Source organism: Elusimicrobiota bacterium (assembly GCA_016182905.1).
Classification (GTDB): domain Bacteria; phylum Elusimicrobiota; class Elusimicrobia; order UBA1565; family UBA9628; genus GWA2-66-18.
In genome coordinates, this window is record JACPFR010000024.1 from 1 (window position 1) to 111,679 (window position 111,679).

Below are 111,679 nucleotides of genomic sequence, written 5' to 3' on the forward strand. Positions count from 1 at the left end.
CAAGTCACGGCGTTCTTATCCTTGGCGTCAGCGCCCAGCGCCGTTACGCGGCCCTTCGCGTCGGTGTCGGCCCACAAGGGTTTCTCGTCGTCGACGTGTGATGTTAAAGCCAGCCCGGCGGCCGCCTTCGCCGTGCGGCATCCCTTGATGAAGCGCGCGACGTCCTCGGGCCGGATCAGGGCGTCCACAGTGCTCACCACGAACTCCTCTTCCGTTTCCGCCAGCCGGAGGGACACCAGCCGGAAGGACTCGAAAGAGGAGGCGGTATCCGCCGTCACGAAATCGAAATCCACGTCGGGGAAAGCCGCCGTGAGATAGGGGGCGACCTCGCCCCCGCGCGTGTTCGTCAAAACGACGATGTCTTCGCACCCGGACGAGCGCAATCCGGCGACCACCCAATAGATGAGCGGCTTCGCCGCGATCATTATCATCGGCTTGATCGCGGGCAAACGGCTCAGGCGCGAGCCCTCGCCGGCGGCGATGATCGCGGCCTTCATCCGAGGACGGCCTCGAGGTCGGCGACCGAGCGGATGGTCCAGTCCTGGCCGGCGTCGGGCGCCGTGTCGGCGGCCGAGATGAGGGCCCGCTTCATCCCGACGCCTTCGGCGCCCTTCATGTCGCGCTTGATCGAGTCGCCGACCATGACGCAGTCCGCCGGATCCGCGCCGACGGCCTTCGCGGCGTGGAGGAAGATCGCGGCCTCGGGCTTGATCACCCCGAGCACCCCGGAGTCGGCCACGACCGAGAAGTAAGGACGCAGGCCCTCGGCCGCGAGCAAGCCGTCGAGGTTGCCGTAGAAATTGGACACGACGCCGAGCCGGTAGCGCGCGGAGAGGCGGGCGAGCACGGGGGTCAGGCGCTTGAACTGGCCGCGGCAGTCGGCGACGAAACGGTCCGTGATGGGATCGATGAGGCCGCCCCGCTCCGGGGCCACGGCTCTGACGACGTCCTCGACCTGCAAGCGCACGGTCTGCGCGAGGTCCAGGCCTTTGAGCGCGTGGCGGGCGTGCAGGTTGTCGTCCGAATCGTAGAAGGCGCGCTCGAGCCGTTCCTGAGGCACGTTCAAGCCGGCTTCCTTATAAAGGGGGAGGAAGCGCTCGAGCCAGGTGGTTCCATCGGCGTCGAGGGTCCCCCCATAGTCGAACAGCAGGGACTTCATATTCAGATTGTACTAAATAGCGTGAACGGGGCACGGGCGCGTCCAGGCCCTTAAAATGTCAGGCCTTGACAATGACTGGCAAACCTGTTATAAATCCGTGCCGCACAAAAAACGCGCCGAGTCCGACCTCCCGGGGAATACGGGGGGGCGTCGGCGCTTTTTTATCGGCCGGTTGGGCGGTTGAGCGTGATTTTTAAGGAGATAAATGCCTAAAATCGAGGAGGTCAAGGAGAAGCTCGGAGCCCTCAAGGGGCTCGCCGAGATGTTCCTCGGCCCCAAGGACGTCGTCGGCATCGACGTCGGCTCCTATGCGGTCAAGATCGTCCACTTCAAGCTCGAGGCCGGCGTGTACCAGCTCAAGGCCTGGGGCCATCTGCCCCTCGGCGCGAAAGCGGACGCGGGTCCCGACGAGAAGAAGGCGGCCGTGATCAACGCGCTGCGCGCCTTCTTCATCGAGAAGGGCGTCAAGGTCAAGGAGATCGCGACCTCCCTGTCCGGCAACGCCGTGATCGTGCGCTACGTCAAGTTCCCGCGCCTGACCAAGGTGGAGCTCATGTCGACCTTGGCCACCGAGGCCGAGCCGTTCATCCCTTTCGACATCAACGAAGTCCAGCTCGGCTTCCACATCCTCAGCGAGATCGTCGAGGACGGCCAGAAGAAGATGGAGACCGTGCTCGTCGCGGCCAAGCGCGAGCTCGTCGTCCAGCGCCTCGAGATCCTGCAGGGCGCCGGTCTGACCCCCGCGATCATCGACGTGGACAGCTTCGCCCTCGAGAACGTCCATGAGAAGACCCGCGACGCGAAGGAAGGCCCCGGCGCGACGCTCTACCTCAATATCGGCCACATGGTGACGAACCTGTCGATCGTAGAGAACGGGGTCACGCGCGTGGTGCGCGACATGTTCATCGCCGGCAACACGATGACGAAGGCGATCATGAAGGCCTTCCAGTGCGACGCCGCCAAGGCCGAGGAGCTCAAGCACTCGCGCGGCGTGTTCGTCGATCCCGCGGAGAAGGAGAAGGCCCTCGCCGACGGCGATCGCGACGGCCTCGGCGTGTCCCAGGCCGTCGGCCAGGTCGCGCGCGACCTCGTCGCCGAGGTCCACCGCTCCGTCGACTTCTACCTTTCGCAGGGGCCGGACCGCTCGATCGGCCGCATCATGCTCACGGGCGGCACCGCGCGCCTCAAGAACCTCGACAAGCACCTCGCGCAGGAGCTGAAGGTCCCCGTGTCCGCGCTCAACCCCTTCACGCTCGCCAAGGGCGGAGACGCCGTACCGGAGGCCCTGGCCCCATCGTTCGGCGTCGCGGCGGGGCTCGCGCTCCGTTCGAACCGGGACTGGGAATAGCGCCGCCATGATCAAGATCAACCTCGTACCCGCGGAGATCCTCGCCAAGGCCAAGCAGCGCCAGCTGCTGCTCCAGGCGTCCGTCATCGGCGGCTTGATGGCCCTGGTGCTCGTCCTCGTCTCCTTCGGGCACTGGTACGGCAAGCGTTCCCTGGAGAGGGACCTCGCCACGAACGAGGCCGAGCTCAAGCGTCTCGACCGCGTCGTCAAGCAGGTCGAGGAGCTCGAGAAGGCGGCTGCCGCCGTGCGCGCGCGTCTCGGCGTGATCGAGGACCTCCTGCTCGGGCGCGCCTTCTACCCCATCTTCATGTCCGAGTTCGCCCGCTCGGTCCCGGCGGGCATCAAGGTCAATTCGATGGGCACGGCGGCGGTGACGCCCGGCACCATCAAGCTCCTCATCAGCGGCGTCGCGAACTCCAACGAGGACATCGCGGCCTGGGTGAAGACCCTGGAGAAGAACCCCAAGTTCGGCCTGATCGAGCTCGGGGCCGTGACCGTGTCCGGGACGTCGTACAACTTCGGGATGACGGCGACGTACACGAGCAAATAACATGGCCATGCAGCTCACGAAACAGCAGCAGCAGTACCTCGGCGCGGGCGCCGTGCTGTTCGTCGTCTTCATCGGCCTCTACGTCAAGTTCTTCTGGCTCCCGATCGCTCAGGCCAAGGCCGAGGCGGCCGCGAAGATCGAGGAGATCGAGGCCAAGATCGCGAAGGCCAAGCAGCAGGCGGCCCGTCTCGAGCGCCTGCAGGCCGAGATCGCGAGCCTCAACGAGCGGGCGGCCGAGGCCGAGAAGCGCCTGCCCAAGACGAAGTCCGTTCCCGACATCCTGCTCACGCTCTCCGCGCTCGCGCAGAAGAACCGCGTCATCATCCAGAGCTTCGCGCCCGGGCCGATGAGGAGCCAGACCTATTTCATCGAGCTGCAGTACCCGCTGGCGGTGCGCGGCTCGTATCACAACGTCGGCCGGTTCCTTGCCGCCCTTTCACTGGAGGAACGCATCTTCAACATCAGCAACGTGAGCTACCCGGCGGCGGACGGGACCGGAGACATGATCGTGACCTTCACCCTGCTCTCCTACCAGTATAAAGGATGACGACCATTTCCCTCGTTTTACTCCTTGCGACGGCCGGTCCCGCATTCGCCGCGCCGGCGGCGAACGTTTCCGTTGTAGCCGTGGCGCCTTCGACGGCGTCCGCGCATATGCCGATCGGCACCTCGACCCAGACGGTCTCGAGCATCTACACGGGCGACCGGGTGCGCGATCCCTTCCTGCCCGCCGCGATGGGAGGCTCCCGCTCCGTCCGGAGGGAGGACGCGAAGTCCGAAGGCCCCGAGGTCGTGGACATCCACGGCATGACCTTGCGCGGCATCATGAAGGACCCGAAGATCGACTACGCCCTGTTCACGGCGGAAACGGGGGGGACCTACCTCCTGCGCGGGGGCAAGCTCTACAACGAACGCAACAAGGCGGTCCCGGGCATCACCGGAGCGATCAAGCTCAAGCAGAAGACCGTGGAGCTCGTCACGCTCGACAAGGACGTCCAGGTGTTCCGTCTCGGCGAGGACGAAAAGGAAAAGGAGAAGCCGTAGCCGCGGAGAATCTATGATCAATCAACAGATGAAGAAGGCCCTGTCCGCGGCGCTCGCCGTCATCCTCGCGGTCCCCGGGGGCGTCGCCCCCGCGCTCGCGGCCGACGCGGCCCCGGCTCCGGCCGTCTTCCAGGGCGTCGAAGTCACCGACGACATGGTCACGATCAAGCTCAGCACCGCCGTGCTGTACAACAGCTTCCTGACGCAGACGCCTCCCCGCCTCGTGATGGAGCTCCTCGACACCAAGCACGAAGGGCCGACCCAGTCCGCCAAGGGCAAGGGCTCGTTCCTCTCCGGCGTGCGCTCGAGCCAGTTCGAGAAGTCGCCGCGCCTGATCACCCGCGTCGTGATGGATCTCGTCAAGATGGCCGGCTATAAGGTCGCCACGACCAAGTACGGCCTGTCCGTGCAGATCGTCGGCTCGGTCGGCGACGGGCCCGAGGCGGCCGCCGCCCCGAAGGCTCCCGCCGCCGCGCCCGCTCCCAAGCTTCCCGCCGTCAAGCCCGTCGTCGCCAAGCGCGCGGCAGCCGCCGCGGCTCCGGCTCCGGCGCCCGCGTCCGCCGCGCCGGCGGCGAACGTCCCCGTTACGGCCGCGTCCGCGCCGGCGCCCGAACCCGCGCCCAAGGCGAAGCCTCTCGGCAACATCTCCGCCGCGCAGGCCATGCGCCGAGCGGGCCTCGACAAGACGATGACCACCGAACTCGCGGCTTCCGCGCAGTCTTCCGACATCACGAAGACCAAGTCCGAGGACCCCGTCGACGAGGACGAGGACGTCGCGCGGCGCGCGCCCGGAGGGCGCATCTTCCGGGACATCATGAGCCGCCTGCCGCGCGACATCGTCACGCTCGATTTCGACAACACCGACATCCGCGACGTCATCCGCCTCCTCGCGGCCAAGGCCAAGATCAACATCGTCTTCGGACCCGACGTCTCCGGCTCGTTGACCCTGCATCTGACGGACGTCCCCTTCAACGAGGCGTTCCGGACCGCCCTGTCGATGATGAAGCTGACGACCGACCAGGTCGGCGACAACATCCTGCGCGTGATCACCCCGGCCGAGCTCACCAAGCAGCGCACGACCTCGACGGCGATCACGAAGGTCTACGTCCTGAACTACGCGAAGGCCGCCGAGGTCAAGGCGACGATCGACTCGGTGCGCTCCGCCGAGGGCCGCGGCGGCAGCTCGACCGCGGACATCAAGACGAACACCTTGATCGTGACCGACTCCCTCGAGGGCCAGCTGTCCACGGAGAACCTCATCTCGCAGATGGACCAGCGCCCGCGCCAGGTCCTCATCGAGACGAAGATCGTCGAGATCAACGCCAACTCCGGCCTCAACTACGGCGTGCAGTGGGACTACCAGGGCGTCCAGCGCGGCAAGATCGCCGGCCAGATGGGGACCAGCCTGATCGGCACGACCGTCAGCCCGGTCAAGTCGGCGAGCCCCACCTTGCCTCCTCTCGACGCGAACGCGACCATCGCCGAGGGCCTCGGCGCGTCCGGCCGCGGCACCGGCGTGGCGCTCGCCGCCGACCGCGTGTTCGGCGCCCTGACCCTGGGCCGCATCACGAACAACTTCATCCTCAACGCGACTTTGACCGCGGCGGCATCCGAGGGCAAGGCGAAGATCCTGTCCGAGCCGAAGATCGCCACGCTCAACAACCAGCCCGCCAACATCAACGTCACGACGCAGATCCCCTACGTGACCTCGAACGTGGCCTCGACCGGCGTGCAGACTCAGACGGTGAGCTACGTGACCACCGGCATCCAGCTGACGGTCACGCCGAGCATCAACGCCGACGGCCGCATCACGCTCCAGGTCAACCCGAACGTGAGCCAGCCCTCGGCGACGGCCGCCGCGAGCAGCACGGGCGCGCCCGCCGTCGACGCGCGCACGGCCAACACGACCGTGCTCGTGCGCGACGGCGAGACGATCGTGATCGGCGGCCTCATCACCGACACGCTTCAGGACACGATCTCCAAGGTCCCCCTGCTCGGCGACATCCCGATCCTGGGCTGGCTGTTCAAGAAGAAGACCAAGACCCGCGTCCGCGCGGAGCTCCTGATCTTCGTGACGACGAGAATCCTGCCCGACTAGGCTTAAGTGCTCGCCGGCCTGGTCGGTTCCGTCGTCGCCTCGGGGCTTCTCCTGCGAGGGGCGTGGGACCTCTGGGCCCAGTCCCTGGTCCTCCTCGGCCTCCTGGCGGCCGGCGCGGCCTGGCTGTGCGCCCGCCTCGCCTCGGGCTGGCTTCCCCGTCCCGATCCGCGCACCCTCTCCTGGGCCGCCGCGCTGGCCGCGCTCTCCGGCTTGTCCGCGTGGGCGAGCCCGGTTCCCGCTTACTCCCGCCCGGCCTGGGCCGCGGCGGCCGCGGGGCTCGCGCTGTTTCCGCTCATCTCCGTGCTCGATGCCGAGGGACGCGAGCGCGTCGAGCGCTTCCTGCGGGCCGCGGGCTGGGTCCTGGTCCTGCTCGCCTTCTATCAGCGGCTGCAAGGCGAGACCCGCCCGGCCGCGTCCTTCCTCAATCAGAACGCGTTCGCCGGGGCGATCCTCCTGCTGCTTCCCGTCACCGCGCGCGCGGGGGACTGGGCGCTGGCCGCGGGGCTGCTCGCGTGCCTGTGGTGGACGCGGTCGGTCGGAGCGTGGCTCGGCCTGTCGGTCGCGCTGATCCTGCACCGGCGGGCGGTGGGCGCGGTCGCCTTCTGGCTCGGCTCCAGCGCGGGCTTCGTCGGCCTCGTCGCGGCCTACGCCAAGATCCAGTCGCCGGAGACTTTGCACCGCGTCGAGTGGTGGAAGGCGGCGTGGCGCATGGCCGCGTCGGCGCGCTGGCTCGGCCTCGGACCCGGCTCGTACGCCTACGCGCTGCCGGCGCACGCCCCGGTCCGCCCCGACCTGTCGACCTTGTTCGCCCACCAGCATTTTCTCGAGACGGCGGCGGAGCGGGGCTGGCCGTATCTACTCCTGTGGATCGTCGGGCTCGTCTTGCTCCTCAAGCCCGCTCCCGCGGGGCGGCGTTTCGGCCCGGCGGCGGCGCTGATCCACGGCCTCGTCGATTACGCGCTCTCCGTGCCGGGGGTGTTCTGGCTTTTCTGCGCGTCGACGGCGCTCGCGACGCCGGACTCGGGACGCTCCGTCAACGTCCCGCTGCGTTGGCGGCCCGTCCTGTGCGCCGTCGTCCTCGCCGCCGCCTCCGTGTCGGGAGTCTTCGTCTGGCGCGGCTGGTCGGCCGACCGCCTGCGGGCGCGGGCGGTCTTCGCGATCCGCGAAGGTCGCCTCGACGACGCGGCCGATATGCTCGCGGCCTCCGAGACGCTGTCGCCTCATCCCGAGGCCGCGCGCTACCGGGCCGAGCTCGCGCTGATCCGCGGCGGGCGGACCGAGGAGGCCGCCGCGCACCTGGCGCGCGCGATCGCCCTCGACCCCTACCGCGCCTCGAACCGGGCCATGCTGGCGACCTTGAAGGAGCCGCATGAACGCTGATCGAGCGCGCGTCGGCTCGGAGGCCGTCGTCGCCGCGGTGCTCGCGGCGGCGGTCGTCGTGCTCCTCGGAGGCGCCTGGGCGCGCGGCCTGACGGTGTTCTGGAGCGACCTCACCTACCTGCACCACGGCTGGCGCTCCGCGCCCGCCATGCTCGTCGCGGCCGGACGAGCGCCGCTCTGGGAGCCCTCGCTCTATTTCGGCATGCCGATGGCGGCCTCCATGCAGGGCGGCTTGTTCTATCCGGGAACGGTCTTCTACTACCTGTTCGGCTTCGCGACCGCGACCGCGCTGTTCCAAGCCGTTCATCTGTTCACGGCCGGCTGGCTGTGCGCGCTGTGGCTGCGCTCCTGCCGCCTGACCTGGGGAGCGAGCCTCGGCGGAGCCGTTTTATTCGCGTTCGGCGGAGTGATGATCGCCCGCCTCCCTTTCTTGAATCATCTTGCCGTGTTGACGTGGGCGCCCGCTCTCGCCCTTTTCTTCCGCCGGCCGGTCCCGCTGGCGCTCGCTCTGACGATGATGGTCCTCGCCGGCTACCCGACCTTCATCCCCGGCTGCGCCGCCGCCGCGTGGGCCGTCGCTTACGCCGCGCGCGGCAAGGGCTGGTCGTGGAGCGGCGGGGCGCGCGACTGGGGGGCCGCGGCCCTCTTGTCGGGGATCCTGGCCGCTCCGCAACTCCTCCCGGGTCTGGAGCTCGCCGCGAACTCCCGGCGCTCGACCGGCGTCGGCCTCGAGGAGGCTCTCACCTGGGGCTTCTCGCCCGCCGACCTGCTCCAGTGGGTCGGCCCCCTCGCGATCGGCATGAAGGATTTTCATCCCGCGGTCGACTGGGTCCTGTGCGTGTATCTCGGGCTCGCGGGCGCGGCGGCCGCGGCGTACGGCGCCCTCGTCCTGCCGCGGCGCCGCGCGCTCGTCCTCGGCGCCGCCGTGATCGCCGTCGTCGTGCTCACGCTCGGCGCGTCGACCCCGCTTTCCGCGGCGATGTGGCGCGGATTCCCGCCGCTCCGCTTCGTGCGTTATCCGGGCAACCTCGCCTACATCGCGCTCCTTCCGCTGGCCGCGCTGGCCGCGGCCGGGTTCTCGGGCCGGCGGTTCGGTCCGGCGCTCGTGCTCGCCTCGGCCCTCGAGCTCCTGGTCCTCGGCCGGGGCGCCACGCCGCTGGCGACGCGCGGCCTGTTCGTCCAGCCGGGGCCCCTCGTGTGGAACCTGCAGCAGAATCTGGGGGATGCGCGCTACCTGATCTCCCCGAAGGCCCTGCAGGCCGCGAAAGGCGCCGATATTTTCGACTGGAAGCAGCGTCTGTACGGTCTGACCAACGCGCCCTATCGCCTGCGCGCCGCCGCCAACTTCGGCGAGCCCCTGGTCCCCGCGGCGTCGTACGCCGCGATGGACGCCTTGCTGAGCCTGCCCAGCGCCGACGCGGCCGCGGCCTGGATGCCGTGGATCGGAGCCTCGCGCCTCCTGACCCCGGAGCCGCCGTCCTCTCCGCGCCTGGCGCCCGCGGCGCGGGCCCTCTGGAGCATCTCCGGGCTCCGCTCGACCCCCGTGTCTCTGGCGTACCGCCTGACGGCGAAGGAGGGCGCGGCGCTCCCCGCCGCTTGGCCGGCGGCGCCTCCGGACGCGACGCGCTCGCCGCTCGCCGTGCGCCGCGAACGCGAGGACCGCTTCGAGGTGTCCGGCGAAGGCGAGGGCTGGGCTTTCGTCGCCGAGCCGCGCTTCCCGGGCTGGACGACCGTGCTCTCCGTCCCCGGCGGCGAGCGGCGCGTGATCCCGCTCCCGGCGCTCGGCGCCTTCCAGAAGGTCGAGACGCCCCCGGGGCCGTGGACTTTGCGCTGGAGCTACGAGCCCGGGCCGTGGCGCCTCGGCCTCCTGCTCGCGGCCTTCGCGTGGATTATGCTCTCCCGGTCTTGGTATCATCGAGCCGTCGCCACTGGAGAGACTCGATGACCCGCCGGGACCTCATCGTCGTCGGAGGCCTCGCGGCCGCCGTGCTCGCGCTGACCGCGTGCGTCTGGGCGCGCCCCGGGCGGGCGTTCTTCAACCACGGCGACCTGTACGCCTACCATTGGCCGCTGCGTCATCACACCGCCGCGACCCTGATCGAGGGCCGCCTTCCGTTCTGGGACCCCTACATCATGCTCGGCGTGCCGCACGCGGCCAACCCGCAGACCGCCTTGTTCTATCCCGCGTCCGTGCTGGGCTTCCTGCTCCCCGCCGTGACGGCTCTGGTCTGGGACCAGGTCCTGCACCTGCTGTGGGCCGGGCTCGGCGCGTATCTCCTGGCCCGCTCCGCGCGCGCGCCCCGCGCCGCGTCCGCCGCGCTGGCGGCGGCCTACGCGCTCTCGCCCTTCCTGATCTACCGCGTGACCGCGGGCATACCGACCTTGATCGCCGCGCTGTCCTGGGCGCCCTGGGCCTGGCTCGCGTGGCTCTCGGGCCCGGCGCCTCTTCTGGCCGCCGTCTTCGCGCTCCAGTTCCTGTCCGGCCATCCGCAGTTCCTCGTCGTCAACGCGGCCGCCATGGGCCTCTGGTCCCTGGCGAAGCCCGCGCGGCTGGCGCTGTGGGCGCGCCTGGCCGCCGGCGCGGCGGGGGCGCTGGCGCTGGCCGCCGTGCAGTGGATGCCGACGCTCGAGCTGCTGCGCGGGTCCAACCGCTCCGGCTGGCCGGAACAGTTCCGGGCCGCCTACTCCCTTCGCCCGCGGGACCTGCTGCTGTGGCTGTCGCCCGGCGCCTTCGGCACGCCGCTCAACGGGGGCTGGGACGACGCGATCAGCGTGTTCTATGAGAGCGGGGGCGTGTGGCTGGGGTGCGCGGTCTTGGCGCTCGCGGCCGGAGGGCTGCTGCGGGGCCGCGCGCGGCTCGGACCGGTCCTGCTCGTCGTCTCCGGCGCCGTCCTCGCTCTCGGCGCCAACGGCCCGCTCGCGCCGGTGCTGAACGCGCCCGGCTTCTCCTTCATGCGCACGCCGTCGCGCTGGTCGTTCCTCGCCCTGTGGGGCCTCTGGCTGCTCGCGGGCGCGGGCGGGCGCGCGCTGGCCTCGTCGCGGAAGACGGCGGCGGCGCTGGCCGTCCTGCCGCTCGTCGTCGCCGCCGAGCTGCTGGTCTGGGACTCGGGCTTCGTCCGGTCCGCCGCCGCGAGCGCGTTCACGAAGGCGAGCCCCGCCGTGGCCGCGGCTTTGGCCGGGCGGAACGCGCGGATGCTCACCGATCCCGCGCTCGCCAATCCGAACAAGGCGGCCGCCTATCGGATGCGCAACGCCAACGGCTACGAGGCGTTTTACCCGGCGAGCGCCGCCGTCTGGGCCGCGGAGGCCGAAGGCGAGCCGGCCGCGGACCCGAGCTGGGTGCTGGTGTCCCGCTGGAAGTCCGAGGCCGCGACGCGGGCGGGCGTGGCCGCGCGGCTGACCGTGCGCGGCATCGAGACGCGCGGCGACGCCTGGCCGCTGGCCGCTTTCCTCGACGCGCGGGGCGCCCGCGTGACCCCCGACCCGGTCCTCGAGATCCCGCGCCCCGAGCGTTGGCGCGTCACCGGCGCCGTCCCCGCGGGCGCCGTCGCCGTGGCTCTCGCCGAGACCCGCTGGCCCGGCTGGCGCGCGTCGGTGGACGGCCGCGCGGCGCCGCTGGCGCCCTGGGGGCCGGCGTTCCAGTCCGTGGCGCTGACCGGAGACGCCGACCTCGACCTGCGCTTCGATTTCGCGCCGTCGATGTGGTTCTGGTGGGCGGCCGTGTCGGCCGCGGCCTGGGGCTTCTGGTTCGCGGCGCTGCTGCGCCGCGCGGAGGCCGCGTGAGCCGGAAGAAAGTCCTGTCGGGCGTCGTCGCCTTCACGATCACGGGTCTCTTCCTGTGGCTGGCCCTGCGCAAGGTCGAGTTCGCGGCGCTCGCCGAGGCGCTCAAGTCGGCGCGCGTCGGCTGGCTGATCCCGATGATCGCCATCGTCTATCTCGACCTCCTCGTGCGCGCCGCGCGCTGGCGGGTGCTGCTCTCCCGCGCGCGCGAGCGGCCCGCGCCGGTGTGGGACCTGTTCAAGCTCGAGGCCATCGGCCTCGCCGTCAACAACGTCCTGCTGCTGCGCCTCGGCGAGCTGGCGCGAGCCGGCCTGGCGGCCCGCCGCCTCGGGATCCCGGCCGCCGCCGCCCTGGCGAGCGTGGCCATCGAGCGGGCGCTCGACGTGGCCGCCCTCCTGACCATCTTCGTGCTCGCCACCCGGTTGGCGCCCGGCATCGCCCCGGCGCAGGTCGTGCAGGGGGCGCTGCTGCTGCTCGCCGGCGCGATCGCGGCCCTGATCGTCCTGGCGGCGGCGGAGAGCTCGCTGGCGCCCGACGGCTTCGCGGAGAAGCGTCTTCGCCCCTGGCCGAAGCTCCACCGCTTCGTCGAGCAGCTGGCCTTGGGCGCCGCGGTGCTGCGCTCTCCCGCCGCGGCCGCCTGGGCGTCCGTGCTGAGCCTCGCGCTGTGGACCGTGGACGCGGCGCTGTACTGGACGGCGGCGTACGCGCTCGGCCTGGGCGGGATCATGGACTACCCGCGCGCGGTGCTGACTCTGTCGTGGGCCGGCGCGAGCTCGGCGATCCCGGCCGCCCCCGGCGCGATCGGCACCTTCGAGGCCGTCGTCGCTTCGATCCTGGAGAAGTTCGGCGCCGCGCCGGAGCTCGCCCTGGCCTACGCGCTGATGACCCATATGATCATGTATCTTCTGGTGACCGTCACCGGTCTCGTGTTCCTGTCGCGCGAGGGCGTGTCCCTCGCGACGCTGAGCGAGGAGGTCGAGCGCGGCAAATGAAGCTGAGCCTTCTCGGCGTACTGGCGTGCCCCGTCTGCGGCGGCGACCTCAAGTTCTCCGTCCTCGAGTCCTATCCGCGCCACGACACCGAGGTCGAGGAGGCCGCGCTCGCCTGCAAGCTGTGCGCCCGGGAATACCCGGTGACCGGCGGCGTGCCGCGCCTGCGTCCTCCGGACCCGGTCGCGCGCGCGACGGCCAAGACGCGCGACGCGTTCGGCTGGGAATGGCTGCGCTATCCCGGCTCGCTGCCCGGCGACAAGGAGACCTTCCTCGAGGAGACGATGATCCCGCCGCACGAGTTCGCGGGCAAGCTCGTCCTCGACGCGGGCTGCGGCATGGGCCGCTACAGCGCGGTCGCGCTCGAGCTCGGCGCCGACGTCGTCGCAATCGACATGTCCGAGAGCCTGATCCGCGTGGCGGAGCGCGCGCGCTCCCAGCCGAAGCTCCACCCCGTCGAGGGCGACCTGCTCCACCCGCCGTTCAAGAAAGGGATATTCGACGTCGTCTACAGCCAGGGCGTCCTGCACCACACGGCCGACACGCGCGCCGCGTTCAAGGCCGTGGCCGCCCTCGTCAAGCCGCGCGGCCTCCTCTCGGTCTGGCTGTACGGCAAAGCCGGGCGCTTCTCCGATTTCGCGACGAACCCCCTCAAGCCCGGCCGCGACTGGATCGCGAAGCACCGGCGCCTCGCCTGGTGGATCGTGCTCCTGCGCCACGTCGTCAGCGACTTCGTCCGCGTGTTCACGACCCGCCTGCCGGTGTCGCTCGTCTACGCGCTGTGCCGTCCGCTGACCTGGCTCGGCGCGGTGCCCGGCCTGAAGTGGTTCACCTACTCGGTGGACCCGCGCTATCAGGTGCGCCTCATCGAGAACTTCGACTGGATCTCGCCGCCCTATCAGTGGCACCACACGAAGGAGGAGCTGCTGCGCTGGTACGCCGAGGCGGGTTTCTCCGTCGTCAACGTCCTGCCGCACGGGCTCGTGCCCAAGCCCGGCGCGCTCGGCCGCAGGAATCGATGAAGCCCGCGCCGACGAAGGTCGTCATGGTCAGCGCCGGCTTCTGGCCCGCCGTGGGCGGCGCGGAGCGGCAGGCCCTCGAGCTCTCCCGCGCCCTGCGCGCCCGCGGCGTCGAAGCGAGCGTCCTCACGCGCCGCGTCGGCGGCGCCGCCCCGCGCGAGGAGGTCCACGGCGTGCCGGTGCGGCGCCTGCGCGTGTACGGGACCGGCGCGCTCGACTCGCTGTGCTTCCTCTTCGGCGCCCTCGGCTGGCTGCTCAAGCACGGGGGGGAGTACGACGCGATCCACGCCCACCTCGCCGGCTCGCCCGCGCTGGCGGCCGCCCTGGCCGGACGCTGGCTGGGCAAGCCCGTGCTGGTCAAGCTCGGCGGCGGCCGCGGCATCGGCGAGCTCGCCGCCTCCTCGCGCACCGCCCTCGGCCGGGCGAAGCTGCGCCTGCTGACCTTGCTCAGGCCTCGCTTCCTCGCCGTGGTGCCGGACCTCGCCGCCGAGGCGCGGGAGCATCTCGGCGGCGCCGATATCGAGGTCCTGCCCAACGGCGTGGATGCGGACCGGTTCAAAGCGGTCTCTCCGGAGGAGAAACGGGCCCTGCGCGCCCGCCTGGGCTGGAGCGGGACGGTCTTCCTCTACACCGGGCGCCTGTCGTGGGAGAAGCGGCTGCCGTGGTTCGCGAAGGTCTGGGAGGAGGCGACGAAGGGCCGCGAGGCGACCCTGGTCCTCGTCGGAGACGGACCCGAGGTCATCGCGCGGAGCGAACGCGTCCGCGTCCTGCCGTCCGTCGACGACGCCGCGGGCCTCTACGCCGCGGCGGACGCCTTCGTGCTCCCGTCCGTCTCCGAGGGGCTGTCGAACTCTTTGCTCGAGGCGATGGCCTCCGGGCTGCCCGTCGTCGCGAGCGCAGTGGGGGGGACGGCGCAGATATTGGAGGACGGTAAGACGGGCCTGTTGTTCGGCAAGGACGATGAAAAGAAAGCGATCCAACAAATAGAACGGATTTTGAACGACAACGAATCGAGGACTCGTATAGGTGCCGCGGCGAGGCTCGAGGTCGAGCGACGGTACGCGATGCCCATCGTCGTGGAACGGCTATTGGACCTTTACCGGGAAAATCCATGAGTCGGGGCGATCGCTTCGCGAATAGCGTGGCATGGGGCCTCGCCGGCCAGGGGGCGGTCGCGGCGATCAACCTCCTCGTCATCCCGCGTCTCGTCCACGGCTTCGGCGTCGAGGCGTACGGCCTGTACCTCCTGATGCAGTCGGCCGCGGGCTGGGCCGCCGCGGTGCACTTCGGCGCGGGGGCGGGGCTCGTGCGCTTCGCGGCTCAGGCCCACGCCGAGGGCAAGCGCGGGATGCTCGACGACTCCCTGCGCCACGGGGCGCTCCTCATCATCGGAGGCGCGGCGCTGGGCGCCCTCGTCCTCTGGACCGCCGCGCCCGCCCTCGTCGGCGGCATCTTCGCCGTCCCGGACTACTACCGCGCGCACGGCGCCTGGATGATCCGCGCGGCCGCACTCGGCGCCGTCTTCGCCTCGGTGACGGCGTGGGCCGCCGCCGCCTTCCAGGGCCTGCACCATTTCCAGTGGCAGTCCGCCGCGGCGGTCCTGCAGGGCCTGCTGATCCCCGTCGGCGTCCTCGCCGCGCTGTCCGTCGGCCGCGGCCTCGGCGCGGCGGCGGCCTCCTTCGTCGCGGCGCACGCGTTAGTCGCCCTGTTCGCGGTCTTCGGCCTGACGCGCGTCCGCCGCGCGATCCCCGACCACGGCGGGCGCCTGACCTTCGCCGCCTTCGTCCGCTATTCGATCGGTTTCTGGCCGGTGTCGCTGGCGCAGCTCGTCAGCGGCCAGCTCGACCGCGCCTTCGTCGCCGGGCTGCGCTCCATGTCCGAGTTCACCTTGTACGCCGTGCCCGCCAGCGTGCTCTCCCGCGTGCAGTCCCTGCCGGTGACCGCGGCCGCCGCGCTCGTGCCCGTCATGGGCGGCCTCGCGGCGCACGAGGGGCCGGAGGCCGCCGCGCGCCCGTACCTGCGCGCCTCGCGGACGCTGATCGGACTGATCGCCCCGGCCTACGCCCTGCTGTTCTGCCTGATGCCGCAGTTCCTCTCCCTCTGGCTCGGCGGCAGCTTCGGCGACACGAGCGTGTGGCCCGCCCGCCTGCTCGTCGCCACGCAGGCGGTCGCGCTGTTCTCCTATCTGCCCAACTCCGTCGCGGCGGGGCGCAAGGACGGCTGGTGGTCCTCGACGGCGGCCTGGGCTCAGGCCCTGGTCTGCCTCGCGCTATGGCCGTGGACGATCCCGCGCTGGGGCCTGCTCGGCGCGGCGTTCGGCGGCCTCGTCGCGCAGGCGCTCGCCGCCGTCGTGTTCGTCTCGTTCGTGCACGCGCGCCTGCTCGGCCTGACCTGGGTCCGCTTCGCGCGGGAGACCTTGGTCCCGGCCTCAGCCGCCTCGGCCGTCCTGATCGCGATCGTCTGGCCCCTGAGAACGCGCGTGACGGGCTGGGTCTCCTTCTTCGCCTTGTGCGCGGCGGCGGGGGCCTGTTACACTATCGTCTTCTGGCGCCTGCTCCCCAAGGAAGACCGTCATTTCCTGCGGTCGCGGCTTCCCTTCTAAAAATGTGCGGCATCTGCGGCGTCGTTTACGGCGATGGACGGACTCCCGATAAGGGGGTCTTGAAGCGCGCCAACGACGCCATCGCCCACCGCGGCCCCGACGACGAGGGCTACCATCTCGACGGTCCCGCCGGCCTGGCGATGCGCCGTCTGGCCATCATCGACCTGAACACCGGCCATCAGCCGATCTCCTACGCGGACGAGTCGCTGTGGGTCGTGCTCAACGGCGAGATCTACAACTACCTCGAGCTGCGCGCCGAGCTCGAGTCCAAGGGCCACCGCTTCCAGACCAAATCCGACACCGAGGTGGTCCTCGCGCTGTACAAGGATCTCGGGCCGAGATGCGTGGACAAGCTGCGCGGCATGTTCGCCTTCGCGGTATGGGACAGGGCGAAACGCAAGCTCTTCATCGCCCGCGACCGCATCGGCAAGAAGCCGCTGTGCTACGCGGTCCGCCCCGATGGGACTTTGCTGTTCGGCTCCGAGCTGCGCTGCCTGTTCGCGCTCGACCCGTCCCTGTCGCGCGAGATCGACCCCGTCGCCGTCGACATGTTCCTCACGCTCCAGTACATCCCGTCGCCGCGCACGATCTACGCCTCGGCGCGCAAGCTCCCGCCGGCGCATACGCTCACGTGGGAGAACGGCAAAACGACGGTGGACCGTTATTGGGACCTTCCTCTCGGTCAAAAGCCCATCACGGACGACTTCGAAGAGGCCAAGAGGCTTCTTCGCGAAACCCTGACGGATGCTACACGCCTGCGCATGATCGCCGACGTGCCGCTCGGCGCGTTCCTCTCCGGAGGCGTGGACTCCTCGATCATCGTGGCGCTGATGGCGGGGCTCTCCTCCAAGCCCGTGAAGACATTCTCGATCGGCTTCGACGAGGAGAAGTTCTCCGAGCTCAAGTACGCCAAGCTCGTCGCCGACCGGTACAAGACCGACCACACCGAGTTCATCGTCAAGACCGAGATGGCCGACGTCCTGCCCAAGCTCGCCTGGCATTACGGCGAGCCCTACGCCGACGCCTCGGCCCTGCCCAGCTATTACGTCGCGCGCGAGACCCGCAGGTTCGTGACCGTCGCGCTCAACGGCGACGGCGGCGACGAGAACTTCGCGGGCTACATCCGCTACTTCGCGATGAAGGCCGCGCGCCTGACCGACGCGCTCCCCGGTCCCGTGCTGTCGGCCCTGCGCGCCGGAGCGGAGCTGCTGCCCGAGCACGACGCGCCGCTCGGCAACGTCTGGCGCGCGAAGCGCTTCCTGCGCTCGATCCTGTCGGCCGACCTGCCGGGGCGCCACCTCAAGATGGTCGGCTTCTTCTCCGAGGACGACAAGCCCGCTTTGTACAGCGAGGCCTTCAAGAAGCGCCTCGGCTCCTCGCTCGGCGAGGCCCTGCGCTACATCCGCGCGGCGTTCGCCGCCTGCGAGGGAGAGGACTTCGTCAACCGCATGCTCGCCGTGGACTTCAAGACCTACCTTCCCGAGTGCCTGATGGCCAAGGTGGACGTCGCCACGATGGCCTGCTCGCTCGAGGGCCGCTCGCCGCTGCTCGACCACGTCTTCGTCGAGACCGCCTTCCGCATGCCCGGCGACTGGAAGCTCAAGGGCCTGCGCGGCCACAAGTTCATCATGAAGGAGGCCTTCAAGGACCTCCTCCCCGAGGAGATCCTGGGCCGCCCGAAGATGGGCTTCGGTATACCGCTCGGCGCGTGGTTCCGCGGCGGCCTCAAGGGTTTCTGGGAGGAGAACGTGCTCTCGCCGAAGGCCCTGTCGCGCGGCTACTTCAACGAGGCGACCTTGCGCGGTCTCTGGGACGAGCATCAGGGCGGCAAGCGCGACCACGGCTACCGCCTGTGGGCGCTGCTGATGCTCGAGCTGTTCCATCGCCACGCCGACGAGGCGCTCCCCGCGCCCCAGACCGTCTCGCGTTGACGGGAGCGGACCCGGGCTAGCCGAGCTTGAGGGCGGACAGGATCAACTGCACGCCGATCGCCGCGAGCAGCAGACCCATCAAACGCGTGATGATGTTGAGGATGGTGGGGGACAGCTTCTTGGCGCTGTCGGCGGCGACGGTCAGCACCCAGTAGCTGATGAGGGCGACCAAGGCGATCGAGAGGAAGACGAGCGCCTTTTGGGGCACGCTCGTCGCGCGGCCGACCTGGACGATCGAGGTGGTGATGGCGCCGGGGCCGGCGAGGAGGGGGACCGCCAGCGGGGTGATCGCAATGTCGTCCTTGTTCATGCCCTCGGCGAACTCCTCGGGGGTCTCGCGCATCGGCGACTTCTGGGCGCGGATCATGTCGAGCGAGGACAGCAGCAGCACGAGGCCGCCGGCGATCTGGAAGGCGGCCAAGGTGATGCCGAACAGCTTGAAGATCGCCGGTCCGAGCAGGCCGAAGGCGCACATGACGCCGGCGCAGGTGATGCAGGCGGTGCGCGCCATGCGCCGGCGCTGCTCGGCGGTGTCGCGGGCGGTCAACGCGAGGAAGGTCGGGACCGCCGCGAAGGGGTCCACGATCGCGAAGAGCGAGCCGAACGTCAGGAACGCGTATTCGAGCACCCCGTCATTTTAGCCTTTCCGCCCGGCCGGGTTCTTTGCTCCCGGTCAAATTCCGTGAAAACCGGGAGGCCTGGCACCAAGAAATACCCATAAATTTCCTACAATTGACGGCAATGGACCGTGAAATAGGGGTCGGCGGCTTCGCCGTCAGCCCTCTCGCCCGCCGCTACGTCAACGAGGTGCTGGACTCGAACCGGCTGTCCTACGGACCGTTCCATCGCCGCTTCGAGGCCGCCTTCGCGGCCGAGCACGACTCCAAGCACTCGGTGTTCTGCAACTCGGGCACGAGCGCGCTCCAGATCGCCCTGCAGGCCCTCAAGGAGAAGCACGGCTGGGCCGACGGCGACGAGGTCATCGTCCCGTCCGTCACCTTCATCGCGACCTCGAACGTCGTCCTGCACAACCGCATGGTCCCGGTGTTCGCCGACGTGGACCCGCGCACCTACACGCTCGATCCCGCCAAGTTCGAGGCCGCGATCACGTCCAAGACGCGGGCGGTCATCCCGGTCCACCTGCTCGGCCTGCCCGCCGACATGGACCCTATCTCCGCCGTGGCCCGAAAAGCGGGTCTTTCCATTATCGAGGACTCCGCCGAGACCATGTTCGCCAGGTACAAGGGCCGCAAGGTGGGCTCGCTCGGCGACATCGGCTGCTTCTCGACCTACATCGCCCACTACATCGTGACCGGCGTGGGCGGCCTCGCCACGACGAGCGACCCGGACCTGGCGGTGCGCCTGCGCAGCCTGATGAACCACGGCCGCGACTCGATCTACCTCTCCATCGACGACGACCAGGGCGCGACCGGGGCGAGGCTGCACGAGATCGTCGCCAAGCGCTTCCAGTTCGTCTCCGTCGGCCACAGCTACCGCGCCACCGAGCTCGAGGCGGCCCTGGGCCTGGCCCAGCTCGAGGAGAAGGACGGCATCGTCGCCGCGCGCACCGGTATGGCCGCGCGCCTTAGCGCCGGCCTCAAGGAGTTCGAGGGCAGGCTGCAATTGCCCTTCAGCCCCCCGGACCGGGACCACACCTTCATGCTCTACGGCCTCGTGCTGAAGAACGAGGACAAGGCTTCCCTCGTGAACTTCCTCGAGGACCGCGGGGTGGAGACAAGAGATCTGCTGCCGTTGTTGAACCAGCCCGTGTACAAGAAGATGTTCGGCGATCTCGAGTCGAAGCACCCGGTCGCCAAGCATCTCAACCGCTCCGGCTTCTACATCGGCTGCCATCAGTACATGACCGCGAACGACGCCGATTACGTGATCGCGCAGTTCCGTGAATTCTTCCGGTCACGCTAAGATGACCAAAGTCTCGGTCGTCATCGATAACCACAACTACGGGCGCTTTCTCAGAGAGACGCTCGACTCGGTCCTCACTCAAGTCCTCGACGACGTGGACGTTGAAATCGTCGTCGTTGATGATGGGTCCACGGACGATTCCCGAGAGATCCTGTCTTCGTACGCCCCGCGCATTAAGTCGTTGCTTCAGGCGCGGCAGGGACAGGCCTCCGCTTTCAACGCCGGCTTCGCCTCCGCGACGGGCGATATCGTTTGCCTCCTCGACTCCGACGACGTTTTTCTTCCCGGGAAGTTGGCCGCCGTTCTCAAGGCGTTCGAGGACCCGAAAGTCGTCTGCGTCCAACATTTCTTGCATGACACCGATGCGCACCTCAAGCCCCTCCCCCGCCGCTTCCCCGCCTGGCCCGCCCGGTACACCCTCGATGACTACGCCGCCGGCCGCGCCGAGTTCACCGCCACCTCGGGCCTGGCCTTCCGGCGCGAGACCTTGCTCAAGCTCCTGCCCATCCCGAAGGACCTCTTCTACTACCTCGACGATTTTCTGACCGCCCACGCCCTGTTCTTCGGCGAGATCGCCAACGTCCCGGAGGTCCTCGGCCTGCACCGCATGCACGGCGCGAACTGGTGCGCGGGCGGGCTCGAGGACCCGAACAAGATCGAGCGCGACTTCGTCGACCGCGCTAATTATTCCGCCCACCGCGACCGCTGGCTCGCGGAGGCGGGCCGCTCGCGGACGCCCGAGGCCGTCGAGGCCGAGGCCCTGGAGCTGTGGCGCCGGCGCGTCCTGGTCGAGGCGCTGCGCGCCCGGCCCGTTGAGGCGGCGCGGGCCTGGGCCGAGGGCCTGCGGGCGCTGCCCAAGACCCGGCACGCGCGCTTTCGCGCCGCGACGACGGGGCTGGCGGTCCTGTCGCCGACCCTCTACCTCGCGCTGTACGACCTCTACTCCCGGCCATGAGCGAGACCTTCGACCTGACGGTGGTGGTGCCCACGCTCAACGAGGAGGGCTCCTTGCGCCAGGTGCTGCCGCGCCTGAAGGAGACCTTCAAGCGCCTGGGCGTGCGCGGCGAGATCCTCGTCGTCGACGGCCGCTCCAAGGACGCGACCGTCGCCGTCGCCGAGTCCCTCGGCGCGCGCGTGCTCGTGCAGACCGCGCGCGGCCTGGGCGGGGCCCTGCGCGAGGGCCTGCTGGCGGCGAACTCCCCCTGGGCCGCGGTCGTCGACGCCGACGGCTCGCACCCGCCCGAGGTGCTGGCGCAGATGTGGGCCAAGCGGGACGAGGCCGATCTCGTCATCGCTTCCCGCTACGTCCCCGGCGGCTCGGCCGTGATGGACCCCTTGCGCCAGGTGCTCAGCCGTTCGCTGAACATCGTCGCCCGCCTCGTGCTCGACCTGCCCGCCCGGGATTCCTCGGGCGGCTTCCGGCTCTACCGCGCCGAGGTCGTCCGCCCCGTCGCCGACGCCGCGGTCGCGACCGACTTCACCATCCAGCAGGAGCTCCTCGTGGGCATACTGTCGCGCGGCGGCCGCGTGCTCGAGGTCCCGTTCCGCTACGAGCCGCGCATCGACGGCGCCTCCAAGGCCTCGGCCCTGCGCCTGGCCCCGGCCTACGTGCGCATGCTGCTCCGGCTGCGCGGACGGAGCCGCCGATGACGACCTTGACGCGCCTGGAGACGCTCTCGACGGCCGACCGCTTCAACGACGAGGTCTGGAGCCGGGTCCAGTCCTTCATCGGGAGCGACATCCTCGAGGTCGGCATGGGCATCGGCATCTTCACCGAGAAGCTCTTGGCCCGCGGCAAGGTCTTTGGCGTCGAGATCGTGCCCGAGTTCGTCGCGGAGGCCCGCCGCCGCCTCGGCGACCGGCCGGGGCTCGAGTATCTCGTCGCCGACATCGGCGGGCCGGCCCTGCCCGATTCCCTGCGCGGGCGCGCCTTTGATACCATCGTGTGCATGAACGTGCTCGAGCACATCGAAGACGACCGCGGGACCCTCGCGCGCTTCCTCGGCCTTCTCAAGCCCGGGGGGAATCTCGTCCTGGTCGTGCCGGCGCACCGCTGGCTGTTCAACCCGCTCGACTCCCACGACGGCCATTTCCGGCGCTATGAGCGCGCGGAACTCGCCGGGAAGCTCGAGGCGGCCGGCTTCCGCGTCGTTCACGAATCCACGTTCAACCTGTTCGGCATCGCCGGCTGGTTCCTGAACGGGACCATCCTGCGCCGCAAGGATCTGCCCGCGGGGCAGATGGGGCTGTTCAACAAGGTCGCCCCGCTCCTGTTCTGGCTCGAGAACCTCGTCGGGCCGCCCGTCGGGCTGTCTTTGCTGGCGGTGGGGGCCAAGCCGTGAACGAGAAATTGTCGATCGTCATCCCGGCGTACAACGAGGAAGACGCCGTCGACGACATCCTCCGCCGCTGCCTCGACGCGCGCGCCGTGCTGATGCGCGACGCCGGTCTTTCCGCCGTCGAGGTGATCCTCGTGGATGACGGTTCCCGCGACGCGACTTTGGAGAAGGCCCGCCGCTGGACCGACGCCAAGGTCGTCGTGCACGAGAAGAACAAGGGCTACGGCGCCGCGCTGATGACGGGCTTCCGCGCCTCCTCGGGCGACCTGCTCTCCTTCCTCGACGCGGACGGCACGTGCGACCCGCTCGCCTTTGCCGACCTGGTCCAGGCCCTCCGGCGCGCGAACGCTGATATGGCCGTCGGGGCGCGCCTGCACGCCGGCTCCGAGATGCCCTTCGTGCGCACCGTGGGCAACCGTCTCTACGCGCTCCTGATCCGCGCGCTGACCGGCGTGAACCTGACCGACACCGCCAGCGGCATGCGCGTGTTCAAGCGCGCGCTGCTGCCGCGCCTGGCGCCGCTGCCCACCGGCCTCCACTTCACGCCCGCGATGACCGCGCGCGTCGCCTGCATGGGCGGCGTCTTCGTCGAGCACCCGATCCCCTACTCGGAGCGCGTCGGCCAGTCCAAGCTGTCCGTGGTCAGCGACGGGGTGCGCTTCCTGCGCGTGATCCTCGGCACCGTCTTCGCCTACTTCCCGCTGCGCGTGTTCGGTCCGTTGGCCGCCGTGTGCCTCGCGCTGGCCGCCGGCCTGGGTCTCCTGCCGGCGCGGACCTACCTCGGCGGCTCCGGGATCGAGGAGTGGATGATCTACCGCCTCCTCACCGTGCTGACCTTGTCCGTGTGCGGCGCGATCTTCTTGGCGATCGGCCTGCTCGCGCAGAAGGCCTCGAACGCCGCGCTCGGCCGGCCCGTGTCCTGGGTGGACCGGCCCGCGATCCGCGAGACCGCGGCGGCCTGCGGCGCGGCTCTGTGGCTGTGCGGCGCCGGCGTCAACTGGCCGACGGTGATCGAGTACGCGACGACCGGGCACATCACCCGCCACTGGGCCTGGGTGCTGCTCGGCGCGCTGGCGGTCATCTGCGGCACCGTGCTCGTCTCCCTTTCCATCGCGCTCGGCGCCTTCGCGCATCTTCCCCGCGAGGACGCCTCGTGAGCTTCTGGGACGGGAAGAGGGTCCTCGTCACCGGCGGCGGCGGCTTCATCGGCAGCCACGTCGTGGAGCGTCTGCTCCGGGTCCACCGCGAGGTCCGCGTCACCGTCGCCGGACGCATGAGCAAGGAGAACAATCGCAACCTTTCCGAGGTCCTGCGGGACCCCTGGCTGCGCGTCATCAAGGGCGACCTGCGCGACTCCCGCTTTTGTCGCCGAGCCTGCAAGGGCCAGGACGTCGTGCTCAACCTCGCCGGCGTCGTCGGCGGCGTGGGCTACAACAGCAGGCACCACGCCAGCCTGTTCCGCGACAACATGACGCTCCAGTTGAACGTGCTCGAGGCGGCGCGGCTCGAGGGGGTCAAGCGCTACCTCGTCGTCAGCACGGCCTGCGTCTATCCGCGCGACTGCCGGATCCCGACGCCCGAGAGCGAGGGCTTCCGCGACGAGCCCGAGCTCACGAACCGCGGCTACGGCTGGGCCAAGCGGATGGGGGAATACGCCGGGCGCGCCTACGCCGAGGAATTCGGCATGAGCATCGCCATCGTCCGACCCTACAACGCCTACGGCCCGCGCGACCACTACGACCTCGATAAATCGCACGTCATCGCCGCTCTGGTGCGCCGCGTCTGCGAGGGGGAGAGCCCGCTCAAGGTCTGGGGCGACGGCAAGTCCACGCGCGCGTTCCTGTACGTCGAGGATTTCGCGCGGGGGCTGCTCGAGGTGGCCGAGAAATATCCGAACGCCGATCCCGTGAACATCGGCTCGGCCAAAGAGATCACGATCAGGGACCTGGCCAAGGCCATCTTGAAAGCGGCCGGGGCCGAGAAGACCGAGCTCATATTCGACCCCTCGAAGCCCTCCGGGCAGCCCCGAAGGGCCTGCGACACGACGAAGTCCCGCAAGGTGCTCGGCTTCAAGGCCGAGATCGGCCTGGACGAGGGCCTGCGCCGCACCATCGCCTGGTACCGGGAGAACCTGCAGTGAGAGGCAAGCGGCTCCTGGTCCTGCTGACCTTCAACGAGTCCGAGGCCCTGCCCAAGCTCTTCGACCGCCTCCCGCTCTCCGCCGCCGACGAGGTCATGGCCGTCGACGGCGGCTCCAAGGACGGCACCGTCGAGTTCCTCCAGTCCAAGGGCCTGAAGGTCGTCACCCAGCCGCGCCGCGGCCGCGGCGTCGCCTTCCGCCTCGCCCTCGAGCTGACCGACGCGGAGACGATCTGCTACTACAGCCCCGACGGCAACGAGGACCCCGACGACATCCCGCGCATCTATGAGAAAATCGAGGCCGAAGGCCTCGATCTCGTCGTCGCCTCGCGCATGATGAAGGGCGCCTACAACGAGGAGGACGTCCACTGGTGGCGCCCGCGCAAGTGGGTCAACCAGCTCTTCACCTTGGCCGCCAACTTGATCTGGAACCGCGGCCCCTACGTCGAGGACACGATCAACGGCTTCCGCGCGGTCCGCGCGGACTCCCTGCGCCGCTGCGCCTGCGACGCCGACGGCTTTCCCATCGAATACCAGATGTCCATCCGCATGATGAAGCTCGGGATGGCGATCGGGGAGATGCCGACGCACGAGTATCCGCGCCTCGGCGGCCAGAGCACCGCCGAGTCCTGGCCCACCGGCGTGGCCTTCGTGAAGACCCTCCTACGCGAGATGTCGATGGGCCGCGGCGTCAACGCGGCGAACGCCGAAAAGGTAGAATTGCCGATCAATGGCTGACCAACGCCGCGACCTGCGCGCCGACGCGGAGACCTACGCCCATCGGGCGATCATCACCTGGCTGCCGCTCCTCTACCTGCTGATCTCCTCCCTGTTCTTCCTGCGCACGTACGACTCCGCGCAGGTGAAGATCTCGATGATGCAGATGGGCGGCCTCGGCCTGCTGACGATGTGGCTGGTGCGCCTGGCCGTTGCCGGCCGCCACGCCCTCAACCGGGAGGACCTGGTCTGCCTGTCGCCGTTCCTCGCCTACCTCGTCTGGGGCGTGTTCTCCTACTTGAAGGCGCCGTACCACATGTCGAGCACGGACTTCTTCCTGCGCCACATGTTCTACATGATCGTCTCGCTGATCACGATCTATGAGTTCGACGAGGCCGCCATCGGCCGCCTCTTCAAGATACTGATCTGGACCGCCTGGGTCGCGATCGGCTACGGGACTTTGCAGTTCGTGGACACCGCGATGTTCCCGCCCGGCGTGGGCAAGGGCATCGATCCGTTCGTCTGGCGCGGCGCGTTCAGCGACCGCGTGTTCTCGACCTACGGCAACCCGAACTTCTACGGCGATTTCCTTGTCATCATGTTCCCGATCCTCGTCACGCAGTGGTTCAAGACGCGCAGATGGAGCCTGATCGTCCTGATCGCGATGCTGCTGCTCAATCTCGTCAAGACGGGCACCAAGGGCGCGTGGCTCGGCTTCGCGATGGTCTGCTTCATCTTCGGCGTGATCGCCCTCGTGTTCTTCCCCGAGCAGAGCAAGCCCTACCGCAAGCGCCTGCTGGGCCTCGTCGGCGCCCTGGTGCTGGGCTTCGTGGGCTACACGGCCAAGGACCTCAGCGGCCGCGTCGTCTCGATCAACTTCCGCCTCTTCACCTGGGAGGCGACCTGGGAGATGATCCGCACCAACCCGTGGACGGGCACGGGCATCGGCTCCTTCCCGCCGATCTACCCCGCCTTCCGCCGCCCCGCGATCTTCCACATCGAGGGCAAGCACAACACCGAGACCGACCACGCCGAGAACGAGTACCTGGAGCAGTTCTTCGACAACGGGATCATAGGCTTCGGCATCTTCCTCTGGCTCGTCTACAGCACCCTCGTCGTCGGCTTCCGCTCGCTGGGGCAGTTGACCACCACGGCCATGCTCAAGGACGGCCGCCCGCCGCCCCGGGCGCTGGACCTGATCGGCGTGATCGTCTCGTTCATGGGCATGCTCGGGCACAATTGCTTCGACGTCAGCCTGCGCTTCGTGTCCTCGGGCGTCTACCTGGGCCTGCTGTCGGGCCTCATCGTCAACCTCGCGCGCGGCAAGGCCCTCTACGAGCTCCACGCGCGGGAAGCCGGCGCTCCCGCCCTCCCCGGCGAGGGGGCTTCCTCTTGGGCCACGCTGTCCGAGATGCTGATCTGGCCGCTGCGCCTCGCCGCGGCCGGCGGCGTGGTCTATCTCGCCTTCATCAAGGGCTGGGGCACGCTGCGTCAGGCCCCGTTCGGCGGCATGTTCGGGGAGTTCGCCATGCTCCAGGGCCCGCTCGCGCGCGTCCCCGGCGGCGGCGAGCTGCTGCAGTGGTGGATCGCCTGGGGCGTCTTCGCCGGCTGCATGCTCTGGCTCGGCTGGAAGATGATCCGCCTGTGCCTGCTCTCGGAGAATCCCGTCGTGCCGATGCTCGTGCTCGCGATGCTCGCGCCGCTGTATCAGTTCTGGGGCTACTTCAAGGCCGACATCCACCACAACGTGGCCATCTACTTCTCCAAGGAACGCCAGTGGGAGCCCGCCGTCGGCAACTACCTGATCGTCAACAGGCTCAACCCCGATTTCGTGATGTCGAAGTACTTCCTCGGCAACGTCTTCAACGACCGCTTCAACATGACGAAGGCCTATCTCCCCAACTGGGGCGACACCGACAACCTCCCGCGCGACGACTACGAGCGCGCGATGTACTGGTACGAGGAGGTCCGCAAGCTCGCCCCGAACTACGTCCAGATGCACCACCAGATCGGCAACCTGCATCTGCGCCGCGCCGAGTGGGCGACCAACAACGGCCGCCCCCAGGAAGCCGAGAAGTACCTGGACATGGCGATGGTCCGCTTCAAGCTCTACTACCAGATCGACCCGGTCTTCGCGCCGAACTACTACCGCATGGCGCAGATTCATATGATCCGCAAGCAGTTCGACCTCGCGGTGAAGGCCTACCAGGCCTACATCGACGCGGAGCGCTGCTCCGTGGACTCCTCTTTGCTCGAGAAGCCCTTCCTGCGCACCACCATCCTCTCCTACCAGAACTACGAGCAGCTCGAGGGCAAGTGGACGCACCGCCACGTCGGCGCGGTCAACCGCATGCGCGAGTCGGCCGAGGCCTACACGAGCATGGCGAACGCCCTGTTCATGGACAACCGCTTCCCCGAGGCCGAGCAGGCCTACCGCGTCGCGCTGTCCTACGACACGAACTTCGACATGGCCAAGAAGAACCTCGAGGTCACCTACCGGCGCGCGCAGGCCGAGGGGCGGCTGAAGCAGGCCCAGGTGGCGCCCGGGACGAAGATCGTCCCCGGCCAGCCGGTCCCGACGGGCTGGATCGTCGTCCCGAAGAAGTAGCTAGCGGCGCGTTTCGAACTGTTTCCGGAAACAGTCCGATCCTGTTCGCTTAGGCGGCTTTCTTCGCGCGCAGGCGCGCGTTCTCGGCGTCGATCAGGGGGTCGATCAGCGCGTACACCGCGCGCTCCTCCGCGGTCGCCAGCGCGCGGTTGTGGCGCGCCATCAGCCAGGCCTTGCGCGCCTCCTTCGCCAGCGACAGCAGCGGCGCGGGGACCATCGTCGCCCGGTAGACGGGCATCGTCTTGGCCTCGTCGCCGAGCTCCTTGAGCATGAACTCGCGGGCCTTCTCGGGCTGCAGGTTCTTGACCAGGTAGGAGGCGATCTCGCGGACGATCTTGCGCTTCTCGGCCTCGAGTATGTCGGACGGGGTGCCGCCGGCGACGAGCGCGGCCATGCCCTCGGGGTACTCCTCGAGCCACTTGTGCGTGACCTGGCCCTCGTGGATGCGGCGTATGGCCAGGCGCTCGTAGATCACGCCCACCTCGACGCCGTCGGCGAGCATGCGCGCGTAGAGCTCGTTGTCGAGGATGATCATGTCGGAGCGATAATGGCCGTATTTCTTGTACAGCGCGCGCGGGATGGCCAGGTTCGTCGTGAGGTAGGGCAGGAACTCCTCGCCGACCGCGTAGTGGCCAGGGACCTTTCCTTCTTCGATCTTCATCCCGGCAGGGAAAGCCGTGCCGATCAGGCGGTCGTACCGGTGCAGCCAGCCGTCGGAGAAGACGAACCCCGCCTTCGGTCGAGCTTTAAAAAAGTCGGCGAATTTCTGAAGCCGGTCGAGAGTCCAAAAGTCATCGGAGTCGATGTTCGTGATCCACGTCCCCGTCGCCATCTCGAGCGCCATGTTTCGGCAGGCCATGTTGCCGATGTTCTTGGGGACGCGGGTGTACTTGAAGCGCGGATCCTTCGTCCACTGCTTGATCATCTCCGGCGTCTCGTCGACCGACCCGTCGTCGACGATCAGGACCTCGTAGTCGCCGAAGGTCTGGCCGACCACGGTGGCCAGAGCCCCGGGCAGCATGTGCGCCCGGTTGTAGGTGGGCAGGACGATGGAGAAAAGAGGCTCGCTCACGCCAGGAGGGCCTCGATCTTGGCCGTGATCTCCTTGCCGACGGGGTTGGCGTCGGGGCCGAAGCGCGCGACGACCGCCCCGTCCTTATCGACGAGGAATTTGGAGAAGTTCCACGGGATGTCGCCGTTGAAGCCGCTTTCCGTGGTGAGGTACTTGTACAGCGGGTGGATGGACGGCCCCTTCACGGAGATCTTCGAGTACAGGTCGAAGGAGAGGGCGAACTTGGTCAGGCAGAAACTCTTGATGTCGGCGTCGGTGCCGGGCTCCTGGGCGCCGAACTCGTTGGCGGGAAAGGCGGCGATGCGCAGGCCCTTGCCCTTGTACTTCTCGTACAGCGCCTCGAGATCCGAGTATTGAGGGGTAAAGCCGCACAGCGACGCGGTGTTGACGATGAGCAGCGGGTGGCCCTTGTACTTCGAGAGCTTCGCCGGCTTGCCGTCGATGGTGTTCATCTCGAACTCGTAGACGCGGCCCTTGGTCTTGTCGGCTTGCATCGGGTTCACCTCGTTCTTCTTGGACAAGGCGGCGGCCGCGGCGAACGCCGCCTCGGTCAGCCCCAGCTTGGCCTTTCGAAGGATATCCTTCATCGCCTGATTCTACCTTTCGTGCCGCTCTTCAAGCCACGGATCGGCGCGGTTGTGATAGCCGCGCGTCTCCCAGAAGCCGGGCTTGTCGACGGCGGAGAACTCGAGACCGCGCAGGAACTTCCCCGACTTCCACGCGTACAAGGTCGGGATCACCATGCGCATCGGCCCGCCGTGCTCGAGCGGCAGCGGCGCGCCGTCGAGCTCGTCGGCGAGGATCGCGTCGGGAGAGGACGCCTCGAGCAAAGAGGTGTTGGTGGTGTACTCCTCGGCGCAGTGCTGGATCACGAAGGCGGCCTCGGGTTTCGGGCGGACGAGCGCGAGCAGGTCGGTCATCCGCACGCCGCCCCAGCGGGCGTCCATCTTCGACCACGTGGTGACGCAGTGGAAGTCGCTGACCGTGTTAGTCCGGGGCAGCGCGCGGAACTCCTTCCAACTCAAGGTCAGCGGGTTCTCGACCTCGCCCCAGACCTTGAAGCTCCAGGTCGCCTCGTCGAAAGGCGGATGCACCCCGAGGTCGAGCACGGGAAACCCCTTGCTCCAGACCTGCCCCGGCGGCAGCCGGTTCGTCGACCGGTTCTTCTCCCGGACGGCCATGTCCTTCCTGAACCGCTCCAGCATCCTCGCCTTCGCGGCGATCATCTTCTCGTTGTACCCGGACACGGTGTCAGGCTCGCAAATTCGTTGAATTCTTTTCGACGATCCAGCGGGCCGCGGACAGTATGTCCCGGCGGACCGCGGTCGGCTTGACCTTATAGGCCTTGTCCTTGCCCCCGTTGCCGGTGAGGACGAGGACCGAGGCGCAGCCGGCCCGGCGGGCGCACTCGATGTCCGAGGTCTTGTCGCCGATCATGACGGAGCCTTTCAGGTCGAGCCCGAACCGTTTCTTGGCGGCCAGGAGCATGCCCGTCCCGGGCTTGCGCCACGAGTGGCCGCTGTCGGGGCCGTGCGGCGAGTAGTAGATCGCGTCCCAGCGCGCCCCGGCCTTGGCCAGGCGGCGGCGGAGCTCGGCGTGGATCCTCCGCACGGCCCCCTCAGTGAAGTAGCCGCGCGCCACGCCGGACTGGTTGGTGACGATGACGATCTTGAAGCCCGCCTCGCGCAGGAGCTTGAGCGCCCGGGGGGAGCCCTTGAAGACGGAGAGGCCGTCGGTCGAGGCCAGATAGTCCGCGTCGCGGATGAGGACGCCGTCGCGGTCGATGAAGACGGCCTTGGGGCGTGGCTTCACCCCTTGATTCTAGCTTTTCCATCCTTATTTGCCGAAGGCGGCGGCCCAGTCGAGGACGCGCAGCCACAGCCGGCGCATCCGTTCCGCCGGGGACAGGCGGGCGGGACGGACGCCGAGGTGGCGAAGGACGGCGCGCTGGACGGCGGGAGTGACCGCGGCCGGGACGGAACCCGAGCCCGCGAAGACCGACCCTCCGTCCGGCCGGAGCTGATAGGAATAACCGCCGAGCTCGGCGCGATCGCGTCCCGGGGGCACGGCGTCGCTGTGTCCGCGCACCCCCCAGGAACCGAGAGAGAACGCGTTGAGCACGCGCGCCGAGCCCGTCTCGAAGATGCCGATCACGGGGCGGCCGTCGGTCTGGCTGACGGCCTTCAGCAGCTCGGTCGCGCCGAAGGCCCGCGTGTCGATGAGGCTCGAACCCAGCTTCACGAACGGCGTGCCGGGCAGCTCGACCCAGGGTTTGAGCGGTCCCGCCCCGTCGAAGGACACCGCCGCCGCGCCGGCAGACGCGGCTCCGGCCAAAGCCGCGGGAGCGGCGCGGACGGGAGCCTCGACGACGCCCGCGGAGGCGGGTGCCGCCAGCAAGAGGACGAGCCAGAACTTCATGAGTACAGTATGAAGGGGAAAGGCGCGTTCCTGTAAGGGTCGATTGGCCCTAAATCCCGGCCGGAAGGCCCGATGGTCGGAAAGAGAATTCAACGAATTTGCGAGCCTGACACCGCAAGGGCGGGTCAGGAGAGGCGGCGGCGGGCGGCTTGGAGGAGGTTGCGGCCGAGGCTGAAGGTCATGCGGAACTTCTCGAAGGAGTCGCGGTCGTCGGTGCCGAAACGGCGGATGGCGTAGGGGTCGGAGCTTGGGGTCGTGAAGCCGGCGACGGTGGTGAGGCCGCAGAGGTAGCCGGTCTCCTTGAGCAGGAGCGACGAGGCCGCGCTGAAGTCGTCGAAGTCGCCGTTGGGATAGCAGAACAGGTCGCAGGGGCGCTGGACGTTCTTCTCCACGAGGGCCTTGGACCGCTCCAACTCGGCGCGCGCCGCCTCCTCGCCGTGGAGCGTGACGATGGTGTGCGTGTGGGTGTGGCTGCCGATCTCCATCAGGCCGGAATCCGCCATCTCCTTGGCCTGCGCCCAGGTCACGGGGCGGTAGTTCTCCGGGGCCGAGGCGTCGAGGACCAGCTTGCGGCCGAGCTCGGCCTCGACCGGGGCGATCAAGGCCTCGCGTGCGTCGGGCAGCAGGTCCTTGGCTCGGCGCTGAAGGGCCTTGAGGCGCTCGCGGCGCGCGGCGGCGTCTCCGGGGGCGCCCGCGAAGGCGTGCTCGAGGCGGTCGGGCCACAGCGGGACGCGCTCGTCGACGAACTCGGTGGCGAGGAACAAGGTCGAAGGGACGCCGGCCGCGCGCAGGACGGGGAAGCCCAATGTGTAGACCGACTCGTAGCCGTCGTCGATGGTCAGGGCGACCGCGTAGTCGGGAAGGGCGGGCCCTCCGGACAAGGAGACCGCGACCTGGCGCAAGGTCACTAGGCTGCAGTTGTCCTTGAGAAAGGAGAGCTGACGGCGGAAGGTCTCCTGCTGGAGGCGGTTTCCCTGATAGTTGACGATCCCGTCCGAGGGACGGTCGGTGAACCCGTGATACATCAGGACCACGGCGCTCTTGCGCCGGAGCCAACGGAGGGGTCGGTCGAGGCCGAGCGTCAAGGCGGCCGAGAGCGCGGCCGTTTTCATGGGAACATGAGGTCGTGGTCGCTGTCGATGCCCTGCGTGGGCAGGGGCCCGGCCAACGCGGCGGAGACCGCGGCGTCGTCGCTGTGCCAGGCGAAGCGAAGGGGGCGGCGGCGCTTGAAGAAGGGGGCGCAGGCGGCGAGCAGGTCGGGGTCGCTCGTCGCGGCCCAGGCGTCGTCGGCCTTCTGGTCGAGGGCCCAGCGCGCGAAGGCCGCGGTCATGGCGGCGCGGGCGGGCGCGGGCCCGGGGCCGACGTGGAGCAGGTGCGCGCGGCGCCGGCCGCGGCTGGTGAAGAGGCGGAACACGGCGTCGACGCCGCCCGCCGAGGCGAGGACGTGCTCGTCGCGCCGGGGATTCTCGAGCAGGCGCCACTTGAACCACTCCGCGTCGCGCACGATGCGCGCGCCGGGGGCGGAGGGATCGTCGAGCCGCTCCGCGAGGCCGCCCGCGTCGAGCGGCAGCGGCTTCGTCTCGAGCGCGGGCGCGCCGGAGGAGCGCGCGCGCAGCCAGGCGAGCCAGGCGGGGTTGAGGAGCCGGCCCGCCGCGCTGCCGAGGGCGCCGAAGCGCCCCAGCGGCACGGAGAGCTCGAGCGGCTGGGTCAGGACGCACGCGTCGGAGCGCTCCTTCCAGCCGAACTTGCGGAAGACCTGGATCGAGCGCTCGTTGCAGAAGGTCACCCGGTCGGGGCACATCGCCATCCAGGCCTCGGTCAGCGCCTTGCCGTGGCCTTGGCCCTGGTATGCCGGCAGGAGGGAGAAGTCGACGAACCACATCGCGGCGGCCTCGCGTCCCAGGCGCGAGATGGTGAGCGGGATGACGCCGGCGTGGCCGACGACGCGCTCCTCGTCGACGAGGACGAGAGGCTCGATGCCCGGGAAGCGCCCGAGCCGGTACAGCCAGCGCCAATGCTCGGAGAGGAGGGCGGCCCGCTCCGGGAAGGCGTCGCCGTAGAAGCGGCTCATCACGGAGCCCTCTATGGTCGACGCCTTCCGGATCTCGGGCATCTAGTGGCCGACGGGAGCCGAGCCGTCCTCGAGGTATTCCCGGACCTTGTAGCGCGACGCGCTCCAGATGAAGACGCCCGAGAAGCCGAGCATCAGGACCGCGAAGAACCAGAAGAACGCCGCGCCCTGGAACTTGTTGATCTCCGAGACGTAGGCGGTCAGCATGTTGCCGGCGAACACGGTCAGGAGCCAGAAGCTCATGATAGTGCTCTTCATCGCGCGCGGCGCCTGCGTATAGGCGAACTCGAGGCCGGTGATCGAGACCATGATCTCGGCGACCGTGATCAGGAGGTACGGGATGAACTGCCAGCCGATGGAGGGCACCCCGCCCGCGTCGATCGCCGACTGGATCATGGCCGCCGCGGCGAACGAGCTCGCCGCGATGACCATGCCGCCCGACATGCGCCGCAGGGGCGTCATCGTCCATCCGAAGGCCCTCTCGATCGAAGGGTAGACGCCCTTCGAGAAGATCGGGATCAGCACCATGACCATGATCGGGTTCAGGGCCGAGATCTGCGCGGCCTCGAACTTGATCCCGAGGAAGTCCAGGTTCATCTGCTGGGCCTGGAGCACCCACGACGAGCCGTGCTGGTCGAACAGCGCCCAGAACACGGAGACCGTCGCGAACACCTTGAAGATGCCCATCGCCGCGCGCGCGCCCTCGACCTCGTCGGGGGCGTAGCGGCCCTCGGCGGCGCTGAGGAAGTCGCCGCCCTCCTTGCGCTTGCCGGACAGCGCGGCCCACGCGATCGGAACGAAGCCGGCCTTGCCGGTCTTGCCCGTCGGGGGGACGTTGACGAACTGCTTGCGCCCCGCCCAGAACACGACGGTCGCGACCGCCATCAGGATGCCGGGGATGCCGAACGCCCAGGAGGGGCCGTACTTGACGAGCACCCAGGGCGTCAGCAAAGTCGAGAAGAACGAGCCGAAGTTGATCGCGAAATAAAAGACGTCGAAGATCTTCGGGACGAGCTCCTTGTTCTTGTCGGTGAACTGGTCGCCTACGTGGGCTGAAACACACGGCTTGATGCCGCCGGAGCCGAGCGCGATCAGGCCCAGGCCGAAGTAGATCCCGGTCTTCGTCTCGAACAGCGCGAGCACCAGGTGGCCCAGGCAGTACACGATGGAGAGCGTCATGATCGTCCGGTACTTCCCCCAGTAGCGGTCGGAGAGCCACGCGCCGAGCAGCGGCGTGAAGTAACAGGCCGAGACGAAGTAGTGGTAGACCGCCGTCGCCTCGTTCTTGGGCATCGCGAGATGCGAGACCATGAACACGGTGAGGATGGCGCGCATCCCGTAGTAGCTGAAGCGCTCGCACAGCTCGTTGCCGACGATGTATTTGATCTGAGGCGGGAACGACGCGGTCTTGGCGGCGGGGACGGGGAAGGCGGCGGCGTCGGCGGTGGTCATATGAGGTTGAACTCCTTGAGCGCCTTTCTCAGCGCGGGTCGATTTTCAGCGGTCAGAACGGTGAGCGGCAGGCGCGGCTCGGGGCGGCAGAGGCCCATCATCGCCAGCGCGGCCTTCACGGGGATCGGGTTGGTCTCGACGAACAGGGACTTGATCAGGGGGAAGAGCTTGAGGTGGATGGAGGCGGCGCGCTTGCGGTCGCCCTTGAGGGCGGCCGCGCACAGGGCCTGCGTTTCCTTGGGCGCGACGTTGGCGACGACCGAAACGACGCCGCGCGCGCCTATGGACATCATAGGCAGCGTCAGCGAGTCGTCGCCGGAGAGCACGGTGAAGCCGGGCTTGGTGAGAGTCAGTATTTCGGAAACCTGGTCGAGGGAGCCCGCCGCTTCCTTGACCGCCACGATCGTGGGCAGGTCCTTGGCCATGCGCGCCAGCGTCTTGGGCAGGATGTTCACGCCCGTGCGGCCGGGGATGTTGTACACGACGATGGGCAGGCGCGACTCGCGCGCGACGGCGCGGAAGTGCTGGTAGATGCCCTCCTGGGTCGGCTTGTTGTAGTAGGGGGCGAGCACGAGCAGGGCGTCGGCGCCCAGGCTCTCGGCCTCGCGCGCGGACTCGACGGCCTTCCAGGTCGCGTTCGTGCCGACGCCGGCGATGACCGGCACCTCGCCTCGGGACTCGTCGCAGGCGATCTCGATGGCGCGGCGGTACTCCTCGTGCATCAAGGTCGCCGCCTCGCCCGTGGACCCGCAGGGCACGAGGCCGCGCGTTCCGCCCTTGAGCTGGCGGCGGATCAGGTGTCGGTAAGCGTCCTCGTCCAGACGCCCTTGGGAATCGAACGGGGTGACCAGCGCGACATATGATCCCTCAAGCTTCATATCGTGACCTCTCCCGAGAAAACGATCTTGCCCGGGCCTTCCAGGCGGGGGCCGTTATCGAAGGAAACGGATAGGGCGTCTCCCCCACGGACCACGACGCGAACGGGGGAACGGTCGAAGCCGAGGACGCGGGAAACAAACGCCGATGCGACGACCCCGGTTCCGCAGGCGAGCGTTTCGGCCTCGACGCCTCGTTCGTAAGTACGAACGAATAGAATATTTTTTCTTATCTCCACAAAATCGACATTCGCCCCCGCACGGCCGAACGCCTTGTGGAAACGGAGGGCCCGCCCGATCTTCGCGACCTCGACTTTGTCTATGTCGGGGACGAAGACGACCGCGTGAGGGACCCCCGTATCGACGTAATGGGCCTGGAGCGAGTGACCTTCCGTTTTGACGTTGAGGCCGAGGCGGAGGTTCTTCGGGGCCGGCATCACGACCTCCGCCCGCCCCTTGCCCGTCAGCCTCGCCGTCAGCGGCCCGCGGTTGGAGTCCAGCGTGAACTCGGCGGTCTTGAGCCACCCCATCGACGCGGCCCACACGGCCGCGCAGCGCGAGCCGTTCCCGCAGAAGGCCGCGGAGCCGTCGGCGTTCCAGTAGTCGAGCCGGACCTTCCCGCCCCGCCGCGTCATCACGATCAGGCCGTCCGCTCCGACGCCGAAGCGCCGGTCGCACAAGGTCCGCGCCAGGCCGGGGCCGGAGCGGCCCCGCGGCAGCCCGGCGAGCAGGACGAAGTCGTTGCCGGCGCCCGTGAGCTTCCAGAAAGGGACCCTCATCGCGTCTCCGCCGGCGCGGCGAGGGCGTCGCGCAGGCCGCGGGCCGCGCGGGCCGCGAAATCGGCGCGCGCGGGGGCGGCCAAAGGGGCCAGGCCGCGCAGCGCCTCGCCGCCGCGTCCGAGCAGGAGCTGGGCGCGGGCACGGGCCCACAGCGCGGCCCCGTCGCCGGGGACGTCCTTGAGCAGGGCGTCGGCTTGGACGAGGGCTTCCGCGGGGCGTCCCGCCTCGACGAGCCACAGGGCCTTGGCCCGGCGCGCGCCGTCGCCGGCGCCCAGCGCCAAGGCGTCGTCGAGCGCGGCGATCGCTCCCGCCAGATCGTCCTGGGCGCGGCGGGCGAAGGCGGTCAGGACGCGGCCCTCGGCGTTGTTCGGGTCGAGCTGGATGGCGCGCGCGATGGCGAGGTCCCCGGTCGTCCAGTCGCGCTGCGCCAGCAAGGTCTCGGCGTAGGCGCGCCACACGTCGGCGCGGCCGTCGAGCGTCTCGAGGGCGGTCTCGTAATGCGTGGCGGAGCGGTCGAGGAAGCCGGAGCGCCGGTCGATCTCCGCCAGTCCCAGGTGGGCGCCGAAGTGCTTGGGCTCGTAGGCGATCGCCTTCACGTACAGGGCCCGGGCCTGCTCGTCGAGGCCGGTGCGGTGGAGCAGGTCGCCCTGGCGCGTGAGCAGGTCCACGTTCTTGGGGAACAGCTTCACGCCGAGCTGGTAGACGCCCAGCGCCTCGTCGACGCGGCCGAGAACGTCGAGGCTGTCGCCTTTCAGGACGTACGCCTGGCGCAGGTCGGTGCCGCGCAGGGTCTGCACGAAGTCGGGGGTCAGGGCCGCGAGGACCTCGGCGGGCTTTCGCTCGTCGGAGAGAGCCTGGACCGGGCGGATCTTCTTGTCCGAGGGCTCGCCCCACAGGCGCCAGGCCCGGGCCGGGCCGGCGAGGAGGAGCAGCGTCAGCGGGAGGGCGAGCCTTCTCATTCGGTCTTGGCCGCCTTGACGCCCCAGCCGGCCGTCAGCCGGGAGAGCGACGCGAGGATCAGGCTTTCCTTCGCGGCCTCGAGGCGGGACGCCGCGGTGACGGCGCCCTTGTCGATGGCCTCGACGATGCGGTGGTCCTCGAACATCCCGATGTCTCCGACGGGCGGCTCGACGAGGAAGTCCGCCTGCTTGCGCTGCTCGCGGGAGAGGTAGGAGCCGCGGATGTCGATGACCTGAAGCAGGGACTCGAGCACGTTCTCCGGCCGCGACGTCGTGTAGTCCGTCTCGGTGACGCTCGCGATCGTCCACTCGGCGCCGAGAAGCCGCGCCGCGTCGACGGGGATGTAGTCCACGACGCCGCCGTCGACGAGGAAGCGGTGCCGGTACTCGAGGGGGCGGAAGATGCCGGGCAGGTTCATGCTCGCGCGCACCGCCTTGGCCACGTCGCCGTCGCGGAAGATGATGGCCTCGCCGGTGTAGACGTCCATCGACACGCAGGCGAAAGGCTTCAGCGTCTGGTCGAAGCGCGCTCCGCCGATCTGCTTGCGCAGCATGAGCTCGGTGTTCTCGGAGGAGAGGAGCTTGTCGAAGAGCAGCAGGGAGATCAGGCGCGCCGACGACAGGTCGTTGCCGCTGCCGACTTTGATCGTGGAGGCGAAATCGTGGAGCTGCTTCGGCGACTTGCCCGACGCGTACATCGCGCCCACGACCGCGCCCATCGAGGTCCCCGCGACCACGTCGATCGGGAAGCCCGCGTCCTCGAGCGCCTGGATGACGCCGACGTGGGCGATGCCGCGCAGGGAGCCGGCGGACAGCACGAGGCCCACCTTCGGACGGCGGCCGGCCGGGGCCTGGCGTACCTCGCGCCACAGATGGTCGCGCAGCAGGGCGTCGGCGCTCAGGTCCGGGCTCGCCGCGGCCGGGACCGCGAGAAGGACCGCGAGAAAGGCCGCGGCCGCGCGGCGGCTCATTGAGGGAGCTCCCGGCCGACGGCGCGCTCGAAGCGCGCGCGGGCCAGGATGTGCTCCGTGACGGCGGAGAGATGAGCGAGCCGGAGCTCGAGGACGCCGTCGCGGGCGCGAAGGCGCGAGAGCGTCGCGCCCGCGCGTCCGGCCGCGTCGTCGTACAGGGCCTGGACGCGCTTCCACTGGCTCTCGCGGCGGGGCCACTCGGACTGCCACCAGGCCAGGGTCTCGGCGGCCTGGCGGACCTCGAGGCGCACGCGGTCCTGGAGCTCGGCGCGGGTCAGCTCGCCCTGGCGCTGCTCGGCGCGCTTCTGCTTGATCTGGCTCCAGAAGTCGTAGGCGAAGGGGATCTTGATGCCGAGGGTCACGTCCCAGTTGTTGTTCTTGAGGGGGAAGCGCTGGGCGGTCAGCTCGTAGTCGCCGGCGAGGAAGACGGTCGGGTTGCGGCGGCCGATCGCGAGGTTCACGCCGATGGCGTCCATCTGCACGCGGTAGGTCTGCGACTGGAGCTCGGGGCGCAGCTCCATCGCCCAGATCACGGCCTTCTCCACCTCGGCCTTGACGGGGCGCGTCGCCAGCTCGCCCCGCACGCGGAAAGGGGTGTCGAGCTCGAGACTCAAGGTGTTGAGGAACTGCAGGCGCGCCTGGTCGAGCGCGTGCTTGGCCTCGGAGGCGCGCGCGCGGGCGACGCCGAGGGAGGCCTCGGCCTCGACGCGCTCCCACGGCCCCAACTCGCCCGCGGCGGCGGCCGCCTCGACGCTGTCGAGATGCCGGGTGAAGGCGCTCTCGCGCTCCTGCGCGAGCAGGAGGCGGTAGAAGGCCTCCTTCGCGCGCAGGTTCACGTCGAGGCGTACCGAGTCGCGGTCGGACAGGGCCTGCTTCTGGGAGGCCTGGGCGAGGCGCAGGGTGTTCAGCGTGCGCCGGCCCTCATAGAGGGGCATGTTGAAGTAGGCGCGGCCGGAGTAGATGTTCTCGCTCGCAGCGCCCGGGAACAGCAGCAGGCTGCGGAACTCGGGGGACAGCGCGAACGGGTAGCGCGCGTCGAACTTGGTGGCGCTCGCCTGCAGTCCGATGTCGGGGAGGAAGCGCAGGCGCGCCTCGGTGACGCGCGCCTCGGCGATGATGACGTCCTGCTCCGCGCTCTGGAGCTTGGGGTCGTTGCGCATGAGGCGCAGGGTCTCGTCGAGGGAGTACACGCGCTCGACCGGCGCGGGGCGCGCCGCGTCCAAGGCCCGCGCCGGAGACGTCGTCCCGGCGAGAGCGAGGCACAGCGTGGCGGCGAGAAGTCGGTTGAGCATGGGGGACGGTCGGAGCGGTCAGATCTTGAAAGACTTGGTCAGATGGTCGAGCTCGAGCTTGAACGCCTTGAGGTCGTCGCGGGCGCCGCCGGCGCCCTCGGGCAGGCGCTTGGCGATGTCCTCGATCCGCTCGGACAGGCGCTGGACGAGGTTGCGGTCCTTCTGAAGCAGGGCCTGGAGCGCGGCGGCCATGTCGTTGAACTCCTCCTGGAGTTCCATCAGCTCGTCGCCGGTGCGCAGGGAGACGCGGTGCGTCAGGTCGCCGGAGCTCAAGGACTGGCAGGACTTCTCGAAGCGATAGATGGGTCCCGCGAACCGGTGCGAGACGTACAGCGAGATCAGCAGCATCAAGCCGAGATACAGCGCTATCTTCACGAGCAGGACCGTGTTGAACTGCACCACCCGGTCCGTGACCGACGGGCACTCGGTCAGCATGACCCTCATCAGGGAATAGTACACGTCGCCGCCGACGATCATCGACGCGACGAGCACGCTCAGGAACACCATGCCGATGTACTTGAGCTGCAGCGCGCGCTTGACGAGGACGGTCTTACGCTGGAACCGCTGGTCTTCCTGCGGCATAGTTCTCCGTTGCGGTCAGAGCAGGTCGTCCGAGAATTTGAGCCACTCGGGCGTCACGGTCTTGAGCTTGGCGGTCGCGGCTTCGAGGCTGACGGCGATCACGGCGTCGCCCTTGAGCGCCACCATGTTGCCGAACTTCCCTTCATGGACGAGGTCCGCGGCCTTGACGCCGACGCGCGTGCCGAGGATGCGGTCGAACATCGTGGGCGGCCCGCCGCGCTGCATGTGGCCGATGACGGCGGTGCGCGTCTCGATCTTTGTCTCGGTCTCGATGATCTTGGCCAGGCGCTCGGCGACGCCGCGGTCCTTGAGGATCATGTGCCCGAACTCGTCGAGCTGCTCCTCCTTCTTCTCGCCGGGGATGTCGACGGCCTCGGAGGCGACGACGATCGCGACCTGGCGGGCGGCGTGGGCGGCCTTCACCTTGGCGCACAGGTCCTTGATGTCGACGGGGCGCTCGGGCAGGCACAGGTAGTCGGCGCCGCCGCCGATCGCGGTGTACAGCGCGACCCAGCCGGCGTGGCGGCCCATGACCTCGAGGACCATGATGCGGCGGTGGGAGCGGCCCGTGTCGCGCAGGCGCTCGACGGCCTCCATCGCCAGCGTCGCCGCGGTGTCGAAGCCGAAGGTGTAGTCGGTCGCGTCGAGGTCGTTGTCCATCGTCTTCGGGACGCCGATGACGTTGAGCTTGTGCTCCTTGTAGAGCTTGTTGGCCACGCCGAGCGTGTCCTCGCCGCCGAGGGCGACGAGCGCGTGGAGGTCGAGCTTCTTGAAGCTGGCGAGGACGCCCTGGACGCCGCCCTCTTTCTTGTAAGGGTTCGTCCGCGAGGTGCCGAGCATCGTGCCGCCGCGGCCCACCATCTCGCGGACGTCGTCGGGGCCGATCGGCACGGCCGTGCCGTTGATCATGCCCTTCCAGCCCTCCTGGACGCCGAGGCACTCGTAGCCGAGCTTGTGCGCCTTGAGCACGACGCCGCGGATCGCGGGATTGAGCCCCGGGCAGTCTCCGCCGCCGGTGAGGATCGCGATTTTCTTAGCCATGAGGGTCTCCGTCGTCAGAAGGTCAGAAGCTGTTGGAATACTTGAGCTGCACGACGCGCTCCGGCCCGCGGCGCGCGCCGTCGCTGTACAGGCCGCCCGCGCCGACCGCGCGCACGGCGAAGTCCACGTTGAAATTGGGGGTCAGGTAGGCGCGCAGGCCGGCGTTGAAGCGCGAGTCGCTCCAGTTGGCGATGTTGTCCCACTCGAGCAGGATCGCGGCCTTGTCCCGGATGTTGATCGTCAGCGGGATGGAGCCGAAGATGCTGTTCGAGTCGAAGTCGGAGACGTTGAACGACGGGTGCAGCTCGAGGCCCGGCACGCCGAGCTCCTTCGTCGCCACGACGTAGAAGCCGCGCTGGCGCTGGTTGAAGCGGCGGATGCCGGTGTTGTAGTTGTAGCCCTGCCCGTCGAAGCCGACCGCGAAGGACGGCAGCTGGCTGTCGCCCTCGTAGAAGCGGTACTTGACCTGGGCCGTCGGGGCGCGCATGCGCACGTTGCGCTCGTCGCCGATCAGGCCGTCGATCGCGGCGGAGGCGCCGAGGTTGATGCCCGGGTACACGCCGAAGGAGAGGTACTGCAGCAGGCCGCCGCGCGAGTAGAAGCGCGAGCGGGCGGAATAGCCGTAGTTGTCGAGCACCGCGGTCGTCGGGGCGTCGATGACGTCGGTGTCGGGCGTGGCGCCTCCGTCGCGGGCGGAGCGGACGGCGCGCGAGGCGGACGCCTTGGGCTTGATCTTCACCGCGGAGGAGGCGGCGTCTTCGGCGCGCAGGACGGGGGCGCAGAGGAGGAGCGCGGCGGGCAGGAAGAACGCGAGTTTCATCGATAAATCCTTATGGATCAAGCGGGTTTTTCCAGGACCGCGGCGATGCGCTCGTGGAGTTTGGCCATCTCGAACGGCTTCTGGAGGACTTCGGTGGCGCCGCTCATCAGGGCGATGCCCTTCTCTTTGACCGTGTCGCGGCTGGTCATGATCATGATGCGCGGGGCCTTGGCGCCGAGCTTGTTGGTCAGTTCGTAGGCGACGTGGTAGCCGTCGATGTAGGGCATCATCACGTCGAGGAGCACGAGGTCGAGCTGCTCCTTGAGGGCGGTCTGGAGGGCGTCCTTGCCGTTCGCGGCCGAGAGGACCTCGTAACCCTGATAGGCCAGGTCCATCATGAGCAGGTCGAGCAGATCCGGATCATCGTCGGCGACGAGGATGCGCTTCTTCGTGTCGGCCATTCCCTCTCCTTATATAAACGGCCCGAGAATTCTAACCATTTTCCCCGGTTGTCACAAGACGTTTAACGGCCGGTCAGGAGAGAAGAAAGGTGCCAGGCCTCCCATTATCCCATTACTTCCGCAAACAGCGGCCCATTTGAAAGTAATGGGATAATGGGAGGCCTGGCACCCTTCAGGAGGGCTTGCCGCCCCATTTGCGGGGGGCGATGACGGCGGGGGCGCCGGAGGCGTCGATGTTCCAGCAGCGGGGGCCGAGGATGGCCTCGACGGCCTCGAACAGGGCCTGGTTGAGGTTGACGCGCTGGTCGACGTCGAGCATCGCGATGCCCTCCGGGGTCTCCTGCTCCAGGGCGACCGGGCAGGGGCCTTCGAAGCGCTCGAGGACGTCGCGCAGGGCCTCGAGCTTCTCGGTGCCGACGGTCGCGTCGCATTTCAGGCGCAGGCGCTTGGCGAACTTGGTCGCCGACGAGTCGAGGGGGGTCATGTCGTCGACGATGACCTCGGGGGTGCCGGCGCCGGCGTCCTCGCTCTTGAAGGACAGGCGCCCGGTCGCGGCGACGAAGCCGCCGATCTTGGCCAGGTTGTTGACGCCGGAGGCGTAGGTCTTCGGGAAGCACAGCAAGGTGATCTCCCCGGTCAGGTCCTCGAGGGTGATGATGACCCACGGCTCCCCGGTCTTCTTCGAGATCATCTTCCGCATCTTGCTGATCATGCCGGCCAGGCGCACGGGAGCGGTGATGGCGGGCGTCAGCTGGCTGATCTCGTGGGTCGCGGTGGCCTTGAGCTGGGCCTTGACCGACATCAGCGGGTGGCCGGAGAAGTAGAAGCCCAGGACCTCGCGCTCGTAGGTCAAGGTGTCGTGCTCCGACAGCGGCTTGACCGCGGCGTCGGCGTCGGAGAGCTCCTTCGGCGCCGGCGCGGGCGCCGTCCCGAAGAGGAGGCCTTGGCCCTTGTCGAGGTCGGCCTTCATCTTCTGCTGGCGGCCGACGGACTCGTCGACGGACAGCAATAGTCGTGCTCGCGCGGCGGGCGACGGCTCGTGGGGGCGCAGGCTGTCGAGCGCGCCGGCTTTGATCAAGGACTCGACCGCTTTCTTGTTGATCGCATGCAGGTCGACGCGCGAGCAGAAATCATCGAGCGAGGTGAACTTCCGTTCCGCGGCCGCGGCGACGATGGACTCGGCGGCGCCGGACCCGACGTTCTTGATCGCGAGCAGCCCGAAGCGGATGTTGTCGTCCTGGATGTCGAACTGAGTCCTCGATTCGTTGACGTCGGGAGGCAATATCTTCATGCCCATGCGCCGGGCTTCTTCAAGATACGTGACGAGCTTGTTCTCCTTATCCTCGGCGCCGATCGACGAGTGCCCGATCTCGCTGGTCAGCACCGCGGTCATGAACTCGATCGGGTAGTTGGCCTTGAGGTACGCGGTCTGGTAGGCGACGAGGCCGTAGGCGACCGAGTGGGACTTGTTGAAGCCGTAGCCGCCGAACTTCACCATCTGGTCGTAGATCTTGTTGGCGACCTTGTCCTTGATCTTGTTGACGCCGCAGCCGGCGACGAACTTGCTGCGCATCTTCTCCAGGTCCTCGTGGATCTTCTTGCCCATGGCCTTGCGCAGGCCGTCGGCCTCGCCGGGCGTGAAGCCCGCGAGCTTCTTGGAGATCTCCATGACCTGCTCCTGGAAGACCATGCAGCCGTAGGTGTCCTTCAGGATGGTCTCGAGCAGGGGCACGTCGTAGACGACCTCCTCGCGGCCGTGCTTGCGCTCGACGAACATGTCGAGCATGCCGGACTGCATGGGGCCGGGGCGGAACAGGGCGATCAGGGAGACGATGTCGTCGAAGACCGTGGGCTTGATGCGGAACAGGAGGTCTCGTATCCCCTGGCTGTCGAGCTGGAACACGGCCAGGGATTTGGCCGTGCGCAGCATCTCGTACGTCTTCGGGTCGTCCATCGGGACCGCGTCGATGTCGAACTTCGGGTCATGGCGCTTCTTGACGAACTTGACCGCGTCGTCGATGATGGAGAGCGTGCGCAGGCCGAGGAAGTCGACCTTGAGCAGGCCGAGCTTCGGGCAGACGTCGCCGTCGTACTGCGTCGTCACCACGTCGGACTTGGCGCCCTTCGCCAGCGGCGTGTACTTGACCACGTGCTCCTTGGTGATGAGCGTGCCCGCCGCGTGCACGCCGGTGTGGCGCTTGAGGCCCTCGAGCTTGAGCGAGAGGTCGAGCAGGCGCTTGACCTGCGGATCCTTGGCGAGCTCGAGCAGCTCGGGGCCCTGCATCGCCTCGTGCAGGTGCACGTTGGGGCCGACGGGGATCTTCTTGGCGATCTCATCGATGCGCGTCAGCGGCATGTCGAGCACGCGGCCCACGTCGCGGATGACGAGCTTGGCGCCCAGGGAGCCGAAGGTGATGATCTGCGCCACGCACTCCTTGCCGTACTTCTCGCGCACGTAGGCGATGACGCGGTCGCGGCCGGTGTCGGCGAAGTCGATGTCGAGGTCGGGCATCGACTTGCGGTCCGGGTTCAGGAAGCGTTCGAACAGGAGCCGGTGCTCGAGGGGGTCGGCGTTCGTGATGCGCAGCGCGTAGGCGACGATCGCGCCGGCGCCGGAGCCGCGGCCGGGTCCGACGGGCACGCCGATCGAGCGGGCGTGCTTGATGAAGTCCCAGACGATCAGGAAGTAGCCGGAGAAGCCCATGCGCTTGATGACGCCGAGCTCGTAGGTCAGGCGCTCGGCGTATTCCGCGCGGCAGCCCGCGGGGAAGCGCTCTTTGAGGCCCTCGAGGCAGAGATGCTCGAGATAGGAGTCCTGATCGAACCCCGGGGGGACCTTGAACTCGGGCAGGAGCATCTGGTCCATGGGGATCTTGACGTTGCACATCTCGGCGATCTTGAGCGTGTTGCTCAGCGATTCGGGCGCGAAGCCGCCGAACAGCTTGTGCATCTCGTCGGGGGACTTGATGTAGAAATCGTGCGAGTCGAATTTCAACCGCTCGGTGTCGGCCATCTTGCGGCCGGTGGCGATGCACACGCGCGCGTCGTGGGCCTCGTGGTCGTCGGGCTTCCAGTAGTGGCAGTCGTTCGTCGCGACGAGGGGGATGCCGGTGCGCTTGTTGAGCTCGAGCAGGGCCGCGGTGACCTGCCTCTGCTTCTCGATGCCGTGATCCATGATCTCGAGGTAATAAGAATCTTGTTCGAGATTATCGCGGAACCACGTCACCAGCTTCTCGGATTGGGTCAGGTCGCCGGACAGGATCGACTGGTTGAGCTCGGACTTCAAGCAGCCCGACAGCACGACGAGGCCCTTGGAGTGCTTGGCGAGCAGCTCCTTGTCGATCCTCGGATCGTAATAGTAGCCCTCGGTGAACGCGATCGAGCACAGCTCCATCAGGTTCTGATAGCCCTCGAAGTTCTTGGCGAGGACGGTCAGGTGGCAGTTCTCCTTCTGCGAGTGGCCGCGGTCGAAGCGCGTGCCCTTGGAGATGTACATCTCGCAGCCGATGATCGCCTTGAGCCCGACGGCCTTCGCGTTCGAGTAGAACTCGACGGCGCCGTACATGTTCCCGTGGTCGGTGACCGCGAAGCCCTTGGCCCCGGAGTTGGCGAGGTCCTTGAGCGCCTGCGAGGGCTTGCCGTCCTTGTCCGACAGCCGGATGACCCCGTCCATCAGGGAGTATTCGGAGTGGTTGTGGAGGTGGACGAACTCGGGCTTTGACATGGAGGCGCGCGCGAGAGTACATCATACCAAATGCCGTCGACGGCGGCCCTTTGCTACAATGGCGCCGCGATGAATAAGCGCGACACGCACCTGGTCGAGACCTTCGTCAGCAAGAAGACCGTCTGGCGCGGCCGGGCGGTCAACTTCGACGTGGACACGGTCAAGCTCCCGAACGGGAAGCTCGCCACGCGGGAGTACATCTCCCATCCCGGCGCCGTCGGCGTCGTGCCCTTCCTCGACAAGGACACCGTCGTTCTCGTCCGCCAGTACCGCCACCCCGTCGGCGAGGTGACCCTCGAGCTGCCCGCCGGCAAGATCGACCCGCGGGAGTCCATCCTCGCCTGCATCAAGCGCGAGCTCGCCGAGGAGACCGGCTACACCGCCGCCAAGTTCACGCCCTTGATCCGCTACTGGCCGACGCCCGCCTTCGCCGACGAGGTCCTGCACCTCTTCGTCGCCACCGGCCTCAAGGCCGGCAAGGTCAACACCGACGACGACGAGTTTCTCGAGGTCGTGCACATGCCGTTCAAGAAGGCCGTCGAGCTGGTCCGCCGCGGCAAGATCCGCGACTCCAAGACCGTCGTCGGTCTCCTGGCTTGCGCGGTCGACCGATGAAGCCCGAAGAGATTCAAACCTGGGATTCGTTCTTGAAGCGGACCCCGCTGTTCGCGGGCCTGTCCGTCGAGGACCTGAGCAAGCTCGCCGCCCGCCTGCAGCTGCTGTCCTTGCCCAAGGGCGCGACGATCTTCAAGCAGGGCGACGAGTCCGACGCGCTGTACTTGATCGTCTCCGGCCACGCGCGCCGCTACCGCTCCGTCGAGGGCCGGGAGACCCTCGTCGCCTACCTCGGACGCGGCGACGTCATCGGCGAGACCGGCATGCTCACCGGCGGCCCGCGCTCGGCGACCGTGCGCGTCGACGCGACGAGCGAGCTGCTCAAGCTTCCGCGCAAGGACTTCGAGGAGTGCCTGCGCGCGCACCCGCCGATCCTGCTGCACCTCTCGCGCACGCTCGCCAGCCGCCTCATCGAGGGCGGCCAGGCCTCGAAGCCGTCCTCGGAGCAGGCCCGCCTCGTCGCGTTCGACTGCGCGCTGCCGCGCCGCGACCGCGCGCTGATCGCCTGGCGCCTCGGCGCGGAGCTGGCCGCCCAGACGCGCAAGAAGGTGCTCGTCGTGGACCTGGCCCCCGAGCCCGGCGACATCGCCCGCGCCGCGGGCCTCAAGCCCGCGCCCGCGGCCGAGACCGCGCTGCGCGCGGCCAACCTGCGCGACCCCTCGGCTCTCGCCGCGCTCGCGCAGGAGCACCCGTCGGGCGTGCGCATCCTCTCCGTGTCGCCCGCGACGCTCGGCGGCCGGCTGTTCAGCCAGCTCTACCTTTTCCTCAACGCGGTGCGCGACAGCCACGAGCTCGCCCTGCTGTGCCTGGGCGGGCCGCGCGGCGACGTCGAGCGCGCGGCCCTGACCGAGGCCGACCTCATCCTGATGGCCGGCTGCGACGTGATGCGCCCGCAGTACCGCCACATGGAGGTCGAGGTGCCGCCGCTGGCCGAGGAGGCGCGCCGCATCCTGCGCGTGTGGATCGGCGACCTCGAGCCCGAGGACGCCCCGCTGCTCATCGGCGCCGAGCGCGTCGTCGTGCCCTGGAGCGAGGCCGCCGTCGAGGCCTACGAGCGCGACGGCCGCTCCGAGTCCGCCTTCGCCGTCGAGCCCAAGGCCGCCAAGGCCCTCGGCCGCCTGGCCCGGCGCCTCGGCGGCGTCCAGGTCGGCCTCGCGCTCGGCACCGGCGCGGCGCTCGGCCACTCGACGATCGGCGTGCTCAAGGTCTTGAAGCGCGAGGGCATCCCGGTGGATATGATCGCCGGCACCTCGATGGGCTCTTTGATCGCGGGCTGCTACGCCGCCGGCTACGAGCCCGAGGAGATCGAGCAGCTCGCGATGCGCATCGACAAGGCCTGGGTGTACGAGAACCTGTTCTGGGACATCACCGTGCCGCGCTCCGGCCTGTTCGCGGGCGACACCTTGCTGCGCTTCATCCGCTCCTACATGGGCTCGCGCGAGTTCTCCGACATGGAGCTCCCGTTCGCCTGCGTCGCCGCCGATATCGAGACCGGCGAGGAGGTCGTCCTCAAGCAGGGTCGCGTCGCCGAGGCGATCCGCGCCTCGTGCGGCCTCCCCCTGATCTTCGAGCCGACCCAGCTCTCCGGCCGCTGGCTCGTCGACGGCGGCATCGTCAACCCGGTGCCGACGCGCGTCATCTCCGACATGGGCGCCGACATCCTGCTCGCCGTCAACCTGACCATGCCCGCGAGCGAGCGCAAGACCAAGGTGCACGAGCGCCACAGCCGGCGCCTCCTCGACCAGCCGCTCAACCTCGAGACCTTGCGCCAGGCCGCGATGCCCGTCCTGCCCAAGGCCTTCCGCGCGCCCAACTTCCCGGAGGTGTTCTTCCAGATGATCTACACGATGGAGTACGAGGTCGCCCAGTCCCGCCTCGACATCGCGGACGTGACGATGTTCCCCGACCTGAAGGGCTTCTCCTGGACCGAGCTGCACCGCGCCGGCGAGATCATCCGCGCCGGCGAGCGCGCCGCCGAAGAGGCGCTCCCGCGCCTGAAAGCCCTCATCCCCGCCTTCCGTCCGTAACTGTTTCCGGAAACAGTCCGGCTCGCACCGGTGCAGGTCCCGCTCAGCGCCGGCCGCCTTCGGCGTTGACGAGGGAGAGGTGGGCGCCGTCGAGGTCGCCGGAGGCGATCTGGCCGAAGATGCCGAGGAAGCGCGCGAGCTTGCCGCGGCGGCCGGCGACCTCGCGGCCGTAGGAGGTGCCCTTGGCGTACTTCAGCAGCAGGTCGTCGAGGAGCTCGCGCCAGCGGGCCTGCTTGAGGACGGCCTCGCCGGCGCGGAAGGGGACCAGGCGGTAGTCGGAGATGTCGCGCGAGATGTTGCGCCGCAGGCCCTGGTTCTCGGCCATCATCTTGTCGATCTCGCCGACGCGCGAGAGCCACGCGTCGGACTGCAGGGCGTCGAGCGAGGCCTGGGCGTTGGCCTTGAGCCGCGCCAGACGGTCCTGGTAGGACCGGCCGCGGCGCTTGTACGACTCGCGGACCGGGGCGGGCGCGGGGACCGCGTCGATGGCGGCGAGCAGGTCGGCGGTGAGGAAGCCCTCCTCGGACTCGATGCGGGCCAGCTCCTCCTCGAGCGCCGCGACGGTGAGCCAGCGCGAGGCCTCGTGCTGGCGGCCGGAGAGCTCGACGAGCAGGCCCTTCGTGATCTGACCCGGATCCTTGGCCTTGTCGGCGGCGGCCTCGAAGGCGGCGAGCGCGGCGCGGGCCCGCGCGTTGGCGGCGGCGCGCGCGGCGAAGCGCTTCTTGAGCCTGTCGGCCGGGACCTTGGCGAGCAGGCGCGCCTCGAGGCCGGGGTCCTTCATGTCGCGCTCGGCGAGCTGGACGCCGCCCAAGGTCGCGAGCTCGGCGATGCGCGCGCGGCGCAGGCGCTCCTCGAGGTTGCCGAGGTCGTACTTGAGGCCGAAGGCGGGGTAGGACAAGGTCGCGTGGTCGAGCTTGCCGGTCTCGATGAGCGCCGGCGCTCCCGGCGGGCGGCGCGTGTTCAGCGCGCTCTGCAGGGCCATGAGCTGGGGGGAGTAGCCGCGGATGTTGCCGGCGGAGAGGCGGTCGTAGAAGGAGTTGGCCAGCGCCGCGCTGGCCGGCGTGTCGGAGCCGCCGGGCTTGCCCTCGGGCGCCTGGCCGGTGATGACGCGCTCGCCCTGGGAGCCCTTGCCCTCGAACAGGTTGCGCAGCGCCTCGCGCCGCTCCTCCTCGCCCGCCTGCTGGTCGCTCAAGGTCGTCAGCTTCGAGGTCTTCGCCGCGTTCTTGAGCACGCCGTACGCGCCGCGGTCGGTGTTCTTGCGCTGGAAGGTCAGCCGGAGATGCTTGACCAAGGTATTCTCGAACACGTGCGTGCCCTCGGTCTCGTCCTTGGCCAGGCCCAGGGCGATCTCGGAGGCCGAGCGCAGGTCGCTCTGCACCCAGGCGCGGACGTCGGCGCGCTTCTTGCCCTCGTCTTTTTCAGAAGTGATGGCCGCCGCGATCTTGGATTGGAGTATGCGATCGACCAAAGCTTCTTGAAGCCCCGGGTCGCCTTCCAATTGCTTGCGCATGTCCTCGACCGCCGACGACTGATCGCCCTCGACCGCCGTTCCGGCCGGCGTCGACGAGGGCTCTCCTTCGTCGGCGCCGGCCGAAGCTCCAGCCAAAAGCAAGGCCAGCAGCGCGGCCCTCACTTGGCTGCCCCTTCCGTTGCCGTTGATTTCGCCGTTGAAAAACTAAATACGTCTCTCCGTCCCGACCTGACGACCCCGTCATCCCCGATCCGCGCCAGCCCTAGCGTGAGATCCGAGGTCTCTATATCCTTCCGTGCTTTCGTCCAAAGATCGAAGAACGAATGCGTGTCGCTCTTGTCCGGCACCCCCCACCGCGCCACCGCGTAGCGTCCTCCCGGCGTCAGCGCGATGCTGACCAGGCGCGGGAACGGCCCCGCCTTGAGCGTGGTCCCACCCGCCCAGTCCCGCGCCTCCATGGACCAGGACTCGCCGAAGTGGCAGGCGAGCAGGATGACCTTGGAGTCCTCGGAGAACACGACCGGCTCGCCCTTCTCGGGCAGGTCGACGGCGTCGTCGCTCCACACGGTCTGCCCCGTCGAGCCGTGGACGCGCAGCACGCGGCGGCTCTCGAGCAGCTTGCTGCGCGCCGAGTTCCAAGTGAGCTTTCGCTCGAGCGTCCAGGCCGCGCGTCCGTCGGGCGACACGCCGCCGGTCACCTCGCGGGTGACGGAGCCGGTATCCTCGCGCAGCAGACCGATCTCGAAGGACAGCTCCCCGGCGGCGTCGTAGAGCACCAGCGACTTGCCCTGCTTGGACCAGCCCGGCGTCGAGTGCCCGACCGCCATGTCGGGCAGAACGGGGGCGTCCGCCGCGCGAGCGGGGGTCATCGCCAGCGCCGCCGCGAGCAGGGCCCAGGTCACTTATTCTTGACCTCCTTGGGGGCGGCCTCGACGAAGACCTTGCCCTTCACGCGCTCGAAGGCGCGGATCTTCCAGGGCTGGGCGATGGCCTGGGTGGCGAAGCCGGTCGGCTCCTTGACCCGGTAGCGCACGATCACGTCCATGCCCTTGGGCACGGGGTCGAGGAACTCGACGGTATAGCCGCCCGTCGGGCGCTCGCCGGCGAACACGGCGACGGCGAAATACTTCTTGAAGTCGAGCGCCGGCGCGTCCTGGCCGACCGTCAGCCACAGGCGCGTCCAGGCGCCCTCGTCGGCCGCGACCTCGGTGCCGGGGTCGATGGGCCCGCCGTACTGTCCTTTCCACTCCATTGGCTTCTCCGATTTTCGGCCTGCGGCCGAAACTTCCATGCCGGCCGAGCCGGCCAATATCAAGGCCGCCGCCACGAGCCACCTAGTCATGACTTCCTCCCACGACGAGCTTGGGCATGCGGATCGTCGGCTGCCCGTCGCTGACCGCCACGTTCTGCCCTTCCTTGCCGCACACGCCGATGCCCCAGCCGATGTCCCAGCCCACGCGGTCGATCGAGCGCAGCGCCTCGGGGCCCACGCCGAGCAGGTTCGCGTCGCGCACGAGGTAAGTGACCTTGCCGTTCTCGACGCGCCAGCCCTCGTCCACCTCGAAGACGAACTCCCCGCTCGCGGTGTCCACCTGGCCGCCGCCCATGCGGGTCACGAGGAGGCCGCTCTTCAGCTCCCTGATGATCCTGGCCGGGTCGTCCTTGCCGGGGGCGATGTAGAGGTTCGACATGCGCGGGATCGGGCGCGCGGCGAAGGACTCGCGGCGGCCGTGGCCGTTGGAGGGGCGCCCCTCGCGCAGGGCCGTGGTGCGGTCGTACAGGAAATCGGCCAGCACGCCGTTCTTGACGAGCTCGGTGGGCCGGGCCTCCACTCCCTCGTCGTCGAAGACGAACGAGCCGCGCTGGAAGGGCAAGGTCGGGTCGTCGACGACGGTGATCGTCTCGGGGGCGACCGTCTTGCCGCGCATGCCGCGGTAGGCGGGCGACGAGCCCTCCTGGACGTGGTCCACCTCGAGGGAGTGGCCGATCGCCTCGTGGATGAAGGTGCCGCCCGCGGAGGCGGCGAGGATGACGGCCATCTCGCCGGCCTTGGCCTTGGGGGCGTCGAGCTTGGCCAGGGCGCGCGCGGCGGCGCGGCGCGCGGCGCGCGGGGCGGCCTCGTCGTCGAAGATCTCGCAGCCGCGCTGGGCGCCGACGACCTCGAAGCCGGTCTGCAGCATCCCGTCGCGCTCGGCGACGACGGACACCGTCAGGTTCGTCGAGACGCGGCTCTGGGACAGGTCGGCGCCGTCGCTGTTGAGCACGCGCGTGTCCTTGCGCCGGTCGCCGTAGACGGCGGTCACCTGGCGCACGAGCGGGGACAGCTCCCGCGCGGCGCGGTCGACGGCGCGCAGCAGGGAGAGCTTGCGCTCGAGCGGCACCGTCGCCGGGTCGACGCGGCAGGAGGCGGCGGCCGCGCGCGTCTTGGAGAAGGCCGGGCCGCGCCCGGAGGCGCCGGGCGACAGCTTCTCGCGCAGGCGGGCGGCGGCGGCGGCGGAGGCGTCCTGGGCGCTGCCGAAAAGCGTTTCCACCCGACTTCCTTCTCGTCTCAATAACCTCAGGCTCAGGCCGCGCTCGGAGCTGGCGCCGATGTCGCGCACCGCGCCGTCCTCGAGGCGCGCGGTGGACCAGCGCCACTCCTCGAGGAAGACCTCGCCGTAGTCGGCCCCGGTCAAGGACGGGGCGTAGCCGGCGGCGTCGCCGCCGATCAAGCGTCCTTCCTGCGCGGCAAGGTCAAGGTGACCGTCGCCCCGGCCCCGAGCTTGGAACGCAGCACCGCGCTGCCGCCGTGCAGCTCGGCGACCTTGCGCACGAAGGCGAGGCCCAGGCCCATGCCGTCCTGCTGGCCGGTGAAGTCCTTCTCCACCTGGTGGAAGCGGGAGAACACCTTCTCGAGGTCCTCCGGCGGCACGCCCGGGCCGGTGTCGGCCACCGTCACCGCGGCCCAGTCGCCGGTCCCCTCGGCGCGCAGCGAGGCGAGCGGGGAGTGCTTCTGGTTGAACTTGATGGCGTTGTCGAGGAGGTTCTTGAGCGCCTCGGTGACGAGCCGCCGGTCGCCGACGATGACGAGGCCCGTCGCCGGGGCGTCCACGGTCGCCGCGCGCTCCGCGATCTTCTCCTCGAGGCCCGTCACCGCGTCCTTGACCGCCTCGTCGAGGGGGAAGGGCTCGGAGTTGAGCTGCGTGTCGGGGCTCTCGATCGTCGTGTAGCTCAGCAGCTTGTCGACGAGCTCGCTGACCTTGCCGCCCTGGGAGCGGATCGTCTTCACGGCCTTGGCCCACATCGGGTCGGTGTCGGAGTTGACCTCGTCCATCAGGATGTCGGCGAATCCCGTCACCGCCGCCAGCGGCGTGCGCAGCTTGTGGGAGATCAGGCTCAGGAAGGTGCGCTTGAGCTTCTCCTGCCGGTGGCTCTCGGTGCGGTCGCGGAAGACGAACAGGCGCCCCTCGTTGTCGCCCAGGGACGCGCGCGTGACGCGGCCCTCGAGCACCAGCATGGTCGGCTCTTTCCTCACGGCGGCGAAATCGAGCACGGCCTTCTCGCCGGAGAGCAGCTCCGCGATCGACGGGGTCACCACCATGCCGTTGAGACCGTCGGCCAGCTCCTTGAGTTCCGTCCCGAGCAGCCTGGAGGCGGCCTCGTTGGAGAGCAGGACCGCGCCGGCGGCGTCGGTCAGCGCCGCGCCGTCGGTCATCTGGGCGAACACGGTGGCGAGCTTGAAGCGCTCGTCCTTGAGCGAGGTGAACAGGCGCGCGTTGTCGATGGCGACCGCGGCCTGCGAGGCGAAGGCCTCGAAGGCGAGCCGGTCGGCCTCGCTGAAATCGCCGCCGCGCTTGTTGATCGCCTCCAGCACGCCGACGAGGTGGCCCTTGATCATCATCGGCACCGCGAGGATGGAGCGGGTCACGAACCCGGACTGCGCGTCCATCGCCGGCGACCAGCGCGGGTCCTGACGCACCGCGTTGATGATCTCCGGCTTGCGGGTCTTGGCGACCGTGCCGGCGATGCCCTGGCCGAGCTTGAGGCGGACCTTGGAGGCGTCCGGGCCGAGGCCCAAAGCCACGTCGAAATACAGCTCCTGGGATTTTTCGTCCAACAGGAGCAAGGACGCGCTCTCGGCGTCCACGACCTTCGTGGACAGCTCGAGCACGGACGTGAGGAGCTCCCCGATCTCGAGCTTGGAGGACAGCAGCCTTCCCACCTCGAGCAGAAGCTCCAACGTCTCCGCGTTCGTCGTCGGCATATCTCTTAACCTACCAAATCCAAACTCGGCGGGGCTTGGGCTCTCCGCCGGGGGGCGCGTCGAAGGTGAACTCGAACGGATTGGCGCGGGGAAGGACGAGGCTGGTGAATCTCAGGTCGCTGACGCGCACCGTGGAGCCTCCCTCGGGGCCGGGCTCCACCGTCCATACCGGCGCCTTGAAGAAGGCCGTCAGCCGCCGGCCGAACGGCGTCTCCTTGGCCGCCAGCGCCGGCCCCGTCAGGCCGTCGTCGCGCAGCACGGGCCCGGGCGCCACGGTGCGCTCCGAGACGTTCACGAGATATTGCTTCCACTGGCCGTCGGCCTTGACCACGCCGCGCCAGCGGTGGGCGCCGAGCGGCTCCGGGAAGGCGTACCGGAAGCCCCGTCCGCCGGTCTCCTGGGCGAGCAAGGCCACGGCCATCTGGCGGGCCGTGAAGGCCATCGACAGGTAGAACGCGACCGAGACGAGCGCCGCCTGGCACAAGCCGCCCAGCCGCGGCCGCCACGACTCCTTCAGACGGGCCAGGTGGGGGGCGGCCAGGAACCCCGCCAAGGCCAGGTCGATGATGAAGATCATCGCCAGCTCCGGCCGCGCCGTCGAGAACGGCCAGAACAGCTGCACGCCGAAGGAGTTGATCAGATCGAAGAACAGGTGACCGCCGCAGTTGACCGCGATGACGGCGGCCAGGTCCCGGACGTCCATGTCCTCGTACTTGCGCTTGAACAGCCAGGTCAGCGCCGCGATCCACAGCGGCAGCAGGATCAAAGAGTGACCGAAGGACCGGCGCAGGATCACCGACCCGGGGTCGCCGGTGAGCAGGACGAAAGTGTCGATGTCGGGCAGGTTCGCCGCCCACGCCGCCACCGTGACCGCCCTGCGCCCCAGGCGCGGCCGGAAGAAGGCCTCGCCGACGGCGACGCCGAGCAAAGTGTGCGTGACGGGATCCACGAGCGAAGTATAAGAGGAAGCCGTCCGGAGCGCAAGTCGTGAATGTTACGGCTTGGGGAGCATCTTGAGCGCCCCGATGCCGGCCGCCCGGTAAACCTGGAAATCGCGGTCCAAAGTCACGATGGTGTCGATGCCGTCGCGTTCGGCGACGCGGATCAAAGACGCGTCGGCCAGATCCATCGGCCGGTTCCGGTATTTCCTCATCAAGGCCGTCAGGCGCGGGACGTCCTCCGTCCCCAGTCCGGCGACCAGCAGCTCGCCGTCTCCGAGCAGGGCGAGCAGCGCCTCCTGCTGGGCCCAGCCCTTGCGCCCCAGAAGGTGCATCGCCTCCGTGAGCGCGGGCCACGTGGTCACGAGGTCCCCGGTCGCCGCGCTCAGCCCCTCGAGCGAGCGTTCATGCAGCCCGTCGTCGGCGTCGAGATAGCCGACGAGGACGTTCGCGTCAACGAGGACGGAGCGCACGGTGTTTCGCCTCCAGATCCTCGGCCCAGATCCGCGAGCTGTCGAGCGCGGACAGGTCCTTGCGGCCGCTCCCCTTGGCGGGGATGTAGCGCTTCAGGCGCTCGTGCCCGGAGAGGTTCTCCGTCCGCGCGATGCGAGCCGCCTCGCCGAGCAGGGCGGTGCGGATCGCCTCCGACCGGGTCGCCCCATGCGCGCGGGCGACCCGGTCGAGGACCTTCCGTTCATCGGCGGTCAGCCGCAAGGTGATGGTCACTGTTTTGTTCATCCGTATTACGCAGTGTAATACGAAAGACCCCTTTCGTCAAGCCCGCCCCGCGCCCTTGCCCCGCAGCCGCTCTAGGTGCCGCGCCAGCAGGATCTTCTGCGCCTCGTCGCGCGCCTCCTCCGACGCCTCCGCCTCCTCGAGCCTCTTCATCCGCGCCAGCAGGCGCCGCGTCTCCCGTCCCGTCGTCTCCTCGCGCATGGTGAGCCTCCCCGGGCGCCCCGCGCCCGCACCTCTCATACGATCGACCCCCCGAAAAAGTTGCATGCTCCCCTCGACAGGACGCCGCGAACCCGGTATGCTTCCCGGGTGAGGACCACTCTCGTCGCACTCGCCCTGCTCCTGATCGCCGCCCCCGTCCCGGCCCGCAAACCCAAGGTGAAAGACCTCATCGCCGGCTTCGAAGCCGCCAAGACCGACGAGCGCCTGCGCCTGGCGGGCACCATGGCGCGCATGAAGGACAAGAAGGCCGTCGACGCTTTGATCGCCGCCTTCGACGTCAAGAAGGGCAACCCGCGGGAATCCGCCGCCATCGTCGACGCCCTCGGGATCGCCGGCGACCCGCGCGCCGTCGACGCTCTCGCCGGCGCCTGGGACTACCTGCGCTCGATGACCTTGCAGATGGGGGAGCTCCCCGGCCATCTCCAGGTCCTGCGCTGGAAGATACTCGAGGCCTTGAGCCGCCTCGGCGGCGACCAGGCCGTGCGCACCTTGTCCGAGGCCCTCAACGAGAGCGACCCGCGCGTCGTGGAGGAAGCCGTGCGCGGCCTCGGCCGCCTCCAGGTCCGCGACGCCGTCCCCGCCTTGCAGCAGTTGGCCGGGGGGGCCTCCGGCAACCTCCTTCAGGCCGTCTTCGAGGCCTTGGGCGACATCGGCGACAAGCGCGCCGTCTCCACGCTCGACCAGGCGGTCGCCAACCCCGACAAGTTCATCGAGGTCCAGGCCTCCTACGGCCTGGCCAAGCTCGGCAAGAAGGACGCCTTCGCCCGCCTCAACGCCTTTCTCAAGGGCGACCCCGGCGAGGACAAGGTCGGCCTGCTCGCCGCCTATTACCTCGTCAAGCTCGACAAGGACGCCGGCCTGGAGCATCTCGAGACGATGATGAAGAAGCCCGACAGCCCGCTGGCCCCGCTCGCCGCCGAGACCTTGGGCAAGACGGAGAATCCGCGCGCCGTCCTCGTCCTCGTCGAGGCCTTCAAGGCCCCCGACCCCGCCGTCCGCCAGTCCGTCGCCCGCGCCCTGGTGCGCCTGGGCGGCCCCCGCGCCGTGACCGCCCTCAAGAAGCTGCGCGCCGACTCCAACCCCGGCGTGCGCGGCGCCGCCGTCAACGGCCTCGCCGACCTCGGCGAGATCGACTAGGCGTCAAGGTAAGTTCACCTCCCCTCACTGTGCCGCGCCCCCGCGGCGGAGCTACCCTCTCCTCGTCAGGAGGCCGCTCCATGAAAAAGATCTATTACGTTTTGCTCGCCGTCGCCGGCGTCTGGGCCGTCAAAACCATCCTCGACCGCCGCGAGCGCGAGCGCTTGGTCGGCGCCCTCCCGCGTCCCCTGCCCAAGGAGTTCAACGGCGAGGTCAAGGCCGCGGTCGACGAGCTCAAGGGCCCGCTCGCCGAGATCTGAGCGTCACGGAGCCCTGACTTTCCCTCCATGGGAAAATCGGGCCGTCCGTCTATCCTATGCCTGGGGAGGTCCTTATGACCCTTAAACGGCGCAAGCACGCGCGGCCCTCCGCGCCGTCGATCCGCGACCCCGGGACCATCCGGCCCCTGGACTCCGAGGACCAGGCGGGCACCTACGCCCGCCCGGACTCCGGGAACGACACCGGCGAGAGCGACGAGGGCGTCTTCGCTCAGGGCCCGTTGCCGTCGAAAAAACGAAAGACCAAGCACCGCAAGGAGGCGCTCCGATGAGGCCGAAACGAAGACGGACCGGTCATGAGCAGCCCGACCTGATCAACGAGGAGATCAGCGACTCGCTCGGCGGCACCGAGGCCGCCGTGATGGGCGAGGACGAGGACTGGGGCCGTCCCGTGGCCGGCGAGACGGTCGGCTACGGCCGTCCCCAGGAGCAGGATTTGGAGGAGGCGACCCGATGAAAACCAAGAAAAAGGCGAAAACGTCGAGCCGGTTCACACGCGGCGTGAAGGTCGGCGCCAAGCGGCGCCACGGACGCAAGCCCGCCGGGGGGATCAAAGCCGACGAGGATGTCACCCGGAAGCTGGAGACGTTGACGACGCTCTGAAGTCGGGAGGTGCCATCATGAAAGCCACACTGTCGAAGCGCAGGCATCCGGTGTCGAGCACCCGTCGCCCGAAACGCCGCGCCGCGCGGCCCGGCCGGCGCGCGCACAAGCGCCACCGGGCCGCCGCCGCCGCGACCGCCGCCGCAGCGCCCCTCGCGTCCGCCGATGAACCGGTTCCAATGGGAGGAGAGGAGACGAACGTCGTGTTCGACGCCGTCTTCACCGACTCGCCGGACAAGCGCGAGGAGGAGTTCAGTGACGAGGAGCTGCTCGACCGCGAGGAGCGCCAGGACCTGTACTAGCCTCGCGCCGGCGTCGCGCCCGGCCCCTCTCGGCCGGGCGCCCCGCCATGCCCGTAAATCCCGCGCCTCAGCCATCGCCGCCCGCCAGCCGGCGGAACTCCGCGAACAGCTCGTGGATCGCGGCCGCGTGCTCGCCCTGCTCCTTCTCGAGTCCGAGAAGGGCCTTCTCCGCCTTCTCGATGCGCGCCGCCAGGCCTTCGCCGCTCATCAGCGCGTCGCTCATCTTCACGAACGCGCGCATGATGGCGATTCTCACTTCGCGGCCGCGCGGGCTGCGCAGCACGGTCGACAGCATGGAGATTCCTTCCCGCGTGAAGGCGAGCGGCCAGTATTTGCGGTGCTTCCCGTGGCCGGCTTTGTCTAAGGTCACAATTTGTGACCTTAGATGACTGCTTTCCTCCGCGGTCAAGCGAAACATGAAATCCGCAGGAAAATCACCGCGATTTCGTTGAACCTGTTGATTGAGGTATTTCGTGGTCACGCCGTATAAGCGCGCGAGGTCTTCGTCCAGCATGACCCTTTGACCGCGAACGACATGAATCAGGGGAACGACTTTGGCGATATCCATATCTTCATACGATTGAGGGGGGCGATTTGTTCCATAGCTTGAAGTGCCAAATTGGTACTTCAAGATCTTAAGGTTGCAAATTGCAACCTTAAGAATTTGGGTAAAACATAAATATTGATTGGATTATTTTGAGGTCGCAATTTACGACCTCAAACTTGAAGTCACAATTTGCAACTTCAAGTCGAAGGCGAGTTTTCACGCCTGTTTACACGCCGCGTCTAAGGTCACAATTTGCAACCTTAGAACCGCCTTAGGATTTGTATCCTACCCGCATGATCCTCCTCCTCCTCTCCGTTTTCCTCGCCGTTCCGTCGCAGGCCGCGGCTGCGACCGTCAAGGACGCCCAAGCCTTCATGGACCGCGCCGAGAAGTCCCTCGACGCCCTCGGCCGCCGCGCCGCCTTCTCCTCCTGGGCGATGCAGACCAACATCAACTACTCCACCGAGTGGCTCGCCGGCGACGCCGACAACGCCTACTCCGCCGAGGCCGCCCGCCTCGCCCGCGAGGCCCGCCGATTCGACAAGCTCGCGCTGCCCGCCGACCTCAAGCGCAAGTTCCTCCTCCTCAAGCTGACCGTGACGGCCCCCGCCCCGCCCGACGAGAAAGACCAGAAAGAGCTCTCCGACACCAAGGTCTGGCTCGAGAGCACCTACGGCAAGGGCAAGTACTGCCCGGCTTCCACGACGACCTGCCTCACGCTCGACGACATGGAAGACGTCCTGCGCTCCTCACGCGACCCCAAGCGCCTGGCCGAGATCTGGACCGGCTGGCGGACGATCTCCCCGGTCATGCGCCCGCGCTATCAGCGCTTCGCCGAGCTGTCCAACAAGGGCGCCCAGGACCTGGGCTTCCGCGACACCGCCGACCTCTGGCGCTCCGGCTACGACATGACCCCGGAGCAGTTCTCCGCCGAGCTCGACCGCACCTGGCTGCAGATGAAGCCGCTCTACGACGCCCTCCACGCGTACGTGCGCCGCCGTCTGCAGGATAAATATGGGCCCGAAATCATCGGCGCCGACGGCCTCATCCCCCAGCAGCTCACCGGCAACATGTGGGGCCAGTCCTGGGAGAACATCTACGACTTGGCCGCGCCGCCGAAGACCAAGCCCGCCTTCGACCTCACCGAGCAGCTCAAGAAAAACAAGTACGACGAGCTCAAGATGGTCAAGACCGGCGAGGCCTTCTTCTCCTCCCTGGGCTTCCCTCCGCTCCCGTCCACCTTCTGGGAGCGCTCCATGCTCACCCGCCCCCGCGACCGCGAGGTCGTCTGCCACGCCTCGGCCTGGGATGTCGAAAACGGCCAAGATCTTCGTATTAAAATGTGCATCAAGATCAACGCCGAGGACTTCGTCACCATCCACCACGAGCTCGGCCACAATTTCTATCAGCGTGCCTATGAAAAACAGCCGTACTTCTTCCGCGGCTCGGCCAACGACGGCTTCCACGAGGCCTTGGGCGACACCATCGCCCTCTCGGTCACGCCCGAGTACCTTAAATCCGTCGGGCTCATCGACACCGTCCCCGGCCCGGAGGGGGACATCGACCTCCTCCTCACCAAGGCGCTCGAGAAGGTGGCCTTCATGCCGTTCGGCCTGCTCGTCGACAAGTGGCGCTGGGACGTCTTCACGGGCAAGACCAAGCCCGAGGACTACAACAAGGCGTGGTGGGCGCTCGTGCAGAAATATCAGGGGATGAAGCCGCCGTCTCCGCGCACCGAGAACGACTTCGACCCGGGCGCCAAGTACCACATCCCGGCCAACACCCCGTACGCGCGCTACTTCCTGGCCAATGTCTACCAGTTCCAGTTCTACCGGTCCCTGTGCAAGGCTCACGGCCACGCGGGGCCGCTGCACCGCTGCTCGTACTACGGCGACAAGGCCGCCGGCAAGAGCCTGGGCGACATGATGGCGATGGGCTCGAGCAAGCCGTGGCCCGACGCCCTCGAGGCGGTGACGGGCACGCGTGAGCTCGACGCGACGGCCATCCTCGAGTACTTCGCGCCGCTCAAGGCCTGGCTCGACGAGCAGAACAAGGGGCAGGCCGTGGGGTGGAAGACGGAGTGAACCCGACGGCTATCGCGTGATGCGGCGTTGAGGGTCGAGGCGCTCCCGCAGCCACATCTTGATGATCGCCTGACGGGAGACGTTGAGCTTGTGCGCCTCCTCGTCGAGCTTTTTGACCATCCACTCCGGGAAATCGACGTTGACGCGCTGGATCTTGGGCCGGACGACGATCATTTTCTCGAAATCGAGATAGGGGGTGATGTCTTTGCCCTCGTCGGCCAGCCGGTCGAACTCCTCGGCCGTGATCGTTTTAGGAGTCGTCTTTCTTTTGGTTTTGGTCTTCATACTCGGGGACGGATCTGGCCGGAAGGACGATGTGAAACTCCGCCCAGAGCGCCTGGGCGTCCTCGAAGTCGATCCCATGCCGCTCCCAATTGAGCCGGCTTTTCTTGGGGTCGAACTCGAATCGCACCGGCCTCTTAAAGTATAACAGTTATACCTCCAGGTCTCCAGGGGACCGTTCGTTCCTCATCCCTTCATGCGATCGACCCCCCGAAAAAGTTGCATCGCCTCGACGAGGGGTAGGGGGGTGGAAGGCGGAGTAACCGCGACGGTTATCGCGAGATCGATCTACTTCGCGGGCACGAACGCCAGGCGCGCGCCCAGGGCCTGCGCCGCGCGCAGATAGGCGCTCAGCAAATGATCCGAACCCGTCTTCTCCAAGCGAGACACATGCGTTTGTTTGAGCCCCATCTCGTCGGCCAGCTCCGCCTGCGTTAGCCCCTTCAATCGCCGCAGTAAAGCCAGCTGGACCGGCAGCGGCCGGCGCGAGAGCTCCGCGAAGTACTCCTCGGCGTACGCCGGGTCGTTCCCGATCGCGCGCCGTATGTCTCCCGTCAACCCCGCCTGGGCGGCCTTTTTCATCGCACCCCTCCCAAAACCAGCCTCATGCGCCGATACGCCTTCTCGAGCTCCCTGCGCGGCGCGGCCTCCGATTTCTTCTCATAGGCGGACAGCAGCCAGAGTTCGCCTCCTCGGACACAGAAGAAAATCCGGTACGCGGTCTTGTCGCAACGCCGCTTGAGCTCCAGCAGCGGTTCCCAGCCCTTCAATCCGCGCACCGTCACATTCAGGGTCTCCGGCCAGAATTCCTCGAGCGTCTGAAGATCGAGGTCGAGCCTGACGGCCGCTTTCAGCGTCCGCGCGTCCCGCCGCAGCGCCTGCAGATAATCCCGGACTTCTCCCGTCTCTCCCTGCGGATAGTGACATATGCGCAATAGAATTAGACCTCCAATAGTATATACCCAGGAATGTCTTTATTCCAGGGGGGAAGCTTCTCGCCGGGCGGCCCTCCACCCTTCATACGATCGACCCCCCGAAAAAGTTGCATGCGCCCGGGCGGGCGCTTAGGCGGGAGACGGGGTGGCGGTCAACGCGCGCCCGGCCGGACTCCGACGGACAGCCTCAACCCGGCCGCCTGGAGAAGGTGGAGCACGCTTTGCAGATGCGGATTGCCCCGATGGGACAGCATCTTGTACAAGCTCACGCGGTTGAGCTTGGCCCGCCGGGAGATCGCGGCCATGCCCTGCGCCTCCGCGACGTCGCGCAGCGCCAGCAGAAAAGTATCCAGATCGTTCTCTCCGATCGCCGCGTTGATGTACTCGGCGGCTTCGGAGGGATCTCTGAGCGCTTTGCGCAGGCTGTCACGATAATTTTTCGCGGGCCGCATGGTGACGCCTCCGGTAATCGGCCCAATAGTCGCGGGCCGCTTTGATGTCCTTCGTCTGAGTGCTTTTGTCGCCGCCGCAGAGCAGAATGACGATCTCCGCTCCCTCCTCGCCGAAATACACGCGATAACCGGGCCCGAAATCGATCTTCAGTTCGAAGACGCCTCCGCCCACCGGCTCGCATCTCCCCAAATTCCCCGCGCGAACCCGGGCGATCCGCGCTCGGATCTTCGCGCGGCCCGTGCGATCCCGCATCGACTCCAGCCACTCTTCGAACGGGCAGCGCCCGGACGGGAAACGATAGAGATACGCCTCTTTCGGGGTGACGTGCATTTCACCCTAGGATAGTGTAGTCCACGGACTACATATAGTCAAGAGCCTGCGGGATAAGGTCATACTCATCATACGATCGACCCCCCGAAAAAGTTCCACGAGCCTGCCCGGGCGGCGGCGGGAAAAAGTTCAAGAAGTCGTTTCACGGACCGCATGGGAAGCTTCGGTCCCCGGGGCTACACTCCTATCGAGGGAGGTGCATTCCCATGCGAAAACCGAACAAGCCGAAGCGGGGCGAGGACGTGTCGGCGCGCAAGGAGCCGGAGCGGCCGGCGCCCGAGCCGGCTCCGGACGAGGAGACCCTCGACGAGGAGCTCGACGGCGCCGGCCTCGGGAAGCGGCCGCCGGACCACGAGGACGAGCTGTAGAGGGGCTTCCTTATCGTTCCAGAGCGCCTAAGGATTTGTATTCTAGTCGGGTGAACCCCTCGCGCCCGGCTCGTCCTCTTGCCGCCCCGCCCGGGGCGGCCGCGTGATGGAACTCTCCGAGATCCGCGTCGGCGACGTCATTTGGAACGTCGATACCGGGCATACCGGGCGCGTGTCCTCGGTCGCGGGCACGAAGATGGTGCTGCTGGACCCGACGGGCGAGGAGACGCCGTTCTATTTCGTGGCCGGGCTCTGGGAGAAGCTGCACGATCAGGCGGCGGCGGAGTTCATCGCGCTGCTGCAGAAGTAGGGACCGATTTAGGGAGAGGTGGCCGAGCGGTTTAAGGCACCAGTCTTGAAAACTGGCGACGTGTAACAGCGTCCGTGGGTTCGAATCCCACCCTCTCCGAAGATTTGACTCGCCCCGTTCCGCCGCTAAATTCTTCCGAAAACCAGCGCCTCGAAGTCGTTCAGGAGCATGAAATCGAAAGTGTACTGTGGAGGTGGTCGCATTGGGCGACCGCCTATTTGGTATGAATGCTCTCCATGTCGCCTGAACCTGGGGCTTTGAATGACCCCGAACAACTGGACTTCCTTGTCCGCACGGCCGCCTTTGAATTCCTGACCCAGCAGAAGCAACTATTCGGCGAGGTCGTTCCTCGCAGGGTGCTGGAAAAAGGCTTCGTCTTCGCGGAGCGGCGCGTGCCCCTTGTAGGTCCGCAGGGAATCTTTAAACCTGCTATTCTGCCCGAGATCCCGATCAGCATCACGACCGTTCCTGTCGTCGAGGGCTCCCCCCGGCCGTATAACGACGAAGTGAGCTTAGATGGCCTCCTGCTCTATCGCTATCGCGGTCAAGACCCCCAACACCCGGAAAATCGCGGGTTGCGCAAGGCCATGGAGCAGAAGATCCCGCTCGTTTATCTCTACGGGGTCGTGCCCGGTCAGTATATGCCGGTCTGGCCTATCTATATTGTCGGCGATAATCCTCGGGCGTTGACCTTCACCGTCGCAATGGACGATGCAAAGTTGCCTGCCATGCACTCTCAGGTGGTCGATGATCCGATCAACGCTCGTCGTCTGTACATCACTGTTACGACCCGCCAGCGCCTACATCAGCGAAGTTTCCGCGAGCGAGTGCTGAAGGCTTACCACGAGCAATGCGCAATCTGCCGTCTTCGCCATGAGCAGCTTCTCGAGGCGGCGCACATCCTGCCCGACAATCATCCGCAAGGCGAGCCCACCACCTCTAACGGTATCGCTCTCTGCAAGATCCATCACGCGGCATACGACTGCCACATCTTGGGCATTCGTCCCGATCTGGTGGTGGAACTGCGTACGGACATACTGAAGGAGATCGACGGCCCGATGCTCAAGTACGGGCTGCAGGAGTTCCACGGCACGAGCCTCAGTATTCCGCGGAAAACGGAGTTGCGGCCCAATCCGAAGTTCCTCGAAGAGCGCTACGCGATATTTAGGGCGGCTTAGATCCTTCCGGGATTCAAATTAGCGCGCGGAATATTTAGCGCAGGTTGATTTGGTACTGAGTGCGCTTTACTTTGATGAGGCCTTGGAGGTCACCGTAGGAGATGAGCTTGTGGGAACGGGTTTCGGCGTGGAGGCAGACGAAGCAGAACCGATAGGATTCCCCCAACCTTTCAGCCAGCTTGAACTCGTTTTCGGTCGCGCCGAAGAAGAAGCCGCCGGGATTCTGGGGCAGCCGTTTTTGCGTCGTCTTAAGCTCGATGAGAATGATGGTGGCCGGATCGATGATGAGTTCCGTCGCCCCGTCCCGCTTTCGTCCGGGAATCCAGACCAGGTCGAATGCGCGCCTGAATTGGTTGTCCAAACCGAGCGCGACGAGAATCGCTTTTCGGCCGGCGCTGTCGGGGACAAACCACTCGGGCTCCATTTCCAGCAGGTGAGCCAGACCGGCTTTTTCGGTGATGTTGTTGCTGAGGGTGATCTTAAACGAGTGTTCGCGGGCCACGGCTGAGTGTAGCCTAGGGGGGCGTGTAGATCAAGATCTGATTTCCTTGAGGTGCGGATCAGCCTGGTGTAGATGAGACTGGCGCCGTTCCCCGCCTTCTGTTAGGCTCTGGCCGTGGCCCTATGGCGAAGCTAATACCAGCTATCGGCGCATGCGGCCCCCGCATGCAGGCGGGAGAACGGCGCCTCGCCCAGCGCCTGGAAGACAAGCTCGAAGACGATTACCTGTGCTGGTATGACGTTTCCATAGGCCATCGCACCCTCCACCCGGATTTCGTCATCTTCCATCCCGGCCGCGGCCTTTTGGTCCTCGAGGTGAAGGACTGGAAGATTTCCACGATCCAGAGCATCGACAAGAGTAATGTCGTCATCTGCCCCTCCGGGACCGTCAAGCAAGTCCCCAATCCGATCGAGCAAGCTCGTCAGTACATGTTTGCCGTCACCAATCGGATGGAGCAGGACCCGCAATTGGTATTGCGCGACGGACCGCACCGGGGGAAGCCTCTTTTTCCCTATGGCCATGGCGTCGTCTTGACGAGCATCACCCGGAAGCAGTTCGAAGATAACCGGCTCGGTGAGGCGATCCCCTCCCACTTGGTCATCTGCCAGGACGAGATGACGGAGACGGTCGATCCCGAGGCCTTCCAGAAGCGCCTGTGGGACATGTTCCCGGTCCGGTTCGCTATCAAGCTGTCTTTGCCTCAGATCGACCGGATCCGCTGGCACATGTTCCCGGAGATCCGGATTCCCGCCCAAACGGATCTGTTCGAGGATTTCTCGCGGAAGGTCGTGGAGATGCCGGACCTTATCCGGGTCATGGACCTTCAGCAGGAACAGCTGGCGCGTAGCCTCGGTGAAGGTCACCGGGTCATCCACGGCGTCGCCGGCTCGGGGAAGACCTTGATCTTGGGCTTCCGCGCCGAGCACCTGGCCAAGGCGTGCTCGCGGCCGATCCTTGTGCTCTGCTACAACAAGGCGTTGGCGGCCAAGCTCGGCGGCATGATGGCCGCCCGGGGGCTGCAGGAGAAGGTCACCGTCGTGAGCTTCCACGCCTGGTGCCGGCGGCAGCTGCAGACCTATAACGCGGGCCTGCCCCCGCCGAACGCCGACATGGACGCCTTTTTTGCGGCGATGGTGGATAGAGTGATTCATTCCGTCGGAAAAAACCTGATCCCCGCCGCGCAGTACGACGCGGTGCTCATCGACGAGGGTCATGACTTCAAGCCGGAGTGGTTCAAGCTCGTCGTCCAGATGATCCACCCGAACAGCAACTCCCTGCTTGTTCTCTACGATGACGCCCAGTCGATCTACGGCGGCAAGAAGAAGCTTCGGTTCTCATTCTCCAGCGTCGGCGTCCAAGCGAAGGGACGCACGACGATCCTGAAGCTGAATTACCGGAACACGCGGGAGATTCTCGCGGTCGCGCGGGCCTTCGCGGACGAGCTTCTGTCTCCCAAAGACGAGGAGGAGGAGTTCGCCCCGACCGTCCAGCCGATGAGCGCCGGCCGGCGCGGCCCCAAGCCGCTTCTCATCGAGTTCCCGACCCTTCAGGCCGAAGCCGACTACTTCGCCGGCCTCCTTTTTGAGGCCAATAAGGACGGCACCCCGTGGAGCGACATGGCCGTGATCTGCCGCCACCGGGGCATCGGCGCGGAGGTAAGTCGGGCGTTCTCCCGGAAGGGGGTCCCGTTCCAGATGCCGGATGCGACGCATGCCTTCGTGCCGGGCCAGGACGGCGTGGCGGTCGTGACCATGCACGCCAGCAAAGGCCTCGAGTTCCCGCTGGTGTGCATCCCCGGCGTCGGCGCGCCTTTCGCGCACAGCGAGGAGCCGAGCGACGAGGCAAAGCTGCTGTATGTCGCCATGACGCGGGCGACCCATGAGCTCGTGATGACGCACGGCGCGGAGTCCCCGTTCGTGAGCAAGATGCGGGCCGCGATGAAGTCTCTCGACGCGCTTTAGCTCCGCGCCCTCCCGACAAACGAGGTTCCCGCTCCCGGCGCATGCAACTTTTTCGGGGGGTCAATCGTATGGTAAGTGAGGCCGCGGGGCGGGCCTTGAATATACAGCGTATACGCTGTATACTAGGAGGGCCGCATGGGGTATCGGTTGGAGTTTTACCGCACGACGCGAGGAGACGAGCCCGCGTTGGACTACATCCGGGCGCAGGTTAAGGCGCATAAGGCGAAGATCGGGTTCGCGTTGGAGTGCCTGAAGGAGTTGGGGCATTGGGCGCGCAGGCCGATGGTCGATTACCTTGGAAACGATATATACGAGCTGCGGGTGCCGGCTGAGGGACATCAACACCGGGTCCTGTATTTCTTTCATGAAAGGACCATTATCGTCGTCACGAGCGCGTTTTTGAAGAACGAGGACAAGGTGCCGCCTGAGGAATTGACGCGCGCCCGTCGCCGAAGAGCGGAGTGGATCCAAAGACGCACAGAGGGGATATGAAGAAACGCGTGAAACGAGGAACGACGCTGGAAGAGTTTCTGGCCGTGGAGATGAAGGATCCGGAGTTCCGGCAGCTTTACGCCGACGCCGAGATCGAGATGAAGGTCGCGTTCGAGATCACGAAGGCACGGGAGGCCGCGAAGATGACGCAGGGGGAGCTCGCGCGGCGCATCAAGTCGAAGCAGCAGACGGTCTCGCGCATCGAGCAGGGAGGGCAGAACCTGACGCTGGTGACGCTTGACCGGATCGCGCGGGCGTTGAAGGGCAGCCTCCAGATACGGATCGTTACGCCTTGAGAGCCGAAGCCAGACGCGTGTTGAGGTAGTCCCTCAGCGCGGCGTCCTTGCACCAGACAAAGCACCCCCTGCGCCCCCGCGACAGCAGCACCCGATAAGTCCCCTTGATGATCTCATCCACCTTGGCCATGATCGCCTTCTGCGCCGCGGGATCGTCCTTCGCGGCCTTGAACTCGCCCTTCCACCCGTGCAGGCTCTTGTCCGTCCTGGCGCGCTTCGCCGGATCGCTGCGCACGGCGCCGTCCTTATAATACAGGTCGTCGCCGATGAGCACCCCCATCCAATCGAACTCGAGCCCTTGGCTCGTATGAATGCACCCCACCTGCTCGATGCCGTCCTTGGACGCGGCCCAGCTCTCGCCCGAGTAATTCCACGGCAAGGACAGTCCGTCCGCCTGCACATGCTTCACCGCGCCGCCTCGCTCGCGCCCCTTCGTCGGCCACTCCCAGGAGTAGCCCGCGATCAGCCGGGCCTTGTTGTCGGAGTTCTTGGCCTTCAAGGCCGCGTATAAGTCCTCGGCCCGGTCGAAGACCCTGAAGTCGTACTGGCCGTCGCCCCAGTTCTCGAAGTTGCCGGTGGGCCGGATCTGAAGGACGTCGTCGAGCCAGTTGAGATAGCCCGTCGAGCCGTTGCAGCGGAACTGCGCCGCGAGCTTCAAAGGAGGATGGAAGACCGCGCCGAACTCCCGCGCGGCGGCCTTGATCGCGGCCACCGAGCCGGAGTCGTTCCAGGTCACGCGCTGGGACTCGTCGATGAAGAAGACCGAGATGCGCGAGCCGCGCACCATGTCGGAGACCATGCTCTTGCCCTTGTACTGATAGGCCTTGTCCCGCAGGCGGTGGGCCTCGTCAACGACCAGTATCTCGTTGCGAGCGTCTTTTCCCCAGTCCGACTGATGGAAGGACCATGACGACTTGAAGAGCGCGTCGCCGTCTTCGCGATAGCCCCGGTCGCCGCGCGCGAGGCTCTCGACCAAGGCGTTGCGAAAGGCCATGTTGGGCGCTACGAAGAACGCCATGCGCTTTTTCTTGAGCGTCTCGGCCAGCAAGCGCACCGCGATGACGGACTTCCCCGTGCCGGGGCCGCCCTCGACCACGAAGACATGGCGCTTGAAACGGTCCTCTTCATCGAGGACCTGGTGGCGGATGATGCGGAAGGCCTCGTCCTGCTCGTCGATGAGAGTGAACTCCTCGTTGCCCTCGAGCATGCTGCCCACCCGGCTGATGAGCTCGTCCGCCGGCCGCCATTTCCCGTGCTCGAGGAGGAAGAGGATGTCGTTCTTCGCCTTGCGGGGCACCAGCCGCTCGAGGTAGGCCTTGAGCGGGGCCGCGTCGTTGGCGAGGAACAGCCGGGACTCGGAGAGGAGGTCTTGATAGCGGGCGTCCTCGAGCGGCTCGGGATCGCGCCGGTAGAGGTTGAAGAGGTAGGCGGACGGGTGCAGCTGAACGCCTTTCTCGAGGATGTCCTGGTTGAAGCGCAGGATCATGCCCTTGTATTGGCGCGCCTGCAGATTCGGGTGCTGCTTGACCGTGCCGCCGCCGATGGGGGAGACGACCATGTTCTCGATGGGAGTGGCGGAGGCCGTGTCCCAGGCCTTGAGCTCGATGATGAGGGCGTTGTCGTTCTGGCCGTCGCCGCCGGCCAGGAGGACGTCGATGCGGGAGCGGCCGACCGGGGAGCAGTGGTACTCGATGGCGACCGTGATGTCGTCGGCCACGGCCGCCTGGCTCAGGACGGTGGAGAAGCGGGCGTAGTCGTTGGCCCAGCCGCGGCTGTCGGCGGGCAAGGAGCCGGTCTTTTTGAGGAACGCGTCCTCGATGCGCGCCGCGAAATAGTTGTTGGCGATGTCGTCGACGAAGCCGGCCTTGGTGTCCTGGTAGATGATCACGAGGGACATCGTACCAATCGCGGGGCCGAAGTCTTATTAAACGTTAAGGCCTTATCGTTTAATAACGGATTTCGCTATTAAAGTTTCGATTATCATCGCGATTGGCATGCAACTTTTTCGGGGGGTCAGTCGTATGATTAGTATGGAAATCACCAAGATCGGGATGTTGATCTATGTCGTGCGCGGACAGCGGGTCATGATGGACCGCGATCTGGCGGCTCTGTACGGCGTTAAGACCGGAGCTTTGAACCAGGCCGTGAGCCGCAATATGGAGCGCTTTCCGGAACACTTCATGTTTCAGCTGACGGCTAAGGAGACGGAAAATTGGATATCACAAATTGTGATATCCAATTCGGGCCTTAAAATGGGCCAACGCAAGCGTCCGTATGCGTTCACCGAGCAAGGAGTCTCGTCGCTGTCAGCCGTGCTGAGGAGCAAACGCGCGATCCGAGTCTACATCGAGATCATAGACGCCTTCGTGAGCATGAGGCGCGTGCTCGGGAACAATAAGAAGCTCGCCCAACGCATGGAAAAGGCGGAGGAGCAGTTGAGCCGCCATGAGGGGGAGATCAACACGCTGTTCGAGGATATCGAGGCGCTCTCGAATCCGTCGACGGGGCCGAAGCGCAGCATCGGCTTCTCGGGGGCTTGATTAAACGATGCCGCGGCCCTATCCTTACGCCATGACCCCTCGCCTGCGGCTCGTAGCACTCCTGTGCCTCGCGGCCGTCTCCGCGCGCGCCTTGGACTGCTCGACGGTCAAGCCCGGCGCCAGGGACTTCTCCCTGGAAGAGCTCGCCTGCCTGAAGACGGGCCCCGCCGCCGGCGACGCGGCGGCCATGTTCCAGGCCCTGTCCTCGGTCCAGTGGCCTCCCGGCCTGACCCGGAGCCTGACCCAGGCCGGCCTGCGCGTGCGCTTCGCCGCCCCGAACGCGCGCGCCCAGACGGAGCAGAGCGGCGTCTACGACTGGCAGGACAAGACGATCTACCTGTGGGACCGCCCCCGGGCCGCGGTGGTCGTCCACGAGCTCGGCCACGCGATCGACGACCTGCTGCGGCCCGACGAGCTCGGCTCCGACCCGTGCCGGGTCATGACCTCGAACACCGACGAGGAGTTCACGGGGCTCTGGAAGGCGTACCTGCGCCGCGTCAACGCACACATGGGCATCAAGGTCGACGACGACGGCGGGCGCCTCCTGCCGATCAGCGAGGGCTCGGCCCGGGCGTTCCTGGGGAGCTTCTCGGGCAGCGCGTCGGGCTGGTTCACCGACCTGCCCCTGTTCGACGACCCCAAGAACCCCATCACCGGACCCCGCGGCTATCTCGCCATCCAGGAATACTGGGCCGAGACCGTCCAGCGCCGCGTCACCTCGAGCGCGTGGCTGAAGGCGAGAGACGAGAAGGCCTTTGCTTATATCGAGCGGAAGCTCGCCCAGGCCGAGAAGGGCCCGCTTGAGACGGTGAAGCTCCCCGTCGACGCGAGCCGCTGCAAGAACGTCCGCTAGCGTCGCGGCGGAAGGCCGGGCGGGTCCTCCGCTTCGGCGGCATGCAACTATTTCGGAGGCTCGATCGTATGGTAAGTGGGAGCCCGGGCTACTTGTTCGTCTTGCCGAGGGCCGCTTCGAGCAGGACGACGATCTCGCTGCTGATCGAGCGGCGTTCGGCGTCCGCCCGCTTGGCGAGCTTCTCGTAAAGATCCTTCGGTATCGAGGCCGAAGTCCGAACGAGATTGCCGGTCGATTTTTGACGCATGATGCTCCTATTGACAAATACGTCTTAGTGATGTATAATGATGCACAACAGCGCGGCGCGGTCCGTTCCTAGCGATTCATTTTAGCTTAGGAGGTGGGATCATGGGGAAATCCTATGCGGCCGGAACGCTGGAGTCTTTGATGCGCCCCGCCCGGGGGCGCCGGGTGCTGCTGGATCGCGACGCGGCGGAATACTTCCAAGTCCGCTTGAGCACGCTCAGCGCGACCGTCGAGAGGCGGCGCGATCGGTTCCCGGGGGACTTCTTGCTCGCATTCCGGGGCTGCGAGGCCGCCGGCATCGAGCGGCGATACGGGGTGTCGAGACCCCGGAAGTTCGTCCGGGCGTTCACCGAAGTCGGGATCGAGGCGTTGGCGGGATCGTTGAAGTCTGAGCGGGCGATCGCGCATAGCCTTGAGACCATCCGCCGCTTCTTCGCCGATCGCGAGCGGCTGCGGTCGCGGGGAGGAAAGTCATGAACCCCGCGAGCTACGCGAAGCTTCTGGAAACGATCAAGGCTCGCATCCATTCGGCTCGGGTGCGAAGAAGTCAATTTTGCAGACAGTGTCTGCAAAATTGAGCTGGTCCCACAATACGGCTCTCATCGACAAGATCAAGAACGAAACGATCAGGGACTGGTATGCCCGCCAAGCTCTCGAGAACGGTTGGAGCTTGAATGTGCTGCTGTTCCATATCGCCGCGGATCTATTTGGACGGCAAGGAAAGGCGGTCAACAATTTTTCCCGAACGCTGCCTGAGGAGGGGTCTGATCTGGCGCGGGCCATACTGAAGGATCCCTATGATCTGGAGTTCCTCGGACTCGACGGTGACGCGGACGAGCGCGTAACCGAGAAAGGTCTTATCGATCGTCTTCAGCGCTTCCTGCTCGAATTGGGCATCGGATTCGCTTTCGTGGGCCGGCAAGTGCGTCTGGACGTCGGCGGAGAAGACTTTTTCTTGGACCTGCTTTTTTACCACTGTCGCCTGCGCTGTTATGTCGTGTTAGAGCTGAAAGCCGGGAAATTCAAGCCTGAGCACGCGGGAAAGATGAGCTTCTATCTGGCGGCCGTCGATGATAAACTGCGCCACCCGGAAGACCGCCCGAGTATCGGGATCATTCTGTGCCGCTCGAAGAGCAGCGTCCTGGTCGAATATTCCCTGCGCGCGACGGGCAAGCCGATCGGAGTCGCGTCCTACACGCTGGCTAAGAAGCTGCCGCAAAGCCTCGAAGGCGAGCTGCCGGCCCCCGAAGACCTGGAAAAAGCTTTGCGCGCGGACTAAGCGACGGCCAAGGCGGGGTAGTCGGTGTAGCCCTTGGGGCCCTCGGCGTAGAAGGTGGACATGTCCCAGGCGTTGAGCGGCGCGTCCGCGGCCAGGCGGGCGGGCAGGTCGGGGTTGGCGATGAAGAGCTTGCCGAAGGCGACGGCGTCGGCCTCTCCGGCGTCGATCAGGCGCGAGGCGGCCGGCTTGTCGAGGCCCTCGTTGGCGATGTAGACACCGCCGAATTCTCTCTTGAGCGCGGGCCCCAGTCGCGGTGCGGCCTGGGATTCGCGGGCGCACAGGAAGGCGAGCTTGCGCTTTCCCAGCTCGCGGGCGACATAGCCGAAGGTCGCGGCGGGGTCCGCGTCGCCCATGTCGTGGCCGTCGCGGCGCGGGGCCAGGTGCATGCCCACGCGGCCGGGGCCCCAGACCGAGGCGCAGGCGTCGGCGACCTCGAGCATCAGGCGGGCGCGGTTGGCGATGGTGCCGCCGTAATCGTCGGCGCGCAGGTTCGAGCCGGACTGGAGAAATTGGTCCAGCAGATACCCGTTCGCGCCGTGGATCTCGACGCCGTCGAAGCCCGCGGCCTGGGCGTTCTCGGCGCCGCGGCGGAAATCGGCGACGACGCCGGCCACCTCGCCGGTGCGCAGGGCGCGGGGGACGGGGTAGGCGCGGCGGGGGCGCAGGAGGCTCACCGCGCCGCGGGCGGCGACGGCGCTCGGAGCGACGGGCGCCTGGCCGTTTAGGAAGGACGGGTCCGAGATCCGGCCGACATGCCAGAGCTGAAGGAAGATGCGCCCGCCGGCGGCGTGGACGGCGGAGGTCGTGAGCTTCCAGCCTTCGACCTGCTCCGCGGACCAGATGCCGGGTGTGTCAGGATAGCCGATGCCTTGGGCGGAGACGACGGTCGCCTCGGTGATGATGAGGCCGGCGGAGGCGCGCTGGGCGTAGTACTCGGCCATGAGGGCGTTGGGGACGCGCTCGCGGCCGGAGCGGCAGCGGGTCAGCGGTGCCATGATCACGCGGTTGGGAAGGGAGAGCTCGCCTAAGCGCAGAGTGGAGAAGAGGGATGACATGAGGGGATTATAGCGCCTGGCTTGACACAGCCGCTACGTTTCGCCCCTGGCGCGAAACCCGCGCGCGCTATATACTCCTGGTCCCGGCGCCCACAACCGGCGCCGGATCCCCCAGCTGTTCGGAGGCCTCATGGCTGACCCGAGACTGGATGTGGTCGTGGTGCCGAGGAAGGGCGGTTTCCAATGGCCCGGACGCGAGACGCTCGACGAGCGCACGCGCATCCTCTTCGAGTCGCGCACGCTCAAGGAGCTCGCCTACGCGACCGGCACGATCGACGCCGAGAACCTGGAGTCGGTGCTGGGGTTCTGGGAGTACCTGCAGGCGGACTGGCGCTGGCTGCACGACGCCGAGTTCCGCGCGCAGAACCCGGAGTATTTTTCCTGGCACAACGCCAGCCTGCGCGAGGGCGGGCACTACCTGCGCGAGACGCATTGGAAAGGCGGCATCCCCGAGACCGAGAGCGTCTCCGAGTACCTCGACTCGCTGGCCAACTAGAGCGTGAATATCCTGGGCGGCAAGGTCAGCGTGCGGACCGAGCCGTTCTTCTGGCTGATGGCGGGCCTGTTCGGCCTGTCCTTCGGCCGGGGCCGGACGGAGGACGTCGTCCTCTGGGGCGGGGTGATCGCCTTCTCGGTGCTGCTTCACGAGCTCGGCCACGCGGCCGCGTGCCTGGCGTTCGGCTCGGGGGCGGACATCACCCTTCACGGGTTCGGAGGCTCGACCCGGCCGCGCGATCCGTCGCGGTTCGGGACCTGGAGGACGGCCGCGCTGGACCTGGCCGGGTGCGCGGCGGGATTCGGGGTCGCCGCCGCGGCGTTCGGCGTCTTGTTCGCCGGCGCCGTCTACAAGGGAATGATCCCGCCGACGGCGCTCTCGGTCGCGCGGGCGCTCGTGATGGTCAACGTCTGGTTCTCGCTGTTCAACCTGCTGCCCGTCTCGCCGATGGACGGCGGGAAGCTCGTCTCCGGCTTGCTGAGCGCGCGCTGGGGCGTCAATGGACGGCGCGCCGCGCATGGGCTCGGCCTGGCGCTCGGGGCCGCGGCGGCGTTCTGGTTCTACCGAGGAGGGGCGCTGTACGGGGCGCTGCTGTGCGGGGCCATGGCGGCGGGGGAGGGGCGGGCGCTGAAGCGCTCTCTGTCGATGACGGCGGCCGACTCCGACGCGACGTTGACCGCGGAGCTGCCGCGGGGCATGGAGCTGTGGGAGAACGGACGGCAAGAGGAGGCGATCGCGGCGTTGACCGCTTTGCGGGAGAAAGCCAAGGCCGGCCTGACCTATGAGGCGGCGACGCTCCAGCTCGCGTTCTACCTGTATCTGAAGGAGCGCGTCCCGGAGGCCTACGCGATGTTCAAGGCGGCCGGCGAAAGCGACATGACGCCGGGGGCCAAGCGCGCGTACGCGGACGCCGCGCGGCGAAGCGGGGATTTCGCCGCGGCCCTGCGCCTGGGGCGGACGAATTTCCACGACGAGCCGGGGCCGGACACCGCGCTCGAGGCGGCGCTGGCGGCCGCGGGGCTCGGCGACGCGAGGGAGACGGCGTCATGGCTCAAGACCGGGGTGCGCCTGGGCCTCGACCGCGCGGAGCTGCGCGCCAAGGAGTTCGACGGCGTGCGCGGCTCGGCGGAGTTCCGCGAGCTGATCGACGGCCCGCGCTGAAGCGCGCTTGACAGGACGCGGAGCCGGGCTTATCCTAAAGGTCATGGCGGTCCTCTCCCCCCTCATCGCCTTCCTGGTCGCGCTCGCGCCTCGCGCCGCCGCCATGCCCTCGTCCTACCCGTCCCTGGACGAGGCGGCGGTCGCCTTCGTCGACCTCGTGAGGAGCTATCCCGAGCAGAGGAAGGAGTACTGCGCCTGGCTGATAAAGGAGGCCGACGGCCGCGTGCGCTTCGGGACGATCAACGAGGGGGACATGAACACGTGCCCGAGCTCGCGGCCCAAGCCGGCGGGGACCGTCGGCTCGGTGCACACGCACCCGATCTGGGGGCCGGGCGCCAAGGACGTCGCCGCCGCGGGGCAGGTGTTCTCCGAGGGGGATTTCGGCCACGCCGAGCACGCCGACGTGAGCGTGCCGGCCTACCTGGGCGCGCCGGCGGGGCACGTCCTGAGGTACGACCCCGGCGGGAGCCTGTGCTGGGGCCGCAGCTTCATCATGCGCAAGTTCAAGATCGTACGCGACCTGAACCCCACCGTGCGCGGGCGCCTGCCCGTCAACCCCGACGAGAAGAAGTCCTTGTTCGACGTCGGGGGCCGCATGGTCCCCAAGCCGGCCTACTGCAAGGAAGCCTCGCGCTAGCGGAGGTTCAAGGCCGGACGGTGCCGTTCATCGGGTTGGCGGTGAACTTCTCGCCGTCGGGGGCGCGCAGTATGGTCCAGTTGCCGTAGGAGGCGAGGCCGAACCGGCTCTGTTCCGGCCCGCTCGGGCCGCGCGTGCCGACGACGAACTTCTGGCGCACGAGGACCTCGCCGAAAGCCGCCTCGACGGCGTAGGGGGCGATCTCGTCCTTGATGGTCGCCACGCCGACGAGGTACTTGCCGTCCTTGAGGACGACGGAGCCGCGGCGGTAGGGGTTGACGCGCACGAAGAAGGTCTCCGGGCCCTCGTAGAGCATGAGGATGTGGTGGGCCGTGCCGTTCTCGACCAAGGCGACGCTGCGGCCGGCCAGGCCGGAGGTCCCGACGGCCTCGGGCGGCGCGCCGCGGCCGGCGGCGGCGCGCGCGAGCTCGGCGCCTCGGGCCGCGGCCTCGCGGCGCGCGGCGCGGGCCTCGGGGTCGTCGGGGAAGGCGTCGGCGAGCAGGGACAGAGCGAAGACCCGTTTATTGAGGGACTCCTTTTCGGCGTCCGCGGCCATGGCGGCCAGGCCCGTCTTGAACTCGGCGTAGAACGGGTCTTCGAGGGGCGGGGTGCCGACCTCGGCGATCAGGAAGGCGGAGAGGTCGACGAGGCGGTCGAAGGACTTGGCGTCGCGGGCCTTGCGCCAGACCTCGACCATGGCCTCGAGCGCGCGCTGGCGGCGGTCCTCGTCCTTGCCGTCGCGCAACAGCGGGCGCAGCTCGGCGAAGGCGGCTTCGGGGCTGGTGTCGAGCAGCTTGAGCGTGGCCGACAGGCGGGCGTCGAGGGATTTCCTGGAGAGGCGGGCGACGGCGGCTTCGTCCGGGGGCCGGCGCTCGCGGCTGGCGGCCTCGGTGAGGCGGCGCTGGGCCTCGTCGTACAGCGGGCCGCACAGCCCGGGCTCGGCGTCGAGCAGCTCGTCGGCGCGCGCCTCGATGATGGCGGCCGCGAGGCTCAGCGCCTCGGTCCGGCGCGGGCCGCTGACGCGCAGGTAGAGGTCGACGGAGGGCGGCGGGCCGTCGGGCCGGGGACGGGCGAGCGCGGGGTCGGCGGCGAGGCCCATGACCGCGTCGTCGAACAGGGACTGGGCCAGGGCCCGGGTCCGGTCGCCGCGGGCCATGAGGACCGCGCGCAAGAGCACGGCGGCCGAGGCGGGGGCGTGGTCCTTCAGCGCGGCCTGCGCCAGGGTCAGGAGCTCGGCCGGCTCGGCGGCGGCCACGAGGTCGCGCGGCAGGTCCGAGTCGAGGGGCTCCCAGGCGCTCATGGCCGCGAGCGCGGCGGACGCGGCGGCGTCGTTCTTGGCGGCGCGGGCCGCGCGCCACTTCTCGAACTGGCGGGCGCGCCACTCCTTGAGGGCGTGGCGGGGGTTGATCTCGTCGTTGGCGGTGTCGACGATCATCGCCGCGGCGAGGAGGTCGGCGGAGGCGTCGTCGTTCTCCTTGAGGGCGCGCAGCAGCCAGCTCGCGCGGTCGTCCTGGATCAGGCGCCGCCGGCTGGGCGCGTCGGCGCTGCGGGAGACGATCTCCGTCCACAGCGAGGCCTGCCGCGGCCAGTCCTTGGCGGCGCCCGCCGCGCGGTGGACGGCGACGAGGGCGGCGACGGGGTCGACGGGCGCGGGCGGCGGGGCGGCTTCGCGCGCGGCCTCGGCCGGTCCGCCCGCGGCCGGGGCCGTCAGGCGCGCGAAGGCCCACCAGCCGCCGCAGCCGAGGACGCAGAGAACGAGCGCGATCTTCAGCCGTTTTTTGGCTTCGTCGAAATCCACGGTCGAAGTTTAGCCCTGCGGGGAAATCGCGTCAAGGCTTGCGGCGCATGCGGCTCAACTGCTGGCCGATGTTGCCGCCGACGCGGGAGCGCCAGTCGGTGAGCGGCTTGCCCTTGTCCTGGGCGCGCTCCGGGACGACGCGGTAGATGAAGTGGTGGGTGACCTCGCCCAAGGCGACGAGGGCGGGAAGGCCCATCACGCCGAGCACGGCGGGGTTGTTGCCGATGATCTGGAACCAGGCGGCGACCAGGGCGAGCGCCGCGACGGGATAGACGACGGCGACCGCGCGCCAGGCCTTCTCGAAGGCGGATCTGGCGGCGGGGCCGAGCCTCGGGTAGGCATAGTAGCGGCCGGCCCAGAAGCCGGAGACGAGCGCGAAGTGGAACGGCACGAGGAGGAGCGGCGCGGCGAGGACGGCGAACGTCGCGGGGCTCGGCGCGCTGACCAAGGTCTGCGTCCACGCCCACAGGGCCCCGCTCAAGGCCGCCATGCCGCCGCCGAGGACGGCGGAATTCTGGAAGGCGCGCTTGACGCCCTCGGGCATGCGTCGGGACGGGCGCGGCGCGGACGGGGTCAGGGCCGGGCCGCGCGAGACGCCCGGCGCGGCGGACACCGAGGCCGCGTCCGCCGTTTTGGCGGCGCCGCCGTCGAACAAAGCGGAGATCTCGCGCGAGGCGCCGGCGGAGGCCGGCTCGGCCGCGGTCAAGGCGGCGCCGGTCCGGCGCAGGGCGTCGACCGTCTTCACCGGCGCGGCGGGCGCGGGGGGCGCGGGGAGGGCGGCGGCGCTCAGCGCCGGACGAAGGGCCGCGGCCGCGGGCGCCAGCGCCGACGGGACGAGCGGAGCCGGGGCCTGAAGCGCCGGGGCCAGGGGCGCGGCGAGCGCGGGGGCCAGGCCCGGAGCGGTCAGGCCGGAGACGGGCGTCAGTTGGAGAGTGACCGCGGGAGACGAGCCCGTCTTGAACGTCGTCGCCTCGCCGGGCAAGGCGACCTCGACGGCGCGGCCGACGCCCGCGCGCACGGGCGCCGCCGCGCCCAGCAGGGCGGCGAGCAAGAGGGGCCTGAGGAGGCTCACACCGGAAGGATAGGGCCGGGGCGCGGGAAATTCAAGGGTGGGGAGGACGGAACTTTTCGGGGGCCTCGATCGTATGATGAAGGGGGGCACTTGACGGATGCATATTCGGGAGGCATACTTATGCATATGAGAACGACCTTGATCATTCGGGACGACCTGATGGCCCGGGCGGCCAAGCTGGCGGGGCTGACGGAGAAGACGGCGCTGGTGCACGCCGGCTTGGAGGCCCTCATCGAGAAGAAATCGCGCGAGCGGCTGGCGGCCCTCGGGGGCTCGGAGCCGGATCTCAAGGCGCCCCCGCGCCGGCGGGGCTGATGCTGCTCGTCGATACCTCGGTGTGGGTGGACCATCTCCGGCGCGGCGACGCGGAGCTGGCCCGGCGGCTCGAGGAGGGCGTGGTGCTGACCCACCGCCTGGTGGTCGAGGAGCTGGCGTGCGGCTCGATGGCCCGCCGCGGGGAGATCCTGAGCCTGCTGGGGACCTTGCCCCGCGCCGGCGAGGCGGAGCACGCCGAGTTCCTGTATTTCGTCGAGAAGCACGGCCTGCACGGGACCGGGCTCGGAGCGGTGGACGCCCGCCTGCTCGCCGCGGCGAAGCTGTCTCGCGCGCGGCTGTGGACGAAGGATGCGGCGTTGGCCCGGGCGGCGGCGAAGCTCGGCTTGGGGCTCTAGCGCCAGCGCGCTCGGCGCGCGCGCCAGGAGCCGGCGGGCATGAGCGGACCGCCGGCGGAGGAGCCGAGGTAGATGCGGCCGCCCGAGACCCAGTAGAAGGCGTTCTGGTCGAACTCGGCCGCCAGCTCGCGCGCGGTCGCGGGCGAGGCGACGATCAGCCCCCAGCCGGCCTCGCGGTGCGTTCCGTCCTCGCTGCCGCCGGTGACGCGGAAGTGTCGGATCTTCAGCGCGTCGAGCCGCCGGCGCAGGGCCGCGTCGAGCTTCCTGTTCGCGGCCGGGGAGAAGCGATGTCCCATCGGGTCGTGCGCGGTGACGACGGCGAAGCGCGCGGGGAGCTTGCCGCGGAGGGCGGAGCGGAACCAGGCGGCGAAGTAGGGAGCTGGGAGGCGCGAGGCCACGGGATCAGATCTGCTGCGGCGGCGTCGTCGGTGGCGTCGCCGCGGGGCCGCTGCAGACGCTGATGTGGGTGAGCAGGCTCGTGACCTTCTCGCCGCAGCGCTTGCAGCAGCCGGGCTTGTTGATGCGGCCGAGCCCGCCCTTGCCCGCGGCCTTGTTCTTGTGGCTGTAGCGGTTGATGATATCCTTGACGCCGTCGGCGCGCTCCTTCCTGTCGCGCAGCACTGGGCACTCCGGCTTGTGGTCGGAGAGCTTGACGACGTTCACCGCGTTGCAGCGGAAGCAGATCTTCACCGCGTCCATTGTAGAACATCATGATTCGGCTTCGCTGATCAATAACGACCCGCGCGGCCTTGACGCACCGCGCCGATAGAGTTATATAGGGAGCATGATCGAAGAAACCGTCGCGAAGATCGAGGCCGCCATCAAGGAAGCCCGGGGCGCCGACCCCAAGAACAAGGCCGAGCTCATCGCCTTGCTCGAGAAGCTCAAGGCCGAGGTTCAGCGCGACATGCGCTCCAAGGACATGATCGACAAGGCCGAGGAGGCCGTCAAGGACGCGACCCTCGAGTTCGACGTCACTCACCCCAAGCTGGCCGCCGTCATCGGGGAGATCAGCTCGATGCTCGCCAAGATCGGCATCTAGCGGCTTGGGCCTTGACGGCCCAAGACCCCCCTGTTACACTGAGATTGTCGGACGGTGATGTTCGACGGCCCTGAATACGGGACCCAAAGCGTTCGGACCCTGGTCTTTCTTGAGAAAGCGGATCGGGGTCGCTTCTTTATACGAGAAGCGGCTCCGAGGCCTCCAAGCCGGAAACGACGAGGAGGGTTTATGTCCATCCAATCGAGCGGTGAGTACCAAGACCGAGGACTCGAGTTGCTCTTGGCGGACGATGCGGAAGAAGCGCTTTCGGTCTTCGAGGAAGGCATCCGGAAGTTCCCCGGCGACGCGGAGCTGAACCTGGGGCGGGCCCTGGCGCTCAACCGCCTGGGAGAGTACGTCCGGGCGGGCGAGATCCTCGAAGCCCTGCGCGTGACGTCGAATCAGGTCGAGGACGTGCTGACGGGTCTCGTCGAGGCCTACCTGGGACGCGGCATGGTCCTGCAGGCCAAGACCGTGGCGAAGGACCTGGCCGACGGCCCGGCCAAGCGCGATGCCGAGACCCTGTGCCGGCTGGGCAGGCTTTTCTACATGAAGAAGCGCTACCGCGACGCGCTTCCGTACTACGAGCGGGGCGCGGAGCTCTCGCCGAAGTGGGGCGAGGCGTGGTTCGGGCTGGGAGCGTGCCAGTGGGCGCTGTCGCATCCGGCGGGAGCGGAGGCCGCGCTGCGCCGCGCCGTCGAGCTCGAGCCGGAAGACTGGCAGGCCCGTCAGTTCCTGGGCTGCGTGCTGCACGACTTGGGACGCAAGAAGGACGCGCGCGAGATGCTGGAAGCGGTGCCGTTGGACGTCTCGTGGCAGAGGCCGGCCCTGGAGAGGATGGTCGCGATGGCCTGGTGGCCCCAGGACGCGGAGAAGCGCAAGCAGATGGAGTCGCTGTGGAAGAGCGTGATGGGCGGCGCCCCTGGGCGTGGGGCAATGGACGTGCTTGAGGAAGTCAGCCGCAAGATGGAGTTCAAGCCGTAGACCGTCGCCGTTCGCACAGCCGAGCGGGGGCCGCCGGGACTCTTCCGGCGGCCCTTCTCGTTCCCAGGGATGGTGTCAGTCCTCCCGATATTTTCAGAATTCTCGGCTTAGCGCTTCTTATGGATGCGGCCGCGGTTGAGGTGGGCGGGATACTTGATCGCGTTCTTCTTCATCTTCGCCAGCGCCGCCTCGGTGAGGTCGATGCCGAAATGGTCGCCGATCTTCTTGAGATAGACGTAGGTGTCGGCGAGCTCCTCGGCGAGATGGGCGCGCTGCGCGGGCGTGAGCTTCCTGGACTGGGCGGGCGTCAGCCACTGGAATATCTCGACGATCTCGGCGGCTTCCTTGACCATCGCCATCGCGAGGTTCTTCGGGCCGTGGTATTTGCCCCATTTGCGCTCGCGGGCGAAGCGGGTGATGGTCTCGTCGAGCTCGGCGCGGCGGTCTTTCATGGCTCCATTATCGCATAGCGCGCCGCGGGCGAAATACTGAAAATACCGGAATGCCTGACACCAAGATTATCGTTAGCGGAGGGCGTTCAGGCCGTCTTGGATGACGGCCAGGCGCTGCGGGACGGTGAGGGACGCGGGCTTGGTCTGGAGCTTGAGGCCTATGATGGGGCAGCCCGGCGCGGCGGAAAGCGCGGCTCGGGCGGCGGCGGGGGTGAGGAGGGACTCGGGGACGGTCGTGGAGAAGGGGACGTGGGAATCGCGCCAGGCGCCGTACTCCGGGTGGGCGGGCGCGGCGCCGGAGAAGAACAGGGCGCCGAGCAGGTCGGCCTGGACGGCGCGGGCGATGTGCTCGAGCGGACCCTCGGCGGAGCGAGTCTCGACGGCGGAGCGGCCCCAGTTGATCGCGACGGCGACGGGCGTGCGGCCGCCGGAGAGCTTGGCCGCGAGGACGTCGTCCTCCACGCTCAGGAAGCCCTTGTCGGGCTCGAGGCCGGGCACGGCCGCGTCGCAATGCTCGACGAGCAAGGAGGCGCCCTGCCAGTCGCGCTCGCGCAGGTCGGTGAGGGCCTCGGCGAAGCCGTCGAGCGAGCGCTTGGCGCGCGAGCCGTCCAGGCGCGGGGCCGAGTGCACCATGACCGCGCGCACGGCGCGGCGGCCGAGGGCGGCGTTCAGCTTCTCCACGGCCCGGCGCGCGCTCTCGACGTAGTCGACGGCGCGGCTCCGGGCGTCGGAGTCGGCGCTCGCCAGTCCGAAGCGCCGGTCGCCGGCGAGGCGGTCCATCGTGCCGGGCAAGGTGGTGAGGACGAGCGACCACTCGGGGCGGATCTGGCCGATCAGCCAGCCCTCGTCGCGGCGGTGCAAAGACCCGAAGAACGGCTGCTCGAGGCCGGCGAGGTCCATGTCGGCGAGCCCTTCGTACAGGGCGGCTTCGGCGGCTTCATCGAGGCCGGACGAGGCGGCGTAGGCGCCGACGTGGATCTTCACGCGCCTATCCTATATAAGAATCGTCGTCCCGGGCCTAGGCCTTTTGCCGAGAGGTCGCCTAGGCCGTTTGGACGAAGCTCCGGCGCCGCGCGGGAGTAGACTTGGCTCATGGCGAACACAAGACATCGTTTTGCGCTCGTTCTCGCGATGTTGCCGTCGTTGTGCGCCGCTCAGGTCCGGTTCTCGTCGTCGTTAGGGCCCGTCGGGACGCTGCCCGTTCCGTTGACGCCGTTCTCTTCCTTCACCGCTCCCGCCCTCTCCCTCTCTGCGTTGTCCGTCCCGTCCCTGTCCCCGAGCCTGACGCCGTCGTTCGCCCCCGCGCTCACGGCCGCCGTGCCGGTCTCCCTCGAGCAGGGCCGCGTCTTCTTCGACGGCGCGGCCGCGAAAGCGGACGCGCCGGCCCCGGCGAGCCCCGCGGTCGCTCCGCGCGGAGACTCCGTCTCCTTGAACGGAGAGGTCCTCCCGTCGCGCATGTTCTCCGACCAGACCTCGATCTCCGGCCATCTGATCCGCGCCATCGACGCCTCGCGGGAATCGATCGACATCGCCATCCACGGCCTGGCCCTGCGCGAGGTGGCCGCCGCCCTGGTGCGCGCCAAGAAGCGCGGCGTGAAGGTCCGCGTCGTGATGAACCAGACCCACGTGTTCCCGGAGAAGCCGCGCGACACGCGCAGCGCCGAGGTCCAGCAGCTCATCGACCTCGGCTTCGCCATGAAGATGCTCCGCGGCGGCGACATGTTCGGCGTCATGCACAACAAGATCGCGATCTTCGACGGGACGGTCCTCGAGACCGGCTCCTACAACTGGACCCACGCCGCCGACGCCTGGCATTGGGAGAACGCGATGTTCCTCGCCGAGCAGGCGCGCGTCAAGGCGTTCCAGGCCTACTGGGAGTGGATGTGGTCCATCTCCGCGAGGATCACGAGCCAGGCGCCCCCGCGCCCGGAGCCGATCCCCGAGGGCCAGCCCCACCCCGGCCTGCCGCCCGCGCCCCAGGACCCGGCGCGTCCGGTGAGCTTCAACGGGGAGGCGTTCCCCGCCCAGGCCTTCTCGCCGCTGGGCGTGACCGCCCACCTCGTGCGCGCGATCGACGCGTCGCGAGCCTCGATCGACCTGGCCAACTTCTCCTTCACCTCCGAGGACCTGCGCGACGCCCTGCTGCGGGCCAAGGAACGCGGCGTGAAGGTCCGCATCGTCTTCGACGCGCAGCAGTACAAGTATCTTTCCGAGATGCACTGGTTCGCCGACCACGGCTTCGACGTCCTGCTCTCCGCCGGCAAGGGCGGGGAGAAGGGCGTCATGCACAACAAGTTCGCGGTGTTCGACGGCGCGCTGGTGGAGGCGGGCTCGTTCAACTGGACGCGCAACGGCGAGAAGAACAACTACGAGAACGCGATGTTCCTCGACGCGCCGGACGACGTCGCCGCCTTCATGGCCGCCTTCAAGCGCGTCCGCGACCAGGCCTGGGCGCCCGCGCCGGACGATCACTCCGGCCCTCACGCCGCCCCCGAGGATTTCAACCACGCGCACTGATTTTCAGGGTTGACGGCGGGAGGGTCTGAGGCTACACTGGGCGGGTGAGGCGGTCCCGATCCAAGAGGCTTGTTTCCCTGTCCGTTCTCGCGGCGGGCCTCGCGCTGGTCTTCGCGCGGCCTCCGTCGGCCCTCGGCCAGAAAGAGGGGGTGGCGGCTCCCATCGATCCCTGCGCGGGGCCGGCGGCCGCCGTAAATCCGCGGTGCAACCCCGGCGCCGCCAACATGGTCGCGCCGGGCGCCAACCCGCCGCCGTCGGGAAACGGGACCAACACGGCCCCGCCGAACCTCGACCTCGGCGGTCCGCATAACGGGAGCGGCGCCGGCGGCGGCCCATCGAACCTCCTCGGCGGCGCCCTGACCGCGGCGGTCAATACGCCGGGCGCCGCCGCCGCTCCAGCGGGCGCCGGCGCAGCCGGCCAGGCCGGCGCCGGAGGGATCCCGGGCGGGGGCGCGCCGGCCTCGGCCGCTTCGCCGTTCGGCCCGGGCTCGGAGCTGGCGATCAAGGCCGGCGTCCAACTGCAGATGGGCGACCTGTCCGCCGCCTGCGAGACCTCCCGCGCCGCCCTCGCCCTCGACCCCAAGGACGCCAAAGTGCTCAAGATCGAGGGGCTCGCCTGCCGCTCCGGCCTGGCGAGCGGACCGAAAGCCGTCAACGGCGGCGACCTCAAGCCCGCGCCCGGAGGAAAGGAAGTGGCCCTCGACGCGGGCTCCCGCTCGAAGCTGCTGCGCGGCGCCGCCGGCGGGGGGGCCATGACCGGCCCGGACGCGCTGCAAGCCTGGCTGGCGCGCATCGGCGAGATGAAGGCGCTCGGCGACGACGGCCAGGTGATCATGCTGTGCGACGAGGCCCTGCAGGAGTTTCCCGGCAACACGAACCTCCTCGACGCGAAGGCCACGGCGCAGAACAAGCTCAAGGACTTCAAGGGAGCCCTCAAGGCGGCCAACGAGGCGCTCGAGCTCGACCCGAAGGACGCCGTCGCCTGGGCGAACCGGGCGTTCGCGCTCGGCGGCCTCGGCGACGATAAAGGGATGATCGCCTCCCTGCGCGAGGCGGCCGCGCTCGATCCGCGCTTCGAGGCGGCGTTGAAGGCCGCTTTGGCCGCCGAGGCGGCGGGGCTGTTCGACGCCGCGGCCAAGCCGGGGTTCAAGCTGCCGGCCCTGCCGATGGCGGTCTGGATCGGCGTGCCGGCCGCGCTGGGCTTCTTCCTGATGCTGGTCGTCGTGCTCCTCGTCCGGCGTTCGGCGCCGCGGCCGGAGGCCGCCGCCGCGCCCATGGGGCCGGTGACGCCGCGAGCGATCGGGGCCGGGGACGTCCTGGGAGGGAACTTCCGCGTCGACGGCGAGCTCGGCCGCGGCGGCATGGGCATCGTCTACGACGCCCACGACGAGAAGCTCGACCGGCGCGTGGCGATCAAGCAGCTCCAGCGCGACGCGGGCACCACGCCCGGCGACGTCGCGCGCTTCCTCAAGGAGGCGCGCCTCGTCGCCAAGCTCAAGCATCCCAACCTGGCCGAGATCCACACCGTCCTCGAGGAGAGGGGCGAGCTCCTGCTCGTCTTCGAGTTCGTCGACGGGCGCACGCTCGACAAGGTCATCGCGACCAACCGCGGCCTGCCGCTGGCGCAGGCGGAGAAGATCCTCGACGGGATCGCCGGAGCGCTCGACTACGCGCACCGCCTGAAGATCATCCACCGCGACCTCAAGCCGTCGAACGTGATGGTCTCGCGGGACGGCGCGACGATCAAGGTGATGGACTTCGGCATCGCGCATCAGGCGACCTCGACCGGGCTGACGCGGACCGAGGCCTCGGGCACGCCGCCGTACATGGCGCCCGAGCAGGGCATGGGCTCCGTCTCGAAGTCCTCCGACCTGTACGCGCTGGGCGTGATGACCTACGAGATGCTCTCCGGAGTCCGTCCCTTCGACGGGCCGGACTTCCTCGAGCCGAAGCTGCGCAAGGAGTTCGTCCCCGTCACCCAGCGCGGCCGAGCCCTGCCCGCCGGGCTCGACGCGTTCTTCGCCGCGGCGCTCGATCCCGACCCGACGAAGCGCCCGGCCACGGGCGCGGCGTTCCTCCTCGCCTTCCGCCAGGCCTGCTCCTGACCTTGACTTCCGCCGGCCCCGGGGCTATAATGAAGGTAATAGTTCAACATTAAACTATATGGGACCGCGCTACCGGGGTACGAAGACGGAAGTCCGCGCGCTCGTCGCGTTCGTGGCGCTGCAGCGCGCGGCGGAGTCCGTGATGAGCGCCACCCAAGAGGAGATCGTCCGCGCGGGGCTGACGCAGAGCCAGTTCGGGGTGCTCGAGGCGCTGCTGCACCTGGGGCCGCTGTGCGCGAAGGACCTCGCGAGGAAGATCCTGCGCACGAAGGGCAACCTGACGCTCGTCATCGAGAATCTGGAGAAGGGGGGCCTCGTCGTCCGGACGGCGCGCGACGAGGACCGGCGCTATCTCACGGTGGCGCTGACGAGGAAGGGCCGCCGCCTGGTCGCCGGGATGTTCCCGCGCCACGCGGGGACGATCGTGAAGGCGTTCAAGATACTGACGGCGGAGGAGCAGGAGGAGCTGCGGCGGCTGTGCCGCAAACTCGGCAAGGCGCAGGGCTAAAGGAGGCGGTCATGAACACCAAGGAAGGCTACATCGAGGTCCGGAAGGCGGGAGACCGTTTCCACACGAAGATCTCCTGGCTCGACGGCAGTCACAGCTTCAGCTTCGGGTCGCACTACGACCCGACGAACACGCATCACGGCCTGCTCCTCGTCAACAACGAGGACTACATCGAGCCGATGAAGGGCTTCTCCACGCACCCGCACCAGGACATGGAGATCGTGACCTGGATGCTCGAGGGCGAGGTCGAGCACAAGGATTCGATGGGCAACGCCGGGATCATCTATCCCGGCCTGGCCCAGCGCATGAGCGCCGGCACGGGCATCTACCACTCGGAGATGAACTCCCGCGGCGAGACGCGCGCGCATCTCGTGCAGATGTGGGTGCCGCCGGACACGGACCGCATCACGCCCGGCTACGAGCAGCTCGACATCACCTCGGAGCTCGCCAAGGGCGGGCTCGTCGCGCTCGCCTCGGGGAATAAGGACCTCGCCGCCATCCGCATCAAGCAGAAGGACGCGACCTTGTGGGTCGGCCGTCTGGCTCCGGGCAAGACGGTCAAGGTCCCCGAGGCCTCCCACGTCCACCTGTTCGTCGCCAAGGGCTCCGGCACGCTCGCCGGCGCCGGCGACCTGTCCCAAGGCGACGCCGCCCGCCTCGTCCGCGCCGGCTCCCCCGTCTGGACCGCGGGCCCCAAGGGCTCCGAGATCCTCATCTGGCAGACCCAGGTCGGCTGAAACCGGTGCCAGGCCTCCCATTATCCCATTACCCACCCCGCCGGCGATGGGGGTAATGGGATAATGGGAGGCCTGGCACCTTAACTCCAGTCGGCTGAAGGCGGCGGCGGGCGATAAATGCCACAATGACGGGATGAGAGGACGAGGACGCGGCGGGTTCCACAGCCCGAAGGGCGGCAACCGGGGCGGGGGCAAGAGCTCCGGGGGCGGGCAGTTCCTCGACGGCAAGCTCCAGCACAAGGGGCGCTTCGGCTTCCTGCTCTCCGAGGCCGTCGGCGTGGCGGACGTGTTCGTCAGCGGCCCGACGCTGAGCCTCGCCATGGACGGCGACCGGGTCAAGGTCCGCCTCGGCGGCGAGCGCAACGGCAAGCGCATGGGCGAGATCGTCGAGGTCCTCACGCGCGCCCGCACGACGGCCGTCGGCTTCCTGCGCAAGGCCGGCAAGTACTGGGCCGTCGTCCCCGAGGGCACCGACGAGTCCCAGGCGATCGTCGTCCTGTCCCTCGCGCCGGGCGTCAGCCCCGAATCGGGCATGCTCGCCGCGATCAAGATCGACCGCTGGCCCACCGAGAACCAGGTCGCCGGCGGGACGCTCACGCAGATCCTCGGCCGCGCCGAGGAGCCGAAGGTCCGCCTCGCCGCCACGCTCGCCCAGCGCGAGATCGACGTCAAGTTCCCGAAGGCCGTCGAGAGCGAGGCCGCGAGGTTCGGCCTCGACCCGACGCCCGAGCAGTGGGCCGGGCGCAAGGAGCTGTTCCACCTCCCGGTCTTCACGATCGACGGCGCCGACGCGAAGGACTTCGACGACGCCGTGTCCCTCGAGGAGCTTCCCGGCGGGCGTTGGCGCCTGGGCGTGCACATCGCCGCCGTCGCCGAGTACGTCAAGCGCGGCTCGGCCGTGGACGCCGAGGCGGTCAAGCGCGCCACCAGCGTGTACCTGCCCGGCCGCGTCATCCCGATGCTGCCGCCGAACCTCTCCGACCACCTGTGCTCGCTGCGTCCCGACGTGCCGCGGCTGACCGTGACCTGCTGGCTCGAGCTCGACGAGCACGGCGCGCCGGGAAAGGTGGAGCTCGAAGAGACCGTCATCCGCTCCTGCCGGCGCTTCACGTATGAGGAAGTGCAGGACGTCGTCGACGGGAAGGCCGTCGAGCGCGTGACGCCGGAAGTCAAAGCGGTGGTCCTTAAGATGGGAGCCCTCGCCAAGAAGCTGACCAAGGTCCGCATGAGAAGAGGGGCGCTCGATTTCATGACGACCGAGTATTACGTCAAGATGGACGAGCAGGGCCAGCCGCTCGTCGTCCTCAAGCGCCCGCGCCTCGACAGCCACCGCCTCATCGAGGAGTTCATGGTCGCGGCCAACGAGGCCGTCGCCCGCACCTTGTCGAAGCACAAGGTCCCCTTCATGCGCCGCCTGCATGAGACGCCCGACCCCGTCCGGCTCCAGGCGCTGCAGGAGGAGATGGGCCAGCTCGGCATCGTGGCCAAGACCTCGCTCGTCGCGCATCCCGTGGAAGGACTGCAGAGCCTGCTCGCGGCTGCCGTCGGCCATCCGTTCGAGGAGACCGCCAACATCCAGGTCATCCGCAGCCTGAAGCAGGCGCGCTACTCCGCCGAGGCCGGCGGCCACTTCGGCCTCGCGTCGAAGGACTACTGCCACTTCACCTCGCCGATCCGCCGCTACCCCGACCTGGTCGTCCACCGCGCCGTCAAAGGCCTGCTCAAGGGCGACAAGACGAGCCACGTCAGCGGCATCGACCTGGAAGGCCTGGCCGTGCACTGCTCCGAGCGCGAGCGCGGGGCCGCCGAGGCCGAGCGCAAGGCCGTGGACATGGCGCGCGCCGCGATCCTGGGCCGTTCCGTGGGCGAGATCTTCGACGGCGTCGTCATCAACGTCACCACCGCGGGAGCCTTCGTGTCCCTGTCCGAGTCCGGCGCCGTCGGCCTGTGGCGCGGCGCCAACGCGACGGTCGGCCAGAAGCTCAAGGTGAAGCTCACCGGCGTCGACGAGGCCATGGGCCGCATCGAGCTCGAGCCCGTCAAGGACTCCTTGCCCAACCAGATCCGCGTCACTCCCTGGCAGAACAAGCACAAGCCCGCCAAGCCCTCCCCCTGGCAGAAGCGCCGCCGCCGCTAGCCGCTCCCGTCCACTTTTCGGTGTCAGGCCTCATAATTTGAACAAAGAATGTTTCAAATTATGAGGCCTGACACTCTTAGTGACGCTAATTACTCGATCCTGAAATAGCGGCGTAACAGGTCGCGGGCATACTCCCGAGGTCGGGTCCCCTCCGACGGGAGTACACCGAGATGAACATCATGATGGTCGCGGCGGTCGCCGGTCATGGAAGCAACCCAGGTCTGCCGTGCCAGGAGGGGACGTTGTTCTGCCTGTTCCTGGCGATCGCGGGCTTGATGCTGCTCACCGCCGCGGCTTTGCTGGTCCGCCGCGAGGCGCCGAGGGACGCCGTGCGCTACGCGCGCTCACACCGCCGCACGAACGGTCTTTAGGTCCTCCCACCGGGTCGTCCAGCACGGGGACCGGCTCTCGCAGCGCGAGGCCCAGGACGTCGACGACTTCTCCCCGCCGTAGCGCAGGGCCCCCGCGCCGAGCGCGGCGTTGAGCCGGTCGACGGTCTTCGACAGCCGCGCCGACCTCTCCCCGGACCCGTCGTCGAAGAACTCGCTCTGCGCGGCGTCCGCGGCCTCCAGGCCGCCGAGCACGATCCCCGCCTTCTTGTACGCGCGCCCCTCCACGAAGAGCTTGTCGGCCAGCGCCTTCGCCGCGCGGATCAAGGTCGGAGTGTCGTTGGTCGGCGAGAGGTGGACGCTCTCGCCGTCCATCACGGGGCGGTCGTCCTCGCGCCAGCCGAAGTGCACGCCGAGCTCGCCGGCGCGCAGGCCGTGGCGGCGCGCGCGCTCCGCGGCGCGGGCGGCGAACGTGCCCAGCGCCGACTGCAGCGCCTCGAGGGAGTACACCGGCTTGCCGAAGGAGCGGGAGACGGTCACCGACTTGCGCGCGGCGGGCGCGTCGGCCAAGGTCAGGCAGGAGACGCCGCGCAGCTCGTGGGCCAGCTTCAGGCCGCCGATGCCGAGCGCGTTCTGGATGACCGCGTCGCGCGCGCGGGTGAAGTCCCCGGCGGTGCGCACGCCGTAGGGCGCCAGGCGCAGGGCGGAGCGCTTGGCGATGCCCCAGACGTAGGTGACGGGCGTCTCGTCCAAGATCTTTTCCCTCAGACCCGCGTCGAGCAGGGACAGCACGCCGCCGCATTTCTTCGCCTTGTCCGAGGCGAGCTTCGCCAGGGCCTTCGTCGGCGCCAGGCCGACGGCCACCGGCAGGCCGGTCCAGCGGCGCACCTCGGCGCGCAGGGCGTGGGCGCGGGTCTCGAGGAGATCGGCGCCTTCGGCGGGGAGCGTCAAAAAGGACTCGTCGACCGAGTAGTTCTCGACGACGGGAGCGTGGCGGTCGAGGACGGCGGAGACGCGGCGGGACATGTCCACGTACAGCTCGTGGTTGGCCGACAGCGAGACGATCTTGTGCTCGGCGACGAGCGCGCGGATCTCGAAGAAGGGCGCCGCCATGCCGACGCCGAGGGCCTTGGCCTCCTCGGAGCGGGAGATGACGCAGCCGTCGTTGTTGGAGAGCACGACGACGGGGCGCCCCTCGAGCTCGGGGCGGAAGGCGCGCTCGCAGGAGACGAAGAAGTTGTTGCAGTCGACGAGGGCGAAGACGGGCATCGCTACGGCGCGCGCACGACGAAGGTCACCACGCCCCAGATCTCGAGGCCGTCGTCCTCCCGCCAGCCGGGCGGCAGGCGCCGCGTCAGCATCTCGCCGCGCACGACCGCCACGATCACGCGCCCCGGAGCCGGAGGCTCGGCGCGGTCCACGATCAGGAGGTCGCCGTCCTTGACGTCGGCGTCGGGCGCCGACCCCGCGGCGCGCAGGAAGAAGGTGGCCGCCGGCCGCTTGATGAGGCGGTCGTCGAGCTTGAGGCCGACGTCGTCATAGTCCTCGCTGGCGACGAACATGGGGCTTAGTATAATCGAACAAGCGTTCGAGCGCAAGGGGTCGGGAAAGAAGAAGGGCCTCGCTTTCGCGAGGCCCTTTCGTCTTGAACGGCTTAAGGCTTAATAGGCGCCGATCTCGCTCTCGAGGTCCTGCTCGGGGAGGCTCTGGTGGCGGTCGGAGCGCACCGGGGACTTCTCGGCGGGCTGGCGGCGGCCGTCGAAAAGGTTGTCCAGGGCGTCGCGCTCGGCGACGGCGTCTTTGGGATTGTCGTCCTTGGCCGGCGCGGCGAGCTGGGCGCGCAGGGCAGGGTAGGGGAGGACGCCCTCGTGCGCGTTGAGCTTCCACATGTGCTCGGGGATCGCGGAGATGGGAAGAGAGGGCATCGTGGGGGCGATGACGGGGACCACCGGGGTCGGGATTTGGGCCGGGACCGGGGTCTGCGCCGGGGTCGGGGCGGGGGCGGCCGTCAGCACGATGGACGGGGCGAGGAGCGGCGCGGGGAGGCTGATGCGCGGGCTGATCACGATGTTGGGCACCGGGCCGGGGAGGTTCACGCCGGTACCGATGTAGATGTTGCCGCGGCCGCCGGGGAGGATCGAGGTCACCTGGGCCGAGGCCGAGGTCGCGAGGATCAGGGAGAGAACGGTGAAGAAAGTCGACTTGGTGTTCATTGCCCCTACAGTATATGGGGCGGGGCGGGAAACGCCGATGAGACCGGTCAACCCATGTAATTGATGTTAATCAATCGCAAATCGGATGTAAAAACAATACAAAATTTAAATATTGCCCGAAGGACCTAGAAGGTTTCGGTGTCCAAAACGATGGTCACGGGCCCGTCGTTGACCGATTCCACCGCCATGGAGGCGCCGAATTCGCCGGTCCGCACGGTCAGGCCCGCGGCCGCGAGCAGCGCGGCGGCGCGGCGATACAGCGGCTCGGCCTGGTCCGGGCGCGCGGCGGACGTGAAGTCGGGGCGGCGGCCGCCCTTGAGCGAGGCGCACAGGGTGAACTGGGAGACGAGGAGGATCTCGCCTTTGACGTCGGTCACCGACCGGTCGAACCTGCCTTCGTCGTTGGCGAAGATCCGGAGGGCGAGGAGCTTGTCCACGAGCTTCTTGAGCGAGGCTTCGTTATCCTCGAGGCCGACCCCCAGCAGGACGAGGAGCCCGGGGCCGGTCGAGCGCGTCTCGCCGGCATGGGCGCCGTCGCGCAAGGTCACGGAGGCCGACAAGACTCGTGTCGCCACGGCTCTCATGAGATATAGTTTATCTTCTTATGCGCCTGTTCATCGCCGTCGCCGCGGACGAGGAGGTCAAGGCGGCCGCCGCCGAGGCCGTCGCGCGCCTGCGCCGGGCCGGCGGGAGCTTCCGCTGGGTGGACCCGCGCGACATGCACACGACCTTGCGCTGGTTCGGCGCGGTGGACGAGAGCCGGCTGCCCGAGATCCGGGAGCTGATGACGCGCGCCGCCGCGGCGACGGCGCCGTTTTCGGTCGTGTACGGCGCCGTGGACGCGTTCGACTCCCACGAGGAGGCGCGCGTGGTCTGGATCGGCCTGGCCGAGGGCAAGGAGCCGATGGAGAGGCTCGCGGGGCTGCTCTACCGAAACGAGCCGCGGCCCTACGCGCCGCATCTCACCTTGGGGCGCAACCGGGACGACGCCGCCCCGCCCGGGTTCGTCGCCGCGCTCAAGGCGGAGCCGGTCCTGGGCCTGCGCCGCCCGGTGACGAAGATCAGCCTGTACGCGAGCAAGCCCGCGCCCTTCGGCCACGCCTACGAGATACTCTTCGAGGCCGACCTGACCGGGGCCGTTTAATTCGGCGGCGTGTCGGTCGCCGGCTCGACTTCGGGGATGGTCGGGATCAGGCTTTCCAGGTTGGAATTCCCGGGAGCCGTGTCCGTCGAGGACTTCAGCGGCGTGCCCGGCGCCGATCTCGGCGCCGAGCCGCTCGAGCCTGCGGGCGCGCCCGAGGAGCCGCCCCCGCCTCCGCCGCCGCCCACGGCCTGCGAGGTGGTCCCGCGCAGGAGCTCGGGGTGGTTGATGACTTCCTTCCAGCTGCACACCGGCGAGACGTTCGAGCAGGCCCCGACCCAGCCGTTGCCGTAGGCCCAGGCGAGGAACGGGTTGACGGGCTGGACCTCGACGCTGCCGTTGCCTTTGTAGGTCCAGCGCGGACCGATCCTGCCTTCGCGGTTCCTTCCCAGGACCTCGCCCTCGCACTGGACGCGCAGGGGGTCGCCCTCCGGGCGCAGGGGACAGCACCCGCGGCCGGAGAACCCGACCGCCGAGCAGTAGCTTCCCGAGCAGACGATGGGTGTCGAGTCCACGACGCGGCGGTTGCCGTTGCCGCCCATCAGGTGGAGATTGATGTGATGCAGCCCCGGGGGCTTCGGCCAGCAGCCGGTGACGCCGGGAGGCGGCGTGAGGGCGTTCGAGCCCGCGGCGGGACCGGCCGAGGTCCCGGATCCGGCCGCGGGCGAGGGCAGCCCCGTGTAGCCGGCGGGCGAGACGTACGGCTTCTCGAAGCCTTTGGGCGCGGAGTGGCCGGCGTCGTAAGCGTTCCACTGCCACTTGGGCTTGCCGTCGGCGCCGTCGACCACCGTGACGTAGCCGCCGTTGCCGGCGAGGTCCGTGGCGCCGCCCTTGCCGTGGCTGGCGTTGTCCTGGCCCAAGGCCTGCTCGATGAGCTTCTGGTTCTCGGGCGTGGGCGGCAGGGACTGGGCCAGGCGGGCGAACTCGCTCTTGGGCGAGCCCGGCAAAGTGCTTCCGTCACCGGAGAAGCCGGAGAGGAGGTTGGCGAAGGCGCCCTTCTCGTAGCCGTCGCCTTTCTGGATGAGAGCGTCTCCCATCTTGGCGCGGGCCGCCGCGGCGTCCGCCGCCGCGTTCGAGCCCTTGGCGTCCGCGGCGATCTTGTCGGCGTCGAGCGCGGGGCCGCAGCCGCTCCCTCCGCCGCCGATCCCGCCGCAGGCCATCGCCGCGAAGACGACGACGAGGGGCGCGGCCCGGCGCGCGTCGAGGCCGAGCATGCTCATGGCTAGGGCTTGTAGTTGGGCACCTGATAGGACGTCTCGCCGCACGCCTTGGACACGTTCGAGCAGGCGCGGACGACGCCCTTGCCGTACGCGAAGGCCAGGAAGGGGTTATCCGGGTGCCGTTCGACCCTGCCGTCGCCGCCGGCGTAGGACCAATGCGGCCCCGCGATGCCGTCGGTGGGGTCCGTTCCGAGCAGGATCAGCTCGCAGGCCACGCGCAGGGGATGGCCCTCGGGCTTGACCGGGCAGCAGCGGCGGTTGTCGTCGCCCATCGTCTCCTGGCAGTAGCGCTCGTGCCGCGTGCCGGCGTCGGTCGAGCAGACGATGGGGGTGGAGTCGACCCGGAAGCGGTTCCCGTTGCCGCCCATCAAGTGGACGTTGATGTGGTGAAGGGGAGGCATGTCGCAGCCCTTGTCGTCCTTCGGCGGCTTGCCCAGGGGCGGGGTCGGCGAGGAGGACTGGTCGTCCTCTTCCTCGTCGCCGGCGCCTGGACGGCGCGGCAGCGCTCCGCCGCCTCCTCCCCCGCCTCCTTCGTCGCGGCGCGCGGCCGCCGGGCGGGGATGATTCTTGTAGCCCCGCGCGGCTTTCTTGACCGGGATCGGTTCCGCCGCGGGCGCGGCCGCCTCCGTCGTGGTGGTGGTCGTCGTCGGGGCTTGGTCGGCCTCCTGCGCGGCGGCCTCCTCGGTGTTCTCGTCTTCTTCGGCTGGAGCCCGGCTCGGGAAGGCGGCGAAAGCGGCCAGGACGGCGCACACGGCCAGGAAACGGGGGATATTCATGGATGGACCTCGCGTGACAAAAGTGTAGGTCCAGCCCCGGGCCTTGTCAAGGTTGTAATTAGGCCGCGGATCAGAACGCTTCGTACTGCGGCTTCCACAGCCGCGAGAAGCCGATGGACACGCCCAAGGTCGTGACGTAGCCCTTGTCCGGGCGGGTCTTGAGCTGGAACCAGTAGAAGTCGAAGTAGGGTGCGACCGACAGGTACTTGCGGACCGGGATGCGCAGCTTGACGTTGAAGTCTCCCTCCAGACGCAGGTCGCCCGCGGTGTCCTGCTTGGTCAGGAAGAAGTAGTTGTTCCACAGCTCGCCGTGGAGCAGCGCCTTGGCGGGGCCGATCTCCCGCGAGAACACGGAGCGCAGGCGCAGACCGCTCTGGGTGTTCGGCGGCTCGCGGCCGAGGTCGCGCTTGAGGATGCCGGAGAGCACGAGCGTGCGCACGAAGGTCCCGTCGAAGAACTCGACGCCGGGGAAAAGGCTGTAGGCCTGCTTGCGGCGCAGCCCCAGGGTGGACTCGAACTCGCCGTCGTACTGCAGGCCGAGCGAGGGGCCCCAGGAGCGCGCGAGCCACTCCCGGCGGATCTGGCCCGCGCGGTGAGTGCCCAAGGTCAGCAGCATGACGCGGTTGGAGGCGAGGTTGACGGTCGCCGGCGCGTTGCGCGGCTCGATGCGGCTCTTCGCGTACTCCGCCTCGACGGTGTTCGTCCACTTGAACTCGCTCTTGAGGTACTCGGCGTCGGCCTTGAACACTCCTCCGACGAGCATCTCGTTGAAGCCCTGGATGCGGGAGTTGGGCACCGCGTTGAACTCGTCGGAGCGCACGACCTTGGTCTGGCGCAGGTTCAGGCCCACGTCGCGGAAGTTCAGGCGCCAGAGGCCGGGTGCGCTCAGCGGCGCGCCGGCCATCCACGCGCGCCAGTCGGAGGCGCTCGCGCCGTCGGAGCGGGGCCTCAGCTCGCCGAGCACGGCGTCGTCCACCGTCGGAGTCCCGGCGAGCAGCTCATAGGGTTCGGGCAGGCCCAGCGCCTCGGCGGCCGTCCTGGAGGTCGCGAGCCGGTAAGCGCCCTTGGCGTCGAGGGGCACGCCGCGAAGGCGGCCCTTCGGGTCGAAGCCGGACACCGTGAAGCGCAGCTTCGCGTCGACCGGCAGGCCGGCATCCTCGCGGCGCGCCTGCCCGGCGGCTTCGGCCGCGAGGCTCTTGAGCCGCGAGCCCGGGAGCGAGACGAGCACGGCCTGCCCGGCTCCGCCGAGGTTCGCGCGGATCAGGCCCTCTCGGACGCCGCCCGGCGTGTCGCCCATCATCCGCGACACGGGCAGCAGGCCCGCCTCGGCGCGCCCCCGCTCGGACAGCAGGCCCGCCGAGAGCGTCCAGAACTCGCGCGCCGTGTAGAACGGCCACCGGCGTCCCGTGCCCGCGAAGACGGCGCGCGCGGGCGGGATCAAAGGGCTCTCGGTCGAGGCCGACGCGACGAAGGCATCCCACGCGCGGATCGGGAAGCCGTCGAGCTGCAGCGCGAGGTCGTCGAGCAGGCGCGCGGAGCTCGTCACCGTCCACGACGCCCGCTCGTCCTCGACGCGCCGGTCGATCTCGTAGACGTTCAGCGCGGGGCGGTACGCGCGCAGCGCCGGGAACGGCTGAGCGTAGGCCGGGCGCTCGGCCTGGGCGACGGCGACCGAGGGCGGCGGGACGGTCGAGAAGCCATCGGGCCCCTCGCCGAGCACGAGGTCGACGCCGGTCTCGTTCATGATGCGCGCGGAGCGCGCGAGCTCCGGCGGGGCGAGCAGGACGACGACGTCGGCGTCGGCGCGCAGGCGGGGGATGAGCTCGTCGACGGCGGTCGCCGCGTCGCGCACGGCCAGGCGGCCGGGCCCGAAGCGGGGGAGGAGCTCGCCGGCGGAGTCGGGCGTCAGCCCCACGAGGGCGACGCGCGTGCCGGAGGCGTCGACGACCGCGTACGGGGGGAAGGGCCCGCGCGCGGAGTCCGTCGAGTAGATGAGGTTCGCCGAGAGGAAGCGCACGCCGTCGGGATGCCCGTTCCGGTAGGCCTCGAGGTCGGACCAATGCTCGACCTCGGAGGCGGAGACCGCCGACCAGCGCAGGCCCGTCCGCTCGAGGGCGTCGAGGACCTCCAGCGGCGTCCCGTCGGACATCGTCGAGCCCAAGGTCCCCCCGCGGGCGACGCCGATCCACGGCCGCGGCGCCTCGGCCGCGGCGGCCGCCAGGCGGGCGAGGCCGCCGTGCTCGCGGGCGGGGATGAGCACCGCCATGTCCCGTCCTTTCCAGCGCACGCGGTAGAAGCCGGCGATGCCTTGGCGCCAGCGGCGGGTCGCGGGGCGGTCGAGCTCGGCGCTCAGAGTCAGCGTCGTCGCGCCGGTCCGGGAGACGTAAGCCGAGGCCTCGGCTTCCCGCTCGCGCAGCGCCATCGCGCCGTAGACCGGGAACGTCGTCGGGTCGGCGGCCGACTTCACGAGCGCGGCGACGAAGTCCTCCGCCGGCGGGTAGACGAACGCGACGCCGTGCTCCGACTCGAGCGCGACGGCGGTGGAGGCGGAGTCCGTCGGCGGCGCGCCGAGCGCGCTCGGCAGGCGGCAGATGTGGTCGTCGCCGGTGAACGAGCAGGCGACGAAGTCGACGCCGAGCAGCTCGGCGTCGCCGCCGGCGTCGCGCAGCGCGCGCTCGAGGGCCGGGAGGACGGCCGTCGTCGCGGCCGAGGGCGTGTCCTCGATCAGAGCCAAACGCACGGGAGGCGCCGCATTCGCGGAAACGGCGACGGCTACGGCGAGCAGGAACGCGATCACGAGACGGGCATTCTATCAAACGCCGATATGGGCGGGGGCCGGCGACGTGATGTCCTCGGGGACGCGCGGCATTGAGCCGCGCTCGGGTCTTGCGCGACCCATGAGCATCGCGGTCGCGCGACCCACGCCCCTCGGACATCGCGTCGCCGGCCCCCCTGCATGAACGAAGATGGAGGAAACCCCCGGGCGGACGAGCCCTAGCCGCCGTCGATCCGATGTCTGGCGGGGCGTGGGGTCGCCGCGACGTTTGCTCCGTCGATCGCGGACGACCCCGAGCGAGGCTCAATGCCGAGCGGCCCCGCCAGACATCGGATCGACGGCGGCGACGCGAACCCTCCGCCCGGGGGCTTCCGCTATTGGGTGACGGCGTTGCGGGAGCGGCGCTCGGCCTGGCCGACGGGCGGCGGCGTCAGCGCGGTCAGGTCGGCCGCGATGCGCAAAGTCTCGTCGAGCACGGAGTCGGGCGCGTCGGACGAGGCCCCGGGGGCGTCCTCGTCGTCGTCGAGCGGCGCGGGAGGCGTCGCGGCCGTCGCGGTCGACACGGCGGGGGCCTTGCCGTCGAGTATGGCCAAGGTGATCTCCTCGGAGGCGAAGGGCTTGTCCTTGCGGGCGGCGCGCTCCTTCTTGCGGGCGGCGGAGCGCTCCTCGTCGGTCTTGCGCTCGGCCAGCCGCGCCTTCTCGTTGAGCGAGAGGGCCTTGTCCTTCTTCTGCTTCTCCCAGCGCGCCATGTCCTCCTTGATCCACTGGAACTCACGGGAGGCGGCGACGCGGGCCGTCGAGGCCTTGGCCAAAGTCGAGAGGCGGGCCTGCAAAGTCGCGCTTCTGTCATAAGGCGCGGGCTCGACCTCGTCGTAGGGCAAGGCGCTCTTCTGGGAGCTTTCGGTGGACTCGCTGATGTCCCCGTAGAAGGGGATGTGGATGTCGGGCAGCACGCCGCGGTGCTGCGTCGAGCCGCCGGAGACCCGGTAGAACTTCTGGATCGTCAGCTTCAGCGCGCCGGGCTTGTAGGAGCGGTAGGCGGGGGGAAGGTACTGGTTCAGCTCGAGCACGGACTGCACGGTGCCCTTGCCGAACGTCTTGTTCTCGCCGACGACGATGCCGCGGCCGTAGTCCTGCAGGGCCGCCGCGAAGATCTCCGAGGCCGAGGCGGAGCCGTGCGCCGTCAGCACGATCATCGGGCCGTCGAAGCCGGTCATCGAGTCCGTGTCGCGCAGGAGCTTGATCGTGCCGCGCGCGTCCTTGACCTGGACGACGGGGCCGGCGTTGATGAAGAGCCCCGTCAGCGAGACGGCCTCCGACAGGGAGCCGCCGCCGTCGCGGCGCAGGTCGATGATCAGGGAGTCCACGCCGCGGCGCTTCATCTCGCCCACGAGGCGCTCGGTGTCGCGGGTGGCGCTCTTGCCGCCCTCGCCGCCGCGCATGTCGGCGTAGAACGATGGCAGGTCGAGCACCCCGACCTTCGAGGCCTTGCCGCCCTTGCCGGGCACGGTGAAGATCTTGGCCTTGGCCTCCTGGTCGGTGAGCTTGATCTCGTCGCGCACGAGCGTGATGACCACGCGCGTCGAGGGATCGATCGCGTCCGCGGGGATGACGCGCATGCGCACGACGGAGCCCTTCTCGCCGCGGATCATCTGCACGAGGCGGTCGAGCTTCATGCCGACGGCCTCGACGAACGGGCCGTCGCCCTGGGCGACCGCCTCGATCTTGTCGTTGGGCTTGAGGCGCTTGTCGGAGTCGGCGGGACCGCCGGGGACGAGCGAGACGATGCGCGCGTAGCCGTCCTCGGAGCGCAGCACGGCGCCGATGCCGACGAGGGAGAGCTTCATGCTGATGTCGAAGTTCTCCTTCTGGGCGGCGGCGAGGTAGTCGGTGTGCGGATCGAAGACGCGCGTCAGCGCGGAGACGAAGGTGGAGAAGATGTCGATGCCGTCGTACTCCTTGTAGCTGCGCAGGATGCGGTCGTAGCGCTGGTCGATCGTCTCCTTGGCGGTGAGCTCCTTCGCGGGCTTGGCCGGCGCGGCGCCTTCGGCGCCGGTCTGCGCCTCCTCCTTCTTGGCCTCGGGCTTCGGCGCCTCGGCGACGGCGGGGGCCTTATCCTTCTTCTCCTGCGCCGCCTTGGCGGCGGCGGCCTTGGCCTCGTCGCTCTTGAGCTTGGCGAGGCGCTCGAGCAGGACCTCGTGCTTGATGCGCAGGCGCCACAGCTCCTTGGCCTCCGCGGGCGTCGCGGGCCAGGGCAGCTCGTGGCGGTCGAGGACGATCTTGTCGTCGTTGGTGAAGGTGAAGGTGGAGGACGTCAGCGTCTTGACGAGGGCGACGCGCTCGTCGAGGCGCATCAGCACGCGCTCGTAGATCTCGTAGGCGGCCTCGACGTCGCCGTCCTTGATGCGGTCGTCGAGGGTCGTCGCGTACTTGGCCTCGAACTCGTCCACGTCGCTCTTCTCGAGGATCATGTGGTTGTAGTCGTAGGCCTCGAGGTAGTTGCGCAGGAACTCCTTGGAGACGGCGTCGTCGATCGGGCGGCGCGCGTAGTGGGTCTGCTCGAGCAGGCGGCCGACGAGCTCGGCGACGATCGGGCCGCCGCCGTATTTGTCGAAGGCGGAGGCCGGGACCGCGAGGATCAGGGCCAGGGAGACGGCGAGCAGACGGCGTAAGATCGGGAAGTTCATGGTGTTTTTACCTTTGCGCGGCGTTGCGGTCGACAAATCGGTTCACGAAGTCTGCGTCATTTTGGAGCGCCCAGTCCAGGTCGGCTGCCGACGCCGTCCCGCGGGACGGAGGGCATCACGAGGCCACTATAACAGGAGTTCGGAAGACGCGCCAGGGGGAGGACGTCAGGGTTTTACGACGAGCGCTTTCATCTGGCGCAGGTAGACGATCATCGCGGCCAGGCTATTATAAGGAACACGGACGCCTTTCTTGGACCAGCCGGTGTAGCCGGCCTCGATCACCCACTCGCGCAGGTCGATGCCCACCGTGCCCTTGTGCAAGGTCACGCGGACGACCAGCTCGACGCCCATCTTCCTGGGCACGCGCACCAGCTCGCGGTCCTCGGCGCCGGCGGGCTCAGCCGGGAGCTTCTCGAGGACGGGGATGGTCTCCTCCAGCACGCGGGCGTTCAAGGTGACCCCGGCCTTGGTGGGGCCGGAGTAGGCGTCGCCGGTCACGAACGTGCGGATCGACCCGTAGCGGTGGCCCTTGAACTCGTCGACGTAGAACTTGAGCTCGCTCGCCTCGCTGAGCGGGATCGCTCCCAGGTCCTTGAGCGGCTTGAATTCCTTGGCTTCGGCCATGGCCCATCCTAGCAAACCCCCGCCTTGACAGGAATCGGCGGCGGGCGTATCCTTGGGCGTTCATGGCGACAAACGAAGATCTCCAGTCCGAGCTGCGCGCGTTGAGCCTCGAGGTCCGTTCCCTTCGGGACGAGGTGGAGAGGCTGAAGTGGGGCAGGCCCGCCGAGGCCCCTTTTCCCAGGATCGAGACCCCGGCGCCGAAGCCCGCCCCCGTCCCGAAGCCCTCGTCCCCGCCCCCTCCGGCCCCGGCCGAGCGGTCCGAGACTTTCGCGGACCTCGTGCGCAAGGCGAAGGGATTGCCGCCGCTCCCCAAGGCGTCCGGGCCGCTGCGCTCCGCGCCCGCGGCGCCGCGCGATTATTCCTCGGCGTTCACCGAGAAGTTCATCGGCGAGAAGATGCTCCAGTACGTCGGCGCGCTGATCCTCGGCCTCGGCGTCGTCTTCTTCCTGATCTGGCGCGCCCAGCACACCAGCCCGCACGAGCGCGCGCTGATGGCCGCCGCCGCGGGCGCCGCCCTCGTCGGCCTCGGCGTGTTCGTCCGCGCGCGGCCCCCGTACCAGAACCTGTCCGGCGCCCTGCTCGGCGGAGGCTGGTCGGTCCTCTATATCACGGCCTACGCCGTCTATCACTTCGAGCCGGTGAAGATCGTCGACTCGCCCCAGGTCGCGCTCGGGCTCCTGCTGGCGGCGGCCGGCGGCATGATCACGCACGCGCTGTCGACGGGCTCGAGGCCCTTCCGGTTGTACGCCGTCGGCCTGACCTATTTCCTGCTGCTGTTCCTTCGGGCGGACATCGCCTCCTTCGACCTGTTCCTGCTGCTGCTGGCCGCTTCCGCGGCCATCGCCGTGGAGTCCGGCGAGGCCGACGTGCTGATCCCGGCGCTGATCGGCTTCCACGCCAACTACGTCCCCGAGTACTTCCGCACCATCGGCCTGCCGCCCGCGGAACACACCGCGGCGAACTTCGCCCAGCCGTTCGGCTGGCTCGCCGGGGGCTACCTGATCGTCGCGTTGATGCCGTTCGTGCCCCGGACGCGCGAGCGCCTCTTCACCGGCGCCCAGAAGAGCATCCTCGACTCGGCGCTGTGCCTGAACGCGGCCCTGTTCGCCCTCGTCGCCGGCTCGATGGGACGGGTGTACTTCGGCCGCGCCAGCCTGCCGCGCGCCGGGGCGTTGAGCGCGCTCTTCCTCCTGCCCGCGATCGGCCATCTGCGCGTGCTGGGGCGCGCCGCGGCGTCGGTGAGCCTGGGCGGCGTGATCCCGCTCGCTCTGATGGCGGCCGCCGTCTTCGAGATGCCGGACCCGATGTGGAAGCTGGTCGCCTGGGTCGGGGTCTCGACGGGCTGGGTGTTCGTCGGCCTGTTCCTGAACCAGCCCGTCTGGCGCGCGGCCGGCCTGTGCATGGCCCTGCTGACCTTCATGTTCTACACCGAGGTCGCGCGCCGCGGCGACGACGCGCGCCGCGCCGCGGCGATGGCGCTGTACGTGTTCTCCGGCCTGTCCTATTTCTTCTCGCGCTTTCACCGCCTGTGGCTCGCCGACCCCGAGGAGTGGGAGAGGCCCGTCACCGAGTACTGGCTGTACATCGGCACGGCGGCGCTCGTGCTCGGCCTGTGGGGCGCGCTCGACGCGGCGCCGTTCCTGTGCTGTCTCGTGGCGCTCGCCATCGCCGGCGAGCACCTGGCGGTGCGCCTCGGACGCGTGCACCTGTGGGTGCAGGCCGCCGTCCTCGAGCTCGGCTTCGGGTTCTACTCCTTCTTCGTCGACTACGGGGCCGGGACGCCGGCGATGGGCGTGTCGCCGCGACTACTCGTCACCGCGGTGGTGATCGGGGCCTACCTGTACCTCCTGTTCGCCGATCCGATGGATGAGGAGCTGTCAAAACGCTGGGAGCCGTTCTCCCGCGCCGACCAGCGCCGCGCGCTGTCCTGGATGCTCCTCGCGGTGGCCTCGTTCGCGGTCTACCGCGAGTTCGACGGGCGCCTGCGCCTGCCGATCTGGGCGTTCACCTCGCTCGGCCTTTTCTGGCTCGGGCGGACCGCGAAGAGCGCGGACTTCCGCGCCCAGGCCCTGCTGCTCGCGGCGGGCGCCGCGCTCGAGGCCGGGGTGTCCTATCTCACCGCGCCGGCGGCCCTGCTGTCGCCCCTCACCGTGCCCCGCGCGCTGCTGTTCTGGTCGTCGATCGGCGCCCTTCTCGGGGGCCTGTCGTTCGCCAAGTCGGCGCAGGCCGAGGAGGACCGCGACGACCAGGCGGCGACGATGTTCGCGCTCCTGGCGCTGGTCCTCGGCGCGGCCTACTTCGCCAAGGAGCTCGACCGCGTCCAGCTGACGATGGCGTGGACGGGGCTGGGCATCGCCTTCCTGGCCGGCGGCATCGGCCTGGGCTGGCGCGAGCTGCGCCTGCCCGGCCTCGGCCTGCTCGGCCTGTGCGTGGCGAAGGCGCTGCTCTCGGACACGGCCAACCTCCCGCTGCCGCACCGCGTGGCGAGCTTCGTCGCCCTCGGCGTCGTGCTGATCTTCGCCTCGACCCTCTACAACAAGGCGGGCTCCGGGGAGTGAAGCGGCTCGCGCCGGCCGCGCTCATCCTCCTCGCCCTCGGCGCCGCGTTCGTCGTCGGCCGCGGCGGCCCCAGCCGGGAGAGCCTTCTCCCCGTGTCCCGCGCCGTCGCCGAGCACGGCAAGGCCCTCGACCGGGGCGCCGCGGTCGTCTTCCCGCTCTCGAGCGGCGAGGAACGGGCCATCGGCGAGAAGATCGACAAGGACCTGCGGCGCGGGACCGAGCCGGCGCCCGGCACGCCCGGGGCCTCGCGCGCGGCGCTGTGGAAGGAGCTCGGCCTCGAGGCGGCCGGCTCGCCGCTGGTGACTCGCTTCCGCGGGCGCTACGAGTTCCGGGCCGTCGATCACGGCGGGATCAACGCCTTCGCCGTCCCCGGCGGCTTCGTCTACGCGACCTTCGACCTTCTCGAGAGACTTCACGCGGACCCCGACGCGCTCCTGTTCGTGCTCGGCCACGAGATCGGCCATATCGAGCTCGCCCATTGCGCCGACCGCTACCGCCTGCGCGCGGGCGAGAAGGACCCCGTGCGCGTGGTGCTCGGCGGCGCGATCTTCCTGCCGCGCATGCTCGCCTCCCTGCATTTCTCGCCGAGCCAGGAGCTCGAGGCCGACGCGTACGCCGTGCGTCTGATGCGCTCGCGCAAGCGCGACCCCGCCGCGGGCCTGCGCCTCTTCGACGCCCTCGGCCTCAAGGCGGAGGAGGACACGAAGCGCGGCCCGGGCGAGGTCGCCGCCGAGGGCCTCTCCGACTACTTCCGCACGCACCCCGGCTCCTGGGAGCGGCGCGCGGCGCTCGAGCGCGAGGCCCGGGAGAGCCGATGAGGCGGGGCGTCTCCTCGAGGGGCTTCCTCGCCTTCCTGGCCGCGCAGGCGACGAGCGCGTTCAACGACAACGCCTTCAAGACCTTCGTCATCCTGCTGACGGTCGCGGCCGATCCCGACGGCGCGCCGGCGCTCATCGCGGCGGCCAGCGCGGCGTTCATCGTCCCGTTCCTCCTGTTCTCGACGCTCGCCGGCGACGCCGCCGACCGCTGGCCGAAGGCCCGCCTCGTCGCCCTGTTCAAGGCGCTGGAGGTGGCACTCCTCCTGCTCGCCGTGCCGGCTCTCGCGGCGCGCAGCGTGCCGGCCCTGCTGGTCCTCGTCTTCCTGATGGGCGTCCACTCCGCGTTCTTCGGCCCGGTCAAGTTCGCGATCCTCCCCGAGCTCGTCGAGGACGGCGAGCTGTCCAACGCGAACGGCCTCGTGCAGATGACGAGCTTCGGCGCGATCATCTTAGGCACCACCGCCGCCGCCGAGCTCGTCATGCGCCTGCGCGACCGCCCTGGGCTGGCGGCGGCCCTGCTCGCCGCCGTCGCCCTCGCGGGCTTCCTTGGGTCCCTGCTGATCCCCGCCTCGGCCCCGGCGCGCCCGGGGGCGGCGCTGTCGCTCGACCCGTTCTCGAGCACGGCCGCCAACCTCCGGCACCTCGCCTCTTTGCCGAACGTGAACCTCGCCATCTACGCGGCCGCCTTCTTCTGGTTCGTCGGAGCGCTGTTCCAGCTGAACCTGCTCGTCTACGGCACGCGCCTCATGGGCCTGAGCGAGGCGGCCTGCGGGCGCTTCCAGGTGATGCTGGCCCTCGGCATCGGCGCGGGCTCCTTCATCGCCGGGCGGCTGTCGCGCGGCCGCGTCGAGCTCGGCCTCGTCCCGGCGGGCGCGCTCGGCCTCGTGCTGTTCGGGGCGGACCTGGGCTTCGCCTATCATTCGCCGAACCGCGTGATCTTCGACCTGCTCATGGCGGGGCTGTCCGCCGGCTTCTACGCGGTGCCGCTTCAGGCCTTCATCCAGCAGCGCAGCCCCGCCGACGAGCGCGGCCGCGTCGTGGCGACGGGCAACTTCCTCTGCTTCGCCGCGATCCTCGTCGCCTCGGCCGCGCTGTGGGCCCTCGACGCCAAGTTCCGCCTCGACCCGGCCCAGGTCTTCCTCGTCGCCGCCGCGATGTCGGCGGTGATCGCCTACGAGCTGCTCAAGCGCCTGCCGGATTTCTTCCTGCGGCTTCTCTTCCTGCCGCTGACGCGGTGCATCTACAGCATACGAACGGTCGGCCAAGACAACGTGCCCATCGACGGCCCGGTCCTCCTCGTCGCCAACCACGTGTCGTTCATCGACGCCATCCTCATCGCGATGGCCAACCAGCGCCTCGTGCGCTTCCTCATGCTGCGAGCCTTCTACGACCTGCCCGTCGCCGGCTGGTTCTTCAAGGCGATGGGCTGCATCCCCGTCTCGAGCGGCGACGGCCCGAAGGCCCTCGTGGCCTCGTTCAAGCGCGCGCGGGAGTACATGATGTCGGGCGAAGCGGTGTGCATATTCGCCGAAGGGGAGATCAGTCGGCACGGCCAGATGCAGCGCTTCAAGCGCGGCTTCGAGAGCATGGTGCACGGCGTCGAGGTCCCGATCGTGCCGGTGCATTTGGATCAAGTATGGGGAAGCATCTTCAGTTTTTCCGGCGGGAAAATCGTGTTCAAGTGGCCGCGGAGAATTCCGTATCGGGTTACAGTGAGTTTCGGGAAGCCGATGTCGGCGTCATCGTCGGCATTCGAAGTGAGGCAGGCCATTCTCGCCTTAGGGGCCGAGGCCTTCACCCATCGCCTTCAAGACAGTCCGCCTTTGCCATTGGCGTTCTCGCGCCAGGCAAAGGCTAAGCCGTTTGCATTGAGCATGGCCGATTCGTCCGGCACCCGTTTGAACGCCATTCAAGCGTTGACGGGCGCCTATCTCATCGGCAGATCGATATCCGTCAACGTCGCCGAAGGCGACGAAAACATCGGCGTGTACCTCCCGCCGTCGGCCAGCGCCGCGCTCGTCAACGCGGGCCTTCTTCTGCACGGCAAGGTCGCCATAAATTTGAACTACACGGCCAGTAAAGAGGTCGTGGATGCTTGCGTCAACAAAGCCGGCATTCGAACCATCGTCTCCTCGCGCAAGTTCTCGGAAAAGACGGGCTGGGAACCCGACGGCAAGAAGATATATGTCGAGGATCTCATGCCGTCCCTGTCCGCGTTCACCAAAGCCGTTCACGCCCTTATTTTCCTCCTCATCCCGTCGTTCCTGCTTGAACGCTCGTTCTTCGCCAAGGCCCGCGGTTCCTTGGACCGTCTCGCCACCGTCATGTTCACCAGCGGCTCGACCGGGACCCCCAAAGGCGTGATGCTCACGCATGCCAATATCCTCGCGAACCTCGAGGCCGTCGCCCAGGTGATCCAATTCGGCCCGGACGACCGCATGTTGGGCGTCCTCCCGTTCTTCCACTCCTTCGGCTTCACCGTGACCCTCTGGATGCCCCTGCGCCTCGGCATGGGGACCGTCTACCACTACAATCCGCTCGACGCCCGCCGCATCGGCGAGCTCGCCTCCGATTTCAAAGTCACCTGCCTCCTCGGCACCCCGACCTTCCTCCTCGCTTGGATGCGGCGCGTCGAGCCCGAGAAGTTCAAGACCTTGCGCCGCGTCGTCGTCGGCGCCGAGAAGCTGCGCGCGGAGGTCGCCAAGGCCTTCGAGGAGAAATACGGGCTCACCCCGCTCGAGGGCTACGGCGCGACCGAGCTCTCGCCCGTGGCCTCGGCGAACATCCCCGACATCGCCTGGCCCGGCATCCATCAGACCGGGACCAAGCTCGGCACCGTGGGCCAGCCGCTTCCCGGCGTGTTCATGAAGGTCGTCGACCCCGACACCGGCAAGGAGCTCGGTGCGGACCAGCCCGGGCTGCTGCTCGTGAAGGGGCCGAACGTGATGAAGGGCTACCTCGGCGACGAGGCGAAGACGAGCGAGGCCGTCAAGGACGGCTACTACGTCACCGGCGACATCGCCCGCATCGACGAAGACGGCTTCGTGACCCTGACCGACCGGCTCTCGCGCTTCTCCAAGGTGGCCGGGGAGATGGTGCCGCACGTCAAGGTCGAGGAGAGCCTGCACGAGGCGCACGGCGTCCTCGACATGACCTTCGTCGTGGCCGGCGTCCCCGACGACAAGCGCGGCGAGCGTCTCGTCGTCCTTTATAAAGCCGAGCTCGACGTCGAGGCCGTCCTGAAAAAACTCGCCGACGTCGGCCTGCCCAAGCTCTGGCTGCCCGACAAGGGCAACTTCCATAAGGTCGAGCAGTTCCCGCTCCTCGGCTCGGGCAAGCTCGACATGCAGGCCCTCAAGGCCGAAGCTCGGCGCCGAGAAGGGCTATAATCCCCGCACGATGCTGATGCTCCTGGTCGCCGCCCTGATCGCCGCGAACGCCCTGTTCGTGCTGATGGAGTTCGCGCTGGTGCGGGTGCGCCCGGCGCGCGTCGAGGTGCTCGCGCGCAAGGGCGGGCGCCGCGCGCTCGCGGTGCAGGCCGCGCTGAACCGCCTCGACGACTACCTCGCCGCCTGCCAGGTCGGCATCACGATCCTCTCGCTCACCTTGGGCTGGGTCGGCGAGCCGGCGATCGCGCGCGCGGTCGAGGGGGCTCTGGGCGGCCTGACCCTGATCCTGCCGCCGATGGTCTTCCACGGCGCGGTCTTCGCGGTGTCCCTCGCCATCCTGTCCTGGCTGCACATCGTTCTGGGCGAGCTCATCCCGCGGACCATCGGCATCCAGTTCGCCGAGACCGTGGTCCTGTGGGGCATACTGCCCCTGACGGGCTTCAAGGCCTTTCTGCGCTGGCCAGTGCGCTTCCTGTCGGCGTCCTCGCGCGGCATCCTGCACGTGTTCCGGGTCAAGCCGGCGTCAGAGGCCGACCATTCCGTCACCGTCGACGAGATGCGCGTGCTGCTCGGCGAGACGCAGGAGCGCGGCGCGATGCCTCTCGAGCGGCTGCTGCTGCTCGAGAACCTCTTCGACTTCGGCTCGTCCAAGGTCTCCGACGCGATGCGCCCGCGCGAGCGCATCGCCTACCTGTCGCTGGCCCGGACCTGGGCCGAGAACCTGGCGGTCATCCGCGACAAGCGCTACTCGCGCTACCCGTTGTGCGAGACCGGCCTCGACTCGGCGATCGGCTTCGTGCACATCAAGGACCTCCTCCTGACCGAGACCGGCGCGGAGCCCGACCTCAAGGCGCTGCGCCGCGACCTGTACGAGGTGTCCGACGGGGAGCTCCTGGAAAAGCTGCTCAAGACCATGCCCGACAAGGGCGTGCACCTCGCCGTCGCCCGCGACGGCCTCAACCGCATCATGGGCCTGCTCACGCTCGAGGACATCCTGGAGGAGCTCGTCGGCGAGGTCCGCGACGAGTTCGAGAAGACGACGGGCTGGATGGCGGGGGAGTTCTTCTCGCGCGCGGCCGTGGACGCGAACCTGCCCACGACGGAGCGCCGGGAGACGATCCGCCACCTGATGGACAAGATGAAGGCCGCCAACCCCGAGCTCGACGCCGAGGCGGCCTTCGCCGCGGTGTGGGACCGCGAGCTCAAGTTCGCCAGCGCCGTCGGCCGCGGCGTCCTCGTGCCGCACGCCCGGCTGCCCGGCTTGACGACGCCGTTGATCGCGGTGGGCCGCTTCGCCAAGGCCCCGGCCCTTCCCACCCCCGACGGCGCCCCGCTGCGCCTCGTGTTCCTCATCCTGACCCCGCTCGAGACGCCCACGCTGCAGCTCAAAGTCCTTCAGCGCATCGCGTCCTTGATCACCAACGAGACCTTGCGGCGCAAGATCCTCCGGGCGAAGTCCGACGAGTCCCTGCTCAACCTCCTGCGCACCGCCGACACCCTCCTCGCCACTTGAGTGGTGCCAGGCCTCCCATTATCCCATTACTCTCCAAGCAGTACGGAGGAGTAATGGGATAATGGGAGGCCTGGCACCAAGCGCCCCCGTCTAAGATGTATTATGTAGGCATGATAAGCGAAAAACTGCGATTTTTGCGGGCTTGCCGCTCCCAGGCCGTCGACGCGACCCCGGTCTGGTTCATGCGTCAAGCGGGACGCTACATGGCCGAGTACCGGGAGTTGCGCAAGACGCACTCGATACTCGCTCTGGCCAAGACGCCGGAGCTCGCCTGCAAGGTGACGCTTCAGCCCGTGCGCGCTTTGCCCATCGACGCCGCCATCCTTTTCGCCGACATCCTTCTGATCCTGGAGCCCATGGGGTTGAAGCTGCGCTTCGCTCCCGGACCGACGATCTCCAATCCCGTGCGCACCGAGGCCGACATCAAGCGCCTGAAGGTCAAGGACGCCGCGGCCGAGCTCGACTGCGTTTTCTCGGCGGTCAAGCTGATCCGCCGCGAGACCGAGGGCAAGGTGGCGTTGATCGGCTTCGCCGGCGCGCCGTTCACCGTCGCCAGCTACATGATCGAGGGCGGCCACTCCGACCACTACAAGCTCACCAAGGCGATGATGACCGACCGGCCGGACCTGTGGGACGCGCTGATGCGCAAGGTCCGGACCGTCACCGTCGAGTATCTCGAGGCCCAAATCAAGGCCGGCGCCCAGGCCGTGCAGCTCTTCGACTCCTGGATCGGCGTGCTGTCGCCCGACCAGTACCGCCGCCACGTGCGGCCGCACTCGAAGTGGATCCTCGACCGCCTGGAGAAGTCCGGCGTGCCGGTCATCTCCTTCGGCACCGACACCAACGGCTTCCTCGAGGACTTCGCCTCGGCCGGCGGCTCGGTGATCGGCGTGGACTGGCGCATCGACATGGACGTCGCGCGCCGCCGCGTCGGCAAGAAGGCCGTGCAGGGC

At 68.5% G+C, this 111,679-nt stretch carries 114 protein-coding genes and 1 tRNA gene (1 of these 115 cut by a window edge); 60 read left to right on the plus strand and 55 right to left on the minus strand.

Annotated elements, in window-relative coordinates:
- Positions 1–497, minus strand: a 497-nt coding sequence (locus HYV14_09120) for an NTP transferase domain-containing protein (GenBank protein ID MBI2386158.1), incomplete at its 3' end; no start/stop codon positions are given.
- Positions 494–1,159 carry an HAD family hydrolase gene (locus HYV14_09125; protein ID MBI2386159.1) on the minus strand — a complete coding sequence of 222 codons (666 nt, stop codon included), beginning with the start codon at positions 1,157–1,159 and terminating at the stop codon, positions 494–496. The genes HYV14_09120 and HYV14_09125, both read right to left, overlap by 4 nt.
- Positions 1,160–1,364: 205 nt before the next feature.
- Here HYV14_09125 and pilM point away from each other — a divergent pair, with 205 nt between their 5' ends.
- The 13 genes from pilM (at position 1,365) to asnB (ending at position 17,900) form a co-directional block, all read left to right on the plus strand.
- Positions 1,365–2,507, plus strand: coding sequence for a type IV pilus assembly protein PilM (gene pilM / locus HYV14_09130; protein ID MBI2386160.1), 1,143 nt, complete (start codon positions 1,365–1,367; stop codon positions 2,505–2,507).
- 7 nt (positions 2,508–2,514) lie between these two features.
- Positions 2,515–3,057: a PilN domain-containing protein gene (locus HYV14_09135; protein MBI2386161.1), complete on the plus strand. Its 543-nt coding sequence runs from the start codon at positions 2,515–2,517 to the stop codon at positions 3,055–3,057.
- 1 nt (position 3,058) lies between these two features.
- Positions 3,059–3,604 (plus strand): type 4a pilus biogenesis protein PilO, encoded by a 546-nt coding sequence (pilO, locus tag HYV14_09140; GenBank protein ID MBI2386162.1) that lies wholly within the window; start codon positions 3,059–3,061, stop codon positions 3,602–3,604.
- A gap of 107 nt (positions 3,605–3,711) precedes the next feature.
- The gene (locus tag HYV14_09145; GenBank protein MBI2386163.1) at positions 3,712–4,101 is read left to right on the plus strand and encodes a hypothetical protein; all 390 of its coding nucleotides are present in this window, start codon (positions 3,712–3,714) and stop codon (positions 4,099–4,101) included.
- A 13-nt stretch (positions 4,102–4,114) separates the two neighbouring features.
- Positions 4,115–6,199: a type IV pilus secretin PilQ gene (gene pilQ / locus HYV14_09150; GenBank protein ID MBI2386164.1), complete on the plus strand. Its 2,085-nt coding sequence runs from the start codon at positions 4,115–4,117 to the stop codon at positions 6,197–6,199.
- 6 nt (positions 6,200–6,205) lie between these two features.
- Positions 6,206–7,579 (plus strand): O-antigen ligase family protein, encoded by a 1,374-nt coding sequence (locus HYV14_09155; protein ID MBI2386165.1) that lies wholly within the window; start codon positions 6,206–6,208, stop codon positions 7,577–7,579.
- Positions 7,569–9,524: a hypothetical protein gene (locus HYV14_09160; GenBank protein ID MBI2386166.1), complete on the plus strand. Its 1,956-nt coding sequence runs from the start codon at positions 7,569–7,571 to the stop codon at positions 9,522–9,524. The genes HYV14_09155 and HYV14_09160 overlap by 11 nt, the downstream gene beginning before the upstream one ends.
- Complete coding sequence (locus tag HYV14_09165; GenBank protein MBI2386167.1) at positions 9,521–11,362, plus strand: hypothetical protein; 1,842 nt, start codon at positions 9,521–9,523, stop codon at positions 11,360–11,362. The genes HYV14_09160 and HYV14_09165 overlap by 4 nt, the downstream gene beginning before the upstream one ends.
- Positions 11,359–12,351 carry a flippase-like domain-containing protein gene (locus HYV14_09170; GenBank protein MBI2386168.1) on the plus strand — a complete coding sequence of 331 codons (993 nt, stop codon included), beginning with the start codon at positions 11,359–11,361 and terminating at the stop codon, positions 12,349–12,351. The genes HYV14_09165 and HYV14_09170 overlap by 4 nt, the downstream gene beginning before the upstream one ends.
- A complete protein-coding gene (locus HYV14_09175; protein ID MBI2386169.1) occupies positions 12,348–13,370 on the plus strand; it encodes a methyltransferase domain-containing protein in 1,023 nt (340 codons plus the stop codon). The genes HYV14_09170 and HYV14_09175 overlap by 4 nt, the downstream gene beginning before the upstream one ends.
- On the plus strand, positions 13,367–14,482 hold the full coding sequence (locus tag HYV14_09180) for a glycosyltransferase family 4 protein (protein MBI2386170.1): 1,116 nt from the start codon (positions 13,367–13,369) through the stop codon (positions 14,480–14,482). The genes HYV14_09175 and HYV14_09180 overlap by 4 nt, the downstream gene beginning before the upstream one ends.
- Before the next feature lie 26 nt (positions 14,483–14,508).
- Positions 14,509–15,969 (plus strand): oligosaccharide flippase family protein, encoded by a 1,461-nt coding sequence (locus HYV14_09185; GenBank protein MBI2386171.1) that lies wholly within the window; start codon positions 14,509–14,511, stop codon positions 15,967–15,969.
- Between the two features lie 2 nt (positions 15,970–15,971).
- On the plus strand, positions 15,972–17,900 hold the full coding sequence (gene asnB / locus HYV14_09190; protein MBI2386172.1) for an asparagine synthase (glutamine-hydrolyzing): 1,929 nt from the start codon (positions 15,972–15,974) through the stop codon (positions 17,898–17,900).
- Positions 17,901–17,916: 16 nt separating this feature from the next.
- Here asnB and HYV14_09195 read toward each other — a convergent pair whose 3' ends face one another.
- A complete protein-coding gene (locus HYV14_09195) occupies positions 17,917–18,528 on the minus strand; it encodes an NAAT family transporter (GenBank protein MBI2386173.1) in 612 nt (203 codons plus the stop codon).
- Positions 18,529–18,641: 113 nt separating this feature from the next.
- Between HYV14_09195 and HYV14_09200 the strand changes: the two genes are divergently transcribed.
- Genes HYV14_09200 through HYV14_09235 form a run of 8 tightly spaced genes read left to right on the plus strand, consistent with a single transcriptional unit; the run spans position 18,642 to position 27,626 of the window.
- Positions 18,642–19,823: a DegT/DnrJ/EryC1/StrS family aminotransferase gene (locus tag HYV14_09200; protein MBI2386174.1), complete on the plus strand. Its 1,182-nt coding sequence runs from the start codon at positions 18,642–18,644 to the stop codon at positions 19,821–19,823.
- A 1-nt stretch (position 19,824) separates the two neighbouring features.
- On the plus strand, positions 19,825–20,778 hold the full coding sequence (locus HYV14_09205; GenBank protein MBI2386175.1) for a glycosyltransferase: 954 nt from the start codon (positions 19,825–19,827) through the stop codon (positions 20,776–20,778).
- Positions 20,775–21,473 (plus strand): glycosyltransferase, encoded by a 699-nt coding sequence (locus HYV14_09210; protein ID MBI2386176.1) that lies wholly within the window; start codon positions 20,775–20,777, stop codon positions 21,471–21,473. The genes HYV14_09205 and HYV14_09210 overlap by 4 nt, the downstream gene beginning before the upstream one ends.
- Positions 21,470–22,165 carry a class I SAM-dependent methyltransferase gene (locus HYV14_09215; GenBank protein MBI2386177.1) on the plus strand — a complete coding sequence of 232 codons (696 nt, stop codon included), beginning with the start codon at positions 21,470–21,472 and terminating at the stop codon, positions 22,163–22,165. Before HYV14_09210 ends, HYV14_09215 begins: the two co-directional genes overlap by 4 nt.
- Positions 22,162–23,319 (plus strand): glycosyltransferase family 2 protein, encoded by a 1,158-nt coding sequence (locus HYV14_09220; GenBank protein ID MBI2386178.1) that lies wholly within the window; start codon positions 22,162–22,164, stop codon positions 23,317–23,319. The genes HYV14_09215 and HYV14_09220 overlap by 4 nt, the downstream gene beginning before the upstream one ends.
- Entirely contained in the window at positions 23,316–24,302 is a 987-nt protein-coding gene (locus HYV14_09225) for an NAD-dependent epimerase/dehydratase family protein (protein MBI2386179.1), read from the plus strand. Before HYV14_09220 ends, HYV14_09225 begins: the two co-directional genes overlap by 4 nt.
- The gene (locus HYV14_09230; GenBank protein ID MBI2386180.1) at positions 24,299–25,039 is read left to right on the plus strand and encodes a glycosyltransferase family 2 protein; all 741 of its coding nucleotides are present in this window, start codon (positions 24,299–24,301) and stop codon (positions 25,037–25,039) included. Before HYV14_09225 ends, HYV14_09230 begins: the two co-directional genes overlap by 4 nt.
- Positions 25,032–27,626 carry an O-antigen ligase family protein gene (locus HYV14_09235; GenBank protein MBI2386181.1) on the plus strand — a complete coding sequence of 865 codons (2,595 nt, stop codon included), beginning with the start codon at positions 25,032–25,034 and terminating at the stop codon, positions 27,624–27,626. Before HYV14_09230 ends, HYV14_09235 begins: the two co-directional genes overlap by 8 nt.
- A gap of 49 nt (positions 27,627–27,675) precedes the next feature.
- On the opposite strand, the gene HYV14_09240 is transcribed toward HYV14_09235, so the two are convergent.
- The 18 genes from HYV14_09240 to dnaE form a co-directional block, all read right to left on the minus strand.
- Positions 27,676–28,698, minus strand: a complete 1,023-nt coding sequence (locus HYV14_09240) for a glycosyltransferase (protein ID MBI2386182.1) — start codon at positions 28,696–28,698, stop codon at positions 27,676–27,678.
- Positions 28,695–29,192, minus strand: coding sequence for a glutathione peroxidase (locus HYV14_09245; GenBank protein ID MBI2386183.1), 498 nt, complete (start codon positions 29,190–29,192; stop codon positions 28,695–28,697). The genes HYV14_09240 and HYV14_09245 overlap by 4 nt, the downstream gene beginning before the upstream one ends.
- A gap of 102 nt (positions 29,193–29,294) precedes the next feature.
- Entirely contained in the window at positions 29,295–29,879 is a 585-nt protein-coding gene (locus HYV14_09250; GenBank protein ID MBI2386184.1) for a sulfite oxidase-like oxidoreductase, read from the minus strand.
- 70 nt (positions 29,880–29,949) lie between these two features.
- On the minus strand, positions 29,950–30,510 hold the full coding sequence (locus tag HYV14_09255; GenBank protein MBI2386185.1) for an HAD family hydrolase: 561 nt from the start codon (positions 30,508–30,510) through the stop codon (positions 29,950–29,952).
- A gap of 24 nt (positions 30,511–30,534) precedes the next feature.
- Positions 30,535–31,116, minus strand: coding sequence for a hypothetical protein (locus tag HYV14_09260; GenBank protein ID MBI2386186.1), 582 nt, complete (start codon positions 31,114–31,116; stop codon positions 30,535–30,537).
- A gap of 125 nt (positions 31,117–31,241) precedes the next feature.
- Positions 31,242–32,228 carry a polysaccharide deacetylase family protein gene (locus tag HYV14_09265; GenBank protein ID MBI2386187.1) on the minus strand — a complete coding sequence of 329 codons (987 nt, stop codon included), beginning with the start codon at positions 32,226–32,228 and terminating at the stop codon, positions 31,242–31,244.
- The gene (locus HYV14_09270) at positions 32,225–33,229 is read right to left on the minus strand and encodes a GNAT family N-acetyltransferase (protein ID MBI2386188.1); all 1,005 of its coding nucleotides are present in this window, start codon (positions 33,227–33,229) and stop codon (positions 32,225–32,227) included. Before HYV14_09270 ends, HYV14_09265 begins: the two co-directional genes overlap by 4 nt.
- Positions 33,230–34,639, minus strand: a complete 1,410-nt coding sequence (locus HYV14_09275) for a POT family MFS transporter (GenBank protein ID MBI2386189.1) — start codon at positions 34,637–34,639, stop codon at positions 33,230–33,232.
- Positions 34,636–35,517 carry a 4-hydroxy-tetrahydrodipicolinate synthase gene (locus HYV14_09280; protein ID MBI2386190.1) on the minus strand — a complete coding sequence of 294 codons (882 nt, stop codon included), beginning with the start codon at positions 35,515–35,517 and terminating at the stop codon, positions 34,636–34,638. Before HYV14_09280 ends, HYV14_09275 begins: the two co-directional genes overlap by 4 nt.
- Positions 35,514–36,293 (minus strand): diaminopimelate epimerase, encoded by a 780-nt coding sequence (locus HYV14_09285; protein ID MBI2386191.1) that lies wholly within the window; start codon positions 36,291–36,293, stop codon positions 35,514–35,516. Before HYV14_09285 ends, HYV14_09280 begins: the two co-directional genes overlap by 4 nt.
- Positions 36,290–37,252: a tetratricopeptide repeat protein gene (locus HYV14_09290; GenBank protein MBI2386192.1), complete on the minus strand. Its 963-nt coding sequence runs from the start codon at positions 37,250–37,252 to the stop codon at positions 36,290–36,292. The genes HYV14_09285 and HYV14_09290 overlap by 4 nt, the downstream gene beginning before the upstream one ends.
- The gene (locus HYV14_09295; GenBank protein MBI2386193.1) at positions 37,249–38,223 is read right to left on the minus strand and encodes a patatin-like phospholipase family protein; all 975 of its coding nucleotides are present in this window, start codon (positions 38,221–38,223) and stop codon (positions 37,249–37,251) included. Before HYV14_09295 ends, HYV14_09290 begins: the two co-directional genes overlap by 4 nt.
- Positions 38,220–39,515 (minus strand): TolC family protein, encoded by a 1,296-nt coding sequence (locus tag HYV14_09300; GenBank protein ID MBI2386194.1) that lies wholly within the window; start codon positions 39,513–39,515, stop codon positions 38,220–38,222. The genes HYV14_09295 and HYV14_09300 overlap by 4 nt, the downstream gene beginning before the upstream one ends.
- An 18-nt stretch (positions 39,516–39,533) precedes the next feature.
- Positions 39,534–40,097: a methyl-accepting chemotaxis protein gene (locus HYV14_09305; GenBank protein ID MBI2386195.1), complete on the minus strand. Its 564-nt coding sequence runs from the start codon at positions 40,095–40,097 to the stop codon at positions 39,534–39,536.
- A 15-nt stretch (positions 40,098–40,112) separates the two neighbouring features.
- Positions 40,113–41,138, minus strand: coding sequence for an ATP-dependent 6-phosphofructokinase (locus HYV14_09310; protein ID MBI2386196.1), 1,026 nt, complete (start codon positions 41,136–41,138; stop codon positions 40,113–40,115).
- 22 nt (positions 41,139–41,160) lie between these two features.
- The gene (locus HYV14_09315; protein ID MBI2386197.1) at positions 41,161–41,958 is read right to left on the minus strand and encodes a hypothetical protein; all 798 of its coding nucleotides are present in this window, start codon (positions 41,956–41,958) and stop codon (positions 41,161–41,163) included.
- A 17-nt stretch (positions 41,959–41,975) separates the two neighbouring features.
- Positions 41,976–42,359: a response regulator transcription factor gene (locus HYV14_09320; protein ID MBI2386198.1), complete on the minus strand. Its 384-nt coding sequence runs from the start codon at positions 42,357–42,359 to the stop codon at positions 41,976–41,978.
- 172 nt (positions 42,360–42,531) lie between these two features.
- Positions 42,532–46,083 (minus strand): DNA polymerase III subunit alpha, encoded by a 3,552-nt coding sequence (gene dnaE / locus HYV14_09325; protein ID MBI2386199.1) that lies wholly within the window; start codon positions 46,081–46,083, stop codon positions 42,532–42,534.
- Between the two features lie 69 nt (positions 46,084–46,152).
- On the opposite strand from dnaE, the gene HYV14_09330 reads away from it, so the two are divergent.
- Positions 46,153–46,698 carry an NUDIX hydrolase gene (locus HYV14_09330; protein ID MBI2386200.1) on the plus strand — a complete coding sequence of 182 codons (546 nt, stop codon included), beginning with the start codon at positions 46,153–46,155 and terminating at the stop codon, positions 46,696–46,698.
- Positions 46,699–46,730: 32 nt separating this feature from the next.
- Positions 46,731–48,725 (plus strand): patatin-like phospholipase family protein, encoded by a 1,995-nt coding sequence (locus HYV14_09335; GenBank protein MBI2386201.1) that lies wholly within the window; start codon positions 46,731–46,733, stop codon positions 48,723–48,725.
- Between the two features lie 43 nt (positions 48,726–48,768).
- Here the strand turns inward: HYV14_09335 and HYV14_09340 are convergent, their stop codons facing one another.
- From HYV14_09340 to HYV14_09380, 9 genes are all read right to left on the minus strand, one after another.
- Positions 48,769–50,358 carry a hypothetical protein gene (locus tag HYV14_09340; protein MBI2386202.1) on the minus strand — a complete coding sequence of 530 codons (1,590 nt, stop codon included), beginning with the start codon at positions 50,356–50,358 and terminating at the stop codon, positions 48,769–48,771.
- Positions 50,355–51,098: a hypothetical protein gene (locus HYV14_09345; protein MBI2386203.1), complete on the minus strand. Its 744-nt coding sequence runs from the start codon at positions 51,096–51,098 to the stop codon at positions 50,355–50,357. Before HYV14_09345 ends, HYV14_09340 begins: the two co-directional genes overlap by 4 nt.
- Entirely contained in the window at positions 51,095–51,448 is a 354-nt protein-coding gene (locus HYV14_09350) for a protease complex subunit PrcB family protein (GenBank protein ID MBI2386204.1), read from the minus strand. Before HYV14_09350 ends, HYV14_09345 begins: the two co-directional genes overlap by 4 nt.
- An 82-nt stretch (positions 51,449–51,530) precedes the next feature.
- On the minus strand, positions 51,531–52,907 hold the full coding sequence (locus tag HYV14_09355; protein MBI2386205.1) for a TldD/PmbA family protein: 1,377 nt from the start codon (positions 52,905–52,907) through the stop codon (positions 51,531–51,533).
- The gene (locus HYV14_09360; protein ID MBI2386206.1) at positions 52,904–54,439 is read right to left on the minus strand and encodes a GAF domain-containing protein; all 1,536 of its coding nucleotides are present in this window, start codon (positions 54,437–54,439) and stop codon (positions 52,904–52,906) included. Before HYV14_09360 ends, HYV14_09355 begins: the two co-directional genes overlap by 4 nt.
- A gap of 10 nt (positions 54,440–54,449) precedes the next feature.
- Positions 54,450–55,388: a metal-dependent hydrolase gene (locus tag HYV14_09365; protein MBI2386207.1), complete on the minus strand. Its 939-nt coding sequence runs from the start codon at positions 55,386–55,388 to the stop codon at positions 54,450–54,452.
- A 45-nt stretch (positions 55,389–55,433) separates the two neighbouring features.
- On the minus strand, positions 55,434–55,850 hold the full coding sequence (locus HYV14_09370) for a PIN domain-containing protein (protein MBI2386208.1): 417 nt from the start codon (positions 55,848–55,850) through the stop codon (positions 55,434–55,436).
- Complete coding sequence (locus HYV14_09375; GenBank protein ID MBI2386209.1) at positions 55,831–56,115, minus strand: ribbon-helix-helix protein, CopG family; 285 nt, start codon at positions 56,113–56,115, stop codon at positions 55,831–55,833. The genes HYV14_09370 and HYV14_09375 overlap by 20 nt, the downstream gene beginning before the upstream one ends.
- Positions 56,116–56,151: 36 nt before the next feature.
- A complete protein-coding gene (locus tag HYV14_09380) occupies positions 56,152–56,313 on the minus strand; it encodes a hypothetical protein (protein MBI2386210.1) in 162 nt (53 codons plus the stop codon).
- 108 nt (positions 56,314–56,421) lie between these two features.
- Between HYV14_09380 and HYV14_09385 the strand changes: the two genes are divergently transcribed.
- The 6 genes from HYV14_09385 (at position 56,422) to HYV14_09410 (ending at position 58,654) form a co-directional block, all read left to right on the plus strand.
- On the plus strand, positions 56,422–57,471 hold the full coding sequence (locus HYV14_09385) for a HEAT repeat domain-containing protein (GenBank protein MBI2386211.1): 1,050 nt from the start codon (positions 56,422–56,424) through the stop codon (positions 57,469–57,471).
- A gap of 80 nt (positions 57,472–57,551) precedes the next feature.
- Positions 57,552–57,731: a hypothetical protein gene (locus HYV14_09390; protein ID MBI2386212.1), complete on the plus strand. Its 180-nt coding sequence runs from the start codon at positions 57,552–57,554 to the stop codon at positions 57,729–57,731.
- A gap of 74 nt (positions 57,732–57,805) precedes the next feature.
- The gene (locus HYV14_09395) at positions 57,806–58,021 is read left to right on the plus strand and encodes a hypothetical protein (GenBank protein MBI2386213.1); all 216 of its coding nucleotides are present in this window, start codon (positions 57,806–57,808) and stop codon (positions 58,019–58,021) included.
- Positions 58,018–58,206 (plus strand): hypothetical protein, encoded by a 189-nt coding sequence (locus HYV14_09400; protein MBI2386214.1) that lies wholly within the window; start codon positions 58,018–58,020, stop codon positions 58,204–58,206. Before HYV14_09395 ends, HYV14_09400 begins: the two co-directional genes overlap by 4 nt.
- The gene (locus HYV14_09405; protein ID MBI2386215.1) at positions 58,203–58,352 is read left to right on the plus strand and encodes a hypothetical protein; all 150 of its coding nucleotides are present in this window, start codon (positions 58,203–58,205) and stop codon (positions 58,350–58,352) included. Before HYV14_09400 ends, HYV14_09405 begins: the two co-directional genes overlap by 4 nt.
- Before the next feature lie 17 nt (positions 58,353–58,369).
- Complete coding sequence (locus HYV14_09410) at positions 58,370–58,654, plus strand: hypothetical protein (GenBank protein MBI2386216.1); 285 nt, start codon at positions 58,370–58,372, stop codon at positions 58,652–58,654.
- A 67-nt stretch (positions 58,655–58,721) separates the two neighbouring features.
- Here the strand turns inward: HYV14_09410 and HYV14_09415 are convergent, their stop codons facing one another.
- The gene (locus HYV14_09415; protein ID MBI2386217.1) at positions 58,722–59,222 is read right to left on the minus strand and encodes an ORF6N domain-containing protein; all 501 of its coding nucleotides are present in this window, start codon (positions 59,220–59,222) and stop codon (positions 58,722–58,724) included.
- A gap of 272 nt (positions 59,223–59,494) precedes the next feature.
- On the opposite strand from HYV14_09415, the gene HYV14_09420 reads away from it, so the two are divergent.
- On the plus strand, positions 59,495–61,285 hold the full coding sequence (locus HYV14_09420; protein ID MBI2386218.1) for a M2 family metallopeptidase: 1,791 nt from the start codon (positions 59,495–59,497) through the stop codon (positions 61,283–61,285).
- A gap of 9 nt (positions 61,286–61,294) precedes the next feature.
- Here HYV14_09420 and HYV14_09425 read toward each other — a convergent pair whose 3' ends face one another.
- The 5 genes from HYV14_09425 to HYV14_09445 all read right to left on the minus strand — a co-directional run bounded on the left by HYV14_09425 (position 61,295) and on the right by HYV14_09445 (position 63,285).
- Positions 61,295–61,531, minus strand: coding sequence for a CopG family transcriptional regulator (locus HYV14_09425; protein ID MBI2386219.1), 237 nt, complete (start codon positions 61,529–61,531; stop codon positions 61,295–61,297).
- A 324-nt stretch (positions 61,532–61,855) separates the two neighbouring features.
- Complete coding sequence (locus HYV14_09430) at positions 61,856–62,149, minus strand: helix-turn-helix domain-containing protein (protein MBI2386220.1); 294 nt, start codon at positions 62,147–62,149, stop codon at positions 61,856–61,858.
- Positions 62,146–62,502, minus strand: coding sequence for a type II toxin-antitoxin system RelE/ParE family toxin (locus tag HYV14_09435; GenBank protein ID MBI2386221.1), 357 nt, complete (start codon positions 62,500–62,502; stop codon positions 62,146–62,148). The genes HYV14_09430 and HYV14_09435 overlap by 4 nt, the downstream gene beginning before the upstream one ends.
- A gap of 152 nt (positions 62,503–62,654) precedes the next feature.
- Positions 62,655–62,954, minus strand: coding sequence for a putative addiction module antidote protein (locus HYV14_09440; protein ID MBI2386222.1), 300 nt, complete (start codon positions 62,952–62,954; stop codon positions 62,655–62,657).
- Entirely contained in the window at positions 62,929–63,285 is a 357-nt protein-coding gene (locus HYV14_09445) for a type II toxin-antitoxin system RelE/ParE family toxin (GenBank protein MBI2386223.1), read from the minus strand. Before HYV14_09445 ends, HYV14_09440 begins: the two co-directional genes overlap by 26 nt.
- 206 nt (positions 63,286–63,491) lie before the next feature.
- On the opposite strand from HYV14_09445, the gene HYV14_09450 reads away from it, so the two are divergent.
- The 4 genes from HYV14_09450 (at position 63,492) to HYV14_09465 (ending at position 65,141) form a co-directional block, all read left to right on the plus strand.
- Positions 63,492–63,653 (plus strand): hypothetical protein, encoded by a 162-nt coding sequence (locus HYV14_09450; GenBank protein ID MBI2386224.1) that lies wholly within the window; start codon positions 63,492–63,494, stop codon positions 63,651–63,653.
- 103 nt (positions 63,654–63,756) lie between these two features.
- Positions 63,757–63,963: a hypothetical protein gene (locus tag HYV14_09455; protein ID MBI2386225.1), complete on the plus strand. Its 207-nt coding sequence runs from the start codon at positions 63,757–63,759 to the stop codon at positions 63,961–63,963.
- A gap of 12 nt (positions 63,964–63,975) precedes the next feature.
- Positions 63,976–64,062: transfer RNA gene (locus tag HYV14_09460), tRNA-Ser, on the plus strand.
- A 158-nt stretch (positions 64,063–64,220) separates the two neighbouring features.
- A complete protein-coding gene (locus HYV14_09465; protein ID MBI2386226.1) occupies positions 64,221–65,141 on the plus strand; it encodes an HNH endonuclease in 921 nt (306 codons plus the stop codon).
- Between the two features lie 34 nt (positions 65,142–65,175).
- Here HYV14_09465 and HYV14_09470 read toward each other — a convergent pair whose 3' ends face one another.
- Entirely contained in the window at positions 65,176–65,643 is a 468-nt protein-coding gene (locus HYV14_09470) for a hypothetical protein (GenBank protein ID MBI2386227.1), read from the minus strand.
- Between the two features lie 122 nt (positions 65,644–65,765).
- Between HYV14_09470 and HYV14_09475 the strand changes: the two genes are divergently transcribed.
- The 3 genes from HYV14_09475 to HYV14_09485 all read left to right on the plus strand — a co-directional run bounded on the left by HYV14_09475 (position 65,766) and on the right by HYV14_09485 (position 68,392).
- Positions 65,766–67,604 (plus strand): NERD domain-containing protein, encoded by a 1,839-nt coding sequence (locus HYV14_09475; protein MBI2386228.1) that lies wholly within the window; start codon positions 65,766–65,768, stop codon positions 67,602–67,604.
- 135 nt (positions 67,605–67,739) lie between these two features.
- Entirely contained in the window at positions 67,740–68,096 is a 357-nt protein-coding gene (locus HYV14_09480; protein ID MBI2386229.1) for a type II toxin-antitoxin system RelE/ParE family toxin, read from the plus strand.
- Positions 68,093–68,392 (plus strand): helix-turn-helix transcriptional regulator, encoded by a 300-nt coding sequence (locus tag HYV14_09485; protein MBI2386230.1) that lies wholly within the window; start codon positions 68,093–68,095, stop codon positions 68,390–68,392. The genes HYV14_09480 and HYV14_09485 overlap by 4 nt, the downstream gene beginning before the upstream one ends.
- On the opposite strand, the gene HYV14_09490 is transcribed toward HYV14_09485, so the two are convergent.
- A complete protein-coding gene (locus HYV14_09490) occupies positions 68,382–70,280 on the minus strand; it encodes a DUF2075 domain-containing protein (GenBank protein MBI2386231.1) in 1,899 nt (632 codons plus the stop codon). The genes HYV14_09485 and HYV14_09490 overlap by 11 nt on opposite strands.
- A gap of 142 nt (positions 70,281–70,422) precedes the next feature.
- Here HYV14_09490 and HYV14_09495 point away from each other — a divergent pair, with 142 nt between their 5' ends.
- Together HYV14_09495 and HYV14_09500 are read left to right on the plus strand one after the other, a co-directional pair.
- Complete coding sequence (locus HYV14_09495) at positions 70,423–70,932, plus strand: ORF6N domain-containing protein (GenBank protein MBI2386232.1); 510 nt, start codon at positions 70,423–70,425, stop codon at positions 70,930–70,932.
- 31 nt (positions 70,933–70,963) lie between these two features.
- Positions 70,964–71,785: a hypothetical protein gene (locus HYV14_09500; protein MBI2386233.1), complete on the plus strand. Its 822-nt coding sequence runs from the start codon at positions 70,964–70,966 to the stop codon at positions 71,783–71,785.
- Between the two features lie 88 nt (positions 71,786–71,873).
- On the opposite strand, the gene HYV14_09505 is transcribed toward HYV14_09500, so the two are convergent.
- Positions 71,874–72,032 carry an Arc family DNA-binding protein gene (locus HYV14_09505; GenBank protein ID MBI2386234.1) on the minus strand — a complete coding sequence of 53 codons (159 nt, stop codon included), beginning with the start codon at positions 72,030–72,032 and terminating at the stop codon, positions 71,874–71,876.
- Positions 72,033–72,133: 101 nt separating this feature from the next.
- Here HYV14_09505 and HYV14_09510 point away from each other — a divergent pair, with 101 nt between their 5' ends.
- Positions 72,134–72,508, plus strand: a complete 375-nt coding sequence (locus HYV14_09510) for an ORF6N domain-containing protein (GenBank protein ID MBI2386235.1) — start codon at positions 72,134–72,136, stop codon at positions 72,506–72,508.
- Positions 72,420–73,310 carry a DUF1016 family protein gene (locus tag HYV14_09515; GenBank protein ID MBI2386236.1) on the plus strand — a complete coding sequence of 297 codons (891 nt, stop codon included), beginning with the start codon at positions 72,420–72,422 and terminating at the stop codon, positions 73,308–73,310. Before HYV14_09510 ends, HYV14_09515 begins: the two co-directional genes overlap by 89 nt.
- Here HYV14_09515 and HYV14_09520 read toward each other — a convergent pair.
- Positions 73,307–74,365 carry an alkene reductase gene (locus HYV14_09520; protein MBI2386237.1) on the minus strand — a complete coding sequence of 353 codons (1,059 nt, stop codon included), beginning with the start codon at positions 74,363–74,365 and terminating at the stop codon, positions 73,307–73,309. The two genes, HYV14_09515 and HYV14_09520, sit on opposite strands and share 4 nt — an antisense overlap.
- Before the next feature lie 130 nt (positions 74,366–74,495).
- Between HYV14_09520 and HYV14_09525 the strand changes: the two genes are divergently transcribed.
- From HYV14_09525 to HYV14_09535, 3 genes are read left to right on the plus strand one after another with little or no spacing between them, the layout of a single operon-like run.
- A complete protein-coding gene (locus HYV14_09525) occupies positions 74,496–74,861 on the plus strand; it encodes a hypothetical protein (protein MBI2386238.1) in 366 nt (121 codons plus the stop codon).
- 3 nt (positions 74,862–74,864) lie between these two features.
- Entirely contained in the window at positions 74,865–76,022 is a 1,158-nt protein-coding gene (locus HYV14_09530; protein ID MBI2386239.1) for a hypothetical protein, read from the plus strand.
- 43 nt (positions 76,023–76,065) lie between these two features.
- Positions 76,066–76,659, plus strand: a complete 594-nt coding sequence (locus tag HYV14_09535; protein MBI2386240.1) for a DUF4329 domain-containing protein — start codon at positions 76,066–76,068, stop codon at positions 76,657–76,659.
- A gap of 7 nt (positions 76,660–76,666) precedes the next feature.
- Here HYV14_09535 and HYV14_09540 read toward each other — a convergent pair whose 3' ends face one another.
- Both HYV14_09540 and HYV14_09545 read right to left on the minus strand, forming a co-directional pair.
- Positions 76,667–78,457 (minus strand): hypothetical protein, encoded by a 1,791-nt coding sequence (locus tag HYV14_09540; GenBank protein MBI2386241.1) that lies wholly within the window; start codon positions 78,455–78,457, stop codon positions 76,667–76,669.
- 31 nt (positions 78,458–78,488) lie between these two features.
- Entirely contained in the window at positions 78,489–79,529 is a 1,041-nt protein-coding gene (locus HYV14_09545; protein ID MBI2386242.1) for a hypothetical protein, read from the minus strand.
- 126 nt (positions 79,530–79,655) lie between these two features.
- On the opposite strand from HYV14_09545, the gene HYV14_09550 reads away from it, so the two are divergent.
- Both HYV14_09550 and HYV14_09555 read left to right on the plus strand, forming a co-directional pair.
- Positions 79,656–79,844, plus strand: coding sequence for a type II toxin-antitoxin system VapB family antitoxin (locus HYV14_09550; GenBank protein MBI2386243.1), 189 nt, complete (start codon positions 79,656–79,658; stop codon positions 79,842–79,844).
- On the plus strand, positions 79,844–80,200 hold the full coding sequence (locus HYV14_09555; protein ID MBI2386244.1) for a type II toxin-antitoxin system VapC family toxin: 357 nt from the start codon (positions 79,844–79,846) through the stop codon (positions 80,198–80,200). Before HYV14_09550 ends, HYV14_09555 begins: the two co-directional genes overlap by 1 nt.
- Here HYV14_09555 and HYV14_09560 read toward each other — a convergent pair.
- Entirely contained in the window at positions 80,197–80,598 is a 402-nt protein-coding gene (locus HYV14_09560) for a DUF3293 domain-containing protein (GenBank protein ID MBI2386245.1), read from the minus strand. The two genes, HYV14_09555 and HYV14_09560, sit on opposite strands and share 4 nt — an antisense overlap.
- 4 nt (positions 80,599–80,602) lie before the next feature.
- Entirely contained in the window at positions 80,603–80,890 is a 288-nt protein-coding gene (locus HYV14_09565; protein MBI2386246.1) for a hypothetical protein, read from the minus strand.
- A gap of 94 nt (positions 80,891–80,984) precedes the next feature.
- Between HYV14_09565 and HYV14_09570 the strand changes: the two genes are divergently transcribed.
- Both HYV14_09570 and HYV14_09575 read left to right on the plus strand, forming a co-directional pair.
- Entirely contained in the window at positions 80,985–81,242 is a 258-nt protein-coding gene (locus HYV14_09570; protein ID MBI2386247.1) for a DUF4404 family protein, read from the plus strand.
- Between the two features lie 189 nt (positions 81,243–81,431).
- The gene (locus tag HYV14_09575; GenBank protein ID MBI2386248.1) at positions 81,432–82,226 is read left to right on the plus strand and encodes a tetratricopeptide repeat protein; all 795 of its coding nucleotides are present in this window, start codon (positions 81,432–81,434) and stop codon (positions 82,224–82,226) included.
- A gap of 107 nt (positions 82,227–82,333) precedes the next feature.
- Here the strand turns inward: HYV14_09575 and HYV14_09580 are convergent, their stop codons facing one another.
- A complete protein-coding gene (locus tag HYV14_09580; protein ID MBI2386249.1) occupies positions 82,334–82,678 on the minus strand; it encodes a nucleotide pyrophosphohydrolase in 345 nt (114 codons plus the stop codon).
- 72 nt (positions 82,679–82,750) lie between these two features.
- Positions 82,751–83,662 (minus strand): DUF4862 family protein, encoded by a 912-nt coding sequence (locus HYV14_09585; protein MBI2386250.1) that lies wholly within the window; start codon positions 83,660–83,662, stop codon positions 82,751–82,753.
- A 108-nt stretch (positions 83,663–83,770) separates the two neighbouring features.
- On the opposite strand from HYV14_09585, the gene HYV14_09590 reads away from it, so the two are divergent.
- The 6 genes from HYV14_09590 to HYV14_09615 all read left to right on the plus strand — a co-directional run bounded on the left by HYV14_09590 (position 83,771) and on the right by HYV14_09615 (position 91,053).
- Complete coding sequence (locus HYV14_09590; protein ID MBI2386251.1) at positions 83,771–85,195, plus strand: phosphatidylserine/phosphatidylglycerophosphate/cardiolipin synthase family protein; 1,425 nt, start codon at positions 83,771–83,773, stop codon at positions 85,193–85,195.
- 44 nt (positions 85,196–85,239) lie between these two features.
- Entirely contained in the window at positions 85,240–87,300 is a 2,061-nt protein-coding gene (locus HYV14_09595) for a protein kinase (GenBank protein MBI2386252.1), read from the plus strand.
- Positions 87,301–87,358: 58 nt separating this feature from the next.
- Positions 87,359–87,808 carry a MarR family transcriptional regulator gene (locus HYV14_09600; GenBank protein ID MBI2386253.1) on the plus strand — a complete coding sequence of 150 codons (450 nt, stop codon included), beginning with the start codon at positions 87,359–87,361 and terminating at the stop codon, positions 87,806–87,808.
- Between the two features lie 11 nt (positions 87,809–87,819).
- Complete coding sequence (locus HYV14_09605) at positions 87,820–88,545, plus strand: pirin family protein (GenBank protein ID MBI2386254.1); 726 nt, start codon at positions 87,820–87,822, stop codon at positions 88,543–88,545.
- A gap of 133 nt (positions 88,546–88,678) precedes the next feature.
- Positions 88,679–90,682, plus strand: coding sequence for a VacB/RNase II family 3'-5' exoribonuclease (locus HYV14_09610; GenBank protein ID MBI2386255.1), 2,004 nt, complete (start codon positions 88,679–88,681; stop codon positions 90,680–90,682).
- A gap of 170 nt (positions 90,683–90,852) precedes the next feature.
- Positions 90,853–91,053, plus strand: coding sequence for a hypothetical protein (locus HYV14_09615; GenBank protein MBI2386256.1), 201 nt, complete (start codon positions 90,853–90,855; stop codon positions 91,051–91,053).
- Here the strand turns inward: HYV14_09615 and HYV14_09620 are convergent.
- The 4 genes from HYV14_09620 to HYV14_09635 all read right to left on the minus strand — a co-directional run bounded on the left by HYV14_09620 (position 91,027) and on the right by HYV14_09635 (position 93,808).
- Positions 91,027–92,280, minus strand: a complete 1,254-nt coding sequence (locus HYV14_09620; GenBank protein ID MBI2386257.1) for a Y-family DNA polymerase — start codon at positions 92,278–92,280, stop codon at positions 91,027–91,029. The genes HYV14_09615 and HYV14_09620 overlap by 27 nt on opposite strands.
- Positions 92,281–92,282: 2 nt before the next feature.
- Positions 92,283–92,573 carry a hypothetical protein gene (locus tag HYV14_09625; GenBank protein ID MBI2386258.1) on the minus strand — a complete coding sequence of 97 codons (291 nt, stop codon included), beginning with the start codon at positions 92,571–92,573 and terminating at the stop codon, positions 92,283–92,285.
- Positions 92,574–92,672: 99 nt separating this feature from the next.
- The gene (locus HYV14_09630) at positions 92,673–93,224 is read right to left on the minus strand and encodes a hypothetical protein (protein MBI2386259.1); all 552 of its coding nucleotides are present in this window, start codon (positions 93,222–93,224) and stop codon (positions 92,673–92,675) included.
- A gap of 125 nt (positions 93,225–93,349) precedes the next feature.
- Complete coding sequence (locus tag HYV14_09635) at positions 93,350–93,808, minus strand: D-tyrosyl-tRNA(Tyr) deacylase (GenBank protein MBI2386260.1); 459 nt, start codon at positions 93,806–93,808, stop codon at positions 93,350–93,352.
- A gap of 20 nt (positions 93,809–93,828) precedes the next feature.
- Here HYV14_09635 and thpR point away from each other — a divergent pair, with 20 nt between their 5' ends.
- Positions 93,829–94,368 carry an RNA 2',3'-cyclic phosphodiesterase gene (gene thpR, locus HYV14_09640; protein MBI2386261.1) on the plus strand — a complete coding sequence of 180 codons (540 nt, stop codon included), beginning with the start codon at positions 93,829–93,831 and terminating at the stop codon, positions 94,366–94,368.
- Here the strand turns inward: thpR and HYV14_09645 are convergent.
- From HYV14_09645 to HYV14_09665, 5 genes are all read right to left on the minus strand, one after another.
- Positions 94,365–95,585: a hypothetical protein gene (locus HYV14_09645; protein ID MBI2386262.1), complete on the minus strand. Its 1,221-nt coding sequence runs from the start codon at positions 95,583–95,585 to the stop codon at positions 94,365–94,367. The two genes, thpR and HYV14_09645, sit on opposite strands and share 4 nt — an antisense overlap.
- A 2-nt stretch (positions 95,586–95,587) precedes the next feature.
- On the minus strand, positions 95,588–96,361 hold the full coding sequence (locus tag HYV14_09650; GenBank protein ID MBI2386263.1) for a hypothetical protein: 774 nt from the start codon (positions 96,359–96,361) through the stop codon (positions 95,588–95,590).
- 70 nt (positions 96,362–96,431) lie between these two features.
- Entirely contained in the window at positions 96,432–99,158 is a 2,727-nt protein-coding gene (locus HYV14_09655) for a hypothetical protein (protein MBI2386264.1), read from the minus strand.
- A gap of 353 nt (positions 99,159–99,511) precedes the next feature.
- Positions 99,512–101,824: a carboxy terminal-processing peptidase gene (locus HYV14_09660; protein MBI2386265.1), complete on the minus strand. Its 2,313-nt coding sequence runs from the start codon at positions 101,822–101,824 to the stop codon at positions 99,512–99,514.
- A gap of 165 nt (positions 101,825–101,989) precedes the next feature.
- Positions 101,990–102,448 carry a hypothetical protein gene (locus HYV14_09665; protein MBI2386266.1) on the minus strand — a complete coding sequence of 153 codons (459 nt, stop codon included), beginning with the start codon at positions 102,446–102,448 and terminating at the stop codon, positions 101,990–101,992.
- A 62-nt stretch (positions 102,449–102,510) separates the two neighbouring features.
- Here HYV14_09665 and HYV14_09670 point away from each other — a divergent pair, with 62 nt between their 5' ends.
- The 5 genes from HYV14_09670 to hemE all read left to right on the plus strand — a co-directional run.
- The gene (locus HYV14_09670) at positions 102,511–105,006 is read left to right on the plus strand and encodes a DUF2339 domain-containing protein (GenBank protein MBI2386267.1); all 2,496 of its coding nucleotides are present in this window, start codon (positions 102,511–102,513) and stop codon (positions 105,004–105,006) included.
- On the plus strand, positions 105,003–105,824 hold the full coding sequence (locus tag HYV14_09675) for a M48 family metalloprotease (protein ID MBI2386268.1): 822 nt from the start codon (positions 105,003–105,005) through the stop codon (positions 105,822–105,824). Before HYV14_09670 ends, HYV14_09675 begins: the two co-directional genes overlap by 4 nt.
- On the plus strand, positions 105,821–109,213 hold the full coding sequence (locus HYV14_09680) for an MFS transporter (protein MBI2386269.1): 3,393 nt from the start codon (positions 105,821–105,823) through the stop codon (positions 109,211–109,213). The genes HYV14_09675 and HYV14_09680 overlap by 4 nt, the downstream gene beginning before the upstream one ends.
- A 10-nt stretch (positions 109,214–109,223) precedes the next feature.
- Complete coding sequence (locus tag HYV14_09685) at positions 109,224–110,726, plus strand: DUF21 domain-containing protein (protein ID MBI2386270.1); 1,503 nt, start codon at positions 109,224–109,226, stop codon at positions 110,724–110,726.
- Positions 110,727–110,836: 110 nt separating this feature from the next.
- Positions 110,837–111,679, plus strand: partial view of a uroporphyrinogen decarboxylase gene (gene hemE / locus HYV14_09690; GenBank protein MBI2386271.1) — the 5' portion only. It continues 186 nt past the right edge of the window; 843 of the gene's 1,029 nt are visible here — the first part of the coding sequence; it begins with the start codon at positions 110,837–110,839; the stop codon falls past the right edge of the window.

Bases quoted from the DNA above. Each gene is read 5' to 3' on its own strand.
- HYV14_09310 (MBI2386196.1), bottom strand. From the start codon at position 41,138: ATGGCTAAGAAAATCGCGATCCTCACCGGCGGCGGAGACTGCCCGGGG.
- HYV14_09450 (MBI2386224.1), top strand. From the start codon at position 63,492: ATGCGAAAACCGAACAAGCCGAAGCGGGGCGAGGACGTGTCGGCGCGC.
- HYV14_09375 (MBI2386209.1), bottom strand. From the start codon at position 56,115: ATGAACAAAACAGTGACCATCACCTTGCGGCTGACCGCCGATGAACGG.
- HYV14_09505 (MBI2386234.1), bottom strand. From the start codon at position 72,032: ATGCGTCAAAAATCGACCGGCAATCTCGTTCGGACTTCGGCCTCGATA.
- HYV14_09395 (MBI2386213.1), top strand. From the start codon at position 57,806: ATGACCCTTAAACGGCGCAAGCACGCGCGGCCCTCCGCGCCGTCGATC.
- HYV14_09210 (MBI2386176.1), top strand. From the start codon at position 20,775: ATGAGCGAGACCTTCGACCTGACGGTGGTGGTGCCCACGCTCAACGAG.
- HYV14_09520 (MBI2386237.1), bottom strand. From the start codon at position 74,365: ATGTCATCCCTCTTCTCCACTCTGCGCTTAGGCGAGCTCTCCCTTCCC.
- HYV14_09485 (MBI2386230.1), top strand. From the start codon at position 68,093: ATGAAGAAACGCGTGAAACGAGGAACGACGCTGGAAGAGTTTCTGGCC.
- HYV14_09670 (MBI2386267.1), top strand. From the start codon at position 102,511: ATGGCGACAAACGAAGATCTCCAGTCCGAGCTGCGCGCGTTGAGCCTC.
- HYV14_09535 (MBI2386240.1), top strand. From the start codon at position 76,066: ATGGCGGTCCTCTCCCCCCTCATCGCCTTCCTGGTCGCGCTCGCGCCT.
- HYV14_09330 (MBI2386200.1), top strand. From the start codon at position 46,153: ATGAATAAGCGCGACACGCACCTGGTCGAGACCTTCGTCAGCAAGAAG.
- HYV14_09400 (MBI2386214.1), top strand. From the start codon at position 58,018: ATGAGGCCGAAACGAAGACGGACCGGTCATGAGCAGCCCGACCTGATC.
- HYV14_09500 (MBI2386233.1), top strand. From the start codon at position 70,964: ATGACCCCTCGCCTGCGGCTCGTAGCACTCCTGTGCCTCGCGGCCGTC.
- HYV14_09160 (MBI2386166.1), top strand. From the start codon at position 7,569: ATGAACGCTGATCGAGCGCGCGTCGGCTCGGAGGCCGTCGTCGCCGCG.
- HYV14_09475 (MBI2386228.1), top strand. From the start codon at position 65,766: ATGGCGAAGCTAATACCAGCTATCGGCGCATGCGGCCCCCGCATGCAG.
- HYV14_09625 (MBI2386258.1), bottom strand. From the start codon at position 92,573: ATGTTCGTCGCCAGCGAGGACTATGACGACGTCGGCCTCAAGCTCGAC.
- HYV14_09680 (MBI2386269.1), top strand. From the start codon at position 105,821: ATGAGGCGGGGCGTCTCCTCGAGGGGCTTCCTCGCCTTCCTGGCCGCG.
- HYV14_09610 (MBI2386255.1), top strand. From the start codon at position 88,679: ATGAGAGGACGAGGACGCGGCGGGTTCCACAGCCCGAAGGGCGGCAAC.
- HYV14_09645 (MBI2386262.1), bottom strand. From the start codon at position 95,585: ATGAGCATGCTCGGCCTCGACGCGCGCCGGGCCGCGCCCCTCGTCGTC.
- HYV14_09135 (MBI2386161.1), top strand. From the start codon at position 2,515: ATGATCAAGATCAACCTCGTACCCGCGGAGATCCTCGCCAAGGCCAAG.
- HYV14_09600 (MBI2386253.1), top strand. From the start codon at position 87,359: ATGGGACCGCGCTACCGGGGTACGAAGACGGAAGTCCGCGCGCTCGTC.
- pilQ (MBI2386164.1), top strand. From the start codon at position 4,115: ATGATCAATCAACAGATGAAGAAGGCCCTGTCCGCGGCGCTCGCCGTC.
- HYV14_09260 (MBI2386186.1), bottom strand. From the start codon at position 31,116: ATGAAGTTCTGGCTCGTCCTCTTGCTGGCGGCACCCGCCTCCGCGGGC.
- HYV14_09420 (MBI2386218.1), top strand. From the start codon at position 59,495: ATGATCCTCCTCCTCCTCTCCGTTTTCCTCGCCGTTCCGTCGCAGGCC.
- HYV14_09650 (MBI2386263.1), bottom strand. From the start codon at position 96,361: ATGAATATCCCCCGTTTCCTGGCCGTGTGCGCCGTCCTGGCCGCTTTC.
- HYV14_09580 (MBI2386249.1), bottom strand. From the start codon at position 82,678: ATGAAAGACCGCCGCGCCGAGCTCGACGAGACCATCACCCGCTTCGCC.
- HYV14_09285 (MBI2386191.1), bottom strand. From the start codon at position 36,293: ATGAGGGTCCCTTTCTGGAAGCTCACGGGCGCCGGCAACGACTTCGTC.
- HYV14_09180 (MBI2386170.1), top strand. From the start codon at position 13,367: ATGAAGCCCGCGCCGACGAAGGTCGTCATGGTCAGCGCCGGCTTCTGG.
- HYV14_09270 (MBI2386188.1), bottom strand. From the start codon at position 33,229: ATGCCCGAGATCCGGAAGGCGTCGACCATAGAGGGCTCCGTGATGAGC.
- HYV14_09175 (MBI2386169.1), top strand. From the start codon at position 12,348: ATGAAGCTGAGCCTTCTCGGCGTACTGGCGTGCCCCGTCTGCGGCGGC.
- HYV14_09590 (MBI2386251.1), top strand. From the start codon at position 83,771: ATGGCGAACACAAGACATCGTTTTGCGCTCGTTCTCGCGATGTTGCCG.
- HYV14_09315 (MBI2386197.1), bottom strand. From the start codon at position 41,958: ATGAAACTCGCGTTCTTCCTGCCCGCCGCGCTCCTCCTCTGCGCCCCC.
- HYV14_09205 (MBI2386175.1), top strand. From the start codon at position 19,825: ATGACCAAAGTCTCGGTCGTCATCGATAACCACAACTACGGGCGCTTT.
- HYV14_09550 (MBI2386243.1), top strand. From the start codon at position 79,656: ATGAGAACGACCTTGATCATTCGGGACGACCTGATGGCCCGGGCGGCC.
- HYV14_09245 (MBI2386183.1), bottom strand. From the start codon at position 29,192: ATGCAAGCCGACAAGACCAAGGGCCGCGTCTACGAGTTCGAGATGAAC.
- HYV14_09480 (MBI2386229.1), top strand. From the start codon at position 67,740: ATGGGGTATCGGTTGGAGTTTTACCGCACGACGCGAGGAGACGAGCCC.
- HYV14_09360 (MBI2386206.1), bottom strand. From the start codon at position 54,439: ATGCCGACGACGAACGCGGAGACGTTGGAGCTTCTGCTCGAGGTGGGA.
- HYV14_09390 (MBI2386212.1), top strand. From the start codon at position 57,552: ATGAAAAAGATCTATTACGTTTTGCTCGCCGTCGCCGGCGTCTGGGCC.
- HYV14_09275 (MBI2386189.1), bottom strand. From the start codon at position 34,639: ATGACCACCGCCGACGCCGCCGCCTTCCCCGTCCCCGCCGCCAAGACC.
- HYV14_09405 (MBI2386215.1), top strand. From the start codon at position 58,203: ATGAAAACCAAGAAAAAGGCGAAAACGTCGAGCCGGTTCACACGCGGC.
- HYV14_09235 (MBI2386181.1), top strand. From the start codon at position 25,032: ATGGCTGACCAACGCCGCGACCTGCGCGCCGACGCGGAGACCTACGCC.
- HYV14_09555 (MBI2386244.1), top strand. From the start codon at position 79,844: ATGCTGCTCGTCGATACCTCGGTGTGGGTGGACCATCTCCGGCGCGGC.
- HYV14_09495 (MBI2386232.1), top strand. From the start codon at position 70,423: ATGGAAATCACCAAGATCGGGATGTTGATCTATGTCGTGCGCGGACAG.
- HYV14_09380 (MBI2386210.1), bottom strand. From the start codon at position 56,313: ATGCGCGAGGAGACGACGGGACGGGAGACGCGGCGCCTGCTGGCGCGG.
- HYV14_09290 (MBI2386192.1), bottom strand. From the start codon at position 37,252: ATGAGAAGGCTCGCCCTCCCGCTGACGCTGCTCCTCCTCGCCGGCCCG.
- HYV14_09125 (MBI2386159.1), bottom strand. From the start codon at position 1,159: ATGAAGTCCCTGCTGTTCGACTATGGGGGGACCCTCGACGCCGATGGA.
- HYV14_09525 (MBI2386238.1), top strand. From the start codon at position 74,496: ATGGCTGACCCGAGACTGGATGTGGTCGTGGTGCCGAGGAAGGGCGGT.
- HYV14_09200 (MBI2386174.1), top strand. From the start codon at position 18,642: ATGGACCGTGAAATAGGGGTCGGCGGCTTCGCCGTCAGCCCTCTCGCC.
- HYV14_09665 (MBI2386266.1), bottom strand. From the start codon at position 102,448: ATGGCCGAAGCCAAGGAATTCAAGCCGCTCAAGGACCTGGGAGCGATC.
- HYV14_09165 (MBI2386167.1), top strand. From the start codon at position 9,521: ATGACCCGCCGGGACCTCATCGTCGTCGGAGGCCTCGCGGCCGCCGTG.
- pilO (MBI2386162.1), top strand. From the start codon at position 3,059: ATGGCCATGCAGCTCACGAAACAGCAGCAGCAGTACCTCGGCGCGGGC.
- HYV14_09215 (MBI2386177.1), top strand. From the start codon at position 21,470: ATGACGACCTTGACGCGCCTGGAGACGCTCTCGACGGCCGACCGCTTC.
- HYV14_09660 (MBI2386265.1), bottom strand. From the start codon at position 101,824: ATGAACTTCCCGATCTTACGCCGTCTGCTCGCCGTCTCCCTGGCCCTG.
- HYV14_09605 (MBI2386254.1), top strand. From the start codon at position 87,820: ATGAACACCAAGGAAGGCTACATCGAGGTCCGGAAGGCGGGAGACCGT.
- HYV14_09620 (MBI2386257.1), bottom strand. From the start codon at position 92,280: ATGCCCGTCTTCGCCCTCGTCGACTGCAACAACTTCTTCGTCTCCTGC.
- HYV14_09250 (MBI2386184.1), bottom strand. From the start codon at position 29,879: ATGGCCGTCCGGGAGAAGAACCGGTCGACGAACCGGCTGCCGCCGGGG.
- HYV14_09630 (MBI2386259.1), bottom strand. From the start codon at position 93,224: ATGAACACCAAGTCGACTTTCTTCACCGTTCTCTCCCTGATCCTCGCG.
- HYV14_09570 (MBI2386247.1), top strand. From the start codon at position 80,985: ATGATCGAAGAAACCGTCGCGAAGATCGAGGCCGCCATCAAGGAAGCC.
- HYV14_09575 (MBI2386248.1), top strand. From the start codon at position 81,432: ATGTCCATCCAATCGAGCGGTGAGTACCAAGACCGAGGACTCGAGTTG.
- thpR (MBI2386261.1), top strand. From the start codon at position 93,829: ATGCGCCTGTTCATCGCCGTCGCCGCGGACGAGGAGGTCAAGGCGGCC.
- HYV14_09440 (MBI2386222.1), bottom strand. From the start codon at position 62,954: ATGCGGCCCGCGAAAAATTATCGTGACAGCCTGCGCAAAGCGCTCAGA.
- HYV14_09615 (MBI2386256.1), top strand. From the start codon at position 90,853: ATGAACATCATGATGGTCGCGGCGGTCGCCGGTCATGGAAGCAACCCA.
- HYV14_09320 (MBI2386198.1), bottom strand. From the start codon at position 42,359: ATGGCCGACACGAAGAAGCGCATCCTCGTCGCCGACGATGATCCGGAT.
- HYV14_09410 (MBI2386216.1), top strand. From the start codon at position 58,370: ATGAAAGCCACACTGTCGAAGCGCAGGCATCCGGTGTCGAGCACCCGT.
- HYV14_09430 (MBI2386220.1), bottom strand. From the start codon at position 62,149: ATGAAAAAGGCCGCCCAGGCGGGGTTGACGGGAGACATACGGCGCGCG.
- pilM (MBI2386160.1), top strand. From the start codon at position 1,365: ATGCCTAAAATCGAGGAGGTCAAGGAGAAGCTCGGAGCCCTCAAGGGG.
- HYV14_09265 (MBI2386187.1), bottom strand. From the start codon at position 32,228: ATGAAAACGGCCGCGCTCTCGGCCGCCTTGACGCTCGGCCTCGACCGA.
- HYV14_09635 (MBI2386260.1), bottom strand. From the start codon at position 93,808: ATGAGAGCCGTGGCGACACGAGTCTTGTCGGCCTCCGTGACCTTGCGC.
- HYV14_09445 (MBI2386223.1), bottom strand. From the start codon at position 63,285: ATGCACGTCACCCCGAAAGAGGCGTATCTCTATCGTTTCCCGTCCGGG.
- HYV14_09685 (MBI2386270.1), top strand. From the start codon at position 109,224: ATGCTGATGCTCCTGGTCGCCGCCCTGATCGCCGCGAACGCCCTGTTC.
- HYV14_09145 (MBI2386163.1), top strand. From the start codon at position 3,712: ATGCCGATCGGCACCTCGACCCAGACGGTCTCGAGCATCTACACGGGC.
- HYV14_09510 (MBI2386235.1), top strand. From the start codon at position 72,134: ATGGGGAAATCCTATGCGGCCGGAACGCTGGAGTCTTTGATGCGCCCC.
- HYV14_09295 (MBI2386193.1), bottom strand. From the start codon at position 38,223: ATGAGCCGCCGCGCGGCCGCGGCCTTTCTCGCGGTCCTTCTCGCGGTC.
- HYV14_09280 (MBI2386190.1), bottom strand. From the start codon at position 35,517: ATGAAGCTTGAGGGATCATATGTCGCGCTGGTCACCCCGTTCGATTCC.
- HYV14_09350 (MBI2386204.1), bottom strand. From the start codon at position 51,448: ATGGAGTGGAAAGGACAGTACGGCGGGCCCATCGACCCCGGCACCGAG.
- asnB (MBI2386172.1), top strand. From the start codon at position 15,972: ATGTGCGGCATCTGCGGCGTCGTTTACGGCGATGGACGGACTCCCGAT.
- dnaE (MBI2386199.1), bottom strand. From the start codon at position 46,083: ATGTCAAAGCCCGAGTTCGTCCACCTCCACAACCACTCCGAATACTCC.
- HYV14_09305 (MBI2386195.1), bottom strand. From the start codon at position 40,097: ATGCCGCAGGAAGACCAGCGGTTCCAGCGTAAGACCGTCCTCGTCAAG.
- HYV14_09415 (MBI2386217.1), bottom strand. From the start codon at position 59,222: ATGGATATCGCCAAAGTCGTTCCCCTGATTCATGTCGTTCGCGGTCAA.
- HYV14_09300 (MBI2386194.1), bottom strand. From the start codon at position 39,515: ATGCTCAACCGACTTCTCGCCGCCACGCTGTGCCTCGCTCTCGCCGGG.